We start from the raw sequence: 112,057 nt of genomic DNA on the forward strand, positions 1-112,057 counted from the left end.
GGATGTTCAAGGAGATCCTGGGCCTGCCGGCCCACGTGCTGGTGGTGCACGCGGTCGTCGTGCTCGCGCCGCTGCTGGCCCTGCTCTCCGCCGCGTACGTGGCGCTGCCCCGGTTCCGGCCCCGGCTGGACTGGGCGGTGGCGATCCTCGCCGTGGCGGCGCCGGTGACGGCCTTCGTCGCGGTCGAGTCCGGCGAGGAGCTGAACGACGCGTTCCTGGCCCAGGGCATGCAGGGCCCGATCGTGGACCAGATCCTCGAGCACTCGCGCTACGGCGACATCCTGTTCTGGTACGTCCTGCCGCTGGCCGTGGCGTCGCTGCTGCTGCTCGTGGTGACGAGCGGGCACCCGCGCGTGCCGAGGCTGCCGTCCTGGATCGCGCCGGTGCTGTCGGTCGCGGTGGTCGCGCTCGGCGTCGCGACCCTGATCTACGCCTACCTCACCGGCCACTCCGGCGCCGAGGCGGTCTGGGGCAACACCCTCTGACACCCGCCCCCTGGTCTCCGCGATCTTGCACTTCGGCCCGCCTTCTGTCCCCGTTCGCGCGCTTTGCCAGGACGGTAACTGCAAGATGGCGCTGGGGGAGTGGGGTGGCTCAGAAGATCAGGCGTGAGCAGAGCAGGCAGACCAGGATCACCAGCACCGCGCCGGCCAGCGCGCCGACGCCGTACGTGAGTCGCTGCGCCCGCTGTTCCGCCGTGTCGAGCCCGGCCATGTCCTGCGGGGGCAGCCGCCGGGGCGGTGGTGGTCGCAGATGCACCGGCGGTCGCCACCCAGCCGGGGGCGGGGTGGTGGCCGGCGGGCCCACGTAGCCGCCCCCGGGCGCCGGCGTCGGTGCGGCCCGGGTCCCGGACTGCTCCGGCGCGGTGTCGGGCCGTCGCCAGTACTCGTCCGGGGCGCTGCCGGAGGTGGGGGTCGTCACGCCGTCCGACGCTACCAACGCTCCGGCCCGGTGACCGGCCGGACGCGGCCGGCCCACCGGCGGGTCGACGCCGGACACCCCGGTCAGCCGTCGCCGAACAGCCTGGCGAGCCGTGGCCGGACGCCCCCGCCCAGCCGTGTCGGCGGAGCACCGGGGCGGACCTGGTTCGACGCGGTGACCCGGTCGCGGCTGCGCTAGTCTTGCCGCTCGTGAGCACCGAGTTCCCTCCGACGCCGGCGGTACGCGGCGACGACGACCGTACGGTCGACCTGAGCGACGACTTCGTGGTGCTGCCCGAGCAGACCGCCGACGACACCGATCGGGGCTGGGGCGAGCGTTCCGGCGGCAACGACGACTGGCTGCTCGCGGAGCGGCCGCCGCACTGGGACTGAACCGGCTGCCAGGCGACCCACCGACATCCGAGGCTGCTTCCGCGCGTGTGGAGAAACCCCGGCGGCCTGTGGACAACGCCCCCGGGCCTGTGGATGACGCGGGCGGCCCTGTGGACAACCGCCTGCCGGTGACCGCGCTACCACCCCGTCGCGCCCACGGGCGTCACCAGGCGATCCGAGACGCCGCCCCGGTCGACCAGGGACCCGAGACGGCGAGCCAGGAGGCGGGGGCCGTGGCCCTACGCCGGTGGCCTGCACAGCGGGATGTGCCCGGGGCGGGCGGGGCCGGCCCCGGGACGGGTGGTGGCGTGCGTCAGGAGGCGCTGGCGGTGCTGGCGGCCGGGGTCTTGCTCGCTCCGCCGCCGGAGCCGTTCGAGCTGGACGACGACGAGGGCGACGAGGACGAGGCGGCGGTCGAGCCGCTCGACGAGCCGGAGTCGCCGGCGGAGGACGAGTCGGACTTCGCCGGCTTGGCGGCGCCGCCGTTGCTGCCGGTGTCGCTGCCCGAGGTGCGGGAGTCCGTGCGGTAGAAGCCCGAGCCCTTGAACACGATGCCGACCGAGTTGAAGAGCTTGCGCAGTTGCCCCTCACACGCGGGGCACTCGGTCAGCGGCTCGTCAGAGAAGGACTGCACCGCCTCGAGCTGGTGGCCGCACGCGGTGCAGGCGTACTGGTACGTGGGCACGTTCTCCTCCGGATCTGGCACGGCCGATTGGCACTCGACGTCTTCGAGTGCCAATGGTGCGTCATCGCCCCCGGATTCGTCCAGCGGAAGTGTGGGGCGCGACACCGCCGCCCTCAGGCGCGACCCGCCGCGTCCCGGGGGGCGGCGTCAAGCGTACGCAGGCCGTCGGCGGGAGTGACCACCGCGCGCACCGGGCGGTCGTGCGGCTCGGCGGGCAGCGACCCGACCAGCTCCCCGTCGTGCAGCGGCACCACGGTCAGCGCGGTCGCGGGCACCCGGGCCAGCGCCCGGTCGTACGAGCCGCCGCCCCGGCCCAGCCGCAGCCCCCGCCGGTCCACCGCCAGCGCCGGCACCACCACCAGCTCGGCCGCCGCCACCGCGTCCCGGCCCAGTCGCGGCCCCGCCGGCTCGCGCATGCCCCGGCCGGCGGCCACCAGCGCGTCCGCCCCGGCCCAGGCCGCCCAGTCCAGGTCGAGGTCGGCACAGAGCACCGGCAGCAGCAGCTCGGCCCCCGGCGGCAGCGCCGCGTGCAGCACCGCCGGCAGGTCGGGCCCGCCCGGCTCGGAGCCGACCGGCACGTACGCCGTCATCCGGCGCGGGCGCAGCCGGCGTACGAGAGCCACCAGCTCGGCCTGGACGCGCCCGGCGGCCTCGGCCCGCGCCGGCGCGGTCAGCGCCCGGCGGGCGGCGAGCACGGCGGCGCGCACGTCCCGCTTCGCCGCTTCCGCTTCATGAGAAAAATCGGGCACGCAACACTCCTGACGCAACGTTTGTCACCTGGTTGCTCTGTGTCAGCATCGCAAGCGACGGCGGCGGAACTTCCGGGGGGACCGAGTGACGCTACGCGGGCGGTTGACCACAGCCTTCCTGGCGGTGGTGCTCGGCCCGGTCCTGCTCGGGGCGTTCTTCGTCGGTTCGACCGTGGTGGCCGTCGACCGGAGTCGTTCCACCGAGCGGCTGGCCGTCGCCGCCGCGACCGTGCGCACCTCGGTCGACGCCCTCTGCCAGCAGCTGCGGGCCGCCGCCGACGCGGTGGCCCTGACCGGCGACCGGCCCGGCGCCGCGGGCCAGGTGGTCAGCCGCGGCCTGGCGGCCGCCGTGCGGGTCACCGACGTGGCCGGCCGGGTCACCTACGCCTCGCCGGGCGGGCCGCCGGAGCCCTGGCGGGACTGCTCCACCGCCGCGCCGGCCGCCGGCCCGGTGCGGGCGCTCGCCGTCCGGGTCGACCTGCGCGACCGGTCCGGCGGGCCGTTGGGCACGGTCGCCGCGGCGCATCCGGTCGACCCGGCCTTCGTGGCGCGGCTCGCGGCCGTGACCGGCGTGGCGGTCACCCTGCTCGACGACGCCGAGGCGCCCGTCCGGCTCGCCCACACCACCGAGTCGACCGGGGTACGCGACGCCGTGCTCGCCGCCGCCGGCACGGTCGACGGCGAGCGGGTCACCGAGACCGCCGACGGCCGGTACGTCCGCCGGGTCGGCCCGTCCGCCGGGCAGCCCCTGCCGCTCGTGCTCTCGGTCCCCAGCGACCAGCCGCCCGGCCTGTACGCCGCCCTGGTCGCGGCGGTGCTCGTGGCGGCCCTGCTGGCCGTGGTGGCCGCCGGGCGGCTGGCCCGGGTGACCACCCGGCCGCTGGTGGAGCTGGCGGGCGCGGTGGACCGGGTGGCCCTCGGCGACCTGACCGCCCGGGTGCCGGTGCGCAGCCGCGACGAGATCGGCCGGCTGGCCGGCGCGTTCAACCGGATGACCCGGGAGACCGGCACCTACGTGGCGGCGCTGACCAGCAGCCGCGACCAGTTGCGCGGGCACCTCGCGGTGCTGGGGGACACCCTGGCCAGCACGCACGACCTGCAACGCATCCTGCGGGTGATCCTGCACAGCGCGATCGCGGCGACCGGCGCCCGGGCCGGCGCGGTGCTCCTGGTCGACGACGGCGGGGTGCTCGTGGCGCAGTGCGCGGAGGGGCTGGACGGGCGCTGCCCGCCCGAGGAGCGGGCCGGGCCGCTGCGGGTGCCGCTGGGCAGCGGCGTGCTCGGGGCCGTCGCGGCGACCGGCGAGCCGCAGCGCGGCCGGGCGGAACCCTCCGCCGTGCCGCCGGGCGAGCCGCGCTGCCGGACGTACGTCGCGGTGCCGTTCGCGGCCCCGGGCGCTACGGGCGCGGTCGACGCCGCCGCCCGCGCGGACGCCCCACCCGCCCGGCCCGGGTCGTCGGAGCCGGCGTCCCCGGCCCGGGCGCTCGGTGTGCTGGCCCTCTACGACCGGCTCGGCGCGGACGAGTTCGACGACGACGACCTGGTGACCCTGCGGACCTTCGCCGGCCACGCCGCCGTGGCGGTGGACAACGTGCGGGTGCACGAGGAGGCGCAGCGGCTCTCGCTGACCGACCCGCTGACCGGGCTCTGGAACTACCGCTACCTGCGGGAGTCGATCCGCCGGGAGGTCGAGCGGGCGAACCGGTTCGGCCGGATGCTCAGCGTCCTCGCCCTCGACCTGGACCGGTTCAAGGACGTCAACGACACGCACGGGCACGCGGCCGGCGACGCCGTGCTGGCGGAGTTCGCCCGCCGGGTGCGGGGCGAGATCCGCGAGGTCGACCTGGCCTTCCGGCAGGGCGGCGAGGAGTTCGTGGTGCTGCTGCCGGAGACCGACGCCCGGGGGGCGGCGATCGTCGCGGAGCGGCTCGGCGCGGCGATCCGGGAGGCCCCGATCACGGCCGACGGGCACGGCGGGGGCGCGCCCGTGGCCATCGCGGTGACCGTCTCCATCGGCATCGCCGTCTATCCCGGCCACGCCAGCACGGGCCAGGAGGTGCTGGACGCTGCCGACGACGCGCTCTACGCCGCCAAGGCGGCCGGCCGGGACACCTGGCGGATCGCCGACGACCGGGCCGACGACGAACGGGCGGACCCGGGCCGGGCGGACGACGAGCGGGCGGGCGCCGCTCGGGCCGGCGAGGAGCGGGCGGGCGGCGGCCGGGCCGGCGAGGAGCCGGTCGCCCACGGCCGGGCCGGCGAGGAGCCGGTCGCCCACGGCCGGGCCGATCCGCCGGCCCGGGAGATCCCCGTCCCGGCGGGCGCGGTCAGCCCCGAGGACGGGCTGCCGCGCGCCGGCGCCCCGCGCCAGCCGGCCCGGACCCGCCCCGAACCGGCCGATCCGGTCGACGCCGGGCCGCGCGGCGCGCCGGCCGGACCCGGGGCCGAGCCCCGGACCGCGCCGGCCGGACCCGGTCCCGCGCGGCCCGGCACGAGCGGCGGCGCGTCTTCCGGTCCTCACCCTCCACGGCAGAGCCGTGGCCGATAGTCTCGCGACATGTCGGAGCACTCAGCGAGCCCCTCAACGGCGACCGCCGCAACCGGTCGCTCCCGTGCGGTCAAAGCAGTCATCCCGGCCGCCGGACTGGCCACCCGGTTCCTGCCGGCCACGAAGGCGGTGCCCAAGGAGCTGCTCCCGGTGGTCGACCGGCCGGTGCTGCAGTACATCGTCGAGGAGGCCACCCAGGCCGGCATCGGCGACGTCCTGCTGATCACCGGGCGGGGCAAGACGTCGATGGTGGACCACTTCGACCGCCGCCCCGACCTGGAGGCCCGGCTGGAGGAGAAGGGCGACGCCGAGCGACTGGCCGCCGTGCGCCACCCCAGCGAGCTGGCCGAGATCTACACCTGCCGGCAGCCCGAGCAGCTCGGCCTCGGCCACGCCGTCGGTTACGCCGAGTCGCACGTCGGCGACCAGCCCTTCGCGGTGCTGCTGGGTGACGAGTTCGTGAAGCAGTCCGAGCCGCTGCTGCCGGCCATGTTGGAGCTCCAGGCGCGCACCGGCGGCGTCGTGCTGGCCTTCTTCGAGGTCGACCCCTCCGAGACCAAGCGCTACGGCATCGCCTCGGTCGAGCCGGCGGAGGCGGAACTGACCGACATCGGCGAGGTCGTCCGGGTCACCGGCATGGTGGAGAAGCCGAAGCCGGAGGACGCGCCGAGCAACCTCGCGGTGCTGGGCCGCTACGTGCTGCCCGCCAGCATCTTCGACGCGATCCGGCGCACGAAGCCGGGCAGCGGCGGGGAGATCCAGTTGACCGACGCGATGGAGCTGCTGCGCAACGAGGGCACGCCGGTGCACGCGATCGTCTACCGGGGCACCCGCTACGACACCGGCATGCCGCTGGGCTACCTCCAGACCGTGGTGCAGATCGCCGCCGAGCGCGACGACCTCGGCGGCGAGTTCCGCAAGTGGCTGGCCGAGTTCGTCAACTCCGACGTGTCGGGCGTGACTGGTACATGACAGCGTCGGCCGACGCCGAGGCGGCCGCGAACGAGTTGATGCCGCTCGCCGACTACCTGGGCAGCGTGCTGCGCAGGTTACGCGCGCTGCCTCCGCTCGACCTCGACCTCACCCAGGCGCACGGCAACGTCCTCGCCGAGGACGTCGTCGCGCCGCACTCCTTCCCGGCCTTCGACCAGGCGGCCGTGGACGGGTACGCGGCCCGCTGGGAGGACATCTCCGGAGGCGGCCGGGGCGTGGGCTACGTCCCGACCCAGTCCGGCGGGCCGGGCGGGCGCAACGTCCGGCTCAACGTCGTCGGCGACCTCGGCGCGGCGAGCTGGCGCCCGGTGCGGCTCACCCCCGGCGCGTGCTTCTCCGTCGCCGCCGGGGCGCCGCTGCCGCTCGCCGCGGACGTGGTGGTCCCCGTCGAGTGGACCGACCAGGGCATGGCAGCGGTGGAGATCTTCCGCGTCCCCAAGCGCGGTTACGGGGTGCGCCGGGCCGGCGAGGAGCTGCCCGCCGGGACCCTGCTGGCCCGGGCCGGCACCTACGTCTCCCCGGCGCTGGTCGCGGTGTTCGCCGCCACCGGCATCGGGCACGTGGTGGTCCGGCCCAGCCCCCGGGTGGTCATCGTGGCCACCGGCGACGAGCTGGTCGACGTGGGCCGGGGCAGCCAGCCCGGCCAGACGGTCGACGCCAACTCGCACGCGCTCACCGCGGCGGCGGCCGAGGTGGGCGCCTTGGCATACCGGGTGGGCATCTGCGACGACGACCCGGAGGGGCTGCGCGGGCTGCTGGAGGACCAGACGCTGCGCGCCGACCTGATCATCACCACGGGGGGCACCGGCACCGGGCCGGGCGACATGGTGCGGCGGATCCTCTCCCGCCGCGAGGGCGGCCGGGCCGGGCCGGTCATGTTCACCGAGGTGGCGCTCTATCCCGGCACCTCCCTCGGCTTCGGCACGGTCGGCGCCGAGGAGGTGCCGGTGGTGTGCCTGCCCGGCGACACGGGCGCCGCCCTGATCGGCTTCGAGGTGCTGGCCCGCCCGGCGATAAACCTGCTCGCCGGGGCGGAACCGGTGTTCCGGCCCAGCGTCCGCGCGCACCTGCTGGAGACGATCTCGTCCCCCGTCGGGCTGCGCGAGTTCCGCCCCGCGCACGTCGCCGAGCGGCGCGGCGGCGGCTACACGGTCCAGCCGCTCAACGGCGGGCCGTACACCCTCTCCGGGCTGGCCGAGGCGAACGGCCTGTTGGTGCTCGGCGAGCGGGTGACCACCGCGGCGGCCGGGTCCACCGTGGACGTCCTCCTGCTGGACCGGCGCCGGTGAGCGTGGCCTCCCGGGCACGGCTGGACGGACGGTGCGGTTCGGGCGGGAGTGCGCTTGCGGTGACGCGGTCGTGAGCGGAAGCTGACGCGGTGAATCTGTTCGGGGGTGGGCGGGCGCCGGGGTGGCCGGCGGTGCTGACCGACGGCCCGGTGCTGCTGCGGCCCTACCGGCGGGCGGACGCCGCCGCCTGGTCGGAGGTGCGCCGCGCCAACCGGGAGTGGCTCGCGCCGTGGGAGTCGTCCCTGCCGGGAAGCTGGCACGAGCTGAACTCGCCGGCCGCGTTCCGCTGGGTGCACCGCGACCAGCGCCGGTCGGCGCGCAGCGGCGAGGGGATGCCGTTCGCGGTCTGCCTGCGCGAGGACGGCCGGGAGCGGCTGGTCGGCCACCTCAACGTGGGCAGCATCGTCCGGCGGGCGTTCTGCTCCGGGTACGTCGGCTACTGGGTCGACTCCCGGGTGGCCGGTCGCGGCATCATCCCGACCGCGTTGGCGCTCGCCGTCGACCACGCCTTCGGCCCGGGCGGGCTGCACCGGGTCGAGGTGAACATCCGCCCCGAGAACCGGCCGTCCCGCCGGGTGGTGGAGAAGCTGGGCTTCCGCGAGGAGTCGTACCACGTGCGCTACATGCACATCGACGGTGCGTGGCGGGACCACATCGGATACGCGATGACCAGTGAGGAGGTCGCCGCCGAGGGCGGCCTGCTGGGCCGCTGGCACCGGATCCGCGCCATCGCGGGGTGAGCCGTCCCACGGACGGGATCGGCGCGGCGCGTCACCATCCGCGTCGGCGGCCCGTAACCTCAAGTGACTGCAAGCTGTGGCAAGCGCTGCTCCACCCGTACGATCCACGCACCCGACCACGCTCGGTGGAAGATCCTGCGGTCGGGCGGCGGTTGCTCCGAATTCGGTGACGGGAGGGGTGAGGGTGCCGACCTCGGTGCTCCTCGCCGTCCTCGCCGCCGCCGGCCTGCTCGCCCTCGCGCCGGCGCTGGTCCGCCGGTACGACGCCACCGAGCGGCTGGTGGCGGAGCGGGCGCAGTCGACGGCGCGGGTGCTCCAGCGCCGCCGGCGGCGTCGTACTGTCCCGGGGCGGCGGCCGGTCCACCCGCCCCGCTCCCTCATCGTCACGCTCAGCGAGAACAAGGATACGGGCGGTCTCGCGGCCCCGGTCTCCGCGCCGCCCGCCGCCCGCCGGTCGGGCCGGCTGCGCGCCGTGCCGCCCGCCGGGAAGAAGAACCGCCGCCGGCCGCCGCCCCGCCGGCAGCACACCCCCGCCGTATACCGCCGGCGTCGGGTGCTCGCCGCGCTGCTGCTGCTCAACTTCGTCGAGCTGATCGGCGTGATCGTGGTCGGCCCCGGCTTCTGGATCAGCTTCGGGGTCACCGCCACCCTGCTGGTCGCGTACGTCGTGCACCTGCGGGCGCGGGCCGTGGCGGATCGCCGGCGGCGGCGGGCGCAGGCCCGGGAAGCGGCCTGGCTGGCCGCCCGGCAGGCCGAGGTGCGGCGGGAGCAGGCCCGTCGGGCGGCGGCCCGCCGGGAGGCCCAGCGCCGCCTGGCGGCCCAGCGTGAGGTGGTACGCCGCGCGGCGATGGGCCTGGACCGGCCGGCCGACCTGCCCGCGGCGGCCAACGGCGGCTCCGTGTCCTACCGGCGTACGGGCGGCCTGCGGGGCCGCCCGTACCAGTCCGGCCGCGGCACCCACTCGGCCTGAGTGTCCGTTTCCGGCCTCGGCCTTGGTGTCCGTTTCCGGGTCGCCGATCCGGTTCTCCGTGGGTCGGTTCCCACCAAGATCCCGCCGCGCCGGGGGTGGATTCGCGGCGGGGGCGGTCGACCTGTTAGCCTTGGCGCCGGCCCGCCCGGTGAAAGCCGGGTGGGACCGACGCCGGTTCGCCGGCGGAGGGGCTGTGGCGCAGACCGGTAGCGCACCTCGTTCGCATCGAGGGGGTCAGGGGTTCAAATCCCCTCAGCTCCACCCAGATCAAAGGCCGTTTCCGCTCGTCGGAGACGGCCTTTCTCGATCTTGTGCGGCGGCTTGCCGAAACTCGCCGCGAGCTGGTCCGACAGTCCAAGTTCCGCTTCAACCTCTGGGCCGGACTGCGACTGGCACGTAGGGATCAGACGGTGGCCGAAGCAGGGCGACAAACGCCGCCTCGACGGTCTCGATGACCGGATCTCCATGATCTGAGGTGTCGACTTCGACGACGGCGTCGACTCCATCTGGCGGCTCGAAGACCGACCGCCTCATCTCGCCACGCTGGAACTGAGATGCAAGGTGTTGGTCGATAGCCCCGCCCCTGGCCGCTCTGGCACGGAGCCGTTCGCCGATCACCGCCTCGTGGGCGACGACGTGAACAGCGAGCACCCGGGCGCCACCCGCGAGCAGCGCGTCCAACAGTTCGCGGGACAACACCGAGGACTCCACGATGAAGCTCACCCGTGAGGTGGCGAGCAGGCGGGCTGCGTCGACCATCACGGCCTCGGCGCGGACGCTGAAGGGGCCGCCGGCGACGTGAAATTCCCGGTCGAGCTGACGGCCGCCGTCCTGTGCGGCGGAGGCCGCTGACAGCCCGAGACCGGTCTTGATCTCGTCCCGGGTCAGGAGCAGCAGGCCGAGGCGGCGCGCCGTTGCCGAGGCGATGGTGGTCTTTCCTGCTCCCGGGGACCCGCACACGGCAACCACCACCGGTCTTTCCCTCCCGAGCATCCGCCGATGGTGCCAAATTCCAGCCGTGCTGTCGACGAGCCGCAGCGCCCGGGCGGCCAGTTCGCATCGAGGGGTCGGGGAGATCCAAGATCCCTTGGCTTTACCCAGCTCAGCGCCGTTCTCGCTACGCGGGAAGTGGCCCTTGAGTTCTGTACGGTGGCAGCGGGCCAGGCACGCACCGGTTGCCGCTGACGCCCGAAGGGTGGGGAGGAAGTAGGTATGTCGGTCTACGACGTCATCGTCGTGGGGCTCGGTGGGATGGGCAGCAGCGCCGCCTACCACCTGGCCGCGCGGGGGCAGCGCGTGCTCGGTCTGGAGAGGTTCGGGCGGGCGCACGACCGGGGGTCCAGCCACGGCGGCTCGCGCATCATCCGGCAGTCGTACTTCGAGGACCCGGCCTACGTACCGCTCCTGCTCCGGGCGTACGAGCTGTGGGAGAAGCTGGAACACGACGCCGGGCGGGAGATCATCTCGCTCACCGGCGGGGTGTTCGTCGGCCGACCGGAGAGCCTCACCTTCGCCGGCAGCCTGCGCGCGTCGCGCGAGTGGGACCTGCCGCACGAGATCCTCGACGCGGGTGAGCTGCGCCGCCGCTTCCCGACGTTCAGCCCCCGGGACGACGAGTTGGCGCTCTTCGAGGCCAAGGCGGGCTTCGTGCGCCCCGAGGCGACCGTCGCCGCTCACCTCGACCTCGCTGCCCGGCACGGTGCCGACCTGCGCTACGGCGAGCCGGTGGCACGCTGGCAGGCGCTGCCCGAGGGCGGCGTACGCGTGACGACCGAGAAGGGTTCCTACACCGCCGGCCGGCTCGTCGTCTGCCCGGGCGCCTGGGCGCCCGAACTCCTCGCCGACCTCGGTGTGCCGTTGACGGTCGAGCGGCAGATCATGTACTGGTTCCAGCCGGAGACCGGGGTCGCCCCCTTCGAGCCCGGGCGGCATCCCATCTACATTCACGAGGACGCCGCCGGCACGCAGGTGTACGGCTTCCCGGCCATCGACGGGCCCGACGGCGGCGCCAAGGTGGCCTTCTTCCGTGGCGGTGCGGTCTGCACGCCGGACACCATCGACCGGCAGGTGCACCCGGAGGAGGTGCAGGACATGCAGCAACATCTCGCCGGAGTCCTGCCGACCCTTCCGGGCCGGTTCCTGCGGGCCGCGACCTGCATGTACACCAACACGCCGGACCAGCACTTCGTGATCGCGACGCACCCGCGGCACCCGCAGGTCACCGTTGCGTGCGGGTTCTCCGGGCACGGCTTCAAGTTCGTCCCGGTCGTCGGGGAGATCCTCGCGGACCTGGCGACGAACGGCGCGACCGCACACCCCATCGGGCTCTTCGACCCGCGACGCGACTTCTCCGGGTAGCCCCGACACGGAGCATCGCCCCCGGCGCGCGGCCGGGGGCGTGGCGACGTGCCGGGTCAGGTGGTGAAGTTGTCCCGCGCGTCCCGAGCGTCCTCTTGGACGTGCTCGCCGGGCTGGTTGCCCCGTATCTCGTCCCGCTTCGCCACCTGCTCCGCCTGTGCCCGCTCGCCCTGTGCCATGTCGCCCATCCGCGCCCTGGCGGCGCCGGCGACCCGCTCGACCTTGTCCTTCGCCCTCTCCAAGCTCATGTCGCCTCCCTGTCGCTTCGGCGGACCAGGGTGCTGTCCGCGCCTCCCGACCCGCGTCCCCGCCCGCCCCTCGGTGAAAACCCCGATCAGCGGCTGGGGCCGGTCACGGAGGCGGTTGAGGGCCGTCTGAGCGTCTTCGGCTGGAACGGGCCCCCCGAGTCCCATGTGTCCTGCTCGCTGTCATCCGGCGAGCAGGACACGTGGGAGGGCGTCGTCGGTCAGGCGTAGTAGTTGACGCTGACCGGCCAGGTGCCGGTCCACGGCGTCCAGCCCTGGAGCGTGGCGGGGATGCCCACGCGGGTGCTGCAGTTGATGACCTGGAAGTGCAGGTGCGGCCCGGTGGACGCACCGGTGCTGCCCGACCAGCCGATGACCCGGCCCTGCGGGACCCAGGTGCCGGCGTTGTAGATCGCCCGGTTCAGGTGCGCGTAGTGGGTGCACTGGCCGTTCGAGTGCCGGATGATCACCTCGATGCCGTTCTGCCAGTACGGCGACCAGTTCGACATGATGATGGTGCCCGCCTGGGAGGCGGAGACCTCGTAGTTCGCCGGCAGCCCGAAGTCCCAGGCGTACTCGTTGTACGCGCCGACGTGCGAGTACGTGCCCTCCGGCCCCTGGGTGACCTGGTAGGACTCGCCGGCCGGGTACGGCAGCTCGTAGTAGTAGTTCGCGGCCGAGGCCGGGGTGGCTCCGACGACCACGGCCCCGGCGACCATCAGCATCGCGCTCACGGTCGCGCCGATCCGGCGCAGGACCGTCTTCCCTCTGTTCACTGTGGATACCTCCCTCGCTGTGCCAGCAGAGATTCAGCACCGTCGTCGTCGACCGCGCCGGTGGGAACTGAACAGCACGCCGGGGGGCGGTTCAACGAACCGGGTGGACGACAGGGGTGGGATCAGGGGTCGCCGCGACTGCGGGTGACGAAGGCGAGGCATGGCGTCGAGATGAACCCCGCCCGGCGTCCCGACGGCCGGCGCGCGTGCGGGCGGGCGGTCACTACGCTGCCGCCCGTGGATCGATTGGTGTCCGTGTTCTTGTTGGGCGGCTGCGGGGCGCTCGCCGTCCTCCTCGGGGTCGGGCTCGCCGCGCTGGTCGTGACGACCCACCGGCGGGAGCGGGAACGGCGGGACCGGTGGCGACAGTGGGCCGCCCGGTACGGCTGGACGTACGCCGAGAGTCCGCAGGTCGCCTGGACCGACCGGGTGCCGGGCCGCAGCCGCCGGGGCGTGCGGTTCGCGCTGACCGGGATGCTGCACGGCCGCCCGGTGGGGGTGGCCGAGTACGCGTACACGGAGACGCACACCTCGACCGGCGCGGACGGCAACCAGACGACCAACTCGCAGACCCACACGTACGTCGTCTGTTCGGTGTGGCTGCGGCGGCAGTTCCCGGCGCTGGCGGTGGCGCCGCGCCACGTGTTCTCGAAGCTGGGACGCGCGCTGTTCGGCAGCGACAGCTACGCCACCGGGTACGAGGAGTTCGACCGGCAGTGGCGGGTGGGCGCGGCGGCCCCGGGTCAGCAGGCCCTGGTCGGGCCGACCCTGATCGGCGCGCACCTGGCGGGGGCGGTGCCGGCCTGGAGCGTGCGCGGCGCGGAGTTGATCACCTACCGGCGCGGCCGGCTGGACGACCCGGCCCTGGTGCCGTCCCTGGTGACTCCGCTGATCACGGTCGCCGATCTGCTGGAGCAGGGCCGCTGACCGCGCACCGGCATGCCGGCGGGGAACGGCCCGGGACAGCGCGGGAGGCCGGCCCCCGAGGGGACCGACCTCCCGTCAGCAGGTGCGGACTACGGCTTCCAGGAGCCGGCGCTCTCGAACTTGTGCTTGTACTCCAGCGCGCCGTTCTTGTTGCGGACGTCGAACACGACGGTGCCCGTGCGCTTGCTGCCCTCGCGCAGGTTGTTGCCGGAGCTCAGCGTGTCGCCGCAGCCGGAGAGCGCGCTGGCCAGCCCGTTGGTCGTGGTGCCGTCGTCGGCCACCCACTCGAAGTAGAACGGGTTGATCGAGCCCTTGCCCTTGGTCACCGTGGCGGTGACGTGGGCGATCAGGTACATGCCCTTGTCCGGGTCCGGAGCGTACTCCCGGCAGCCCTTGTTGGCGGTGGTGAACCGGGTGACCGTGACCTCCAGGGTCCCCTCGTCGTCGGAGAGGACGAGCGTGTCGCCGGGCTTCATGTTGTAGGTCTCGTCGTCCTTGCCCCGGGCGGCGCTGGTGGCGGGAGCCCCGCCCGGCGCGGCGTTGGTGGTCGCCGGGGTGGGCAGGGCCTTCTCCAGGTCGTCCTTCGCCTTGTCGGCGCCGGCGACGACCGCCGCGATGCCGCCGACGCAGCAGAGCAGGGTCAGCACGACCGCCACGATCGCGATGATCAGGACGGTCTTCTTCTTGTTGTTCGCCGGCGCGACCGGCTGCGGCGGGCCGAGCGGGTAGCCGGGCGCGCCGGACGTCACCTGCGGGTACGGCGTGCCGGAGATCGGCGGCTGCGGCATCCCGGACGTCGGCTGGTGCGGTGGGGCCCACGGCTCGCCCGGCGTCCCGGACACCGGCGGCTGCGGCGCGCCGGAGACGGGCGGCTGCGCCCACGGCTCGCCGGGCACGCCCGACACCGGGGGCTGCGGGGCGCCGGAGACCGGCGGCTGGGGCGCGGCCCACGGGTCGTTGGCCGGCTGCTGCGGCACGGGCGGGAGCGGGGACCACGGGTCGCCCGCGGACTGGGGGCCGCCGGAGACCGGCGGCTGGGGCGGGTAACCGCCCTGGTTGGCGGGGAACTGCGGTGCCGGCGGGTACGGCTGCTGCTCCGGGCTCGGCTGGTAGGGATCCTGCGGCCCGTATGGGGGCTGGGGGTGACTCACCGTACTCCTAGGCACCTGACGACGACGGCAAACGCGGCTGACGCTGTACCGTGCGCGGACAACGGAACATCTTCGCCTCTCCGGCGGCCCGGCGTCGTCCCCTGAACGGGTCACCTGCCGGGTCGAAGGGGCCAGGAGGCCGGTGGCGGGTCAGCGGGGCAGCAGCACGGCGGCGGTGCGCACCAGGGCGTCGTCGACGCTGAACCGGCCGGTGACCAGGGTCGGCGGGTCGGCCACCGGGGCGGCGTCGATCCGGGCCGGCGTGATGCGGGCGGTGAACGTGCCGGCGTCCGGGTCGAGTTCCACCAGGGCGTCGTGGAAGTCCAGCCAGGTGCCGACGACCGGATGCCACACCTTGTAGATCGTCTCCTTGGCGCTGAACACCACCGCCGGCCAGGAGGTCCCCGCCGGCAGGCGGGCGAACCCGCCCTCCTCCTCGGGCAGGCAGATCAGCCGGCGTACGCCCGAGTTGAGCTCCTTGTGCCGCTCGGCGTCGATGCCGACCGACCGGACCTCGGCGCCGCGGGCCGCGACGGCCGCGCAGTAGTCCCGGGTGTGGGTGATGGCGCCGACCACGCCCGCCGGCCAGATCGGCGACCGGTCGGCCGCCGCCGGCACCGGGGCCGGGGACACGCCGAGCGCCGCCATCGCGCGCCGGGCGCACACCCGCCCGGCGGTGAAGTCGCGGCGACGGCTCTCCACCGCCCGGTCGCTCAGGCACGCCCGCTCGGCCGGCAGCAACTCGCCCGTCCAGTCCGCCGGCCCGGCCACCGCCACCGCAACCGACGGCGGCAGCAGGTCACGCATCGCCGCCCCCCGAGAGGTACGCCCGCACGCGCGCCCGCTCGGCGTCGAGCCCGCCGGCCGGCACCGGCGGCGACTCCGGCCACAGGTCCACCACCGGCTCGCCGTCGCGGGCCTCCCAGGTGCCCACCACCCGCCCCCGGTGCACCACCACCGGCGAGATCCAGCCGGCGGCCCGGCTGACGGAGGCGCGTCGGTCGGCCGGGACGATCGTGGTGTCCTTCGTGCCCGGCCCGAGCACCCACTGGTCGAAGGCGGGCAGCAGGCGTACGGCGTCGTCGGGGCGGGCGGCGGCGATCTCGTCCACGTCGACTGCCCGCGCGTACGCGGGCCGCTCGTCGACGGTCACCGGCACCAGTTCGCCCGCGTCGACGAGCCGGGCGAACCAGCCGCGCAGCGCGGCCCGCTTCGAGCCGCCCCGACTCAGCCACTGGTCGAAGGTCTCCGCGCTCGCCGGCCCGTACGCGCCCAGCCAGGCCGGCACCACCCGGGACGCGGCCTCCTCGGGGTCGGGCAGGCCGGGCCAGTCGGGCAGCAGCGTCTCCGGCCGGGTGAAGGTGACCCGGTTGCCCTCGGTCGGCCCCTGCACCAGCAGGCCCTGCCAGGCCAGCGGCTTGAGCACGGCCCCCCACCCGGAGTCGAGGTGTGCGGCGACCGTCCGGTCGCCGGTGCGTTCCACGATCTCGGCGGTGAGCTGCTCCCGGGTCAGCGTCCGGCCGTCCAGCGCGGCGGCGGCCGACTCGGCGATCGCCGCGAGCCGGTCCACGGTCACGAAGGTGCGCTGCCACGAGCCCTTCTCCCAGAACCGGCCGGCGGCCAGCAGGGACAGGCAGGCGGGCGCGTCCTCGACGCGCAGCACGTGCAGGGTGCCGCGCATCGCCCAGGTGCGCAGCAGCCGACGCCGCGCGAGCGCGGCCGCGACCGCCCCGGGCCGGGGATCGGCCTGCCGGGCGGCGACGGCCTGCTCGGCGGCGGAGGCGACCTGCGCCTGCACACCGACCAGCCGGCCGACCACGTCGACGGGGTCCACGCCCGCCGGCCGGTGCAGCAGGTGCCGACCGGCCCGCCAGGCCAGCACCTGGTCCGCGGTCAGCGTCGCGATGGCCATGGTTGGTGAACGTACCGCAACCGCGTAACGCCGTAGCGTTCGGTGGCGCTGATGGGGCGTCGCAGGGGGACGGCTCTCATCCATTGTCGACTTTGGTCCGCCGGGGGGCGGGCCGCCACGTGAACCGGAGAGGAAGTGCGATGACCGGTGGTGTGGAAGGCTCAGCGTCCCCGATGGACGATCACGCGCCGGTGCCGCCGGGCTGGACCTGCGGCACCTGCGGCGCCGACTGGCCGTGCACCACCAAGCGCGCCCGGTTGCTGGAGGAGTACCGGGTCGACCGCGCCATGCTCAGCGTCTACCTGGGCTCCTGCCTCGCGGCCGCCGCCCAGGACCTGACGCCGGCGCCCGGGACCACCCTCCAGGACCGGTTCATGGGCTGGTTGCCCCGGCAGCACCGGCGCGAGTGACGGCGCGGGCCGGTTAGCTCCCACCGGACGCCGGGGCCCACCCGTCCACCGTGCTCCGCACCAGGTCATGGCCCAGGTCGAGGCGGATGCCGTCCGGGTTGGTCAGCTCGGCGTCGGCGTACCACGACCGGTCGGCTTCGGGGTGCGGTCCCACGAGTCCGACCCGCCCGGCGCCGAAGGCGGTGACGAGGGCGGCGGGTGCGCCGGTGTCGTAGGTGGCGAGCACGATGCCCGGCGCCCCGGGTCGCAGCTCGAGCGTCGGCCCGTCCTGGAAGAACATGTGCCGGGACCTGCCGCGCCACCGGACGGGGACCACCGCGTCGTCGGCGCTGTCGACGCTCGCCCCGGCCGTCCTGATGTACTGGTCGACCTTCCCGTCGAGCAGCCCGAAGCCGGGCCGGGCGGCGGCGAGGTACGCCCCCAGGCAGAAACCGAGGTAGTGGCCGCCGTCGCGGACGAAGCCACGGATGTCCTCGGCGTGGTCACGCAGCCTGCGCCAGGCCGGGCCGACGTTGCCGCCGCCGGGTTGGGCGTAGACCGCCGCTTCGGTCAGCGTGCTCCGCGAGATCTGCCGCTGCTCGCCTGGGCCGCAGTACTCGGTGCGGAACCCGCCGGGCGCGCTGCGCAGGAGGGCGGCCACGGCCTCGGCGCAGCCGGAACAGGCGGCCGGCCCCCGGTAGACCAGTGCCAGCGGCCGGTCGCCGTCCCCGGTGACCGCCGACACGCCGGCCCACCCGAGGGCGGCCAGGGTGCCGGCGGCGCCGGCACCGACGACGAGGCGTCGCCGGTTGATCTGCCGCGGCTCTCCCCGCAGCAGGCCCGAGCTGGTCCGTCCCATGTCGTACCCCTGCCGGTCAGCCGCGCCGCCAGGCGGTCGCGTGCCGGTCGGCGGAAGGCGGCGCCGGTCGTGCGTACATCGACATGCCGGCCCGACCCCGCGATGCCCGGCCTGGCCGGGTGACCAGTCGCCCGGCGCCGCGCGAGAGCAGCGTCACGAGCCCTTCCAGCGGGCCACGGCCCGCGGTCGCCCACCACGCCGTCGCGACCAGCACGATGACCAGGACCTGCGCGAGGTATCCGGCCGTGGGCTCGAGAGTGTCGAGCTCGGAATTGATGAACACGATGTGCGCGGTGTAGAGCGTCAGCGTCATGCTGCCGGCCGCGGCGAGGGGCACCAGCAGCACGGAGGCCGCCCGCCGTGCGACGTGGCCGAGGAGCAGCATGGCGGCGAGCACGGCGACCGCGCTCCCGATCGTGCCGAGCAGATCGAGCGGGGTGCTGGTGTGCGGCGCGTCGACCGCGAGCCACCACCACGTCGAGGTGGGCGTGCTGCCGTCCCCGCCGAGCGCGAGGAGGCCGCTCGTCTCGGCCACGGTCAACCCGCTCTTCGGCTGCGTGAACCAGATCTGCTGCATTCCCTCGTACCGGTTCAGCAGGACCCACGACGCCACCGGCGCCGCCGCGGCGAGCGCGACCCCGGCGTAGAGCAGGCCGAGGATGACCGACATCCGGGTGAGGGTCAACCGCCCGACCACCAGCCCGGCGCAGAGGTACGCCAGCCACGTCACCGCCGGAAACTCCCCCGTCATCGACAGCTCGGTGAGCAGCGCGCCGGGAGCGTCGACGAGGTGCGCGAACGCCGGGTTGTCGTAGGTCGGTTCCGGCAGCTGCGGCAGCAGCAGTTGACGGAGCACGGGAACGCCGGCGGCCACGGCCAGGCCGGTGAACGCCACCAGCCAGGTCGGCAGGAACACCAGCGGGATGGCCAGCACGAACATCACCGCGTAGTACGGCAGGATCACCGACGCCAGGGACGCGTCGGCGTAGCCCAGTGCCAGGCCGATCGCGCCGATGGCCAGGGCCCGGACGACGAGCGCCGCCACCGGCCCTGCGCCGTCGGTCAGGCGGACCCGCCGTCGATCGGTCAGGAACGCGATGCCGACCCCGGCCAGCACCGCGAACAGGGCGGCCGCCCGGCCGCCGAAGATGGTGAACGACCAGGTCGGTCGGCCGAGGGCGTCGGACTGGTACAACGAGTGCACGGCGATCATCCCGAACAGCGCGACGCCACGCGCGGCGTCCACGCCGAGCAGCCGGGAGCGCCCGGCCGTCGCGGGCGGGGCGTCGCCGGCCCGGTCCCGGGCGGCGTGGCTGAGGTAAACGGTCTGTGTCATGGCCTCATCACGGTGTCGATCAGGTCGCAGCCGAGATCCGTGCCGAGCCGGTCGGCGATCGGCAACCCGGCGTCGACGTACCAGTCGTCGGTGGCTTCGGGGTGCGGGCCGACGACCCCGACCCGACCCGCGCCGAAGGGGGCGACCATCGCGGCGACGGTGCCGTTCGGGTAGGTCGCGAGGACGTCGGCCTCGGCCTTCGGGCTCAGCCAGAAGTACGGTCCGTCCTGGAAGAAGAGCGTCCGTCGCCGGCCGCGCCAGGAGACCTGGACGACGGTGTTCCGCTCCGAGTCGACCGTGGCGGCGGCCGAGGCGATGTACTGGTCGGTGTCCCCGGGCAGGAGGCCGAAGCCGGGGGTGGCCCCCGCGAGGTAGCCGCCGAGGCAGATGCCGAGGTATCTCCCGCCGGAGTGGACGAACTGCCTGATCTCGTCGCGGTGGCGCTTCAGGTGGCGGTAGCCGCGGTTGAGGGTGCCGCCACCGGGCTGGGCGTAGAGCGTCGCCCCGGCCAGGGCCCGCTGGGTCAGCGGCAGGTCGTCCGCGTCCGGGCCGACGTACCGGACGTCGAAGCCCCAACGGCTGGACTTGAGTAGCGCCGCCACCGCCTCCGGACAGCCGGGCAGCGCCGCCGGCCCCCGGTAGACCAGCGCCACCGGCGGCTCCGGCGACCCGGGCAGGGGCGAGCGGACCGTCAGGCCACGCCCGGCGAGTGCCCGCCCGCCGGCGGCGAGCAGCCGACCGACGTTCCCCATCGCCATCACGGCCTCGTCGGCAGCGGGGCGTCGAGGGTCAGCGCGGTGCAGCGGACCCCGCCTCCGCCCTTGGCGAGCTCGGTCGTGTCGAGTTCGACGACCCGCAGGCCACGCTCACGCAGCGCGGTCGCCAGCCGCGGCGCCCCCCTGGTCATGGTCACGGTGGTGCCGTCACTGATCAGGTTGAGCGCGAAGCGCGTCGCCTCCTCGACGCAGACCTCGATCAGGTCCATGCCGAGGCCGCGCAGCCGCTGGCGGCTCGGCTCGTCGAGGGCCTCCGGGCAGTAGGCGAGCGTTCGCCCCGGCTCGACGACGCCGACCGCCAGGTCGAGGTCGTACCACTGGTGGCTCACCGTCCGCAGCGGCACGATCTCGTAGCCCAGCTCCTCCGCGAGCACGGCGTGCATCCGCCGGTCGGTCCGCTGGCCGTAGCCGGCGAGCAGCAGGTCGCCGCAGGCCAGGGCGTCGCCCTGCCCGCTGAACGGGTACGGCGCCTCCAGGACCTCGAAGTCGTGGTCGATCAGCCACTCCTGGAAGTACGGCAGCTCCGCCTTGCGCTCGGGTGGTGGTGCTCCCAGCACGGCCCGACGGCCCCGCACCAGGGCGGCGTTCGCGGTGAAGACCATGTCCGGGCACTCCGGCGCCGACGTCACGTACTCGATGCTGCGCCCCGCCGCCCGGTGCGCGGCGACGATGCGCTCGTGTTCGAGGATCGCCACCGCGTGATCGGGCTGGATCTCGGTGTGCATGTACGGGTTGATCTCGTAGTCGACGCGGAAGTGGGCCGCGTCGGAAACCAGCAGTGCCTTGTTCATCGAGCGTTCTTCCCTTTCGGTGGGTGGATGTGGACGGGATCGGGCTGCGGAGCGGTGCGGGCCGCAGCCGTACGGCGCGGCATCAGGCCGCCCGTTGGCTCGTGGTGTGGTGGGTGAGCACGCCCTGGGCGGGGATCCCGCGCCATCGGGTCCCGGCAACCAGGTGTTCGCCCTTCATCAGCAGCGAGAGCGAGCCCAACATGACGTCGTCGCCGACGACCGCGTCGTAGAGCACGATGGCGCGGGTGCCGATCGTGGCGCCGGCGCCGACCGTGACGACGGACATCTTCATCACCCGGTCCTCGAACAGGTGGGTCTGCAGCGACACCTCGGTGCCCACGGTCGCGTCGTCGCCGATCTCGACGAGGTCGAACTCGGTGAGGTACGTCGTGCCGATCCAGGTGCGTCTGCCGACGCGGACCCCGAACCAGCGCAGCAACGGCGGCAGGAACGGCGTGCCGACCAGGAGCCCGATGCCGGCGGGAACCGCCGCGGCCTCGTAGAGGCCGGTGACGAACTCGGTGCGCCGGACGAAGCCGCTCCACAGCGGTTCCACCCGGGGCCGGTAGGTGCCGACGACGTTGCGCTTGGTCGCCGCGCAGAAAGCGATCACCGCGACGCTCGACGCCATCGCGACGAAGGGCGACACCAGCGCCGGCACGAGCAGGTCCCGGCCGTTGGCGAGGGAGGACAGCGCCAGGAGGTAGAGGTAGAAGCTGGCGCCGAGCACCGATGCGGGCAGGGTCGCGCGGAAGAACTCGACGAACAGCCGCCGGGCCACCACGATGCGCGGCGGGCGGTACGTCACCTCCTCGGAGAAGGAGCCGCTGCTCTGGCGCGCCGGCAGGTGCATCGCCGGTGAACCCAACCAGGACGTGCCCTCCGGGACGCCGTCGTCGGGCGGCAGCGTGCCGACGCCGATCAGGGACCCCTCGCCCAGCACCGTGCCGGCCGGTACGAACGCGGCGTTGCCGACGAAGGCTCGGCTGCCGACCGTGGTGGGCAGGAACGCCATGCGGCCGTTGGCGAACGTCGCGGCGCCGAGGCTGGCCATGTCGGCGACGAAGCTCTCCGATCCCAGGGTGAGCAGGTCCGGGTCCAGGTGCGCGGCGGTGGAGACCTCGGCGCCACGGCCGACCCGGGCACCGAGCAGTCGCAGCCAGGGCCCGGTGTAGAGGGTCGCGTAGAGCGAGTTGGTGAACATGAGGCTCGACTCGAGCAGCTTGTCGGCGATCCACTTGCGCACGCCGAGCATCGAGTGGATGCGGTGGTGGATGCCGATCGGCACCCGCGGCAGCACGAGACGCTTGCCGGCGGCGACCAACGCGCAGACGGTGAGCACGTAGACGATCCCGGCCGGCAGGGTCGCGACCAGGCCGGCGAGCAGACCACGGGTCAGCAGCACCCACCACACCAGCGCCACGCTGGGCAGGACCATCGCGATCGCCCCGAGTTCCAGACCGACCAGGCCGACCAGCGCGGCGGCGATGTGGTGCACGCGCCAGCCACGCCGCAGGCGGCGGTAGCTGAGCAGCGATTCCACGGTGGGAGCGAGCCGGGGGGTCGGTGCCGGCGGCGAGCCCGCCCAACGCTCCCCGGGTGGCACCGTCTCGCCGTGGACGAGGACGGACTGTTCGCCGAGGCCGGCGTCCGCCCCGACCGAGGCGCCGGGCTCGAGGACCGCGTTCGCGCCGACGAAGGCGTCCGCCCCGATCGTGACCGGCCCGACGACGACCCAGCCGTCCTCCGCCCGCCACGGCCGCAGCGACACGCCGTACCCGACCGAGGCGTCCCGACCGACGGAGATCAGGGTCGGCAGGCTGATCGCGCTGGTCGCGATCGTGGTCCGGCGGCCGATCCGGGCACCGAGCAGCCGCAGGTAGGTCGCCATCAGCGGAGAACCGCTGAGCACGGGCAGCGGCCCGACCGCCAGCAGCGTGTTCAGCGCCCAGAGCCGGACGTAGGTGGGGCCCCACAGGCGGTACCGGCCGGGCCGGATGCCCGCGGCCAACGGCCGGGCCAGCAGCACCGGCAACACCCACCGCACGCCGAGGTAGCTGAGCAGGATCGCGACCATCAGCTCCACGAGGACGCGGGCCGACACGAAACCGTCGTTGCGGGTGTAGACGTAGGAGACGGGGAGCGTGACCGCCAGCAGCAGCAGGTAGATCACCGCCGCCTGGCCGGACCCGGCCAGCGCGATCCGCCGGCTGCCGTGCCGCACCGGGGCGGGGCGGGGCGGAGCGCTGGGCGCGACGGTCCGATCGGCGGCGCCGAGATGAGCCGCCATGCCTCGTACGGTCGGGTGGGCGTACAGGTCGCGGACCGCCGGACTCACGCCGACCTCGCGGGCGCGCAGCAGCGACACCACCCGCGCCGCCAGCAGCGAATGCCCTCCGAGGTCGGCGAAGAAGTCCGCCTCGACCGAGAGCGCCTCGGACTCGATGCCGAACGCCTCCGCCCACGCCGCGCGTACCTGCTCCTCCAGCTCGCCCTCGGCGGCCACGATCGGGCCGGTGGCGAGGGTGAGCCGGCGGTTCGGCGGGGGCAGCCGTTTCCGGTCGACCTTTCCGCTGGGCATGGTCGGCAGCGCGGTGACGACGTCCAGGAAGGAGGGCACCATGTAACCGGGCAGCCGGGTCTGCAGGGTCTGGCACAGCCGGGCGGTCAGCTCCGCGTACCCGCCCTCGTCGCCGTCGTGCGCGACGAGGTAGGCGGCCAGCTCGTGGGGGGCGTCCGGGGCGTCGGCGACCGGGACCAGCGCCGCCACGGCCTCGGCCACCCCCGGGTCCTCCAGCAGCACGCTCTCGATCTCACCGAGGTCCACCCGATGGCCACGGATCTTGACCTCGGAGTCCGCCCGGCCCAGGTACTCGATCTCGCCCTCCTCGGTGATCCGACCGAGGTCCCCGGTGCGGTACAGCCGACCGCCGGGCGGTGCCAGGGCGTGCGCGACGAACCGGTCGGCGGTCAGGTCCGGGCGACCCACGTACCCGCGCGCCACCCCCGGGCCGCCGATGCAGATCTCACCCACCTCGCCGTCGGGGACCGGCTGCCGCTGCTCGTCCAGCAGCACCACGGAGTAGGTCGGCAGGGGCCGCCCGATGGTGACCGGTCGCCCGGGGCGCAGCTCGCCCCAGGTCGCGGTGACCGTGGCCTCGGTCGGCCCGTAGGTGTTGAGGATCCGCCGGCCGGGCCGGCTCCACCGCTCGACCAACTGCCCCGGGCAGGCCTCCCCGCCGACGAGCAGGTTGCGGATCCGGGGCAGGTCGCGCGGAACGGTGGCCAGCAGGGTGGGCACGCAGTAGAGGACGGTGATGCGTGCCTCGTCCAGGAAGTCCGCCAGCTCCGCGCCGAGGCGGCGCGAGTCGTTCGGACCGGCCACCAGGGTGGCGCCGACCGACCACGTCGGCCAGATCTCCTCGATCGCGAAGTCGAACGCGATCGTCATGCCCTGGTAGACCCGGTCCGTCGGGCGCACGTCGTACACGCCGGGCACCACGTCGAGGAAGTTGCAGATGCTCGACTGCGCGACGTCGACGCCCTTGGGTCGACCGCTCGACCCCGAGGTGTAGATCACGTAGGCGCCGGGGTCCTGGCTGCCGTCGCCGAGTTCCGGCCGGTCGCCGGGCGCGGCGGCGAGGTCGGCGGCGCACTCGTCGACGACGAGGGCCGGCCGGTCGCCCACCCGGTCGGCGAGCGCCGAGGACGTCAACACCAGGTCGACGGCGGAATCCTCGGCGATGTAGGCGACCCGGTCGGCCGGGGACTCGGGGTCGATCGGCACGAACGCCGCGCCGGCCTTCCCCACGCCCAGCAACGCCACGTACGTCTCGACGGAGCGCCGCAGCAGGATGGCCACCCGCGAGCCGTCCCCGACACCGAGCGCGCGCAGGTGGTGGGCCAACCGGTTGGCGCGCTCGTCCAGCTCGCGGTAGGTCAGCCGCGCACCGCCGCACTCGAGCGCGATGGCCGACGGGTTCCGGTCGCACGCGGACTCGAACACGTGGTGCAGGCGCCGCGGGCGCGTGACGCCGCCCTCGTCCCACGGCCCCCGCACGGCATCGACGACCAGCGAGCCGACCGCGACGCGCGCCTCCGCGTCCGGAAGACGCTCCGGCACCGGGGGAGACGTGGGCGTACCGGTGAGAGCTACCTGTTCCACGGAACCGCAAACCTCCTGCGTCGATTACGAGCAAGCAACCGGTGCCGTGCGGCGGACGCCTGTGCGGACCCCGTCATCACCGGACCGGTGGCAGGGATGTCCGACAGAAGCCCTCCGCAGGGCAGGTGCGATGGACAGCGAGATCGCCGTGAAACCCGTGAGGCGTCACGGAAGTGCCAAATCGTCGTGACGGGTGTCGGCTGAACCGCCTACCGCCGCCGGGATCAGCCGGCGCTTGCGCCTGCTACCGGCCGGGGCTGATCGGTCGCGTGCAGGTGTGGCGGGGCGTCGACATCCGAGGGCCGCGGGTCGGGAGCGCCGGTCCCGACCGGACAGTGGTCGCGACGACCGAGAGGTGCGTCAGGCGGCCTGCCGCGGCGCGGACGCCGCTGCGCCGTGCCGGTCGGTGTCGCCGCCCGGTGGCGTCGACGAGGGCCGGGGCGGCGTCGGAGCGGGCGGCGCCGGAAAGTCCCTTGAGGACGGCGGGTGACCCACCGTCGTGAATGTAAACGACCACTCGGACGAGAGTAGGGAGGCAATTGGAGCTTTATGTCTGGTTATGCCGTGTTGCCTGACGTGCGGTCTCCAGAAGGTGAACATCCGGATGAACGGCCTGTCCGGCGACGCCGATGACGATCAGCGCAGGCCGTCGAATATGGAATGACGAGGCATGAACCGCACGTCGGTCAGGGGGTGGCCGGCCGGGAAGTTCGGCCGGCCGCCGGTTCGCGGCGGCGGTCGATCCGCACCGTTTGTGCAGGATGACGGACCGTAAGATGTCGGATGTAAACCATCCGTTCGGTGTCGCGTAGGTCGGAAATCTGACCGAAGTCGACCCGTTGTGCCAGTGGTGTGGGGTGGTTAAGCTCTTCATGCGCGCCCCAATCGCCCGCTTCCCCCGTGGCAGGCGATCGGGGCGCGCATCTACGTCGACGGGCCCGCACGCCACGCGTGCGGGCCCGTTCTCGTGCGTCCGCCGCGCCCCGGGGCCCGGAGCCGCGGCGGGTCGCGCGCCGTCGGTCAGATCCAGCGGCCGTCCAGCCACATCCGCGCCGACCACTCGGCGTACGGGAGCAGCTTGCCGACGAAGATCGGATGGAAGTACGCGAAGCAGAGCGCGACCAGCAGTACGTACGCCCCGGCGATCACCCCGCCCACGAGCCGGCGGTCCTGGCCGGCGTCGAGCGGCGCGACGGTGCCGCCCCCGGGCGGGCCGGCGGGTGTGACGATCGCGCCGAGCACGTAGACCACCGCCAGCACCAGGAACGGCAGCACCGGCGCGGTGTAGAAGGAGAACATCGTCCGGCCGTCCAGCGCGAACCAGAACCAGGGCAGCAGGCCGGCCGCCACGACGAGCAGGATCGCGCCGGCCCGCCAGTCCCGCCGGGCCAGGCCCAGCCACGCCAGCGCCACCAGGGCGGGCAGGAACGACCACCAGAGCAGGGGCGTGCCGAGCAGCAGGACCTCCGAGGCGCAGCTCGGCGCGCCGCACGCCCCGTTGCCCGACCAGTAGAAGGCGACCGGCCGGCCCAGCAGCAGCCACTGCCACGGCCACGACTGATACTTGTGCCCCTCGTCCAGTGTCCGGTGGAAGCCGTACGCCGCCTTGTGGTACTCGACGAGGTTGTGCAGCGCCCCGATGACCGGGGTGTCGCTCAGCGGCGCGTTCGGGTACCGCTCCGCGAGCCGGTAGTAGCCGTCGTCGCCGAGCAGCCAGCCGGACCAGGTGGCGACGTAGGTGACCACCATCAGCACACCGGCCAGCACCAGCCAGGGCAACTCGTCGAGGAGGGTGTCCCGCCACGGCCGGCGGGCGCCCGCGGAGCGGCGGACCCCGACCTCCCAGAGGATCACCAGCAGCGCGAACACGGGCAGGAAGTAGAGCGCGCTCCACTTCACCGCGCAGGCACAGCCGAACAGCACCCCGGCGGCCAGACGCCACCACGGCCAGTTCCGCCAGCCGCCCGCCGGCCGCCCGGCCCGCCCCGGCCGGCCCGGGTCGAGGCCCGCCTCCAGCGCCCGGGCCCACCGGCGGCGCCGGGCGTCCCGGTCCAGCACCAGGGCGCCGAACGTGGCCAGCACGAAGAACAGCAGGAAGATGTCGAGCAGCGCCGTGCGGGACAGCACCAGGTGGAAGCCGTCCAACGCGAGCAGCAGGCCGGCCGCGCAGCCGAGCGCGGTCGAGCGGAACATCCGCCGGCCGATGCGGACCAACATCAGCACCGACAGGGTGCCGACGACCGCCGCCGAGAACCGCCAGCCGAACTCCGGGGCGGTGGTCATCAGGTGCCCCGGCACGGAGATGCCGTGCTCGGCGTCCGAGTAGCCGAAGGCCCACTCGCCGAGCCCGATCAGCCATTTGCCTAGCGGCGGGTGGACCACGTACGAGGGGCCGCCGTCCTTGTAGTTCCACTCGACGCCCTTGTCGACCAGGGCCCAGCCCTCGCGGGCGTAGTAGATCTCGTCGAAGATCTTCCCGGGCGGATGGCTCAGGCCGACGAACCGCAGGATCGCCGCGATCGCGACGATCACGCCGGTGGCCAGCCAGGAGCGCGCGTCCAGCCGGGCCTCCACGGTCGCCAGCCGGCGCCGGACGATGCCGGGAACACCGCCGCCGCGAGCCGGGGACGACCCTTCCGGTGGCTCCCCCGTCGTGGGATCGGGTCCCGTCTGGTCCGCGCTCTGTGCTGTCGACGCACTCGTCACCCGGCGATCGTAGGCTGCCAAGGTGCCCGGTGGCGCCCGTCGTCTCCGATACCGGCACCCCTGTCGATGAAGGAGCCGTTCCCGTGGGTGAAATGTCCGACACCGGGCGCCTGATCCTCCTCGGCGCGCCGCTCGGCAACCCGGCCGACGCTTCGGCGCGCTTCCGCGAGGTGCTCGCCGCCGCCGACGTGGTGGCCGCCGAGGACACCCGCCGGCTCACCCGCCTGGCCCGCGACCTGAACGTCACCGTGGCGGGGCGGATCGTCTCCTACTTCGAGGGCAACGAGGAGCGGCGCACCCCCGAGCTGGCCGACGTGCTGACCGCCGGCTACGTGGTCGCCCTGGTCACCGACGGCGGCATGCCGAGCGTCTCCGACCCCGGCTACCGGCTGGTGCGGGCCGCCCTGGACGCCGGCGTGCCGGTCACCGCCGCGCCCGGCCCGAGCGCCGTCACCACCGCGCTGGCGCTGTCCGGGCTGCCCTGCGACCGGTTCTGCTTCGAGGGCTTCCTGCCGCGCACCCCCGGCGCCCGCCGGTCCCGGCTGCGGGCGCTCGCCGCCGAGGAACGGACGCTGGTCTTCTTCGAGGCGCCGCACCGGATCGCCGGCGCGCTCGCCGACCTGGCCGCCGCGTTCGGCGCCGACCGGCCCGCCGCGCTGTGCCGCGAGCTGACCAAGACGTACGAGGAGATCGTCCGCCGCCCGCTCGGTGAGCTGGCCGACTGGGCCGCCGCGGGGGAGCCCCGCGGCGAGATCACCCTCGTGGTGGCGGGCGCGCCCGAGACGGCCCCGGAACGCCCCGACGACGACACCCTGCGGGCCGCCGTCGCCGCCCGGGAGGCCGCCGGCCTGTCCCGGCGGGACGCGATCACCGAGGTCGCCACGGAGTACGGCCTGCGCCGGCGCGACGTCTACGGAGTCGTGCACGCCTGACGCCGCGCGATCCGGCTCTCCGCCGACGACCTGGTCCGCCTCGCGAGGCGACTCACCAGGCGGCGACGAGGAAGCCGAGGGTGATCACCAGCGGGCCGGCCACGGCGCCGGTGACCGCCCAGCGGCGGGTCCGGGGGTCGGCGAGCCGGATGGCCCCGGTCCACCTGGCGATCCCGGCGCAGCAGCCCAGCACCACCAGCAGGCCGAGCAGCCAGCGCAGGTGCCCGGCCGCCCCGGCGTCCGCGTACGCGGTGCCGCCGTCCGGGCCGGTCATCCGGGCCGGCAGCGTCGCGCCGGTCGCGGTCCGCTCCGCGGCCACCCCGCTGACCCGTACGCCGTGCGCGATCCACGGCTCGTCGGCGGGGGTGAAGTTGCCCCGGCAGCGCTGGGCGAGCCCGCCCCCGGTGCAGTCGACGATCACCGCCGTGCCCGGGGTGGCGTGCCCCACCGCCAGCCAGAACGGCCCCGCGCTGACCCAGGCGAAGAAGGTCGCGACCAGGCTCAGCGCCAGCAGCGCGGCCAGCCCCGGCAGCGGATCGGGCGGGCGCGGGGCGCGCCGGGCCCGCCGGTCCCGGTCCCGGGACGACCGCTGCCGTTCGTGCGGCGGCTTCTCTCTGATCGGCGTGCCGTCCCAGTGCACCTGCTCGATCGGCGGCCAGTACGCGCCGTCGTCGCCGTCGGTCGTACCGCCGGGGTCGTCGCCGTCCGGCGTACCCCCGTCGGCGGGACGTCCCCGGCGGGCGTGGTGGGGTTGGCGGACCGGGACCCGGCGCGGCACGGCGTCGACCGGCGCCCCGGTCGTGGGCTCGACCTCGGCGGCCGGCTCGGCGGCCTCGGCCGTCTCGGCGGGCGGCCCGGCGGGGTCGGCGGGCGGCTCGGTGGGCGGCTCGGTGGGCCCGGCGGGCGGCTCCGGCGGCGCGGCGGGCGGGACCGCCCGCGGATGCGGCGCGACGGTGCCGCGCGACGCACCGGCCGCACCGCCGTCCGGCGGGCCGGAGGGGCGGTCGTCGTGATCCCGGGCCGCTCTTCTGCCAGTCACGGCGTTCATTGCACCCCGCCACCCGCACGTGGACGGGCAGCTCAGGCCGCGTGTCGGCGACAAATCGGACAAATGGCGGAGCCGATCCGGCCGGTCCGCCGACCCGCGAGCCGTATTGATTCGCGGTCACCCGAAGCGGGTCACTAGGCTTGCTGGTCATGAGTCACGTTCTCGCGGCGGTTGCCTGGCCGTACGCCAACGGCCCGCGCCACATCGGCCACGTCTCCGGTTTCGGCGTTCCCTCCGACGTCTTCAGCCGGTACATGCGGATGGCCGGCCACGACGTGCTCATGGTGTCGGGCACCGACGAGCACGGCACCCCCATCCAGGTGCAGGCGGACGCCGACGGCGTCACCCCGCGCGAGCTGGCCGACCGCTACAACCGGGTGATCGTCGAGGACCTGCACGGCCTCGGGCTCTCCTACGACCTGTTCACCCGCACCACCACCCGCAACCACTACGCGGTGGTGCAGGAGCTGTTCGAGGGGATGTACCGCAACGGCTACATCGTCCCGAAGACCACCATGGGCGCGATCTCCCCGTCCACCGGCCGGACCCTGCCCGACCGCTACATCGAGGGCACCTGCCCGATCTGCGGCTACGACAGCGCCCGGGGCGACCAGTGTGACAACTGCGGCAACCAGCTCGACCCGATCGACCTGATCGACCCGAAGTCGCGGATCAACGGGGAGACCCCGAAGTTCGTCGAGACCGAGCACTTCTTCCTGGACCTGCCCGCCCTGGCCGACGTGCTGCGGCAGTGGCTGGACACCCGCGAGGGCTGGCGGCCCAACGTGCTGCGCTTCTCGCGGAACCTGCTCGACGACCTCCAGCCCCGGGCCATCACCCGGGACCTGGAGTGGGGCGTGCCGATCCCGCTCGACGGCTGGCGGGACCGCCCCGACAAGCGCATCTACGTCTGGTTCGACGCGGTGATCGGCTACCTCTCCGCCTCGATCGAGTGGGCCCGCCGCTCCGGCGACCCGGAGGCGTGGCGCAGGTACTGGAATTCAACGGGCGCGGAGGGCGGTGTCCCGTTTGCCGACGGAGTCGGCGGTGACGCCCGCGCCTACTACTTCATGGGCAAGGACAACATCGTCTTCCACTCGGTGATCTGGCCGGCGCTGCTCTCCGGCTACTCGGGCGAGGGTGACCGCGACGGCCAGCCGGGCGAGCTGGGCCGGCTCAACCTGCCCACCGAGGTGGTCTCCAGCGAATACCTGACCATGGAGGGGCGCAAGTTCTCCTCCTCCCGGCGGGTCGTCATCTACGTCCGGGACTTCCTGGAGCGGTACGACGCCGACGCACTGCGCTACTTCATCGCCGCCGCCGGCCCGGAGAGCAACGACACCGACTTCACCTGGGCCGAATTCCTCCGCCGCAACAACGACGAGCTGGTCGCCGGCTGGGGCAACCTGGTCAACCGCTCCATCTCGATGGCGGCGAAGAACTTCGGCGCGATCCCGCCCGTCGACCCGGCCGGGCTCACCGAGGCCGACGAGGCGCTGCTCGCCGTCGCCCGGGCCGGTTTCGCCACGGTCGGCGACCTGATCGCCCGGCACCGGCAGAAGCAGGCCATCGGTGAGGCGATGCGGGTGGTCGCCGAGGCCAACAAGTACCTCTCCGAGCAGGCCCCGTGGAAGCTCAAGGGCGAGGCCGACAAGCCCCGGATGGGCACCATCCTGCACGTCGCCCTCCAGGTGGTCAGCGACGCCAACACGCTGCTCACCCCGTTCCTGCCGCACTCCGCGCAGAAGGTGCACGAGCTGCTCGGCGGCACCGGCGTGCACGCCCCGATGCCGGTCATCGAGGAGGTCGACGACCTCGACGGCGGGCCCGCGTACCCGGTGCTGACCGGTGACTACTCCGTCGGCGCGCGCTGGGAGTCCGTGCCGCTGGAGGTGGGCCGGGCGTTGGCCGCGCCGAAGCCGGTCTTCCGCAAGCTCGACCCGTCGATCGTCGACGAGGAGCTGGCCCGCCTGGCCGGCTGATCCCGAGCGTGCCGACGGGCGCGGCCCCCGAGGGGGTCGCGCCCGTCGTCGTCCGTGCCAGGCCGTGCGGCTGCGCTTCCGGGGCGGGGCGGTCAGGCCCGCGCCATCGCCGGTGCGCCGATGAAGTCCATGATGCTGCGGTTCACCTCGGGCGCGTTCGTCCACGGGATGCCGTGCGGCGCGCCCTTCAGGGTGACCAACTGGCTGCCGGGCAGCATGGGCTGGAGCCGCTGACCGGTCTTCGGGTACGGCAGCACCGCGTCGGAGTCGCCCTGCACGATCAGCACCGGCACGTCGATGCGGGACACGTCGCCCCGGAAGTCGGTCTGCCAGGCGTCCACGCTGTCGTGGGTGCCCTTCGCCGAGGCCCGGGTGCCGATCTCCCAGTGCGCCCGGAACGCCTCCTCGCTGACCAGCTTGCCCCTGTTCTCCTGATAGTTGAAGAACGCCTCGCAGAAGGTGGTGAGGTAGGCGAAGCGGTCCTCGACGATCGCCTGCTGGAAGCCCTGGAAGAGGCTCTTCTCGACCCCCTCCGGGTTGTCCGAGGTCTTCAGCAGGAACGGCGCGAGCGGGGCCAGCAGCACCGCCCGGTCGACCCGCTGCGAGCCGTACACGCCCAGGTAGCGGGTCACCTCGCCGGTGCCCATCGAGTGGCCGACCAGGATCGCGTCGCGCAGGTCCAGCTCGGTCATCAGCACGTCCAGGTCGGCGGCGAACGTGTCGTAGTCGTACCCGAACGCCGGTTGGGCGGAAGCGCCGAAACCCCGCCGGTCGTACGTGATCGTCCGGTATCCGGCGGCCAGCAGCGGCCCGGTCTGCTTCTCCCAGGTCGCCCCGTTGAACGGGAATCCGTGGATCAGCACGATCGGCTGACCGGCGCCGTGGTCCTCGTAGTACAGGTCGATGGGGGCGGAGTTCTCCGTCCCCACGGTGATGAAGGGCATGCGCGTCTCCTGGTCACGTGACAGCGGGACACGTGCGGGTTCCCACCCCGTCCCCGGTTATGCCGGCGACATCCGGCACGCGCCGGGTCAGAGCCGGTACGGCAGGTCCACCACCCGGTCCTCGGTGACCTCGGCGGCCGGCGCCCACGCCTCGTAGACGCCCCGCTCCTGGCACTGCGCCCCGGTCTCCGCCACCGCGTCCGGATCCGGTCGGCGCAGCCGCAGGCGGAGCCAGCCGGTCTCCTCCCGCAGCACCAGGCAGGGCACGCCCCGCCAGTCGGCCAGCCGCAGCCGGCGGGCCGCCCACTCGACCGGGTACCGGGTGGCGCGGGTCATCGCCAGCACCCGGAACCCGCCGGGCAGGTCGGCCACCGCCTCGTAGTCGCCGCCGGCGTAGCCGCCGACCAGCCGCGTGGAGCGGGGCGCCTCGCCCGTCGGCACGTACTCCTGGTCGGGGGAGAGCCCCGGCACGGCCGCCAGCAGGTGCCGCCACTGCGGGCCGGCCATCCGCAGCCAGCCGCGCTGCTCGGCCTGGTAGCTGTAGAGCACCACCTCCACGCCGTCGGCCGGGTAGGCGAGCAGGGTGGCGTTCGCCGGCATCGGCAGGTCCGCGAAGTCCCGCGTGACGAACTCCGGGACGAGTTGACCGTTGCTCGGCACGAACCCCGTGCCGAGGACCGCCGCGCCCAGCCGGTCGCGGGGCGCCAGCGCCGTCAGGCCGCGGTGCGCCTCGCCGACCGGCACGTCGTAGTCGTCCGGGTCGGCGGCCCGCCAGCGCAGCGCGTACGTCACGTCCGCGCCGTCCCGGGCGTCCGAGCCGTCGGTGCGCAGCACCGTCGTCGCCGCCGGGGTACGCAGGTGCGCCACGTCGTGCTCCCGGTAGCAGAAGCCGTGCGGCAGCCACCCGCGCACGTACCCGGCGAGCTGCCGGGCGGAGAGCACCTTCACCATCCGGGTGCCGCGCCGGACCACCGCCGAGGCGCGCACCGTCGCCAGCGTCGGGTCGCCGGCCGCCGTCGGCTGCTGGCTGAGCTGCTGCACGTACGACCAGCCCCGCTCCCGGTGCAGCGGCACCAGCAGCGGCGCCTCCGGCTCCTCGGCCGGCTCGGTCACCGGATGCACGTCGCTGACCTCGGTGGCGTGCACGAACCTGCGCCACGGCCGGGTCGTGCCGGGCCGGGACCACTCGAAGCCGGGTGCCTCGGCCGCGCTGGACAACTCGTACGCCGCGCCCCGGGCGATCTCCTCCGCCGGGTACACCGCGCCCCCGTACGTGACGCTGAGGTCGTTTCCGCTGGTCTGAGGGGTGACGGTCACCCCCCTGACGCTAGGCCCGACATGTGCCGAGTCGGTGAACGGCCGGTGGCGTCCCCGCGACGCGGGCCGCCGACGGTGTGTGATGCTGGCCTGCGATGAGCGAGCCCACCGAAACCCGCAAGCAGCGCGCCGCCCGCCGGGCGGGGGAGTTCCCGCCCGCCCCCGAGCCGCTGCCCCGCCCCGTGCTGGACAGCCACACCCACCTCGACATCACCGTCAGCGAGGCCGGCGTGCCCCCACAGGGCGCGACGGGCGAGCCGGGGGCGCGGGCAGCTGCCGACTCGAACGGCGGCCCCGCCGCGGACCCCGTCGCGGCGGTCGTCGCCGTCGCCGCCTCCGTGGGCGTCGACCGGTTGGTGCAGGTCGGGGTGGACGTGACGTCGTCCCGCTGGGGCGCCGACGCCGCCGACGCCCACCCGGCCGTGCTGGCCACCGTGGCGCTGCACCCGAACGAGGCGCCCCGCCTGGCCGACCTCGACGAGGCGCTGCGCGAGATCGAGGCACTCGCCGCCCGCGACCGGGTACGCGGCATCGGCGAGACCGGGATGGACTTCTTCCGCACCGGGGAGGAGGGGCGGGCCGTGCAGGAGGAGAGCTTCCGCGCGCACATCGCCATCGCCAAGCGGTACGGCAAGGCGCTGGTCATCCACGACCGGGACGCGCACGCCGACGTGCTGCGGATCCTCGACGACGAGGGCGCGCCCGACACCGTGGTGCTGCACTGCTTCTCCGGCGACGCCGACTTCGCCGCCGAGTGCGTCCGCCGCGGCTACCTGCTCAGCTTCGCCGGCACCGTCACCTTCGGCAGCGCCGGGGCGCTGCGCGAGGCCGCCGCGCTGACCCCGCTCGACCAGATCCTGGTGGAGACCGACGCGCCGTACCTGACCCCGATGCCGCACCGCGGCCGGCCCAACGCGTCGTACCTGATCCCGCTGACCGTCCGGGCGCTGGCCGAGACGACCGGCGCGGACCTGGACGATCTCTGCGCCGCCATCTCCGCCACCGGCGACCGCGTCTTCGGCCCGTGGTGACCGGCAGGTCCCCCGCCACGGGCCCCCTCCGCACGCCCGTGCCGGCCCGCATAGGCTACGGGGCGTGACCGGTCTCCTCGGCCCGGCGGAGATCCGGGAACTGGCCGCCCGGCTGGGCGTCGCCCCCACCAAGAGGCTCGGCCAGAACTTCGTGCACGACCCCAACACGGTGCGGCGCATCGTCACCGCCGCCGGGCTGACCCCGGACGACGTGGCACTGGAGGTCGGCCCCGGCCTCGGCTCGCTCACCCTGGCCCTGCTCCCCGCCGCCGCCCACGTGCACGCCGTGGAGATCGATTCGACGCTGGCCGGCGCGCTGCCGGAGACCGCCGCCCGGCACGCCGGCCCGGACGCCGCCCGGCTCACCGTGCACCACGCCGACGCGCTGCGCGTACGCGCCGCCGACCTGGCCGACCCGGCACCGACCGCGCTGGTGGCGAACCTGCCCTACAACGTGGCCGTGCCGGTGGTGCTGCACCTGCTCGCCGAGCTGCCCAGCCTGCGGCACGGCCTGGTGATGGTGCAGAAGGAGGTCGCCGACCGGCTCGTCGCCGGTCCCGGCTCCAAGGTGTACGGCGTCCCGTCGGTCAAGCTCGCCTGGTACTCCCGCGCCCGCGCCGCCGGGAAGGTCCCGCCGAACGTGTTCTGGCCGGTGCCGAACGTCGACTCCGGACTGGTCGCCTTCACCCGCCGCGAGCCGCCCCGTGACGACGTATCCCGGGAACGGGTCTTCGCCGTGGTGGACGCGGCGTTCGCGCAGCGCCGCAAGACCCTGCGCGCCGCGCTGGCCGGCTGGGCCGGCGGCGCGGACCGGGCCGCCGCCGCGCTCACCGCCGCCGGCGTCGACCCCGGCGCGCGCGGCGAGTCACTCTCCGTCGAGCAGTTCGCCGCCATCGCCGCGTCGGCCCCGGCCGCTCCGTCCGCCGCACAGTAGGCTGACGCCGTGCCCGCCCCGGGCCATCCGCACGTGTACGCGTACGACCTGGTCGACGGCCGGTGCGTGCCGGCCGCCGACGCCGCCGAGGAGCTGATCGTGGAGAAGCCGTTCGACATCCGCCTGCGCCTGCGGGACACCGCCCCGTGACCGAGGCCTGGGGACCGGACGACGAGGACGAGCAGCGGCGGCGCGGCGCCAGCGGACCGGTGCGGGTCCGGGTGCCCGCCAAGGTCAACCTGCATCTCGGGGTGGGGCCGCTGCGCCGCGACGGCTACCACGAGCTGAACACCGTCTACCACGCCATCTCCATCCACGACGAGCTGACCGCCCGCCGGGGCGACACGCTCACCCTCACCATGGAGGGCGAGGGGGCCGGCGAGCTGGCCCTGGACGACTCCAACCTGGTCATCCGGGCGGCCCACGCCCTCGCCGGGTACGCCGGGGTGCCGCCGCACGCCCGGCTGCACCTGCGCAAGCAGATCCCGCTGGCCGGCGGGCTGGCCGGGGGCAGCGCCGACGCCGCCGCCGCACTGGTCGCCTGCGACGCGCTCTGGGGCACCGGGCTGTCCCGCGACGAGCTGGCCGGGATCGCCGCCGACCTGGGCTCCGACGTGCCGTTCCTGATCCACGGCGGCACGGCGCTCGGCACCGGCCGGGGAGAGGCGGTCAGCCCCGTGCTGGCCCGCCCCACGTCCTGGCACTGGGTGGTCGCCGTCGCCGACGGCGGCCTCTCCACCCCGGCCGCCTACCGCGAACTGGACCGGCTCCGCGACGCCGGCACCGCCGGTGCGCCGCTGGGCAGCACCGACGCGCTGCTCGCGGCGCTGCGCCAGCGGGACCCGCGGGTGCTCGCCGCGACCCTCGGCAACGACCTCCAGGACGCCGCCCTGGCCATGCGCCCGTCGCTGGCGGCGACGCTGAAGGCCGGCGAGGCGGCCGGCGCGCTCGCCGGCATCGTCTCCGGCTCGGGGCCGACCTGCGTCTTCCTCGCCGTGGACGCCGCCGACGCCGAGCGGATCGCCGCCGAGCTGGCGTCGGCCGGGGTGTGCCGCCAGGCACGGACCGCCCACGGCCCGGTCGCCGGCGCCCGCATCGTCTGACCGCCGGCGCTCCGGCGCCCGCTGACCTGGAACAAGCCGGCCGCCCCGCTGGTTGACCCGCGGCGGGCCCGGCTCCGGCCGGGGCGGGCCCCAACGCCCGCGTACGCTGGAGGGCTCAGGCGTCCCAGGTGCCGACCGGCACGGGGACGCCTTGATCATGGGAGGTGAGGTCGTGGCCAACATCGTCAACCTGGACCGGGTGTCCAAGGGCTACGGCGCCGCCGGGCCACTGCTCACCGACGTCTCGCTCGGCCTCGACGACGCCGACCGGATCGGCGTGGTCGGCCTCAACGGCGCCGGCAAGTCCACCCTGCTGCGGCTGCTCACCAAGCAGGAGGAACCGGACGACGGGCGGGTCACCCACCGCCGTGACCTGCGGGTCGCCTGGCTGCCGCAGAGCCTGACGCTCGCCCCCGAGGCCACCGTCCGGGACGTGGTGCTCGGCACGGCCTGGCTCGGCGAGAGCATGGGCGCCGAGCACGAGTGGGCCGGCGACGCCGGCGTCCGCGCCATCCTCGACGGCCTCGGCATGCCCCATCTCGGGCTCGACCAGCCGGTCGGCCCGATGTCCGGCGGCGAGCGGCGGCGCGTGGCGCTGGCCGCGCTGCTGGTCCGCGAGTCCGACCTGCTCATCCTCGACGAGCCCACCAACCACCTCGACGTCGGCGGCGTCGACTGGCTGGCCCGCCACCTCGTCGGCCGCAAGGGCGCGCTCGTCGTGGTCACCCACGACCGGTGGTTCCTCGACGCCGTCTGCACCACCACCTGGGAGGTCGCCGACCAGGCCGTCCGGGCGTACGAGGGCGGCTTCGCCGCCTGGACCCTCGCCCGCGCGGAGCGCGAGCGGGTCGCCGCGGCCACCGAGGCCCGCCGGCAGAACCTGCTCCGCAAGGAGATCGCCTGGCTGCGCCGCGGCCCGCCCGCCCGCACCTCCAAGCCGCGGTTCCGCATCGACGCGGCCAACGCGCTCATCGCCGACGTCCCGCCGCCGCGCGACACCATGTCGCTGCAACGGCTCGCCACCGCCCGGCTCGGCAAGCAGGTGTACGACCTGGCGGACGTGACCCTGCACGCCGGCCCGAAGGAGATCCTGCGCGACGTCACCTGGCAGGTCGGCCCCGGCGACCGCATCGCGATCCTCGGCCGCAACGGCGCCGGCAAGACCACCCTGCTGCGGATGCTGGCCGGCGTCACCCGCCCCGACGGCGGGCGCCTCGCCACCGGCTCGACCGTCCGGCCGGCCTTCCTCTCCCAGGAGCTGGCCGAGCTGCCCGGTCACCTGCGGGTCCTCGAAGCCGTCGAGGAGGTCGCCCGCCGGGTGCAGCTCGGCGACCGGGAGGTCTCCGCCGCCCAGCTCGCCGAGGTGTTCGGCTTCGACGACCGGCGGCTCTGGACCCCGGTCAGCGACCTCTCCGGCGGCGAGCGCCGCCGGTTGCAGATGCTCCGGCTGCTCGCCGGGGAGCCCAACGTGCTCCTGTTCGACGAGCCCACCAACGACCTCGACACCGACACCCTCGCCGCTCTGGAGGACCTGCTCGACTCCTGGCCCGGCACCATCGTCGTGGCCAGCCACGACCGCTACCTCATCGAGCGGGTCACGGACGTCGCGTACGGGATGTTCGGCGACGGGCGGCTGGTGCACCTGCCCGGTGGCGTCGACGAGTACCTCGCCCGGGCCGCCGGCCGACCCGGACCGGCCCCGACCGAGCCGGCCGCCGCGGTCAGCACCGACGCGCCGGCCGAGGTCGGCATGTCCGCCGCCGAGGCGCGCCAGGCCCGCAAGGAACTGGCCCGGCTGGAACGGCAGATCGCCAAGCTGGAGCAGAAGGAGGCCGCCCTGCTCGACCAGCTCGCCGCGCACGCCACCGACTACGCCAAGGTCGCGGAACTCGACGCGCAACTCAAGGAGCTGCGGGCCGAGCGGGAGCGGACCGAGGAGACCTGGCTGGCCCTGGCGGACGAGATCCCGGCGATCTGAGCCGGCCCTCGCGTGGCGGCGCACGCGGGAGGACCCCCGTGTGCGGCGTCACACCGCCACGTGCGGGACAATCGTCCGCGACCCCTCACCCGAACGGCGTTGGAGACACAGACATGGCCCACACCCCCGTCAACCACCCCGCGCGGCCGGTCTACCGGGCGATCGGCGGGCTGACCGGTCTGTACCTGGTGGCCTTCGGCGTGCTCGGCATCATCGCGAGCGCCGGCAACGAGGTCCTCGCCCAGGATGACACCCAGGTCCTCGGCCAGGGCACGAACCTCGGCTTCTCGCTGCTCAGCGCCCTGCTCGGGGCGGCGGTGCTGGCCGGCACCGTGATCGGTCGCAACATCGACGTCATGATCAACCAGTGGATGGCGTACGGGATCATGGTGATCAGCCTCGCCGGTCTCGCCTTCATCCAGACCGAGGCCAACATCTTCAACTTCAGCATCATCACCGTCATCGTGCTGATGGTGGTCAGCCTGGTCCTGCTGACGGCCGGCATGTACGGCAAGGTCGGCACCGAGGAGGAGCAGGAGGCCTGGCAGAAGGCCCGCCTCGTGCTCTGAGTGGTTGTTGGTTTTCGCCGGAGCCCGACCTGCTCCGGGCGGTCAGGCTTGATCCCTGCGCAGGTCGGGCTCCGGCGACAACCGACCTGGTCCCGCTCCAGCCCGGCTCTGCGGCCGGTGGGGTGGGATCTTTGTGGTTCCGCCTCTGCCGAATGTTGCCTTCGGGTGATTTGACGGACACCGGCCTTCTGTCCGGGTGACAATCGGGTGATTGTCACTACTCGGGCGGAGGGGTCATGGTCCACTTTCCGGTAAACCACCCGGCGCGGCCGATCTACCGGGTCCTCGCCGGGCTGGTCGGGCTCTACATCCTGGTCTTCGGGGTCTGGGGCACCGTCCAGACGCTGGGCGAACCACTCTTCGACCGGGGCGACACCTGGGTCCTCGGGCTCCGCACCAACCTGGCGTTCTCGCTGGTCTCGGTGATCTTCGGAATCGTGCTGATCATCGGCGCCTCACGGCGCGGCAACCTCGGCCACTACATGAACCTGACCGCCGGGGTCGTCTTCCTGGTGACCAGCATCCTCATGATGGCCGTGCTCCAGACCGAGGCCAACTTCCTCAACTTCTCGATGTCCACCGTCATCGTGTCGATGTTCTTCGGCCTCCTCCTGCTCGGCACCGGCCTGTACGACAAGGTCGGCACCGACGAGCACGCCGCGGAGGAGCGGCGCCACCGCCACCACCCCGTCTCCGAGGCGCACACCCGCTGACCGGCGGCGGACTCACCGCCCCCGCACCGTGATCAGGCCCGGCTTGGCCTCCAGGTGCGACAGCCCGTTCCAGGCCAGGTTGACCAGGTGCGCCGCCACCGTCTCCTTCCGCGGCTTGCGCACCTCCAGCCACCAGCGGCCCGTCAGCGCCACCATGCCCACCAGCGCCTGCGAGTAGAGCTCGGCCAGCTTCGGGTCGTACCCGCGGCTGGAGAACTCCGCGCCCAGGATGTGCTCCACCTGGTGCGCCACGTCGTTCATCACGCTGCTGAAGTTGCCCGTCGCCGACAGCACCGGCGACTCGCGCACCAGTACCCGGAAGCCGCTGGTCTCCTCCTCGATGTACGTCAGCAGGGCCATCGCCGCCTGCTCCAGCAGCTCCCGCGGGTGGCCGGCGGTCAGGGCCGTGGTGATCCGGTCCAGCAGGGCCCGGACCTCTCGGTCCACCACCACCGCGTAGAGCCCCTCCTTGCCGCCGAAGTGCTCGTAGACCACCGGCTTGGAGACCTTCGCGCGGGCCGCCACCTCCTCTATCGAGGTGGCGTCGAAACCGCGCTCGGCGAAGATCTGCCGGGCGGTCGAGATCAACTGCTCGCGGCGCTGGGCGGCCGACATGCGTACCCGTGAGGAGGGCTTGCCGGCGGGAGCCGCTCGCCGCCGGCCGGTGCTGCCGTCGCTGCCAGGGACATCCGCCATGTCGTCACTCCGCCGGCGCTCGGTGACGCCCTGTCGTGGGATGGTGCCGCCGGTGTGCTGGCTCATCTGGTCGCCCCACCGGCGGCCGGTCGGGTGGCGCTACGCCGTCCGACCGTATCCCCGCCGGGCCCGGCTCCCATGGTGCCGGGCTGTCCGTCGTTGCCCCCGCTGTGCTCGGTCACCCGGCCATACTGCCAGGTAACCTTCGCCGGCACCGCCCGGTTTACCGCTCGGTGGCCGGCTTGACGAGCTTCGCCGCGATGCGTTCGGGCTTCGGCCACCGCACGTCCCGGGCCGCGCCGACCTTCTCGAACATCCAGATCACCCGCGCCGAGATGTCCACCTGACCCCGCAGCACGCCGTGTCGGGCGCTGGTCGGGTCGGCGTGGTGCAGGTTGTGCCAGCTCTCGCCGAGCGACAGGATCGCCAGCGGCCAGAAGTTCGACGCCCGGTCGCCCTGGCGCATCGCGAACGGCCGCTCGCCGTAGACGTGGCACACCGAGTTGATCGACCAGGTCACGTGGTGCAGCAGCGCGACGCGGACGAGGCCGCCCCAGAAGAGAGCGGTCAGCGCCCCCTGCCACGACCAGGTGAGCAGGCCGCCCATCAGCGCGGGCCCCAGCACCGAGACGGTCACCAGCAGCGGGAAGAGCCGGTCCACCCGGTTGATGTCGCGGTCGGCGAGCAGGTCCGGGGCGAACCGCTTCCGGTTGGACAACTCCCGGCCGAAGAGCCAACCGACGTGCGCGTGGAACAGGCCCTTGACCAGGCCACGGACGCTCTCCCCGAACCGCCAGGGCGAGTGCGGGTCGCCCTCCAGGTCGGAGAAGGCGTGATGGCGTCGGTGGTCGGCCACCCACTGGATGATCTCGCCCTGCACCGCCAGCGAGCCCGAGACCGCCAGCGCCACCCGCAGCCACCGCTTCGCCTTGAACGAGCCGTGCGTGAAGTACCGGTGGTAGCCGACGGTGATGCCCAGCCCCGAGATCACGTACCAGACCGCGGCCACGGCCACGTCGGTCCAGCTCAGCCAGCCGCCCCAGGCGACCGGTACGGCGGCGACGAGGGCCAGGAAGGGGACCACCACGAACGCCCAGAGGGCAACGAGGATGCCTCGGGACTGGCTGCCCTGGGTGAGGGGTTTGGGGCCGCCGGCGGCGGGCTCGAGGAGTGTGGTGGACATGGCACCTCGCAGAGGGACGGGAGATCACGAAGTTACGCCTACGTCACCGTAACTTAGGTTCCCGGGGAGCGCACCGGACAGCGTCGGGCGCGAATGCCCAATAGTGTCGTACGTGCGTTCTAACGTGCTGCTCATGACCGATCCGCTCGCTGCCGAGGTGCGTCGGCTGCGCACCGTCGAGCAGCTCTCCGTCCGCGAGATTCGGGCGCGCACCGGCCTTGGCCGCCACCGGGTGCACGAGTTGCTCCGGGGCGTCCCGCCGCCGGAGCGGACGCGCCGGCCGCGCGCCAGGGACGACCTCAGGTCCGCGGCCGCGGAGCTGCGCATCGAGGGGCTGTCGGTCACTGACATCGCCCGGCAGCTCGGCGTGGCCAAGTCCACCGCGTACCAGTGGGTCAGGCACCTGCCGCTGGACGCGGACGAGGCGGTCGCCGAGCGGCGGAGGGCGCATTCGGCGCTGATGACCGAGGCGCGGTGGGCGGCGCACCGCGAGGCCCGCGACGCCGCCCAGGCCGCGGAACGGGCGCGGGCGGCGGGCGTGGTGGGGTCTCTCGGCGAACGGGATCTGCTCCTCCTCGGCGCGGCGATCTACTGGTGCGAGGGGACCAAGTCGAAGCCGTGGCGGCGGGACGACCGCCTCCAGTTCGTCAACAGCGATCCGGGCCTGCTCGCGCTCTTTCTGCGTTTCCTGGAGGTGTGCGGGGTCGGCCGAGACGTCCCCGGCTATCGCGTCAGCATCCACGAGACGGCCGACGCCGAGGCTGCCGTGACCTGGTGGGCGCGGGAGCTCGATCTGCCGGTCGAGCGCTTCCAGCCCGCCAGTCTCAAGAAACACAAGGCGGCGACGGTGCGCCGCAACGTCGGTGATGACTATCGTGGCTGTCTGGTGATCACCGTGCCGCGCAGTCGCGACCTCTACTGGCGGATCGAAGGTATGATCGCCGAGCTGTTCCGGATCGCGGGCGGCAACAACGGAATCGACGGCTCGTGAAGCTTGACATTCATTGGGGTGTGGGGTAACGGCAACCCGCAGGCCTTTGGAGCCTTGAGCTCCTGGTTCGAATCCAGGCACCCCAGCTCAAACCGCATCTACCGGCATTCGTGCGGCCGTGCCAGACGCCGGCCCACTGTCTGGTTAGCATGGCCGCGAGAGTGTCCGCCGTCCCGACGGGAGCCCGCGTCGTGTCCCAGCCCCACCTCCGCACCGTTGTCGTGCTCGCCGCCGGGGAGGGCAAGCGGATGAAGTCGGCGCTGCCCAAGGTGCTGCACCCGCTGCTCGGTCGTACCCTCGTCGGCCACGTGCTCGCCGCGGCCGCGCCGCTGGCCGCCGACCGCACGGTGGTCGTGGTGGGTCACGGCGCCGACCAGGTCCGCGCGCACCTGGCGGAGATCGCCCCCCAGGCCACGCCGGTGCTCCAGGCCGAGCAACTCGGCACCGGGCACGCCGTCCGGATCGCCCTGGACGCCGCGCCGGACGCGACGGGCACCGTGGTCGTGATCAACGGCGACGTGCCGCTGCTCCGCCCGGAGACGGTGGCCGCGCTCGTCGAGGCGCACGAGGGCGTGGGCGCGGCGGCGACCGTGCTCGCCGCGGAGGTGCCCGACCCGACCGGCCTGGGCCGGATCGTGCGCGACGCCGGCGGGCGGCTGGAGCAGATCGTCGAGGAGCGGGACGCCACCCCGACGCAGCGCGCGATCCGGGAGATCAACGCCGGCATCTACGCGTTCGACGCGGCCCGGCTGCGCGACGCGCTCGGCAAGCTGTCGACCGACAACGACCAGGGCGAGGAGTACCTGACGGACGTCTTCGGCCTGCTGGTCTCGGCCGGCGAGCCGGTGGCGGTGCACGTCGCTGCCGACCATGTCGAGACGCTGGGCTGCAACGACCGGGTCGAGTTGGCCGCGCTGCGCCGCCTGCTGCGCGACCGGGTCAACGAGGCCTGGATGCGGACCGGGGTCAGCCTGCTCGACCCGGACACCACGTGGATCGACGTGACGGTCGCCCTGGACCGGGACGCGGTGGTCGACCAGAACACCCAGCTGCGCGGCGGCACGGTGGTCGGCACCGGCGCGGTCGTGGGGCCGGACGTGACGCTGATCGACACCGTGGTCGGCCCGGGCGCCACCGTGCTGCGCAGCCACGCGGTGGGCGCCGAGGTCGGTCCGGGCGCCACCGTCGGGCCGTACGCGTACCTGCGGCCGGACGCCCGGCTGGCGGAGAAGGCCAAGGTGGGCACGTTCGTCGAGGTGAAGAACTCCGAGGTGGGCGCGGGCGCGAAGGTGCCGCACCTGTCGTACGTGGGGGACGCGACGATCGGCGCGAAGGCCAACATCGGCGCGGCGACGATCTTCGTGAACTACGACGGGGTGAACAAGCACCGCACGACGGTCGGCGAGGCCGCCTTCATCGGGTGCGACACCAGCCTGATCGCGCCGGTCGAGGTGGGCGCGGGGGCGTACGTGGCGGCGGGCAGCGCGATCACCCAGGACGTGCCGCCCGGTGCGCTCGGGGTGACCCGGGCGCCGCAGCGCAGCATCGACGGCTGGGTGGCCCGCAAGCGGGCCGGCACGGCCTCCGCCGAGGCGGCCGAGCGGGCCAGGGCCGCTGGTGAGGGTGCGTCGGCGCGCGCTGTCGGGGCAAGTGAAGGTGAGGCAATCCACGGGGATGCCGAGGCGGTCAGCCCGGCGTCCGGCGCGGGGGATACTGCAACCGAATAGTCCCCGGCCCACCACCACCGTGCCGGGTACCACCGACCAACGGGAGCAGACGGGCCCATGGGCAGCATCGTCGCCGAAAACCGCAAGAGCCTGATGCTTTTTTCCGGACGTGGCTTTCCGGAGTTGGCCAAGGAGATCGGCGAGGTGCTCGGCGTCGCGCCGACGCCGGCCGACGCGTACGAGTTCGCCAACGGCGAGATCTTCGTACGGTTCAAGGACTCGGTGCGTGGTTCGGACGCCTTCGTGGTGCAGTCCGTGACGCACGGGGTCAACACCTGGGTCATGGAGACCCTGATCATGATCGACGCGCTGAAGCGCGGTTCGGCCAAGCGGATCACCGTGGTCCTGCCGTTCTATCCGTACGCCCGGCAGGACAAGAAGCACCGCGGCCGGGAGCCGATCTCGGCGCGCCTGATCGCTGACCTGTTGAAGACGGCCGGGGCCAACCGCATCCTCACCGTCGACCTGCACACCGCGCAGATCCAGGGCTTCTTCGACGGCCCGGTCGACCACCTGTTCGCGATGGACATCCTGGCCGAGTACGTCCAGCACAAGTACGCGGGCCGCCCGATGACGGTGGTCGCGCCGGACTCGGGCCGGGTGCGGGTGGCGGAGCGGTGGACCGACCGGTTGGGCGGCTGCCCGCTGGCCTTCATCCACAAGACCCGGGACCCGTTGAAGCCGAACCAGGTGGTGGCGAACCGCGTGGTCGGCGAGGTCGAGGGGCGGGTCTGCCTGATCGTCGACGACATGATCGACACGGGCGGCACGATCTGCAAGGCGGCGGACATCCTCCGGGAGTCCGGCGCCGCCGACGTGATCGTCGCCTCCACCCACGCCCTGCTCTCCGACCCGGCGACCGAGCGGCTGAAGAACAGCCCGATCAGCGAGGTCGTGGTGACCAACACGCTGCCGCTGCCGCCGGAGAAGCAGCTCGACAAGCTCACCGTGCTGTCGATCGCGCCGCTGCTGGCGCGGGCGATCCGCGAGGTGTTCGACGACGGCTCGGTGACCACCCTCTTCGGTGGCCTGAGCTGACCACCTGACGCGCGCGAGCCGGGCGGGGGTGGTCCCCGGCCCGGCGTCCGCGTCGTCCTGCGGGCCGGCGGGAACGGTGATATGGGGACTGCCGGAAAGCGCGGAATCAGCTCGGGTAGACTGGTGCGGTTGCCACGGCGAGGGTGCCCGGCGGGCCGCTGACAAGCGCCGCACGGAGGCACCGTCATCGACGCGGTGCTCCGGGCAGTCGTTCTCGACGCATGAGCCCCAGCGAGCCCCTCGCCCCAGCACCGCCAGTCGACAAGCCGCCGCAGCGAAGCATCAGGAGTTTCCCCGTGTCCGAGGTAAAGATCAGCGCCGAGCCCCGTACCGAGTTCGGCAAGGGTGGTGCCCGTCGTACCCGCCGGGCCGGCAAGGTGCCCGCCGTGCTGTACGGCCACGGCGAGAAGCCCAAGCACATCGCGCTGCCGGCCCGTGAGTTCGCGGCCGCGATCCGCAAGGGCGGCGCCAACCAGCTCTTCGCGATCGAGGTCAGCGACGGCACCCAGGTGCTGGCGCTGCCGAAGGCGATCCAGCGTGACCCGATCAAGGACACCTTCGAGCACGTGGACCTGCTGCTGGTCCGCCGGGGCGAGAAGGTCACCGTCGAGGTCCCGGTCCAGCTGACCGGTGAGGCCGCGAAGGACACCCTGATCGTGCACGACCACGACACCCTCTCGGTGACCGCCGACGCCACCAAGGTGCCGGACCACCTGGAGGCGTCGATCGAGGGCCTGGAGGCGGGCACCCAGATCACCGCCGGCGACGTGGAGCTGCCGGCCGGCGTCGAGCTGGTCGCCGACCCGGAGCTGCCGGTCGCCGCGGTGACCGCCGCGCCGACCGCCGAGCAGCTCGAGGCCACCCTCCCCGAGGTCGAGGAGGCCGCCGAGGAGGCCGAGGCCGAGGTCGGCGAGGAGACCGCCGAGGGCGCCGAGGCTCCGGCCGCCGAGGGCGAGGAGACCGCCGAGGCGAAGACCGAGGCCTGATCGGTCCGCATCGTTGCCACAGGCGTCCCCGCGCGGTCGGGGGCGCCTGTCGGCGTATCGGTGCCCGGGCAGGTGGGTGAGGGCGAGCAGCGGGAGGGGCGGGGCGTGACGGACGAGACGGGGCCGTGGCTGGTGGTCGGCCTGGGCAACCCCGGTCGGGAGTACGCCGGCAACCGGCACAACGTCGGCTTCATGGTGGCCGACCTGCTGGCGGGTCGGCTCGGCGCGAGGTTCGGCCGGCACAAGCGGGCGGTGGCGGAGGTCGCCGAGGGGCGGCTCGGGCTCGGTGGGCCGAAGCTGGTGCTGGTCAAGCCGCTGACCTACATGAACCTCTCCGGCGGGCCGGTGGCCGGCCTGGCCCAGTTCCACAAGGTGCCGCCGGGGCGGGTGATCGCCGTGCACGACGAGCTGGACATCGGCTACGGCCAGGTGCGGGTGAAGTGCGGCGGCGGCGAGGGCGGGCACAACGGCCTGCGGTCGATGTCGAAGTCGCTGGGCACGAAGGAGTACGTCCGGGTGCGGTTCGGCATCGGCCGGCCGCCGGGACGGCAGGACCCGGCGGACTACGTACTGTCGGATTTCAGCGCGGCCGAGCGCAAGGAACTGGAGTTCCTGGTGGACCGGGCGGCGGACGTGGTGGAGTCGGTGATCACCAGGGGCGTGGAGCCGACGCAGAATCTCTACCACGGGGTGTGAGCGCCGGATCGCCCGCGGTGAGCCGGTAGTCTTCGCCTTTCGGCGTGGCGCACCGGCGACGCGGCTCGGCGTGCCGGCGCGGAGCGTGGCGAGGCGACGGGAGCGGGAATCATGGGCAGTCCTCCGATGATCGACGGCGCGTTCGCCCGGTGGCTGGCGGCCCGGGCCGGCCAGGCGCTGCTCGCGCTGCGGGCCGAGATGGGCTTCGCGGACGCGGGCGCGCTGAAGTCGGCGGGCGACAAGGTCTCGCACGACCTGATCCGCACCGAGCTGGCGAAGTGGCGGCCGGGTGACGCGGTGCTCTCCGAGGAGGACGAGGGGTCGCGGCTGGCCTGGGCGGCGGAGGTGAACGCCGGGGCGGTGTCCCGGCTGACCGCGGACCGGGTGTGGATCGTCGACCCGCTGGACGGCACCCGGGAGTTCGCCGAGGAGGGCCGGTCGGACTGGGCGGTGCACGTGGCGCTCTGGGCGCGCACCGCGCCGACGCCGCACGGCCTGGTCGCGGGAGCGGTGGGGTTGCCGGCGCAGCACCGGGTGCTGGGCACGGACTATCCGCCGGCGTACCCGCCGATGACGGTGGAGGCGGCGACCGCGCCCGGCGGGCGGACGATCCGCCTGGCGGCGAGCCGGAGCCGGCCGCCGGTGTTCCTGACCGACCTGGCGGAGGACGTCGGGGCGCACCTGGTGCCGATGGGCTCGGCCGGGGCGAAGATCGCCGCGGTGGTGACCGGTGAGGTGGACGCCTACATCCACGCGGGCGGGCAGTACGAGTGGGATTCGGCGGCGCCGGTGGCTGTGGCGACGGCCACCGGACTGCACGCTTCCCGGATCGACGGTTCTGCGCTGAGATACAACGAGGCGGATCCGCGTCTGCCGGACCTGCTGGTCTGTCGCAAGGATCTCGCCAGTCGGTTGCTTGCAGCGCTGCAGCGTCATTCCGGGTAGCCTGAGCGGCACTTCTTGGCATGCCCGACCGGAAAGGTCTGGAATCAGATGAGCGGATTCGACCGAAGCGAGCCCGTGTCATGACCGCCCCCGCCGCCTACCAGGTGTCCCACCTGGACGCGCTGGAGGCCGAGAGCATCTTCGTGATGCGCGAGGTGGTCGCCGAGATGGAGCGGCCGGTGCTGCTCTTCTCCGGCGGCAAGGACTCGATCGTCATGCTCCGGCTGGCCCAGAAGGCCTTCGCCCCGGCCAACATCCCGTTCCCGGTGATGCACGTGGACACCGGCCACAACTTCCCGGAGGTCCTGGAATACCGGGACCAGCGGGTCGCGGAGCTGGGGCTGCAACTGGTGGTGGCGAGCGTGCCGGAGGCCCTGGCCAGCGGCCTGGTCCGCGAGTCGGCCGACGGGATGCGCAACCGGATCCAGACCCCGGTGCTGCTGGAGGCGGTGGAGAAGCACCGCTTCGACGCACTCTTCGGCGGCGCCCGCCGCGACGAGGAGAAGGCCCGCGCCAAGGAGCGGGTGTTCAGCTTCCGCGACGAGTTCGGCCAGTGGGACCCGAAGAACCAGCGTCCCGAGCTGTGGGCGCTCTACAACGGCCGCCACCACCCGGGCGAGTCGATCCGGGTCTTCCCGCTGTCCAACTGGACCGAGCTGGACGTGTGGCACTACATCGCCCGCGAGCGGATCGCCCTGCCGTCGATCTACTACGCGCACGAGCGCGAGGTGATCGAGCGGGACGGGATGCTCTACGCGGTCAACGAGTTCTTCCGCCCCCGGGCGGGCGAGGAGCGGTTCAAGGCGCGGGTGCGCTACCGGACGGTGGGCGACGCGTCCTGCACCGCGGCCGTCCGTTCCGACGCCGACACGGTGGAGAAGGTCATCGAGGAGGTTGCCGCCACCCGGATCACCGAGCGCGGCGCGACCCGCGGCGACGACCGGGTCAGCGAGGCCGCCATGGAGGACCGCAAGCGGGAGGGTTACTTCTGATGACCACCGAGACCGTCGCACCGGCGACCTCCGAGACGGCCGGTCGCCCCATGGACCTGCTGCGCTTCGCGACCGCCGGCAGCGTGGACGACGGCAAGTCGACCCTGATCGGGCGGCTGCTCTACGACACCAAGTCGCTCTTCACCGACCAGCTCGCCGCCGTGGAGGCGGTCAGCGCGGCGCGTGGCGACGAGTACACCAACCTGGCGCTGCTCACCGACGGACTGCGGGCCGAGCGGGAGCAGGGCATCACCATCGACGTGGCGTACCGCTACTTCGCCACGCCCCGGCGGAAGTTCATCATCGCCGACACCCCCGGGCACATCCAGTACACCCGCAACATGGTCACCGGGGCGTCGACGGCCGACCTGGCGCTGATCCTGGTGGACGCCCGCAAGGGCCTGGTCGAGCAGTCCCGCCGGCACGCGTTCCTCTGCTCGCTGCTGCGGGTGCCGCACCTGGTCCTCTGCGTCAACAAGATGGACCTGGTCGACTACTCGCAGGAGGTCTTCGAGCGGATCGCGGACGAGTTCACGGCGTTCGCCGCGAAGCTCGACGCCCCCGACCTGACCGTGGTGCCGATCTCCGCGCTCAAGGGCGACAACATCGTCAGCCGGTCGGAGAACATGCCCTGGTACGAGGGGCCGTCGCTGCTGCACCACCTGGAGCGGGTGCACATCGCCAGCGACCGGAACCTGGTCGACGTCCGGTTCCCCGTGCAGTACGTGATCCGGCCGCAGTCCACCACCGTGACCGACTACCGGGGCTACGCCGGTCAGGTCGCCTCCGGTGTGCTGAAGCCGGGTGACGAGGTGATGGTGCTGCCTTCCGGCTTCACCAGCCGGATCTCCGCGGTGGAGACCGCCGACGGGCCGGTCGCGGAGGCGTTCCCGCCGATGTCGGTGACCGTACGCCTCGAAGACGAGATCGACATCTCGCGGGGTGACATGATCTGCCGGCCGAACAACGCCCCGGCGGTGGCCCAGGACATCGAGGCGATGGTCTGCTGGATGGACGAGACCCGCCCGCTCCAGGTCGGCGGCAAGTACGCCGTCAAGCACACGACCCGCTCGGCGCGGGCCATCGTGCGCGGCCTGCACTACCGGCTGGACATCAACTCGCTGCACCGGGACGACTCGGCCGGCGAGCTGAGGCTCAACGAGATCGGCCGGGTAAGGCTGCGCACCACCGTGCCGCTGCTCGCGGACGAGTACCGCCGCAACCGCACCACCGGCGGGTTCGTCATCATCGACGAGACCACCAACCGTACGGTCGGCGCGGGGATGATCGTCGAGGCGCAGTGAGCCTCATCGACGGGCGGGCGCCGACGCCCGCCCGTCGTCCGCCGCGCTGACCACGCCGGCCGCCGCGCTGACCACGCCGGCCGCCGGGCTGACCACGCCGGCCGCCGGGCTGGCCGTGCCGACGGCCGTGGCCCGCGCGGTCGCGCGGGCCATGAGGCGCGTCCAGATCCGGTAGCCGATCCAGCGGACCACCGGGACGGCGCGGCGCGTGAGCTGCCGCCAGGCGCGGAAGGCGAAGACAGCGCCGGCCGGCATCAGCAGCAGCGCGGCCACCCCGCCGGCAGGCGTGTCCCTTCCCGGGGCGAGGCCGCTGACCACCAGCCCGCCGAGTGCCGTCGCGGTGAGCGCCAGGCAGAGCACGACGGACGTCGAGCCGAGCTGGCGGCGCAGCTGGAGGCGGACCGCCGGCGGCTGCCGCCGCCACACCGGCAGGGCCGACCCGGCGACGACCGCCAGGAGCGCCAGGGCGGCGGCGAGCCGCCCGGGCCGCCCGCCGTCGACCAGCGCGAACAGCGCCCAGTGGCCGATGCCGGCCAGCGCCGCCGCGTCGAACAGACGCCAGCACAGGGCCACCGCGACCGCCTCGTGCGCTGCGGCGGCCCCCCGCGCGTGCGGGTTGGCGGCCAGGGCGTCGGTGAACCCCCGGGCGGCCCGGCCGACCCGGTCCCGCGACGCGTCCATCCGCGCCAGCAGGGCCAGCGCCGGCTCGTACGCCGGGTCCAGGACGAGGGCCTGCCGGCATGCCTCCCGGGCCGCCCGGAGCCGACCCATCCGCAGGTGGATCCGGGCGTCCAGCAGGTGGACGTCGGGGATGTCGTGGCGGATCTCCCGCGCGGTGTCGGCGTGCCGGCGGGCGACCACGACGCGGGTGGGGTTGCCGAGGGTCAGCAGTGCCTCCGCGAACAGCGCGTGGGCCTCCCAGGACCGCGGTGCCAACTCCAGGGCGCGTCGGGCGGCGGCCGCCGCGTGGCCGGGGTGCCCGGCCGCCAGCAGGATCCGGGCCTTCTCCGCGAGCAGGTGCTCCTGGGCGCGGGCGACGCCGAGGGCCTGGTCCACCAGGCGCATGGCCTCCGCCAGCTGGCCCGTCGACCGGTGACAGCGGGCCAGGTGGAGCAGCAACCCGGCGTGCTGGGGTTGCTCGGCCAGCGCGCCGCGCAGCACCTGCGCCGCCTCGGCGTGCCGTCCGACGCGGCTCAGCGCCTGGGCGCGCTCCTGCGCGACCGTTCCGGCATCGCTCACGTCGCCTCCCGTCCCGGCACGATCCGGTCGACGCCACACCCTACCGACCGTCCTGACCGGATGATCGACCCGCGCGGTCAGTCCAGCCGGGTCGCTCCCGCCCCGGGCAGGACGGTGACGTGCCCGGGCGCGGCGAAGCCGCGTTCGGCGTACGCGGCCGTGACGGCGGCGGCGACCGCGTCGGCGCGTTCCGCGTCGACCAGGGCGAGGACGCAGCCGCCGAAGCCGCCGCCGGTCATCCGTGCCCCCAGGGCACCGGCCGACAGGGCCGCCTCGACCGCCGTGTCGACCTCCGGCACCGTGATCTCGAAGTCGTCGCGCATCGAGGCATGCGAGGCGGTCAGCAGCGGGCCGATCTCGCGTACCTTGCCGGCGCGCAGCAGGGCGACGGTGTCGAGCACCCGCTGGTCCTCGGTCACCACGTGCCGCACCCGGCGGCGGGTCTCGGCGTCGTCGAGCCGGGCCAGCGCGTCGGCCAGCCCGTCGGTGGGGACGTCCCGCAGCGCCGCGACGCCGAGCAGCCCGGCCGCCGCCTCGCAGGACCTGCGGCGGGCGGCGTACTCGCCGTCGGCGTGCCGGTGCGGGGCCCGGCCGTCGACCACCAGCACCGCCAGGCCGGCCGCGTCCAGGTCGAACGGGACGTGCTCGACGGACTCGTCGCGGCAGTCCAGGAAGAGCGCGTGCCCGGCGCGGCAGCGGATCACCGCCGACTGGTCCATGATCCCGGTCGGCGCGCCGACGTAGCCGTTCTCGGCGCGCTGGGCCAGCCGGGGCTGCCGGTCGGCGGGCAGGTCCAGCCCACCCAGGTCGACCAGGGCGGCCAGCACGGCGGCCTCCAGCGCCGCCGAGGAGGAGAGCCCCGAGCCCAGTGGCACGTCGGAGGCGATCGCCAGCCGGGCGCCCGGCACGGCGTGCCCCGCCTCCCGCAGCGCCCAGACCACTCCGGCCACGTACGCGCCCCAGCCGGTGACCCGGCCCGGCTCGGCGACCTCGTCGGCGTCGAAGGCGATCGTCTCGCCGGACAGCTCGGACCAGACCGTCCAGCGCTCGCCGGGCTGCGGCGCGGCGGCGGCCACCGTGCGCAGCGGCAGGGCGAAGGGCAGCACGAAGCCGTCGTTGTAGTCGGTGTGCTCGCCGATCAGGTTGGCCCGGCCGGGAGCCGCCCAGCGGCCGGCGGGCGGCTCGGCGTACGCCGAACGGAAGCCGGCGGCGGCACGCGCCGCGACGTCGTCGGTCACCGAGGCGCCACGAGGTGCGTGCGGTAGAAGGCCCAGGCGTCGCCCACCATGTCGTGCAGGGTCGACTTCTGCGGCACCCAGCCCAGCTCCTCGCGGGCCCGCGCGGACGATGCGACCAGCTCGGCGGGGTCGCCCTCGCGGCGCGGGGCCACCTCGACGGGCACCGGGTGCCCGGTGACCTCGCGGACCACGTCGACGACCTGGCGGTTGGTGAAGCCGTTGCCGTTGCCCAGGTTGTAGATCCGGTGCTGGCCGGCGGTCGCCGCGTCGAGCGCGAGCAGGTGGGCGCGGGCCAGGTCGGCGACGTGGATGTAGTCGCGCACGCAGGTGCCGTCGACGGTGGGGTAGTCGTCGCCGAAGAGCTGGAGCTTCTCCCGGCGCCCGGCGGCCACCTCCAGCGCGATCGGGATCAGGTGGGTCTCCGGGTCGTGCCGCTCGCCGAGCGCGACGTCGCCGTCGAGGTGCGCGCCGGCCACGTTGAAGTAGCGCAGCGACACCGCGGCCAGGCCGTGCGCGACCGCCTCGGAGGTGAGCGCCATGTCGACGGCGAGCTTGGTGGCCCCGTAGGTGTTGGTGGGGGCCTTGACCGCGGTCTCCGGGATCGGCAGCTCGGTGGGGTTGCCGTAGACGGCGGCGGTGGAGGAGAAGACCAGCCGGGGCACGCGGGCGGCCCGGACGGCGTCGATCAGGGCGAGCGAGCCGACGGTGTTGGTGTGCCAGTAGAGCTCCGGCTTCACCATCGACTCGCCGGCGGCGATGAGGGCGGCGAAGTGCAGCACCCCGTCGAAGCCCGCCTCCGGGGTGAGCACCCGGGCGGCGTCGTGGAGGCCGGCGTCGACGTGGGTGGCGTCGGGGGCGAGCGCCTCCCGGTGGCCGGTGCGCAGGTCGTCGAGGACGACCACCTGGTGGCCGGCGTCGAGCAGCATCCGGGTCACCACGCTGCCGATGAAGCCGGCGCCACCGGTGACGAGCAGTTTCACGTCGGTCTCCTCCCGCCCGGCCGCCCGCGTCGCGGCCATGTCGTGATCACCCTACGGCCGGTCGCCGTGCTTCCGCGCTCCGTCAACGCCCGTCATTCCACCACGAACTCCCATGTTCGAACAGAGGCGAACATGGCGCACTCGGCGGCCCGGCGCTGTCTACCATCACTGTCATGCGGGAAGCGGGTGGTCCCGGGCCGCGTCGACGTGCCCGGACGCGACCGCGCCGCGAGCCGGGCCCGCTGGCCCGGGCCGTCGCCCGGATCGTGGTCCGCGCCGCCGACGGCGCCACCCGCGCGGTGACGGCCCTGCTCGGCGCCAGCCCCGCGGCCGGTCGGGAGCGGATCAGCGAGGCGGAGCTGCGCGACCTGGTCGCCGCCAACACCCTGCTCGACCCGGTCGAGCGCCGGATCATCGACGAGGTGCTGGTCGCCGGCGCGAGCCTGGTCCGCGAGGTGATGATGCCCCGCACCGAGGTGGTCTTCCTCTCCGCCCGGCTGACCATCGCCGAGGCGGAGCGGCTGGTTCGGGCCGAGACGCACACCCGCTACCCGGTCGTCGACGGCACCCACGACGACGTGGTCGGCTTCGTGCACCTGCGCGACGTGCTGCTGCGCCCCGACCTCGACCCCTGCACCACCGTCGGCGAGCTGACCCGGGAGGTGAAGCGGCTGCCCGGCAGCAAGCGGGTGCTCGCCGCACTCAGCGAGATGCGCCGGGAGCGCCACCACCTCGCCGTGGTGGTCGACGAGTACGGCGGCACCGCCGGCATCGTCACCCTGGAGGACCTGATCGAGGAGCTGATCGGGGAGATCCACGACGAGTACGACAGCGCCCCCGACCCGGTGCACGCCGGCCTGCCCGCCGTGGTGGACGGCCGCCTCAACCTCGCCGACTTCGCCGAGCGCACCGGGGTGACCCTGCCCCCGGGGCCGTACGAGACGGTGGGCGGCTTCGTGATGGCGGCGCTCGGCCGGCTCCCGGTCGCCGGCGACGAGGTGCCGGTGGCCGGCGGCCCGGCCGGCGCCGACGACCCGCCCGGCGGATGGCTGCTGCGGGTACACACGCTGGAGGGTCGCCGCGTGGCCCGGCTCACCGTCTCCGCCGTGCGCGTGCCGGAACCCCGGCGCGAGGTCACCGCTCCGGCGCCGGTGGGTCCGAGCCGACCCGCCGGCCCGTCATGACGTACGCCGGGCGTTGCTGACAGAATTGCCGGCATGTCCGACGTTCCCGCCCGCCCCCGCGTCTTCTCCGGCATCCAGCCGACGGCCGACTCGTTCCACCTCGGCAACTACCTGGGCGCGGTGCGGCACTGGGTGGCCCTGCAGGACACCCACGACGCGTACTACTGCGTGGTCGACCTGCACGCGATCACCGCCGGCCACGACCCGAAGGTGCTCACGCAGCGCTCCCGGCTGGCCGCCGCGCAGCTGTTCGCCGTGGGCCTCGACCCGGAGCGCAGCACGCTGTTCGTGCAGTCGCAGGTGCCCGAGCACCCGATGCTCGCCTGGGTCCTGGGCTGCATCACCGGGTTCGGCGAAGCGAGCCGGATGACCCAGTTCAAGGACAAGTCGCAGAAGCAGGGCGGCGAGCGGGCCAGCGTCGGCCTCTTCACCTACCCGATCCTCCAGGCCGCCGACATCCTGCTCTACCAGGCCCACGCCGTGCCGGTGGGCGAGGACCAGCGCCAGCACCTGGAGCTCTCCCGCGACCTGGCCCAGCGGTTCAACTCGCTGTTCGGGCAGACCTTCACCGTGCCCGCGCCGCACATCGTCAAGGACACCGCGAAGATCACCGACCTGCAGGACCCGACGGCGAAGATGTCGAAGTCGTCGTCCTCGCCCGCCGGCATCATCGACCTGCTGGAGGACCCGGCCCGCTCGGCCAAGAAGATCCGCTCGGCGGTCACCGACACCGGCCGGGAGATCGTCTTCGACGCCGAGACCAAGCCGGGCGTCTCCAACCTGCTCACCATCTACTCCGCCCTGACCGGGCGGAGCATCGACGACCTGGTGGCCGCGTACGCCGGCAAGGGCTACGGCGACCTGAAGAAGGACCTCGCCGAGGTGGTGCGGGAGTTCGTCACGCCGATCCAGGAACGCACCCGGACCTACCTCGACGACCCGGCGCAGCTGGACAAGCTGCTCGCCGCCGGCGCGGAGAAGGCCCGCGTGGTCGCCGCGGCGACGCTGCGGGCCGCGTACGAGCGGGTGGGCTTCTTCCCGCCGGTGCGCGGCGAGTAGCGCCGCGACGCGACGGGTGAGGGTGGACAGGTCGGTGGCCGGAGGGATGGCGCGGAGCGTGGATCGCAGGGACGGGGCGCCGGACGCCGGTGACACCATCCAGATCGGCATCGCGGTCGACATCCCGGAGCCGTGGGGCGGCACGCTCACCCGACGCCGGGTCGAGGCCGGCGACCCCCAGGTCGTGCCCGCGCACGTGACCCTGCTCGGGCCGACCGAGATCCCGGTGGCGGCGCTGCCGGCGGTGGAGCGGCACCTCACCGCGGTCGCCGCCGCCCACCTGCCGTTCACGCTGCACCTGCGGGGCACCGGCACGTTCCGGCCGGTGACCCAGGTGGTCTTCGTGGCGGTGGCCGCCGGGATCAGCGAGTGCGAGCTGCTCGCCGCCGCGATCAGCGCCGCCCCGGAGCTGCGCCGCGAGGCGCGCTTCCCGTACCACCCGCACGTCACCGTCGCGCAGGACGTCGCGCCGGAGGCGCTGGACAAGGCGTACGAGGACCTGGCCGACTTCTCCGCGATGTTCGAGGTGGAGGCGTTCACCCTCTTCTCGCACAGCGGGCAGACCCGGTGGCAGCCGCGCCGGGACTTCCGGCTGGGCGGCTGACCCCGCCCGCCGGTGGGCCGGGGCGACGACGCCGACCGGGCGACGCGCCGGGCCGGCGAGGGCCGGCGGCCGGTTGCCCCCGTGACGGCGATGGATCGGCGAGGATGACGGCGTGAACGTGTGGGGCCGCATCGAGGCGGGCATCGACCGCCGGATCAGCGCCGCGCGCCGCCGGTCCGGTGCCGTCGACCACCTGTGGCGGGCCGGCGTGCTCTACAACGACGTGCTGGGCGGGCGGCTGGCCGCAGCGATCGCCTACTACGGGTTCTTCGCGGTGTTCGCGCTCGCGCTGGTCGCGTACTCGGTCTTCGGGGCCATCCTGGAGGACAACGACGAGGTCAGCGCCGCCGCCGCCGACTTCCTGCGGGAGAACCTGCCGTTCCTCGACCCGGTGCAGATCGCCGACAGCAGCGGCACGGTCGGGGTGGTCGGCCTGATCATCCTGGCCCTGACCGGCATCGGCTGGGTGGAGGCCATCCGCTCCTCGCAGCGGCTCATGTACGGGCTCAACCAGCAGCCCGGCAACCTGGTGGTACGCCGCCTGGTCGACCTGGGCGTGCTGCTCGTCGTCTTCGTGCTGCTCGGCGTCTCGGTGGCGGCGGTGGACGCGCTGGAGTCGCTGCTGCGCTTCCTGCTGCGCAGCACCGGCTCGGTCGGCCTGACCACGGTCAGCGCGGTGCTCAGCGTGCTGGTCAACGCGGTGCTGGCCACCCTGCTGCTGGTGGCGGTGCCGAGGCTGCGGATGAGCCGCGCTCGGCTGCGCCCCGTGGTGCTGCTCGTCGCGGTCGGCATCACGCTGCTGAACACCGTCGGGCGCTACTACGTCGTGCGCACCGAGCGCAATCCGGCGTACACGGTGGTGGCGGGCGCGGTGGGGCTGCTGCTCTACCTCTACCTGCTCAACCAGCTGGTGCTCTTCGGCGCGGCGCTCGCCGCGACGAGCCGGCGCGGCCGGGTGGTGGACCTGGCGGAGGGCCCGCCGCCGGCCGACCTCGACGCGGACACGGATCCCGGCGCCCCCGGCGGGGCCGGATGAACGGGGGAGCGGGCGTGCGGATCTCGGTCGACCCGGGCTCGGCGGTGCCGCCGTACGAGCAGGTGCGCGGGCAGCTCGCGGAGCTGATCGGGACGGGCCGGCTGGCGGTCGGCACCCGGCTGCCGACGGTGCGGCAGTTCGCGGCGGACCTCGGGCTGGCGGCCAACACGGTGGCCCGGGCCTACCGGGAGCTGGAGGCGGCCGGCCTGCTGGAGACCCGGGGCCGGCACGGCACCTTCGTCGCGCCCGGCCGCGACGACGCGCTGGACCGGTTGCAGCGCGTGGCGGCCGACTACGCCGCCGAGGCGGCCCGTTTGGGCGTGCCGCCGCCGGCGGCGCTCGCCCTGGTCCGCGCGGCTCTCGACGCTGCCCACCCAGCTCCGCGTTGACCAAGAAGTTTGCGCCTCCAGAACCCCGCTTTCGGGCCCAAACTTCTTGATCACCGGAGCTGGAGGGGGCGGACGGACGATGATGGGCGCGTGGGCGCACTCGTGACACTGGACCTGCCGGAAGACTCCCCGATGCTCGGCCTGCCGTGGATCATCACCTTCGGCCCGCTCAGCGACGCCGACGAGTGGGAGCCGGTGGTCTGCGGCCCGTACGAGCGGCCGCACGCCCTCGCGTTGGCCGAGGCGGTGGTCGCCGAGGAGCAGCTGATGGCGGTGGTCGAGCCGCTGCTGCCGGCGGTGTCGGCGGAGGAGGTCCGGGGCGAGATCGCCGCCGCGCAGGTCGCCGCCGAGAACGAGGCGGCGCGGATCGAGGAGGCCGACCTCTACGGCGACTTCGAGGACACCATCGACGAGGAGCTGGAGGCGGCGGCCGCGGAGAACCACCGCACCGAGCCGCTCGCCCCGCCCACCGAGGCGGAGCTGCGGGCCGGCTTCGCCCGCATCGCCGCGAAGCTCACCGGCGGCGCCGCCTGAGCCGATCGGAGCGCGGACGGCCACGCGGCGGCGCGGACGGGGCTCGCGGGGGCGACGAGACCGCGGGGCGCGGACGGGGCTTGCGGGGGCGACGAGACCGCGGGGCGCGGGTGGTCAGGGGCGGTGCGGCGGCCGGTGCAGCACGCAGAACTCGTTGCCTTCCGGGTCGGCCAGCACCTCGAAGCCCTCGTCGCCGCGCTGTCCCACGTCGGCGCGCCGGGCGCCGAGCCCGATCAGCCGGCGCACCTCGTCGGCCGGGTCGCCGTCGGCGACGAGGTCCAGGTGCAGCCGGTTCTTGCCGGGTTTCGGGGTGCCGGAGCCCTGGAGCCAGACCGTCGGCGCACCGGCCCGGCCGTCCGGCGGCCAGAGCTTCGCGCTGCCGTCACCGCCCGCGTGGACCGTGTAGCCGAGGGCGGCCGACCAGAAGTCGGCCATCAGGTCGAGATCGACGACGTCGAGGGTGTACTGCGTGACACGAACCACCATGGGCCCGTCGTACCCGGGTGGGTCGGGGGCGACACCCGTCCGAGGTGGACGCCGGCGCCCCGGGAGCGGACTCCACGAGGCGCCGGCGCCACCTCACCCCCCACCACAAGGGGTCAGTGGCCCAGCCGCCCGTCGGCGCGGGGCACAACGGACGACCAGGTCGATGACGGGTTACCCGCTCAGCGCCGTTCGAACCAGGCAGCCGCGTCGACCGGGAGCAGGTGACCCGTGCCCTGGCCGGTGAGCGCCTCGCTGGCGGCGATCGGCTCGCCGTACCCGTCGATCAGGGCCGGGGCACCGCTGATGTTGACCACGCAGGTCAGCACGGTGTCGCCGGCGGCGCGGCTGAAGGCGAGCACGCCCGACCCGGTCTCCAGCCAGGTGACCCCGCCCGCGTCGGCGGCCAGCGCCGGGTGCGCGTGGCGGATCCGCAGGGCGGTGCGGTAGAGCTCCAGCGTCGAGCCGGGCACGCCGGCCTGGGCGGCGACCGAGAGGGCGCGCCAGGTCGCCGGGGCCGGCAGCCAGCTCAGCTCGCTGCCCTCCGGCCCGAAGCCGTACGGGGCCAGCTCGCCGCTCCACGGGATCGGCACCCGGCAGCCGTCCCGGCTCTCGCCGGTGCGCAGGAACGCCGGGTCCTGGCGTAGCTCGTCCGGCAGGTCGAGCACCTCCGGCAGGCCCAGCTCCTCGCCCTGGTAGATGTAGGCGCAGCCGGGCAGGGCGAGCATCAGCAGGGTGGCGGCCCGCGCCCGGCGCAGCCCCTCGGCGCCGTCGCCGTAGCGGGTGACGTGCCGCTGCTTGTCGTGGTTCGAGAGCACCCAGGTGGTCGGCGCGCCGACGATGGTCGACTCGGCGAGCGCGGTGTCGATCACCTTGCGGAACGATTCGGCCGACCAGGTGGCGTCGAGGAAGTCGAAGCTGAACGCCTGGTGCAGCTCGTCCGGGCCGATGTAGCGGGCCAGCCGCTGCGGGGTCTCGGCCCACGCCTCGGCGACGGCCATCCGGCCGCCGGGGTAGCTGTCCAGGATCGGCCGCCAGGCGCGGTAGATCTCGTGCACCTCGTCCTGGTCGAAGTAGGGGAGCCGGCCCTTGCCGAGCAGCTCCACCTGGCGCTGCCCGGTGGTCATCGTGCTGAAGCCGACGTCCGGCAGGCCCTCGGCCTTGATCATGCCGTGCGCCACGTCGATCCGGAAGCCGTCCACGCCCCGGTCCAGCCAGAAGCGCAGGATGTCCTCGAACTCGGTGCGGACCTCGGGGTGGCGCCAGTTCAGGTCCGGCTGGGCCGGGTCGAACAGGTGCAGGTACCACTGGCCGTCGTCCACCCGCGTCCAGGCGGGGCCGCCGAAGATGCTCTCCCAGTCGTTCGGGGGCAGTTCGCCGTCCGCGCCCCTGCCGTCGGCGAAGAGGTAGCGCTCGCGCTCGGCGGAGCCCGGGCCGGCGGCCAGGGCGGCCTGGAACCACGGGTGCCGGTCGGACGTGTGGTTGGGCACCAGGTCGACGATGATCCGCAGGCCGAGTGCGTGCGCGTCGGTGATCATCGCGTCGAAGTCGGCGAGGGTGCCGAACATCGGGTCGACGTCGCGGTAGTCGGCGACGTCGTAGCCGCCGTCGACCATCGGGGAGGTGTAGAAGGGGGTCAGCCAGAGCGCGTCCACGCCGAGGTCGCGCAGGTACGGCAGGCGCTCGCGGATGCCCTGCAGGTCGCCGATCCCGTCGCCGTTGGAGTCGGCGAAGCTGCGGACGTAGACCTGGTAGACGACCGCGGAACGCCACCAGTCGTCTTCGGAGGTCAGCGGCGTGGGGTTGCTGACGGTCATCGGAAGCGGTTCCCCGTTCTGTGACGCGCGGGACAGCACACCCGGCGCGGTGCGGGTGGAAGGCGCGGTCTGAGCAGGATGCCGCCCGGGTGCTGCAAGAGTCAAGCATTTCTTGCGCAAGGGATGGCCCCGGTCGCGCCGCGCGAGCGCCCACGGTCGGTCCGCCGGGTCCCGGCGGGACGGCAGCCGCGGCGGGCGGTCAGGCGGGGACGGCGAGCGCGGGCGGCGCGGGGCGCTGGCGGCCCGGGGCGCCGCCGCCGGCCGGGCGGGTGCCGTCGGCCGGGGCGACCGCGGTGGAGCCGCGCACCACCAGCTCGGGCCGGAACACGTACTCCGAGTGCGGGGCGGCGTGCCCGTTGATCTCGTCGACCAGGGCCCGGACGGCGGCGACCGCCATCGCGGCCACCGGCTGGCGCATGGTGGTCAGCGGCGGGTCCGTGAAGGCCATCAGCGGGGAGTCGTCGTAGCCGACCACCGAGAGGCCGGTCGGCACGGACAGGCCGCGCTGCCGGGCGGCCCGGATCGCGCCGAGCGCCATCAGGTCCGAGCCGCAGACGATGCCGGTGACGCCCCGGTCCAGCAGTCGCGCGGCGGCTGCCTCGCCACCCTCCACACCGAACAGGGAGAGCTCGGCCAGCTCGCCGAGGTCCGCCTCGGCCGCGCCGGTCAGCCGGCCCATCGCGGCCCGGAAGCCGGCCACCCGCCGCTGCACCGGCACGAACCGGTCCGGGCCGGTGATCAGGCCGATGCGGCGGTGCCCGAGCGCCACCAGGTGGGCCACGGCCAGTTCGGTGGCCTCGCCGTCGTCGCAGGAGACGAAGGGGGCGGAGATGCCCGGCGCGTACCCGTTGATCATGACGATGGGCAGCGGACGGGCGATCAGGGCGCGGTACCTGTCGTGGTTGGCGGCGGTGTCGGCGTGCAGGCCGGAGACGAAGACGATCCCGGAGACCTGCCGGTCCAGCAGCATCTCGACGTACTCGTCCTCGGTGACTCCGCCCGGCGTCTGCGTGCACAGCACCGGGGTGAACCCGCTCTGCGCCAGCGTCGACTCGATCACCTGGGCGAAGGCGGGGAAGATCGGATTGTCCAGTTCGGGCACCACCAGGCCCACCAGGCCGGCGCTGCGCTTGCGCAGCCGGGCGGGGCGCTCGTAGCCGAGCACGTCGAGGGCGGTCAGGACGGCCTGCCGGGTCTCGGGGGCCACGCCCGGGCGGTCGTTGAGCACCCGCGACACCGTGGCCTCGCTGACTTCGGCCTGCTGGGCGATGTCGGACAGTCGAGCGCGCATGGCCCGCACTTTAGCTCACGAGCAAGATCTTGCGTACACTCCTGCAAGCCCTTCCATTCTCTGAAACCCCTTGCTAACGTCCCCGCAACACGCGAGAGCAGCGGCGCAGCACATCGGGCGCCGGTTTGGCAAGAAATTTACAGAGGTTTCCACTGGCGGGTCGCCTTCCCCCGGCGGGCCGCCATGACGACAGGAGTACCGATGCGCATCCGTACCGCGGGTGTGGTCGCCGTCCTCGGCCTGGCGCTCGCCGCCTCCGGCTGCGGCAGCGACAGCAGCGACGAGCCGGCCGCGAAGGAATCCATCAAGGCCGCCGCCGGCGGCAAGCTGGTGATCTGGGCCGACGACAAGCGCACCGCCGCCCTCAAGCCGTTCGCCGAGAAGTTCGGCCAGGAGAACGGCGTCACGGTCGAGGTCCAGGCCGTCTCCAAGGACCTCCAGACCAACTTCGTCACCGCCTCGCAGCAGGGCAGCGGCCCGGACGTCGTGGTCGGCGCGCACGACTGGATCGGCAACCTCGTCCAGAACGGCGCCATCGACCCGGTGCAGCTCGCCGCCGAGCAGAAGAGCGGCTTCAACGAGACCGCGGTCAAGGCCGTGACCTTCAACGGCCAGCTCTACGGCGTGCCCTACGCCATGGAGAACCTGGCGCTGATCCGCAACACCGAGCTGGCCCCCGAGGCGCCGAAGACGATCGAGGACCTGGTCGCCGCCGGCAAGAAGCTCAAGGCCGAGAAGAAGGCCAGCGAGATCCTCTGCCTCCAGTCCGGCCAGAACGGCGACGCGTACCACATCTACCCGCTCTACACCTCCGGTGGCGGGTACCTCTTCGGCACCGCCGCCAACGGCGACTACGACCCGAAGGACCTGGGCGTCGGCAAGCCGGAGTCGATCGAGGCGTTCAAGAAGATCGCCGCGCTCGGTGAGAAGGGCGAGGGCGCGCTGAAGCGGTCGATCACCCCCGAGAACGCGATCGCCACCTTCACCGGCAAGAAGTGCGCCTTCCTGGTCTCCGGCCCGTGGGCCGTCGCGGACGCCAAGAAGGCCAACATCAAGTACGACATCTCCCCGGTCCCCGGCTTCGCCGGTGGCAAGGAGGCCCAGCCGTTCGTGGGCGTCCAGGCGTTCTACGTGGCGTCGAAGGGCAAGAACAAGGCCCTGGCCCAGGAGTTCGTGGCCAACCACGTCACCACCCCCGAGCTGGCCGTGGCGCTCTACAACGCCGAGCCCCGTCCGCCGGCGCTGACCGCCGCGCTGGACCAGGTCAAGGGCACCGACCCGGACCTGGCCAAGTTCCAGGAGGCCGGCAAGAACGGTCAGGTGCTCCCGGCGATCCCCGCCATGGCCACCATCTGGGACCCGTTCGGTAAGGCCGAGGCCGCCATCATCGGCGGCGCCGACCCGACCAAGACGATCACCGCGGCCGGCAAGACCATCTCCGGCCAGATCAAGTAATGAGCACGTCGCTGTCCGGCCCGGGACCTGCCACACAGGACCCGGGCCGGGAGCCCGTCGGCTCCGGGCTCCCGCGCCCGTCCCGCACCGCGCGGCACCACGCGCCGATCACCGCGACCGGTCTGCTCGTCAAGGTGATCCTGCTCGGCCTGACCGCCGGGATCGCGATCTGGGCGGCCTTCCCGCTCGTCGAGGCGGAGAAGTGGATCGGGCTGGCAGTCCTGGCCGCCACCACCGCCGGGCTGTTCTACCTCTACCTGACCCGGCGGCACATCCCGGCGAAGTACCTGGTCCCCGGCACGCTCTTCCTGATCGCGTTCCAGGTGGTCCCGGTGCTCTACACGGCGAGCACCGCCTTCACGAACTTCGGCGACGGTCACCGCGGCACCAAGGACGAGGCCGTCGTCGCCATCCAGACCGCCTCGGTCAAGCAGGTGCCCGGCTCCACCGAGTACGCCCTGTCGATCGCCGCCAAGGGCGACCCGGCGACCGGGCCGCTCGTCTTCCTGGTCTCCGACCCGGCCACCGGCGTGGTCTCGGCCGGCGACACCGGGGGGCTGCGCCAGCTCGACGCCGGCCAGGTCACCGTCGCGCCGGGCGGCAAGGTCACCGCCGCCGAGGGCTACACCGTGCTCAACTTCGGTCAGGCCAGCGCGCGCAGCCAGGAGATCACCGACCTGGTGGTGCCGACCTCCGGGGGCGCGCTGCGCTCCGCCGGCCTGTCCCGCGCCTACGAGGGCAAGGCGGTCCGGGCGTACGACGCCGGCTGCGACTGCATCCGGGACACCGAGACCGGCCGGACCTGGACGGCGGACGAGGAGACCGGCGCCTTCGTCGCGGCCGACGGGGAGCGGCTGGCCCAGGGCTGGAAGGTCACCGTCGGGCTGGAGAACTTCTCCCGGGTGCTCACCGACCCGGCCATCTCCGGGCCGTTCTTCGGCACCCTGCTGTGGAACTTCGCCTTCGCCATCGCCTCGACCGGCGGCACGTTCCTGCTGGGCATGTTCATCGCCCTGGCGCTGCACTCGCCCCGGATGCGGGGCACCAACCTCTACCGGGTCCTGCTGATCCTGCCGTACGCCATGCCGTCCTTCGCGATGCTGCTGGTCTGGCGGGACATGTTCAACACGGACTTCGGCCTGATCAACAACCTGTTCGGGATCGGGGTGGACTGGTTCGGCCAGGAGTGGTCGGCCCGGATCGCGGTGATCCTGGTGCAGCTCTGGCTGGGCTACCCGTACATGTTCCTGGTCGCCACGGGCGCGTTGCAGGCCATCCCGAAGGAGCTGACCGAGGCGACGTCGGTCGACGGCGCATCGCCCTGGCAGTCGTTCCGGTCGGTCACCCTGCCGCTGCTGCTGGTCGCGCTCTCCCCGCTGCTGATCGCGTCGTTCGCGTACAACTTCAACAACTTCAACGCGATCTACCTGACCACCGAGGGTGGCCCCTTCCCGGCGGACAACCCGACCGCGGGGGCGACCGACCTGCTCATCACGTACACCTACCGGCTGGCCTTCGGCGCCCAGGGAGCCCAGTTCGGCCTGGCGGCCGCGGTGTCGATCTTCATCTTCACCATCGTCGCGGTGGTCTCGGCGGTGAGCTTCCGGCGCACCCGCAAGCAGGAGGAGGTGTACTCGTGACCTCGCTGCACGGCACTTCGGTCGCGGGCGGCGGCACCGGCGCCGCCCCGGCCGGCAACCGCACCGCGGGCCGGGGCCGCAACCGGTGGTTCGCCCAGGTCGGCTGGCGTCACCTGGTCGGCGTGCTGGCGGTCGCGTTCAGCCTCTTCCCGATCCTGTTCGTGCTCTCGGCCGCGCTCAACCCGCTCGGCACGCTCTCCTCGACCGAACTGGTGCCGACCGGCGCGTCCTTCGACAACTTCGTGGACCTGTTCGACCGCACGGCGTTCGGGTGGTGGTTCCTCAACTCGCTGCTGATCGCCGGGGTGGCCTCGTTCGCGTCGGTCTTCCTGTCGGCGCTGGCGGCGTACGCCTTCTCGCGGATGCGGTTCTCCGGGCGGCGCGTCGGGCTGCTGTCGCTTCTGCTGATCCAGATGTTCCCGCAGTTCCTGGCGATCGTGGCGATCTTCCTGATCTTCACCACGATCACCGACCTGTGGCCGGCGATCGGCTTCAACACGCCGTGGGGCCTGCTGCTGCTCTACCTGGGCGGCGCGCTCGGCGTGAACACCTGGCTGATGAAGGGCTTCTTCGACACGCTTCCCCGGGAGCTGGACGAGTCGGCCACGATGGACGGCGCCACGCACGCCCAGGTCTTCTTCCGGATCATGCTGCCGCTGGTGGCGCCGATCCTGGCGGTGACCGGCCTGCTCGCCTTCATCGGCACCATCAACGAGTTCCTGATGGCGAACGTCTTCCTGACCAACAGCGAGTCCAAGACCCTCGCGGTCGGCATGTTCGGTCTGGTGGCCGGGGAGCGGAACAACAACTTCGGCATCTTCGCGGCGGGCACCCTGCTCACCGCCATTCCCACGGTGCTGGTCTTCCAACTGGTCCAGCGCTACATCGTCTCCGGCCTCACCGCCGGAGCTGTCAAAGGCTGAGCCTCCTCGGCTCACCGCTGCGGCAAGGGCGTCGGCGTCCGACGTACACCGGAGCAGTCGCGGGTCGACCGCCGCGGTCGGGAAACCGGCCGCGGCGGGTGGCCCCTCTCTCTCCCCGTCCGTTCGACGCGAAAGGCACCGCCATGTCCCTGTTGCCGCACCACGACGGATCCGCCCTGTACGTCCCCGAGCAGGAGCCCTCGCTCGGCGACACCGTCGACGTCTTCGTCCGGGTGCCGGCCGGCGCCGACGTCCGCCAGGTGCACGTGCGCACCACCGGCGACGGTGAGCCGCGGTTCACCGAGGCGGTCGTCGACCGCACCGACGGCGACGACGTCTGGTGGCGGGTCCCGGTCGAGGCCCGCAACCCGGTCAGCAACTACCGGTTCATGCTCACCGGCCGCCGCGGCTACCGCTGGCTGAACGCCGCCGGCGTGGCGCACCACGACGTGCCGGACAACGGCGACTTCAAGCTGGTCACCCACGCCCCGCCGCCGGCCTGGGCCCGGGACGCGGTGATCTACCAGATCTTCCCGGACCGGTTCGCCCGCTCCGCCGCCGCCGACGGGCGCGACCTGCCGGACTGGGCGATCCCGTGCGACTGGGACACCCCGGTGATCGGGCGCGGCCCGGAGACCCCCTACCAGTTCTACGGCGGCGACCTGGACGGCGTCACCGAACGGCTGGACCACCTGGACCGGCTCGGCGTGAACACCGTCTACCTGACGCCGATCTTCCCGGCCCGCTCCAACCACCGCTACGACGCGTCCAGCTTCGACACCGTCGATCCGCTGCTCGGCGGGAACGCCGCGCTGGCCCGGCTCGCCGACGCCGTACGCGCCCGCGGCTGGCGGCTGCTCGGCGACATCACCAGCAACCACACCGGCGACGCGCACGAGTGGTTCACCCGGGCCGCCTCGGACGTGTCCGCGCCGGAGCGGGAGCTGTACTACTTCGACGAGGTGACCGGCTGCTACGAGTCCTGGAACGGGGTCACGTCGCTGCCGAAGCTGAACTGGGGCAGCGCCGAGCTGCGCCGGCGCTTCGCGACCGCCGAGGACTCGCTGCTGCGCCGCTGGCTGCGCCCGCCGTACGGGCTGGACGGCTGGCGGGTGGACGTGGCGAACATGACCGGGCGGCGGGGCGCCGACGCGTACACCCACGAGGTGGCGGCGCTGCTGCGCCGGGTGGTCGCCGAGACCCGCGCCGACGGCCTGCTGCTGGCCGAGCACGGCCACGACCACACCGGCGACCTGGACCGCGACGGCTGGCACGGGACGATGAACTACGTCGGCTTCACCGACCCCGTCTGGTCCTGGCTGCGGCACGGCGACGACCCGCTGCCGAACTTCCTCGGCACCCCGGGCGGGGTGCAGCGGCGGGACGCCGACGCCGTGCTGGCCACCATGAACGCCTACCGGTCGCTGGTCTCGTGGCGGTCGTACACGCACTCGTGGCAGCTGCTCGGCTCGCACGACTCGGCCCGGATCCGCACCGTGGTCGGCGACGCCGCGCGGCAGGAGGTCGCCGCCGGTCTGCTCGCCACCATGCCGGGCACCCCGGTGATCTTCGCCGGCGACGAGCTGGGCCTGACCGGCACCAACGGGGAGGGCTCCCGGACCCCGATGCCGTGGCACCGGCCCGAGACCTGGGACGAGTCGACGTTCGCCGGCTACCGGGCGCTGGTCGCGCTGCGCCGTGCCGAGCCCGCGCTGCGCCACGGCGGCCTGCGCTGGCTGCACCACGACGCGGACACCCTGGTCTTCCTGCGGGAGGCGGCGACCGGCACCGTGCTGGTGCTGGCCCGCCGGGCCGCCGGCGTTCCGGTCCGCCTGGCCGGGCTGCGGGCGGCGGAGAACGTCTACGGCGGCGCCCCCGCCCTCCGCCCCGACCCGGACGGCACGGTCACCCTGCCCGCCGACGGCCCCACCTTCCAGGCCTGGCGCCTTCCCTGACCCGGGGCCGCCCGCGCCCCGCCCTGCCCTGCGTGCCGCCGCGCCGGGGTGGGGCGGGGCCGGGTGGGGTAGGGGTCGGTCAGGAGGCGAGGAGGGCGCGGACGCCGGCGAGGTAGGTGGCGCGGTCCGGGCGGCCGGTGAGGAGCCGCTGGAGGAACCAGCCGGGAACCAGGCCGAACAGGGCCGCGGCGACGGCCTCCGGGTCGGCGTCGGCGGCCACCTCGCCGGTGCGCTGGGCGCGCCGGACGAGCGCCTCGAAGTGGCGGCGGATTTCGTCGTACTTGCCGGCGACGAACTCGGCCAGCACCGGGTCCCGCTGCGCCTCGCCCCAGACCTGGATCGCGATCCGCAGCACGCCGTCGTCGCCGAGCTGGGTCTCCACGTACGCCAGCGCGCGGTCGAGCGCCTCGACCAGGGGGAGCGGTGGCTCCTGCCGGAGCACCTCGTCGAGTACGACCTCGGCTCCGCCGACCGCGTCCTCGGCGATCGCGTTGATCAGGTCCGCCTTGCTCGGGAAGTAGCGGTAGACGGCGCCGACGGAGAGACCGGCCTCGGCGATCACGTCCTGCATCGTCGTGCGGTGGAAGCCTTCCCGCAGGAAGCACCGGCGGGCCGCGTCGACGATCTGGCGGCGGCGGGCGGCGAGGTGTTCCGGGGAGACGCGTGGCACGGGATACATCGTAAAGCGAACGTTCGTACTTGACAGTCGGCCAGGGAGGGGAGGAGCCTGAATCCATAAGAGAATGAGCGTTCGTTTTAGGAGCTCACCATGTCGACCCGTACCCGCCCGCCCCTCTCGGTCGCCCTCGGCGTCGCCGTCCTGGCGGCCGTCCTGCTGGCGCTGCTCGTGCCCCTCTTCTCCGCTCCGGTGGTCAACTTGGCACCACGCGACCTGCCCGTCGCCGTCGCCGGCCCGGCGCCCGCCGCCGACGGCCTCGCCGCCCGGCTCGCCGCCGCCCGGCCCGGAGCCTTCGACGTGACGGCCCTGCCGGACGCCGCGGCCGCCGACTGGGCGCTGCGCGACCGGCAGGTGTACGCGGCCTTCGTCGCCGGCCCCGAGGGCGTCTCCCTGCACACCGCGCCGGCCGCCAGTCCGACGGTCGCGGCGCTGCTCACCGAGGCGGCGGCCCAGCTCTCCGCCGGCCGTCCGGTGCCGGTGGTCGAGGTGGTGCCCGCCGATCCGGACGATCCGCGGGGCGCCGGATTCGCGGCCGGCTTCCTGCCGTTCGCGATGGCGAGCGTGCTGGCCGGCGCGCTGCTGACCCTCGCCGTCGCCAACCGGGTCGCCCGGCTGCTCGGCCTGGTGGTCTTCGCCGTCCTCGCCGGAGGTGTCGGCGCGGCCGTGCTGCACGGCTGGCTCGGCGTGCTCGGCGGCGACCCGCTCGCCGAGGCGGCGGCGGTCGGGCTCTTCGCGTTGGCCGGCGCGGCCACGGTGGCGGGGCTCGGGGCGCTGCTCGGCCGGCCGGGCCTCGGCCTGGGCGCACTGCTGGTCTTCCTGGTCGGCAACCCGCTCTCGGCGGTCGGCGCGGCCCCCGAGCTGCTGCCGCAGCCGTGGGGCGCGGTCGGCCAGTTCCTGCCGGTGGGTGCCGGCGGCACCCTGCTCCGCTCGGTGGCATTCTTCGACGGCGCCGGGTCCGCCCGGTCGCTCGCCGTCCTGGCCGGGTACGCGCTGGTCGGGCTGGTGCTGGTCCTGGTGGGACGCCGGCCCTCCGGCGCCACCGCGGCCGGGTCGCCGCGCCCGGCCGCCGCCGGGTCGCCGCGCCCGGTCGGCCCCCGGGCGGTGGCTGACACGCCCTGAACCGCCCCGCTACTACGATCCGTCGTTGGTGGGGGAGGATGTGCGCGTGGAAGCTCTCAGACTGATACTGCGCTACGTCCATCTGATCGGTTTCGCCCTGCTGCTCGGCGGCGCGATCGTCCAGTACATCAGCGGAAAGCTGCGGATCAACCCGGCCATGCTCTGGGGGTCCGTGATCATGCTGCTGACCGGAATCGGCCTCTCCGCGCCGCTGCGCGAGGGCAACGAGCCGGACCCGGCCAAACTTGTTACCAAGTTGGTGCTCGCCCTACTGATCTTCGTCATGGTCTTCTTTTCCCGAAAGCGCGACGTGGTCAACCGCGGCCACTTCCTTGCGATCGTCGGGTTGACCCTGGTCAACGCGGCGGTGGCGGTTTTCTGGCGGTAACGTTTCCGCCAGGGGCCGACCAGGAAAACCGGGCGTTTCCGCGACGTCCCGGCGCCCACCTACCAGCACTCGGAGTGATCTGCCCCACCTAAGGGTTACGTAGGGGTAACAAGCGCTCAACGTTCGTGCACGATTGTCGGCCGGTGGGTGGGCGCGGGCGTACGCTCCCGTCCGTAACGTGGGACGCCGGCGGCGCAGCGCAGCCGGCTCATAGGGCTGCCACCGTGCAGGACGCGGTGTGCAATGGGAAGGAGACGTCTTGCGCTCGGTGCGTGGGATGCGGATTGCCTCGGTCTTCGCGGTGGGTGGGCTCGTGCTGAGCGCCGCCGCGTGCGGTGAGGCTCCCGACGACAGCAACAACGCCGGCAGCGGCGACAAGAAGTACAGCGCCTGCATGGTGACCGACGTCGGCGGCATCGACGACAAGTCGTTCAACACCTCGGCGTGGCAGGGCCTCGAGGCGGCCAAGAAGGCCAACGACAACATCGACATCAAGTACGTCGCGTCGAAGGCCGAGGCCGACTACGAGGTCAACCTCACCCAGTACGTCAACCAGAAGTGCGACTTCATCCTGGCCGTCGGCGGCCTGATGGGTGACGCCACCTCCAAGATCGCCAAGGCGAACCCGAACCAGCAGTTCGGCATCGTCGACGCGAAGCTGCCGGAGAGCAACGTCTACCCGATGCAGTTCGACACCGCGCAGGCCGGCTTCCTCGCCGGTTACCTGGCCGCCGGCATGACCAAGAGCGGCACGGTGGGCACCTACGGCGGCCTGCCGATCCCGCCGGTCACCATCTTCATGGACGGCTACGTCGACGGCGTCGCCCACTACAACAAGACGAAGAGCAAGACCGTCAAGGTCGTCGGCTGGGACAAGGCCGCCCAGAAGGGCTCCTTCACCAACGACTTCGTCAAGCAGGACGAGGGCAAGAAGGTCAGCGACGCGCTGTTCGCCCAGGGCGCCGACATCATCATGCCGGTCGCCGGCGGCTCGGGCCTCGGCACCACCGGCGCGGCCAAGGCGTCGGGCGGCAAGTACAACACCATCTGGGTGGACGTCGACGGCTGCGAGAGCACCCCGGACTGCTCGGCCATCATCACCACGGTCGAGAAGAACATCCCGGAGGCCGTCAAGGAGGCCGTCGTCAAGGCCGCCAACGGCGAGAAGCTCTCGCACGACCCGGGCTACCTGGGCAACCTCGCCAACAACGGCGTCGGGCTCGCCCCGTACCACGAGTTCGACAGCAAGGTCCCGGCCGAGCTGAAGGCGGAGATCGACAAGCTGAAGGCGGACATCGCCGCCGGCACCGTCACCGTCACCTCCGCAGCCCAGCCGAAGTGAAGCACCGCCGGCCCACCCCGGTGAGACGATCACCGGGGTAGGGCCGGCGAGCGGTACAGCACGACGTTCCGGCCGTCCCGGCGTCGCGGGGAACCCCCACGGCGCCGGGGCGGCCGATCCGCTCCACCCCCGACGACGGCCCTGCGCCGCGAGCGGTCCCCCGGCAGCTACGCTGCACCATCGCTTCGCACTCCAGGAGGTTGCGCTGAGACTCGAACTGCGCGGCATCACCAAGCGGTTCGGTGATCTGGTCGCCAACGACCACATCGACCTGACGGTGGAGCCTGGAGAGATCCACGCCCTGCTCGGCGAGAACGGCGCGGGCAAGTCGACCCTGATGAACGTGCTCTACGGGCTCTACCAGCCCGACGAGGGCGAGATCCTGGTCGACGGCGAGCCGTTGAAGCTGCGGGGGCCGTCCGACGCGATCGCGGCCGGGATCGGCATGGTGCACCAGCACTTCATGCTGGTGCCGGTCTTCACCGTCGCCGAGAACATCATGCTCGGCGCCGAGCAGGTCAGGGGCGGCATCGCCGGCTTCCTGGACCGGCGGCGGGCCCGGCGCGAGGTCGCCGAGGTCTCGGAGCGCTACAACCTGCGGGTCGACCCGGACGCGGTGATCGAGGACCTGCCGGTCGGCATCCAGCAGCGGGTGGAGATCGTCAAGGCGCTCACCCGCGACGTCGACCTGCTCATCCTCGACGAGCCGACGGCGGTGCTCACCCCGCAGGAGACCGAGGAACTGCTCACCGTCATGCGGTCGCTCAAGGCCGCCGGCAAGTCGATCGTCTTCATCACGCACAAGCTGGGCGAGGTCAAGGCGATCGCCGACCGGATCACCGTCATCCGGCGCGGGAAGACCGTCGGCACCGCCTCGCCCGAGGCCAGCCGGGACGAACTGGCCGCGCTCATGGTCGGCCGCAGCGTCCGGCTCACCGTGGAAAAGGAGCCGGCCACCCCCGGCAAGCCGATCCTGGAGGTCGCCGGCCTGGTCGTCGACGACGACCGACAGATCCGGGCGGTCGACGGGATCGACCTGACCGTACGCGCGGGCGAGGTGCTCGGCGTGGCGGGCGTGCAGGGCAACGGCCAGACCGAGCTGATCGAGGCGATCATGGGGCTGCGCCCGACGCTCGCCGGCACGATCACGCTCGACGGGCAGCAGGTCAACGGCTGGTCGACCAAGAAGGTGCTCCGCGCCGGCGTCGGCTACGTGCCGGAGGACCGCAGCGTCGACGGCGTGGTCAAGGAGTTCTCCGTCGCGGAGAACCTGGTGCTCGACATCTACGACCGGCCGCCCTTCGGGAAGGGCCTGGCGCTCAAGCCGGACGCCATCGCGAAGTCGGCGAAGGAGCGGATCGCGCAGTTCGACGTCCGCACCTCCTCGGCCGACGCGCCGGTCGGCACCCTCTCCGGCGGCAACCAGCAGAAGGTGATCGTGGCCCGGGAGCTGTCCCGGCCGCTGAAGCTCTTCATCGCCGCCCAGCCGACCCGGGGCGTCGACGTCGGGTCCATCGAGTTCATCCACAGCCGGGTCATCCGCGAGCGGGACGTCGGCACCGCCGTCATGGTGGTCTCCAGCGAACTCGACGAGGTGATCGGCCTGGCCGACCGGATCGCCGTGATGTACCGCGGCCGGATCATCGGCATCGTCGGCCCGGACACCCCGCGTGAGGAGATCGGCCTGCTGATGGCCGGCATCACCCCCGACGCGGCGCTCCCCACTGCTGAGGGCCCTGGTAGCGAGGACGAGGCATGACGAACCCGAACCCCCCGTCGGGCTCCCCGGACAAGGAGCCGGCGACCGAGGCGCAGGCCGCGCAGACCGCGCTGGGCAACACCGAGCGCGCCGAAACGGCCACCTCCCCGAAGCAGCCGGCCCCGGAGGCGAAGCCCTCGCTGGGGCGGCTGTTCCTGGACAACCTGTGGGCCGCCAACACCTTCACGGTGACCCTGCTGTCGCTGGTCCTGGCGATGCTCGTCGGCGCCGTGCTGATGATCGTCTCCGACCCCGAGGTGCTGGCCACCTACAGCTACATCACCGCCCGGCCGTCCGACGCGCTCAACGCGAGCTGGACGCTGGTCAGCGAGGCGTACGGCAACCTGTTCAAGGGCGCCGTCTTCGACCCCGAGGCGGTCGGCTTCCAGGCCGTGATGAGCCCGATCTCCGAGACGCTCACCTACACCGCGCCGCTGGTCTTCACCGGCCTGTCGGTGGCGTTGGCGTTCCGGGGCGGCCTGTTCAACATCGGCGCCCAGGGCCAGGCCACGATGGGCGTGATCCTGGCCGCGCTGGCCGGCTTCCTGCTGCCGCTGCCGCCCGGGCTGCACCTGCTCGTCGCGGTGCTCGCCGGCGCGCTCGGCGGGGCGATCTGGGGCTTCATCCCGGGCATCCTCAAGGCGCGCGCCGGCGCCCACGAGGTGATCAACACGATCATGCTCAACTACATCGCCACGTACTTCCTGACCTGGATCATCGTGCAGAACGGCATCCAGGACCCGAACCGTACGGACGCGATCAGCCGGCCGGTCGACCCGTCGGCCCAACTGCCCCGGCTGCTCGGCGACGGGCTGCGGGTGCACGCCGGCATCATCCTGGCGGTGCTGGCCACCTGGGCCGTCTGGTGGCTGCTGAACCGCTCCACGCTCGGCTTCGAGCTGCGCGCGGTGGGCGCCAACCCGGACGCCGCGCGGACCGCCGGCATCAGCGTCACCCGGACGTACGTCCTGATCATGGTCTTCGCCGGGATCCTGGCCGGCCTCGGCGGCTCGAACATGGTGCTCGGCACCACCGCCAGCGCGCTGACCCCGCTGGTGGTCGCGCAGATCGGCTTCGACGGCATCCTGGTGGCGCTGCTCGGCCGGGTGAAGCCGTGGGGCGTGGCGCTGGCCGCGCTGCTCTTCGGCGCCCTCCAGGCTGGCGGCAACCGGATGCAGTCGTACTCGGGGATCTCGCTGGAGCTGGTCACCGTGCTCCAGGCGCTGATCGTCATCTTCATCGCCGCGCCGGCCCTGGTGAAGGCGATCTTCCAGCTCCGGGCCGCCCGCGCCGCCCGGTTGCAGACGAGCCTGGCGAAGGGCTGGTAACTCATGTCCACCATGGCTGTCGAAGACGTCGCCGTCGCCCCCGTCGACCTGGGATTCTGGACCCGCACCCGCAAGGTCGGCGCCGTGCTGCTCGGGCTCGGCCTGCTGGCGACGGTGCTGTTCGGGGCGCTCGCCACCGGCGAGCAGGCCCGCTTCACCCTCAGCGAGGACGCCGCCGGCGCCGCGCTGAAGATCGACGGCACGTTCGGCGCGATTCTCTTCGGAGTCGTCGCGGTGGCCGCCGGCGTCGCGATGCTCGCCGGGCTGCCGAAGCGCTGGTTCACCCTCGTGCTCGGCGTCGGCCTGGTCGGCTTCGTGCTGTCGTTCCTCTGCTGGCAGGTCTCGGCCGCGCCGAACGGGCAGAACTTCATGCCGCTGGTCAACATCGTCCGGGGCACGTTCTTCCTGGCCCTGCCGCTGATCTTCGGCGCGCTGGCCGGCGTGCTCTGCGAGCGCTCCGGCGTGGTAAACGTGGCCATCGAGGGGCAGTTGCTGATGGGCGCCTTCAGCGGCGCGCTCTTCGGCAGCCTCTCCGGCAACGTCTGGGTGGGCCTGGTCGCGGCGGCGCTCGGCGGCGCGTTCATCTCGCTGCTGCTGGCCGTCTTCTCGATCCGCTACCTGGTCGACCAGGTGGTCATGGGCATCGTGCTCAACCTGCTGGCGGTCGGCGTCACCGGCTTCCTCTACGAGCGGCTGATGCAGACCAACGCGCAGAAGTACAACAGCGCGCCCCGGTTCAGCAACTGGGAGATCCCGCTGTTGTCGGACATCCCGCTGATCGGGCCGGCGCTGTTCCGGGGCAACATCTTCCTCTACCTCGGCCTGCTGCTGGTGCTGGTCATCCACATCGCACTGTTCCGCACCCGGTGGGGCCTGCGGACCCGCTCGGTCGGCGAGCACCCGACCGCCGCCGACACGCTGGGCGTCCGGGTGCTCGGGCTGCGCTACCGCAACGTGCTCCTCGCCGGGGTGGTCGCCGGCATCGGCGGCGCCTCGTACACGCTGGCGCTCTACTCGTTCACCAAGAACATGATCGGCGGCAAGGGCTTCATCGCCCTGGCCGCGCTGATCTTCGGCCGGTGGAGCCCGACGGGGGCGCTGCTCGCGGCGCTCTTCTTCGGCTTCGCCGACCAGCTCGCCACCTACCTGGGCGCGATCAACAGCGCCATCCCGAGCCAGTTCCTGGCCATGCTGCCCTACCTGGCGACGATCCTGGCGGTGGCCGGTCTGGTCGGTCGGGTCCGGGCGCCGGCCGCCGACGGCAAGCCGTACATCAAGGGCTGACGGGGGAACACGACATGGAGATCGACTGGGAGCGGCTGCGGGCCGCCGCCACGGACGTGATGCGGCACGCGTACGTGCCGTACTCGAAGTTCCCCGTCGGGGCGGCCGCCCTGGTCGACGACGGCCGCGTGGTGGTCGGCTGCAACGTGGAGAACGCCGCGTACGGCGTGGTGCTCTGCGCCGAGTGCGGCGTGGTCTCCTCGCTGCACGCCACCGGCGGCGGCCGGATCGTTGCCCTGTCCTGCGTCGACGCCACCGGCGAGCCGCTGATGCCGTGCGGCCGGTGCCGCCAGTTGCTGTGGGAGCAGGGCGGCCCGGAGTGCCTGATCGAGGCCAAGGGCGGCCCGCTGCGGATGGCCGAGCTGCTGCCGCACGCCTTCGACGTGGCCGACCTCGAGGCGGTTACCGGGGAGGCGCCGGTGCCGGTGGTGCCGGAGCGACTGGCGGCCTGGCGCGGCCGGGGCACGGTCTTCGTGCACCCCGACCTGTCCGCCGGCCAGCAGGTCTGGACGGCCTACTGGGAGCGGTCCGCGGGGGACAGCGAGGGCGCCGAGACCGGCGTGCTGGAGGAGGGCCCGAGCTGGGACGACCCGGCGGAGGCGATCGCCTGGGGGCACGCCCGCACGCCCCGGGTCGTGGTCGTGGACGCCTCGGGCACGATCTTCTGGGCCGGCGAGGGTGAGCCGCCGATGGAGATCCCGGTTCGTTGGGGTTGAGCTTTGGGGATCGGGCCGACCGTGCCCGGCTCCGGGCGGTCAGGCTTGATCCCTCCGCCGGGCACGGTCGGCCCGATCCCTCGGTGGTCGCGGTCCGCGTGCCGGTATCTGCATACGACTAGGAAGATCTTCTGTGATGAGTGGGTTTGCGGCGGTTGACGTCATCCGGGTCAAGCGGGACGGGGGTGTGCTCTCCGACGCGCAGATCGACTGGGTGGTGGATGCGTACACCCGGGGGCTGGTCGCCGACGAGCAGATGTCGGCGTTGGCCATGGCGATCCTGCTGCGCGGCATGAGCGCGCCGGAGATCGCCCGGTGGACCGCCGCGATGATCGCCAGCGGGGAGCGGCTCGACCTCTCCGCCGTCGACCGGCCGACCGTCGACAAGCACTCCACCGGCGGCGTCGGTGACAAGATCACCCTCCCGCTGACCCCGTTGGTGGCGGCGTGCGGCGCGGCCGTGCCGCAGCTCAGCGGCCGTGGCCTCGGCCACACCGGCGGCACGCTCGACAAGCTGGAGTCCATCCCCGGCTGGCGGGCGGCGCTGCGCAACGACGAGTTCATCGCCCAGCTTCGGGACGTGGGCGCGGTGATCTGCGCGGCCGGCGCGGGGCTCGCCCCGGCCGACCGCAAGCTGTACGCGCTGCGCGACGTGACCGGCACCGTCGAGGCCATCCCGCTGATCGCCAGCTCCATCATGAGCAAGAAGATCGCCGAGGGCACCGGCGCGCTGGTGCTCGACGTGAAGGTCGGCTCCGGCGCGTTCATGAAGTCCGTGGAGCACGCCCGCGAGCTGGCCCGGACGATGGTCGAGCTGGGTGGCGCGCACGGCGTGCGCACCGTCGCCCTGCTCACCGACATGTCCACCCCGCTCGGCCTGGCCATCGGCAACGCCGTCGAGGTGACCGAGTCGGTCGAGGTGCTGGCCGGGGGCGGCCCCGCCGACGTGGTCGAGCTGACCCTGGCGCTGGCCCGCGAGATGCTCGACGCGGCCGGGCTGCCGGACGCCGACCCGGAGGCCGCGCTGCGCGACGGCCGGGCGATGGACTCCTGGCGCGCGATGATCCGCGCCCAGGGCGGTGACCCGGACGCCCCGATGCCGACCGCGAACGAGGTCGAGGTGGTCCGCGCGGACGCGGACGGCTTTGTCGCCTCGGTCGACGCGTACGCCATGGGGGTGGCCGCCTGGCGGCTCGGCGCCGGACGGGCGCGCAAGGAGGACCCGGTCAGCGTGCCGGCGGGGGTGGTGCTGCACAAGCGGCCCGGCGACCCGGTGCGGGCCGGCGACCCCCTCTACGAGCTGCGCGCGGAGCACGCCGCCCGGATCCCCGCCGCGCGGGACGACGCCGCGCGCGCGGTGCGGATCTCGCCGGCGGCGCCCGCCGCGACGCCGTTGGTCATCGAGCGGATCGGCTGAGCCCGGCGGTCGGGGCGGCGTGGTGCCGCCCGGCTCGGACCGCTATCCTCCCTGGCCAGGGGGGACAACCGGCGCCGAGTCGTCGCGAGCAGACAGGACATTTCCGCCGTGACCGTACCTGCCCCCGATCCACGGGAGGTGCGTGAGGCGAGCCTGGACGAGTTGTCCCGGCTGCGTCTCCCGCTGCCGCCACCCCAGTTCCCGCTCGTGTGGGAGCCCGGCGACCAGATCGAACTGCGACCCACCGCGGAGATCGAGGCCCGGATCGCCGTGCTGCACCTGATCCTCGCGCGCTGCTTCGGGATGCCGCCGCAGGCGGCGATGAGCTGGCTGCTCGCCTCGCACCTCGTCGACATGGTCACGCCGCCGGAGTTCCAGTTCGTGACCGGCGGCAAGGGCGACCACCGGTCGTTCGTGCTGCACCACGACGCGCTCTTCGCGCTGGCCTGGGTGCTCGGCCTGACCAAGCAGCTCGACCCGACCCTGCCCGTGGACGAGCGGCTGGTGGAGCGGATGCCGCACATCCCCGGCGGGGAGACCTTCGGCCAGTGGCGTGCCCGGATCCTCGCGGCCCCGCAGCACCCCGCCGACGCGGCCGCGCTGCTCGACCTGCACTACTGCCTCGACTGGGCGTACCTGGAGACGGAGCGGGCCGGCCGCACGCCGCCCGGCCTGGTCGACGCCAACGCCATCGGCCAGCGCCGGTGGGCGTTGGAGTGGGCGGTGATCCTTCGGGGGCCCTACCACGACGAGCCCCCGGGCTGGGAAGAGGTCGACCTCTCCACCTGACCCGCCGCGTCGGCCGGGGCCTCGCCACCCCGACCCGCCGGGTCAGCGCAGGGCCGGCCGCCAGACGGTGAGGTCCACCGCGACGGTCACCCGGACCGGCTCGGGCAGCGCGGCGACCCGGGCGGCGAGCCCGGCCGGGTCGGTGTGCCACGCGCTCGGGCCCATCCCGACCAGCGTCGCGACCTCCGGCCCGGTCAGCGCCAGCTCCCGCCGGTGCCCGGTCGACGCCACCTGCGCGAAGCGCCCGCCCAGGCTCTCGGCGACCCGGTCCGCCTTGGCCGGGTCCACCCGGAGCAGGCCGAGCGCGCTGACCAGCTCGGCGAGGTGGTCCTCGGCCGGCGTCACCACCAGCAGGGACCCGGCCGGGTCGAGGACCCGGTGGAACTCCGCGCCGTTGCGCGGGGCGAAGACGTTCAGCAGCACGGCGGTGCCGGCGTCGGCCAGCGGCAGCCGCTGCCAGGTGTCGGCCAGCGCCGCCGCCGCGCGGGGATGCGCCCGCGCCGCCCGGCGCAGCGCCGGCTTCGACACGTCCAGGGCCAGGCCCACCGCGTCCGGCAGCGCCGCCAGCACCGCCGCGAGGTGCCGGCCGGTCCCCGCCCCGGCGTCCACCACCAGGGGGTACGCCTCGGGCCGCGCCGCGCGGACCCGGTCCGCGGCCTCCGTCGCGGCGGTGGCGAGCACGGTCGAGATCAGGTCGTAGTGGCCGGCGGCCAGGAAGTCGGCGCGGGCGGCCACCATCTCGGCGGTGTCCCCGGTGTGCGGGGCGCGGCCGGCGAGCAGGTTGACGTAGCCCTGCCGGGCGACGTCGAAGCTGTGCCGGCGCGGGCAGCGCAGCGCGGTGGCGGTGCCGGCGGCGGCCTCCGCCAGCGGCTCGGCGCAGACCGGGCAGCGGAGCCGGTCGACGATGCGGGGGTCCACGTCAGGCGTCCAGGTAGGTCAGCACCGCGCGTACCCGCCGGTGGTTGTCGTCGCAGTCGCGCAGGTCGAGCTTCGTGAAGATGGAGTTGATGTGTTTGCTGACCGCCTTCTCGGTGACCACCAGGCGCTGCGCGATCGCGCCGTTGGAGCGTCCCTCGGCCATCAGCGCCAGCACCTCGTGCTCGCGCGGGGTGAGCCGGCCCAGCGGCGCGGCGTGGGCCGGCCGGGCGAGCAGCTGCGAGACCACCTCGGGGTCCATCGCCATGCCGCCCCCGGCCACCCGGTGCACCGCGGCGACGAACTGCGCCACGTCGGCCACCCGGTCCTTGAGCAGGTAGCCCACCGCGCCCGCGCCGTCGGAGAGCAGCTCCCGGGCGTAGAGCTGCTCGACGTACTGGGAGAGGACCAGCACCGGCAGGCCGGGCACCCGGGCGCGGGCGGCCAGCGCCGCCCGCAGCCCCTCGTCGGTGTGCCCGGGCGGCAGCCGGACGTCCACCACGGCTACGTCGGGGCGGTGCTCCAGCAGGGCGGCGAGCAGGTCGTCGCCGGTCTCCACGGCGGCCACCACCTCGTCGCCGTACGCGGTGAAGAGCCGGATCAGCCCGTCGCGCAGCAGCACCAGGTCCTCGGCGATCACGATGCGCACGGCAGCTCCACGTCGACCACGGTAGGCCCACCGTCCGGCGAGCTGATCCGCACCCGTCCGTCGAAGACCGCGAGCCGCCGCCGGATGCCGGCCAGACCCGTGCCCCGCGCCGGGTCGGCGCCACCCCGACCGTCGTCGGAGACGGTCAGCCGGACCGTGCCGTCGACCCGGTGCAGCCGCACCGCCACCCGGGCCGCGCCGCTGTGCCGGGCGGCGTTGGTGATCAGCTCGGCGACGGTGAAGTAGAGCGCCGACTCCAGCGGGGGCGCCAGCCGCTCGGGCAGGTCGACGTCCAGGTCGACGGGGAGGGCCGCGCCGAGGGCGAGGGCGGCGACGCCCCCGGCGAGCCCCCGGTCCGCCAGCACCGGTGGGTGGATGCCGCGTACGACGTCGCGCAGCTCGGACAGGGCGGTGCCGGCGGCGGAGCGGGCCTCGGTGACCAGCCCACGGGCCGCCTCCGGGTCCCGGGTCAGCAGTTCCTCGGCGAGGCCGAGGTTCATCGCCATCGCGACCAGCCGCGCCTGTGCGCCGTCGTGCAGGTCGCGCTCGATTCGGCGCAGCTCGGCCGCCTGGGCGTCGACGGTCTGGGCGCGGGTGTCGGCCAGCTCCTCCACCCGCTCGGCGAGGGCCGCCCGGGCGGTCGGCGCGAGCAGTGCCCGGGTCAGCCGGTGCTCCAGGTGGAGCAGCCCCCGGGGCAGCCAGTACGCCCCGACCCCCACCAGCAGCCCGGCCACGACGGCCAGCCCGGCGTTGCGGGAAGAGTCGACCGGGATGCCGAGGTAGTTGTCGACGGCGCCCGGCCACACCGCGTGGATCAGCGGCATGACCAGGCCCTGCGCGGCGCCGAGCCAGAGCCCCGCGGCGAGGCACGCGGCCGCCGGGGCGTACGCGAAGTGGGCGAACAGGAACGCCAGGTCCCGATAGGTGGCCGGATCCCCGGCCGCCGTCCGCAACCGGGTCGCCAGCCCGCCGGTCACCGGCCGGTACGGGGACCGGACCGGTGGGCCCGGCACCCGGCGGCGCTGCCGGTCCAGCAGCGTCCGGGTGCCGGCGAGGGTGCGGTCGAGCAGGGGCAGGCCGACGCCGAGCAGGCTGAGCCCGGCGGTGAGGAGCGTGGCCAGCGCGAACCCGATGCCCGCCCCGGCCAGCCCCGCCGCGACGGCCAACTGGTGCAGCTCCCGCCATGCCCGCCGCACCCTGCTCATCGGGCCATTGTCCCAGCTGGCACGGCGTCCCCCGCCGGCGCGGGGACCGGCCCGGCCGCCGGCGCGAGGCCCGGCAGGGGAGCGGGGTCGGGCCCGGGGCGGGTACGGGCCGGCCAGAAGGCGGCCCGGCCGGTGAGCGCGGCCAGCGCCGGCACCAGGAGCCAGGAGAGCCCGAACGTCGTGATCAGCACGCCGACCGCGACGGCGAGCCCGATCTGGGCCAGCATCGGCGACGCCACGAGCACCCCGAAGCTGCCGGCCAGGATGACCCCGGCGGCGGCGACCGCCGGGCCGGCCCGGCGTACCGCCTCCGCTGCGGCCTGACGGGGCGGCCGTCCCGCACGCAGTTCCTCCCGGAACCGGGCGATCATCAGGATGTTGTAGTCGGTCCCGATCGCGGTGACGAAGAGGAACACGACCAGCGGCAGTTGGAAGTTGAGCCCCGGCTGGCCGCCGAGGACCTGGAACACCAGCACGCTGGTGCCGAGGGTGGCGGCGAACCCGAGCGCGACCGCCGCGAGCAGGCCCAGCGAGGCGAGCAGGCCGCGCAGCATCAGCAGCAGGAGCAGCCCGATCAGCCCGGCGGCCACCGGGAAGATCAGCCGGAGGTCCTTGTCGAGCACGGTCCGGATGTCGGCGAAGGTGGCGGTCTCCCCACCGACGTACGCCCGGGTGCCGGCCGGTGCGGCGGCGTGCGCGGCCGGGCGTAGTTGGTCCTCCACCGCGTCCATCGCCCGCTGCGAGTACGGCGGCTCGGTGAGCAGCAGCCGCACCCGGGCCACGCCCTCCTCGATCTCGACCCCGCCGGGGGCCGCCACGATCGGCACCTCGGCGAGCCGTGCGGCGAACCGTTCGGCGGTGGCCGCGTCCACCCCGGCGCCGGTGAGGTACACGACCGTCGGGGAGAGCGTCCCGGCGGGCAGGCCCGAGTGGAGCCACTCCAGGGCCCGGGCCGACTCGGAGCCGGGCGGCAGCGTGTCGAGTTCGTAGCTGGGCCGGTGTTGCAGCGCGCCGAGACCGAGCAGCAGGAGGGCGGCGACCGTGGCCAGCGCGACCCGGGCCGGCCGGCGGGCGACTAGGCGGGCGGTCCGGGCCGATCGCCCGGTCGCCTCGTCGCCGCCGCGGCCGGGCGTCGACCCGCCACCCGGCGCGACCAGTTTCGCCGGCCACCAGGCCCGGCGGCCGAGCAGGGAGTAGACCGCGGGGAACAGGGTCAGCGCGGCGGCCACCATGAGCAGGACGGCGACGGCCAGCGCCGGGCCGAGCACCTGGAAGGAGGCGAGCTGGGAGAGCACCAGCGCGCCGAACGCCACCGCCACGACCAGCGCGGACACGGTGACCACCCCGCCGATCCGGCTGGCCGCGTGGACCATCGCGGTCCGGCGGTCGTCGCCGGCCCGGAGACGTTCCCGGTAGCGGAAGAGCAGGAAGACGGCGTAGTCGGTGCCGATGCCGAGCAGCACGACCGGAAGCAGGCCCGTGGTGGAGGCGTCCAGGGCGTATCCGAAGACCTTCCCGCCCAGGGCGAGCAGGCCGGCGGCGGCCTGCGCGACCAGCAGCACGAGGAACAGGTTGAGCAGCGCGATCGCCGGGCTGCGGAAGACGACCAGCAGCAGGACCAGGATCACCAGCATCATGGCGCCGTGGACGACCAGGTCGAGCAGGAAGCTGTCGGCCGCGCCGGCGGCCTCCCCGGTCCAGCCGCCGACCAGGCCGGTTCCCGCCAGCGCGTCGTCGGTGGCCGCCCGCAGCCGCTTGACCGTCTGGACGGTCGTCTCCGCGTGCGCGGCGTCGGGCAGGCGCGCCTCGGCCAGGCGTAGCCGCCCGTCCGGGGCGGTCGCGCCGGCGGTCACCCCGGTGACGCCGACGACCCGCAGTTGCCGCGGCAGCCGGTCGATCCGGGCGCTGTCGTCGGCGGTCAGCGCCGCCCCGTCGGCCCGTCGGACGACCAGCACGGCGCTGCTGCCCGGTGGTTCGGGGAAGATCCGGGATCCGATCCCGGCGGCCCGCGCGGACTCGTACCGGTCGGGCAGGAACTCGGCCTGGCTGTCGGCGGGCCGAGGTCCCTCCGGCCCGTAGACGGCGAAGGTGGCGGCGGTCAGCGCGGCGATGGCGAGCAGCCAGCCGGCGATCACCCGCCCCGGACGCCGGACCACCGCCGTGGCCAATGTCGTGAACACGTGCAACTCTCCCCGCGTCGGCTTCTGGTGATGCCAGTGACGCTAGGCAGCCGGACGGGTCACTTCGATGGTGCGCGCACGCCGGTCGGATGGTGGTGCCTGCACCACCATCGGTTCACCGTCGGGCCCGGTCCATCCCGGTCAGGTGGTCGACCACGCGGTGGGTCAGCGCGTCCAGCGCGGCGACCTCGTCGGGGGTCAGCAGGTCGATGAGGTGCCGGCGGACGGCCGCCACGTGGCCCGGGGCGGCGGCCTCGATCGCGCGCCGGCCTTCGGGGGTGAGCGCGACGACTGCGCCCCGGCCGTCCGTCGCGCACTCCTCGCGGGTGACCAGGCCGCGCTGCTGCATCCGGGTGAGGTGGTGGGAGAGCCGGCTGCGGGACCAGAGCATCCGGTCGGCCAGCTCGCTGAGGCGCAGCCGCTGGTCGGGAGTCTCCGAGAGGTCGGACAGGACGTCGTAGTCCGGCTCGGACAGGCCCGCGTCCCGCGCGAGCTCGCGGGCCAGCTCCAGGTCGAGCAGGCGGCGCATCCGCCGGTAGCCCCGCCAGGCGCGCTGCTCCCGGTCGTCGAGCCAGCGTGGTTGCTCCATGCCCGTCATCGTAGCCATCTGGTTGACATGTCATCAACCCGCTCCTAGAGTGCGTGACATGTCAACCAGATTGCCCGGCCGGCTGGTCCGGCCGCTGACCGGCCTCGTGCTGACAGCCGCCCTCGCCCCGCTGGGGGTGTCGGCGTGACCGCCAGGCTGTGGGAGCTGTTCGGCGAACGCGGCCGGGGCGTGCTGGTCACCCTGCGCCGGGACGGCCGACCGCAGCTCTCCAACGTCGACTACCTGGCCGAGCCCGGCCTGATCCGGTGCTCCACCACCGCCGGCCGGGCCAAGGTGCGCAACCTGCGCCGCGACCCCCGGGTCAGCCTCCACGTCACCACGGCCGACGGCGGGGCGTACGCCGTGGCGGAGGGAACGGCCGCGCTCACCCCGCTGGCGGCGGCGCCCGACGACGCCACCGTCGAGGAGTTGGTCGAGGTCTACCGGCGGATCCGCGGCGAGCACCCCGACTGGGCCGACTACCGGGCGGCGATGGTCGCCGACGGTCGGCTGGTGCTCCGGCTCACCGTCGACCGGCTCTACGGCTGGCGCCCCTGACCGACGCGGCGTCGCCCGGCCGGGCCGGCGTGGCATGGGCGGCCTCCCGGGGTGCTTGACCCCGGCCCCCGCCGGCCGCGTGGGCCGGGAGGGCGGGGCCGACTAGGGTCTGGGCATGGTCGCGACAATCCGTTACGAGGACATCGTCAAGGTCCCGAAGGCGCTGCTGCACGATCACCTCGACGGCGGCCTGCGGCCGGCGACAATCGTCGAGCTGGCCGCCGAGGCGGGCCACGAGCTGCCCACCACCGACCCCGAGGCGCTCGGCCGGTGGTTCGTCGAGGCGGCCAACTCCGGCTCCCTGGAGCGCTATCTGGAGACGTTCGCACACACCGTCGCCGTCATGCAGACCGCGCCGGCGCTGCGCCGGGTGGCGCGGGAGTGCGCGCAGGACCTGGCCGCCGACGGGGTGGTCTACGCCGAGGTGCGGTTCGCCCCCGAGCAGCACCTGGAACGGGACCTGACCCTGGACGAGGTGGTGGAGGCGGTGCTGGCCGGCTTCGTCGAGGGCAGTGCGCTGGCCGCCGAGGCGGGCACCCCCATCCGGGTCGGCACCCTGCTCACCGCCATGCGGCACGCCGCCCGGTCGCAGGAGATCGCCGAGTTGGCCGTCCGGCACCGGGACGCCGGGGTGGTCGGCTTCGACATCGCCGGCGCCGAGGCCGGCTTCCCGCCCACCCGGCACCTGGACGCCTTCGAGTACCTCCAGCGGGAGAACTTCCACTTCACCATCCACGCCGGTGAGGCGTTCGGCCTGCCGTCGATCTGGCAGGCGATCCAGTGGTGCGGGGCGGACCGGCTCGGCCACGGGGTGCGGATCGTGGACGACATCACACCCGGCCCGGAGCCGGTGCTCGGCCGGCTGGCCGCGTACGTGCGGGACAAGCGCATCCCGCTGGAGCTGTGCCCGTCGTCGAACGTGCAGACCGGCGCCGCCGCCTCGATCGCCGACCACCCGATCGGGCTGCTGCGGGACCTGCGCTTCCGGGTGACGGTGAACACCGACAACCGGCTGATGAGCGGCACCTCGATGTCGCGGGAGATGGCCCTGCTGGCGGACGCCTTCGGCTACGGCTGGAAGGAATTCCAGTGGTTCACCATCAACGCGATGAAGAGCGCCTTCATCCCGTTCGACGAGCGGCTGAAGATCATCGACGAGGTGATCAAGCCGGCGTACGCCAAGCTGCTGGGCTGAGCGCGGGCCGCGCGGCCGGCGTCAGGGGCGGTGCGGGTGGCCGGCGAGCAGGCCGGCCACCCGGCGCAACACCTCGCCCGCCCGGGCGGCCTCCGCGCCGAGGCCGGTCTGCCGGCGCAGCACGGCCGGCTCACTGCGCAGCAGCGTCAGCCCCCGGCGCACCAGCACCCGGGGCGCCTTGCGCTGCTCGGCGAGGTCGCGGGCCAGCCGGCGGACGAAGGTCGCGCCGCGCGGCCGGCGCAGGGCGTACGCCCCGGCGAGCAGCCCCTGCCGGCGGCACTCCTCGACGATCTCGGCAGCGAAGATCCCTTCGGCAACGAAAAGTGGCGAACCAGCTATGTCGAATGGCCGGGTGGACACGCGGCGGTCCTCACCGATCGCATAGACCGGCACATCGGCCTTGCCCTCCCTGGCCAGTCGGGCAATCGTTTCCACGGCCGCTTCGGCGTCCCAGGACCGGGGTGACTCCCAGTCGACCAGGCCGTCGCGTCGCGGCAACGTAGGGTCGTCGCCGTCCTTGTAGAAGTCGTCCAGGCATAGCACCGGGAGGCCGGTTCGCTGCGCTATGTACGACTTTCCCGAACCGGAGGGGCCGGCGAGCAGGACAACGCGGTGGGGGTGATCCATTACCTTCAGTGACTCCGGCCAGACGGACTGCGATCAAATTGCATCAACATCTCATCACACCTCGAGTGACGGCCAACCTGGGCTTTCTCTTTCAGGGGTAGCGTGATGGAATCTCGGATGGTCCGACCCGCCGGGTCGGCCGCTGGGCGTTGCCCGAGGGCGACGCCCAACGCTTGATCGCGAGGGCGGTGACGTGAGCAAACGGCCAAAGGCGGCGGGCTCCTTCCTGTCGCGGCTGCGCCGGCCGGCCGGCCGGCTCCGTGACATGCCGATCTGGTCCAAGCTCGGTCTCATCATGATCGTGCCGACCATCGCCACGGTCGTCGTGGGCACCAGCGGTCTGGTGGACCACCTGGAGACCCTCAACAATGCCAACCGAGCCGGTGACCTGGCCAATCTCGTCGGCTACTCGGGTGACCTGGTCGACACGCTCCAGGACGAGCGGACCAACGCGCTGCGCCTGCTGGGCGTGCCGAAGGGCCAGGACGCGGCCCGCTTCAAGCAGGCGTACGAGGAGGCCAACCGCGGGGTCGACAAGGCCAAGGGGCCGTACTCCCAGCAGCGGGGCAAGGTCGAGGACCTCCCGGCCAACCTCGAGACCCTGCTGGGCGAGATCGACCAGACCCTGACCGACCTTCCCGGCACCCGCAGCCAGGTCTTCAACGGCAAGCTCGGGCTCGTCCCGGCGATGCAGGCGTACGACGGCCTGATCGACAACCTGCTGAGCGTCCGCGACTCGGCCACCCAGCTCGCCGGCGACAACGAGCTGAGCGACCAGATGCGCGCCGCGACCGCCACCGCCCGGAACAAGGAGTTCCTGTCCCGCCGCCGGGACGTGGTGCACCGCGCGTTCATCCAGCAGCGGCTCACGCCGAACCTGCGCAACGAGTACATCGCCGCCAGCACCGGCTCCAGCCAGTGGCTGCAGAGCTTCCGGGTGGTGGCCTCCCAGTCCGAGCAGGAGTACTACGCGCAGGTGGTCGCCGGCCCCGACCTGCGCGAGGCGAACACCTACAACAGCTGGCTCAACGGCATCACCACCGCCGACACCCTGACCGGCGCGCCGTTCGACGCGGACGAGTGGGACGCGGCCATGGTGGCCAACGCCAAGCTCATCCGCACGGTCGAGTCGAAGATCGACGGCGACGTCGTCGCGGTCGCCGACGACCTACGCTCGGACGTGCAGCGCCAGGTGTTCCTGGAGACCGGCCTGCTGCTCAGCATGCTGCTGCTGGCCATCCTCTTCGCCTACCTGGTCGCCCGCTCGATGGCCCGCTCGCTGCGCGACCTGCGGCAGGGCGCCCTCTCGATCGCCCAGTACGGCCTGCCCCAGGCGGTGGCCCGGCTGCGTGACCCCCAGGTCACCGGCCAGCTCTCCCCGGTGCAGCTCGCCAACCAGATCGCCGAGCCGCTGCCGGTGCGCAGCAAGGACGAGTTCGGCCAGGTGACGGAGGCGTTCAACGCGGTGCACCTGGAGGCGGTCCGCACCGCCGCCGAGCAGGCCGCGCTGCGCGCGTCCGTCGCCACGATGTTCGTCAACCTGGCCCGCCGGTCGCAGATCCTGGTCGACCGCCTGATCGGTCACCTGGACCGGCTGGAGCGCGGCGAGGAGGACCCGGACCGGCTGGCCGAGCTGTTCCAGCTCGACCACCTGGCCACCCGGATGCGCCGCAACGACGAGAACCTGCTGGTGCTCGCCGGCGCCGACTCCACCCGCGTGCAGCGCGAGCCGGCCGCGCTGATCGACGTGCTCCGGGCCGCCCAGTCCGAGGTCGAGCACTACACCCGGATCGAGTTCGGGGTGATCGACCGGGACATCGAGGTCGCCGCGCACGCCGTCAACGACCTGGTGCACCTGGTCGCCGAGCTGTTCGACAACGCCACCGCGTTCTCGCCGCCGGACTCGCACGTCATGGTCGAGGCCCGCCGGGTCGGCGACCGCGCGTCGCTCTACGTCGAGGACCGGGGCATCGGCATCAGCTCCGAGCAGCTCAACGAGCTCAACGATCGTCTCGCCACGCCGCCGCAGGTGGACGTGGCGGTCTCGCGGATGATGGGACTGGTCGTGGTCGCCCGGCTGGCGTCCCGCCACGGCGTCAAGGTCGAGCTGCGTCCCGGCACCGACCGGGGCACCGTCGCCGAGGTGGTCATGCCCACGTCGGTGCTCGTGCCCCGGGCCCTCTCCGGCCGCGTGCAGTCGTCGCCCGCCCTGCCCGTCTCCGGCGCCCCGTCGTCGGCGTTCGGAGGGCCGTCCTCCGGCCCCGCCCCGGCGTTCGGCGGGCCGTCCTCCGGCCCCGCGTCGGCGTTCGGCGGGCCGTCGTCCGGCCCCGCCCCGGCCTTCGGCGCGCTGCCGGCGCTCGGCAGCCGCCCGGCCAACCCGACGCCGACCCAGCGCCCCGGCGAGTCCGGCAACCAGGTCACCCTGGGCGGTCGGCCGTTCGACCCGGCGCCGCGCAACGGGGCCGGCACGTCGGCCTCGACGGGTGGGACGCGGTCCATGCCGGCCTGGTCCGACCTGACCGGCGCCAGCGGCACCACCAACGGCGAGGCATTCCGGCCGCGCACCTCCAACGGCCAGCCGATCGATCCGCTGCCGCAGCGGCGGTCCAGCGACGACCCGGACGCGACCGGCCAGCAGTCCGCCGTCCCGCGGCAACTGCCCAGCAGCCCCGAGGCCCGGCCTTACTCGGCCCCGCCGACCTCCGCGCCGCCGGTGCCCTACGCGGGGCCGCCGACCTCCGCGCCGCCGGTGCCCTACGCGGGGCCGCCGGTGTCGACCCCGCCGATTCCCTACTCCGCGCCCCCGGTGTCGAGCCCGCCGGTCTCCGGCATGCCGGTCTCGGCGTCGCCGGTCTCCGGCCACCCGGTCTCGGCCGCGCCGTTCTCCGGCCCGCCGGTCTCGGCGCCGCCGAGCGGCCCGCTGCCGCAGCGCCCGGTCCCCGGCGCGCAGGGCCCGGCCACGCCGGCGCCGCCGGCCTGGCCGCCGGTCGCCGGGGCGGAGCGTGACGCCGTGACCCCGCCGGTGCCCGAGCGCCTCGCCGCCGCGCTGGACATGACCACCGAGCTGCCGCGGGTGCCTCGCCCCGGCACGGAGCACCCGGCCGCCCAGGCCCCGGCGCCGGAGCCGGCCGCCGCACCGTCCCGGCCGACCGCCCCGCAGCAGGCCCAGAACCGGCAGCGGTACGCGGACGAGACGATGGAGCTGCCGATCTTCCGGGAGCTCGAGTCGGCCTGGTTCCGGACCCGCCGGCCGGGCCCGGAGGAGGCGGCAGCGCCCGCCGCGAAGACGGCGGCCAACGGCGCCGCGACCCAGCAGTTCGCCCGGGTCGACGCCGGCGGTCGGGGCCCGCAGCAGACACCACCCGGGACAGGTAACGCACCGATGGCAGAGAAGCCGACGGCCGGAGGAGCGCCGAGCGAGAACGGATCGACGGTCAACGGGGCTGCCCGCCCCGGTGTCGCCGACAGCTTCGGTCATCGCCGGCCCTCCCAGCAGCAGGGCAGCGGCTGGCAGACCGCCGCCGACGACGGGTGGCGCGCGGCCTCGGCGGCGACCGAGGTGCCGGTGGCGGCGACCACCTCGACGGGGCTGCCCAAGCGCACCCCCATGGCACAGTTGGTGCCGGGCGCGGTGGAGAAGCCCACCACCTCCGTGCAGCGGCGCACGCCGGAGGGTGTCCGTGGCCTGCTCTCGGCATACCACCGGGGCGTGCAGCGGGGGCGTACGCACCCGTCGGACAGCAACCCGACCAACCCGGAGGCGACTCCGGGAGGGCAGCAATCCTCGCAGTCTGGCTCAGGCCCGGTGGCCGGGAGCAGGCAGAAGGAGCAAGAAGGATGACAACTACGCAGGATCTCGGTTGGCTGCTGGCCAACTTCGCGGACCGGGTGCCCGGTGTCGCGCACGCGGTCGCCGTCTCCGCGGACGGCCTGCTCCTCGCGTCGTCTCGGGACCTCCCGCGTGACCGGGCCGACCAGTTGGCCGCGATCGCGTCCGGCCTGGTCAGCCTCACCCAGGGCGCGGCCCGCTGCTTCGAGGGAGGCGCGGTGCTGCAGACGGTGGTCGAGATGGACAACGGCTTCCTGTTCCTGATGTCCATCTCGGACGGCTCGTCGTTCGCGGTGCTCGCCGCCCGCAGCTGCGACGTCGGGCAGGTCGGCTACGAGATGGCCCTGCTGGTCGACCGGGTGGGCGACGCGTTGACCCCGCAGCCGCGTGCGGCCGCGGGAATGCTGGGCTGACGACCTGCTGACCGGTGAGGTCGGCGGGGCGACAACGACAACGACGGGCTCCATCCGGAGCCGGTGCCGGGTACGAAGGAGGTGAGCGGCGACATGGCCGATCGTGACGAACCGACCGGAGCGTTGGTCCGTCCATACGCCGTGACCCGCGGTCGTACCCGCCCCCGTCTCGACATCGCGCTGGAGGCGCTCGTCGAGACGACGGTGCGCGGCCGGGCCGCTGCCAATGGCAACGGCGGCCAGGGCCGCGAGCACCAGTACATCGCCGCGCTTTGTGACGGACGTGTGCAGTCGCTCGCCGAGATCGCGGCGCGGATGCAGCTTCCGCTCGGTGTGGCCCGGGTGCTCATCGCCGACATGGCGACGGACGGCCTGGTCGCGGTCCACGAGCCGACCATTCTGGACGACTCGGACGACGCGGTGGGCACTGAACTGCTGGAGAGGGTGCTGAGTGGACTTCGCAGGCTCTGACATGTCGCACCGGCCGCCGGCCCCGAGCGGGCGCGTGACGTCGGCGAAGATCGTTATCGCCGGTGGATTCGGCGTCGGCAAGACGACGCTGGTCGGCTCGGTCTCGGAGATCACGCCGCTGACGACCGAGGCGATCATGACCTCCGCCGGCGTGGGCGTCGACGACACCCGGCAGGTGCCGGGCAAGACGACGACCACGGTGGCGATGGACTTCGGTCGTATCTCGATCGACCGCGATCTGATCCTGTACCTGTTCGGTACGCCGGGTCAGACCCGGTTCTGGTTCATGTGGGACGAGCTGGTGCGCGGCGCGATCGGCGCGGTCGTGCTGGTGGACACCCGCCGACTGGCCGACTGCTTCGCGGCGATCGACTTCTTCGAGCACCGGCGGCTGCCGTACCTGGTGGCCATCAACTGCTTCGACGGGATGCAGTACCACGACCCGCAGGACGTCCGGGACGCGCTCGCGATCTCGAGCGACGTGCCGGTGGTGGCCTGTGACGCCCGGAACCGGGAGTCGACGAAGCACGTGCTGATCTCGCTGGTCGAGTACGTGCTCACCATGCGGCGCTCGCGCGCCGTCGCCCCGGCCTGATCGCTTCGACGAGCGCCCGGCGTCGGCTTCGGCCGTCACCGGGCGCTCGTCGCTGCCCGCGTCCGGGTCGGGGAGGCGCGGGCGGGTGTCAGGACACCCGGGTCCAGGCGCCCGAGCTGACGGTGTAGAGGCCCAGCGACCCCTGGTCCATGCCACCGTGCCGGATGGGGGTGAAGGAGTACATCCCCACCATCCCCTCGGTGACCTGGTTCTGCAGGAACGCCCGCAGCCGTCCACGGTCGACGCTGGTGGGCAGCCGGGCCGCGTCGGCGATCAGCTGCACGGCGTCGGACGCGTACGGGGCGAAGCCGCTGAACCCGCCGTGCAGCTGCACGTAGCGGTAGACGAAGTCCTTGCGCTGCAACGCCGACATGGTGGTGTTGGCGAGCATGGCCCCGCCCAGTGAGACCGGGTGGACCGCGTACGCACCCTCCATCAGGGAGGCGTTCGTGCCCTCCAGGGTCTCCTCGGCGACCGCGCCCGCGTCGAGGAACACCGGCCCGTCGTAACCGGCCCGGCGCAGCGTCCCGACGGCGGCGGCGGAGTCCGGGGCGGTCGCCCAGACCACCACGCCGTCCGGGCGGGCGGCGGCCGTCGAGCGGGCGGCGCGACGGAAGTCCTCGCCGGTGCGGGGCAGCCGGATGCTGGCCGCCGGCTCCACCCCGGCCGTCCGCAGGGCCCCCGTCATGGCCCGTACCCCGGAGTCGCCGTGCAGCCCGTGCGCGGCCAGCACCGCCACCCGGCGCAGCCGCTGCGAGGCGACCAGCCGGGCCAGCCGCCGGGCCATGTCACCGGCGTCCGGGGTCAGCTTGTAGACGTACGTCCGCTGCGGCAGCGGCAGCACGATGCCGTCGCCGAAGCCGAGCGAGAGGAACGGCACCCGCTGCTGCTGCGCCACCTCGGCGAGGGCGATCGAGGTCTCGGCCATGGTGCCGCCGAGCAGGGCGTGCACGCCGGTGTCGCGGGCCAGTTCGGTGGCCTGCCGGGCCGCCAGCCGGGGATCGCCGGCGTTGTCCCGCACCTCCAGCCGTACGTTGCGGCGCAGGTTGCCGACCGGCACGCCCTTGTCGTTGAGCGCCTCGACGGTGATGTCCAGCGCCCGCTGTTGGAGTACGCCGAGCGCGGCACCGGGCCCGGTCAGCTCCAGGCTGGCCCCGATCAGCAGTTCCTGACCGCCCGGCGCGGCCGTCCTGACGGGATCCCCCGCATCCGCATCGCCGCGCCCGCAGGCGCTGAGCAGCAGACTGCCCGCCGTCGCGGCCAGCAGGCCGCGACGGGTGAGCAGGGAGGGGTTGGTTGCCGATGTCGCCACGAGTCGCCTTCCCACCCCGGCGACCCCTGCCGCCGGCTGTTCCGCCGGGTATGCTCCCGGCCGCCGCGACCCGGCGTCAAATTATCCGGGTGTGGGCAGGAACACGCAGGTGGAAGGCGGTTTGCCCGCTCAGGAGCGGTAGCCGGCGGAGCGGTACTCGTATTCCCGGTCGTCGTCGCGGTCGCCGGTGTCGCGGCTGAAGTCCCAGCCCCCGGCGGCCTCCCGGCCGGGTCGGCCGCCCACCGCGAACCCGCCGATCTCCTGCCCGCGGCGCCAGCCGCGGAAGTAGCCGGTGGTGTTCTCGGCGAGGCTCGCCGCGTCCCGGACGATCCGCAGTGGACGCTCGTCCCGCAACGGCGACCCCGGGACGAGGTTGGCCTGCGGGACCCGCTTGGGCAGCCCGGCCGCGGTCTCCGCGCCGACCGCCGGGCGGGCGGCCTGCTCGGCGGCCTGCCAGCCGGTGTCGGCCGTGGTGGACCAGTCCAGGTCGGACTCCTCGGCGTGCCCGACGAACCAGGCGGACTTCGCCTGGGCGAAGATCAGCAGGTCGCCGTCGCCCTCGTCGGAGACCGGCGGTGGCCGCCGCTCCACGGGCGGCGCCGGTCGGTGCTCGGCCACCGGGCGCTCGGCGCGGGGGGCCGGCCGGCCGGGCTCCTCGCGGTCGACCAGCCGCAGCGGCGGCGTCTCCGGGTCCGCGGCCTGGCCCGGCCCGCCGCGCAGCGCGCGGTCGGCCAGCGGCGGCGGCTCGACCAGGCGCAGCATCGGCGGTTCCTGGGGCAGGTCGTCGGCGAGCCAGGGCGGGGTGACCCGACGCTCGGCGCCCGGGTCGGTCGGCGCGTCGATGCCGCTCCCGCCCCGGTCGCCGTAGGAGCCGCCGACCGGGTTCTTGGCCGGGCTGTCGGACGGGTCCTCCGGGTTGTTGACCAGTGGCCAGTTGGCCCGGGACCCGGGGGGAGCGGACTCCTGGTCGGGCCGCGGCGTGGGCACGGGCACGCTGTGGTCGGTGGCGCTGAAGCCGCCCGTGGGCGCGGGGGGCTCGCCGGTGGTCTTGGGCCGGGGTGGGATCACTGTGCGCTGCCGCTCGGCGCGGGCGCTCTGGATCGCCGCGGTGGTCAGCGTGGGCCGGAACGGCTCCCCGGCCTCGGCCGGGGGCACGGTGCCGCGCTGTGCCGGGGCGATCGGGGTGATGCCGGGCGGCGGGGGCGGCGGCGCGGAGACCGGGCGGTTGGTCGGGCCGTCGATCCGGCTCGGCGCCGAGGCCGGCCGCGAGGGCGGCGCGGAGACGGGGGGACCGGCCAGCGCGGCCGGGGTCACCGGCGCCGGGGCGACCGGCGGCGGCGCGACGGGCGCCGGGGCGACCGGCGGCGGGCCGAGTGGCCGGGGCGCCGGGGGCGGCGTCGCGCCGGAGACGGGTTCCGGCCGGCTCCGGCGACCGCCGGACGGGGCCGGCTCGGGCTCCGTGGCCCGGACGGGACGCAGGCCCGCTCCGGTGGGGGCGAGGCCGGGCAGGTCGCCGATCGGCTCGCCGCGTCGGGCCGCGGCCCGACGTCCGGGGGCCGCCGCGGCGGGCGTGCCGGCGCGGGCGCTGAGCGCGCCGACCAGGGCCTCGCAGCCGGCGTCGCACGCCCGGACGGAGGCGACGGCCTGCCGCACGGTCTCCGCCACGGCGGAGGTGAGGACGCGGTTGACCGTGGCGCGCCGCGGCGTCTCGCTGATGGCGACCCGCAGGGCCGTCACGGCGTCGGTGAGCTCCTCGGCGCCCGCGACTCCGTCGGCCGCGAGCTGCGCCGCGATCGCGTCGGCGGCGACCGGGACCTCGTGGCCGCTCAGCATGCCCGGCTCGGGCAGCGCGTCCAGGACGGCCAGCGAGACCGGCTCGGCCGGGTCCGGGTACGCGCGTAACGCGGCCGGGTAGAGCTCGCGGAGCACCTCGCGCAGCGCGACGGCGGCGGAGTGCCGCCCGCTGGCCAGCGCGGCGTGCGCGGCGAGCACCTGCTTGTATCCGGCGAGGTCCCGGGGGGCCGGGAGGGTGACGGCGGAGAGCGCGCCGGCCTGCAGGGCGCGGGCCAGGCCGACGGCGCGCCGCTCGGCCGGGGGCGACTGCATCTCCTCCAGGGAGTCGTCGTCGGCGAACCGTTCGGCGAAGTCGTCGACGGAGTCGTCGTCGGCGATCGCCAGGGGGCGACCCGCGGCGCTGAGCAGCGAGGTGACCGTGTGGTCGTCGCTGTCGGCGGCGATCGCCGCACCGCTCGGCCCGCCCGACCGCTCCACGAGCAGCGCGACCAGCTGGGCGTAGCCAGCCGGGTCGTCGCCGATCTCGCAGACATGCAGCAGACGGCCTGCGTCGTCGACCACAGCGGACGTCAGCGTCGAACCGGCCGAAGCCGGTCGGTCGGCCGGATCCGCCGAGGCCAGACCGCAGTACACGCGCACGAGCGCCACGGCGTCGTCCTCCTCCCGGGACACAAGGCTTTCTCTGCCAGAGACTGATGCTCCCCGTAAAGGGTCAGTCGCGCCAGTCCACGACCGCAGAGATCTTGCCGACAATGGTGCGCCAACCCAGACTTGCGGTTTGTGCCCCGATTTTCTTCAGCCGCCGACGGCCGAAGAACCCACCGACGCCGCCGTCGACCGTGGCGCGCAGCGCCTCGTCCAGGTCGTCCAGGCTGGAACCGGCGGAGAGCATGTCCAGCACCGCGGGCAGGCGCAGCGCGTACGCCAGGTCACGGGCCACCTCGCCGGCCTCGATGAGCAGCGTCGGGTCCCAGGTGTCGTGCCCGCCGCGGAGGTTCTCCACCACCAGGTCGAGCTCGTAGATGTCCTCGTCCAACGGCGCGATGTCGGCCGGCTCCACCCGTTCGGACAGCTCGCTCCAACTGTCCAGTTGGGACAGGTCGTTGGGCGCGCCGGAACGGATGAAACTGACCAGCGACTCGGGCGTCTTGAACAGCAGCAGCTTGCCGCGATGGCTGAGGAAGACCGGGACCTCCTCGTCGCCCGCCTCGTCCTCGGCCTCGTCCTCGGCGGCCGCCTCGGCGTCCTCGTCGTCGGCCTTGCCTCGGCGGGCCTTGCCGTCCTCCTCGTCGCTCTCGGCGAACTCCTGGGCGACCTCCTCGTCGAGGATGACGACCGTCTCGTCGTCCTCGTCCTCCTCGACGACCTGGCGGCGGGCCAGGAACGGGTCGTCCTGGTCGCGCTCGGCGACGTCGGTGGGGGTCAGCTCCCGAGCCGGCCGGTACGCCCGGAGCGTGTAGCCGGTGCCGGCGGGCAGCGCGATCTCCACCGGGTCGATCCGCAGCTCGTCCCAGAGGGCGCGGGCGGCCTCGGCCGAGACGGTTGCGGTGTCGGACTCGGCCGTGTCGTCCACGTCGTCGAGCTCGGGCTCGTCGGCGTCGGGCCGTTGGGGCGACTGGCGGGCCACGCTGACCTCCGTGTGCTTCGGGTTGCCCACCCGCCGACGTGCGCCGCCGACGAGTGACTCTGGGCACATACCCTAGTGGGCGACTCCGGGTGACCGTGGCCGCACCCCGGTGGCGGAGCGGCCCGCCAACAAGTAGCCTCTCTACGCATGAAGGCCCAGGCGCTGCACGGACACCTCGACGCGCTGCTGCTCGCCGTGCTGGAGCAGGGCTCGATGCACGGCTACGCGATCATCGAGGCGCTGCGGAACCGCAGCGACGGCCAGCTCGACCTGCCCACCGGCACCATCTACCCGGCGCTGCGTCGTCTTGAGCGGGCCGGCCACGTGGCCAGCACCTGGAGCACCGTCAACGGGCGCGAGCGGCGGACCTACCAGCTCACCGACGCGGGGCGGCGGGCGCTGGCCGGGGAGCGGTCCGGGTGGCGCGAGTTCAGCAGCACCGTCGGCCGGTTCCTCGACACCGACGCCCCACCCACCGCGCCCGCCTGACGACGCCCGGCCGGGCCCGCCGACGGCCGGCACCGCGATCGCGGGCGGTCGGCCCGCGGGGTCAGCGGGCGGCGAGCAGCCAGGTGCGGGCGGCCCGACCGAGCCACACGTAGCCGGCGGCGGCCGCCACGGCCCCGACGAGCATCGGCGGCCAGGTGAGCGCGCCCTCCCACAGCCCGATCGACCACGCGAAGAGGGCCGCGCCGGCCAGCACGCCGAGGGCGAGGACCCCGGTCAGCGCCGCGCCCACCGCCCGGCCGACCGCGCCGTTGCCGCGCAACGCCCACCGGCCGGCCCCGGCCAGCAGCAGCCCGACCGCCGCCAGCACGAACGCGGCGATCCAGATCCAGTTCACCGAGGCCGACAGGAACTGGTAGCCGGCCGGCGGGCGGGGCCCGTCGCTCCAGCTCGCCCCCCGCCAGGTGAGATCGCCGGCGACGAACGCGACCGCGGCCAGCCCGAGCACCCGCAGCGACAGCCCGCGCAGCGCGCCCATCGCCAGTTCCGCCTGGTAGGCCGGGACCAGCAGCGCCGCGGAGCCGAACTCGGCCACCGCCCGGCGCTGGGCCTCCGCCGCCGGCAGCCCGTCCTCCCGGTACGCGTCGACGGCGTCCAGCAGGCCGTGCCGCGCCTCGGTCAGCAGGTCGGACTTCAGCCGGCGCGGCCCGCGCAGGCACCCGTCCAGCTCCCGCAGCCGCTCCTCCACCATGGTCGCGTCGTCGCACCGCATGGCACCACCCTGTCACGGGCGGCCGCCGGGCGGCGTCCGGGACAACCCTGGCCCGACCCGGAGGTGCGGGCCGGGGAAAGGAGCGTGCCGGGCTCAGGGGCGCAGCGCCAGGTACCCGCGTTCGGCAGCCTCCTGGAGCAGCCACTGGTCCCGGTACCAGCCGGGGGCCGCGACGAGGTCCGCGTGCCGGCCGCGCTGGGCCACCCGGCCGGCGTCCAGCACCACGATCTCGTCGAGGTCGGCCAGCCCGCTGAGCCGGTGGCTGATCAGCAGCACGGAGTGCCCGGCCGGGGTGGCCGCCAGCGCGGAGGCGAGCACCGCGTCGGCGGCGGCGGGGTCGAGCCCCTCGGTCGGCTCGTCGAGCACCAGCACGCCCGGCGCGGCGAGCAGCGCCCGGGCCAGCGCGAGCCGCTGCCGCTGGCCGCCGGAGAGCTGACCGCCCTCCTCGCCGACCACGGTGTCCCAGCCGTCCGGCTGCGCGCGGACCCAGTCCAGCAGCCCGGCCGCCGCTGTCGCCGCCGCCAGCTCGTCCTCGTCGGCGTCGGGCCGCCCGAGCAGCAGGTTCTCCCGCACCGTGGCGTGGAAGACGTACGCCTCGGCGAGCAACCCGCCGACCGCGCGGGGCAGCTCCCCGGCCCGGTACGTCGACAGGTCCCGCCCGTCCAGGGTGACCCGCCCGCGTTCGGGGCGTACGGAGCCGGTGAGGACGGCGGCGAGGGTGCTCTTGCCGGCACCGCTCGGCCCGACCACGGCCACCCGGCGGCCGGGCGGCAGCTCCAGGTCGAGCCCGTCCAGGGCGGGCGCGGCGCCCTCCCGGTAGCGCACGGTCAGCTCATCGAACCGCACGTCGTACGGCCCGGGGCCGACCGGCGCCCCGTCGGACGCGGGCGCCTCGTCCGCCTTCGCCAACAGGGCGGCCACCCGGGCAAGGCCGGTGCGGAGCTGGGTCCACTGCCGGGCGGCCCCGACCAGCGCCAGCGCGATCTCGACGGCGGCGAGCGTGCCGACCGCCAGGACGCCGACCAGCACCCCGTCCACGTCCGCCGCCAGGGCGGCGAGCACCACCGCGCCGGCGGTCAGCCCGGCCACCAGCACCCCGGCCGCGTCGACGGCGAACCCGGTGGCGGCGAGCCGCCGCTCCAGCCGGGCCAGGCGCCGCGCGCGTTCCCGGGCCGCGTCCAGCGCCTGCCCGGTGGCGCCGAACGCGGCCAGGTCGGCGGCGCCGTGGGTGAGGTCGACCGCGTCGGTGGCGAGCGCCCCGCGCAGCGGCGCCAGTTCGGCGGCGGCGCGCCGGGTCAGCGCGGTGGCCAGGGCGGGCAGCGCGACCCCGGCGACCAGCAGCCCGACGGCGAGCGCCCCGGCGGCGGCCGGCGAGACCAGCGCCGCCCCGCCGACCGCGACCAGGCTGACCAGGGCCGCCGCCGAGGCCGGCACCAGCACTCGCAGCAGCAGGTCCTGAACCGCCTCCACGTCCGAGACGAGCCGGCTCAGGGCGTCGCCCGAGTGCTGCCGGAGCGTCGGCCGGGCGGCGAGGCTGGCGAATACCCGGGCGCGGACGTCGGTGATCAGCCGCAGCACGGCGTCGTGCCCGGCGAGCCGCTCGGTGTAGCGGAGCACGCCCCGGCCGACCGCCAGCGCCCGGACCGCGACGATCGCCACGGTGAGGCGGTCCAGCGGGGGCCGTCCGGCGGCGCTCATCAGCAGCCAGGTCGCGGTGGCCATCAGGGCGAGGCCGGCGAACTCGGTGGCGGCGGCGAGCAGCCCCGCGCCGAGCAGCCGGTTCAGGTACGGCCGGGCGAGCCGCAGCACGGTCCGCTCGGGGGAGCGGGCGCGGGTCTCGGCGGAGTCGCCGGGCGGCATCGGCTCGTCGGTCATCGGGTCGCCTCCCCGGCCGCCGCCGGGGTCAGCTCCGTGACCCGGCCGTCCTCGATCCGCAGGATCCGGTCCGCGTCGGCGAGCAGCGCCGGCCGGTGCGCCACCAGCAGGGCCGTCCGCCCGGCCACCAGCCGACGGGTGGCGTCGAGGACGACGGCCTCGCTCGCGGTGTCCAGCCGGGCGGTCGGCTCGTCGAGCAGCACCACCGGGGCGTCCCGCAGGAACGCGCGGGCCAGCGCGACCCGCTGCCGCTGCCCGCTGGACAGGCCGTGCCCGCGCTCGCCGAGCACGGTGGCGAGCCCGTCGGGCAGGCCGGCGACCACGTCGTCCAGGGCGGCGTCGCGGACGGCGGTGGCGAGGGCCGCGTCCGGGGTGTCGGGGGCGCCGAGCCGGATGTTGTCGGCCAGCGAGGCGGCGAAGAGGTGGGCCCGCTGCGGCACCCAGGCGACCTGGCGGCGCCAGGCGTCCAGGTCCGTGCCGGTCAGGTCCACCCCGCCGACGGTGACCCGGCCGGCGGTCGGGGCCACGAAGCCGAGCAGCAGGCCGAGCAGCGTGCTCTTGCCGGCGCCGCTCGGGCCGACGACCGCGACGCGTTCGCCCGGCCGGATGGTCAGCGTGACGTCGCGCAGCGCGGTGGTCCGCTCGTACGCGACGGTCACCGACTCGAACCGGATCTCGCCCCGGCCGTCCGGCGTCGCCGCGCCCCCGCCGGGTGCGACCGGTGCGGGGGCGGCGGCCGAGAGGGTCAGTGCCTCGTCCAGCGCGGTCAGGCCCTCCATGCTGGCGTGGAACCGGCTGCCGGCCGCCCGTAGCGGCAGGTACGCCTCCGGCGTGAGCAGCAGCACCAGCAGCGCGGTCTGCAGGGTCAGGCCGCCGCCGAGCAGCCGTACGCCCACCGGCACGGCGACCAGTGCCACCGAGAGGGTGGCGACCAGTTCCAGCACCAGGGCGGAGAGGAACGCGATCCGCAGCGTCTTCATGGTCGCCACCCGGTGCCCGTCGGCCATCCGGCGGACGGCGTCGGTCTGCGCTCGGGCCCGGCCGAACGCGCGCAGCGTGGGCAGCCCGGCGACCATGTCGAGGAAGTGCCCGCCGAGCAGGGAGAGCCGCCGCCACTGCCGCTCGGTGGCGGCCTGCGCCTGCCAGCCGAGCAGCGCGCCGAAGATCGGGATCAGCGGCAGGGTGGCCGCGATGATCAGCGCCGAACTCCAGTCGGCGACGAAGACCCGCGCCAGCACGGCGACCGGCACGGTGACGCTCAGCACGAGCTGCGGCAGGTAGCCGGTGAAGTAGGCGTCCAGCGCGTCCAGCCCGCGCCCGGCCAGCGTGGCGAGTTGCCCGGCGCGCTGGCCGGCGACCCAGCCGGGGCCCTGCCGCCCGACCGCCCCCAGCAGTTCCTCGCGCAGCGCCGCCTTGACCGTCGCCGCGACCCGCGCCGACACCGTGCCCTGCGCCCAGACCAGCAGCGAGCGGGCGGCCACCGCGGCGACGAAGCCGGCCAGGGCGGGCCGGTCCAGCCGCCCGTCGAACCCGGTCGCCAGCAGCGCGGCCAGCGCGGTGGCCTGCGCGACGACCAGCCCCGCGGCCAGCACGCCGAGCAGCGCGAGCACGGCGAGGTCGCGCCGGGCCGCGGGGACCCGGCGCAGCAGACGCGGGTCGAACGGACGGCGGTTCACCAGTACACCGGTGCCCTGCCGTCGGTCCGTCCCCGGAAAACCCACCAGCACATCGCCTGAAAGCCTAGTAGGGCCGGCAGGAGCGGCACCGTCAGCCAGCCCAGCAGCCGCAGCGTGGGCGTGCTCGCCGCCGCGTCGGCCACCGTCAGGGACGCGCCGGGGTCGACCGTGGAGACCAGCGCGTAGGGCCAGAGGGTCGCGCCGACGAGCGCCACCGGCAGCGCCAGGGCGGCCCCGGTGGCGGCGAAGGCCAGCCCGGGCCGCCGCCGGCCGAGCGCTACCCGGGCCGCCAGCACCGCCGCCACCAGCAGCAACGGCAGCAGTACGCCCACCGCGGGCTGCCGCGCGGCGGCGCGTACGTCGGCGGAGAGCAGGCCGAGCGCGGTGGCCGCGCCGACGGCGACGAGCGCCACCGGGACGAGCCGGCGGGCCAGCCGCCCGACCGGCGCGGCCTCGGCGGCCGGCAGCCGGAGGGTGAGGAAGGTCGCACCGTGCAGGGCGACCAGCGCGACGACGGCGAGGCCGGTGGCGGCCACGAACGGGGTGAACAGGTGGCTCACCCCGGCGACGTGGCCGTCGGCGTGCAGCGGCACGCCCTGGAGCAGCCCGGCCAGCAGGGCGCCCCAGCCGAGCGCGGCGAGCAGGCTGCCGACGACCACGATCCGGTCCCAGCCGGCGCGGGCCCGTGGGCCGGCCGGACGGCTGCGCAGTTGCACCCCGGCGGTAACCAGGATCACCCCGGTCAGCGCGCCGACCACGGCCGGGTAGAAGCCGGAGAGCAGTTCCCCCTCCAGCACGGGGAAGGCGCCGAACAGGATGCCGACGGCGGCCACCAGCCAGACCTCGTTGCCGAGGAAGAACGGGCCGACGGCGTTCAGGGCGGCGCGGCGGCGGGCGGGGTCGGCGCCCCGCGCGAGCAGCAGGCCGACGCCGTAGTCGTAGCCGCCGAGCACCAGGTAGGTGGCGAAGAAGAGGCCGAGCAGGGCGTACCAGGCGAGTTCCACGTCGTCTCCTCAGGCGAAGGCGGGCTCGGGGCGGGGGTCGGCCAGCGGCTGCTGCGGCGGGCGGCCCAGGGCGGGGTCGTGCGCGCCCCGGGCGGCGTGCCGGGCCAGCAGGACCCAGTTGGTGACGGCGAGGGTGCCGAGCAGCAGGCTGAATCCGATCAGCGAGGCGAGCATCAGCCACGGGTCGACCGGCGACACCGCCCGGTCCACCGGCAGCAACCCGTACGCGACCCAGGGCTGGCGGCCGACCTCGCGGGCGATCCAGCCGAGGATCACCGCGACGAACGGCAGCGGCAGGGCGAGCAGGATGATCCAGAGCGGGAAGCGCAGCCGCACGGCCCAGTCCCGCCAGAGCAGGGGGAGCAGCAGCCAGAGCAGGCCGAGACCGAAGCCGATCAGGATCATGAAGCCGAGGCCGACGCTGGCCAGCACGGGCGGGCTGTAGTCGCCGGGGCCGAACCGCGCGGTCCAGTCGGCGACCAGCGCGTCCGCCGCGGGGCTTCCGCCGAACTTGGTGGGCTGCACCTGCCCGACCGGGCCGAACTGGGCGAAGCCGAAGCCCTGCACCATGGTGATCGACAGCGCCGCGGTGACCAGGCCGATCCGCAGCGAGGTGCGGAACAGCGCGTAGTCCGGGGTGCGCCGGATCAGGTGCCAGGCGCTGACCGCTGCCATCAGCATCCCGCCGACCAGCAGCGCGGCGAAGACCACGTGGCCGAAGGCCATGCCGAGGCTGGGGTTGGTCAGCAGCGCGGTGAAGTCGGTGAGGTGGGCGACGCCGTCGCGCACCTCGTAGCCGACCGGGTTCTGGAGCCAGGAGTTGGCCACCATGATCCAGAACGCCGAGGCGTACGCGGTGAGCGCGACGCCCCAGAGCAGGGCGAGGTGGACGCCCTTGCGCAGCCGGTGCCAGCCGAAGATCCACATGCCGAGGAACGTCGACTCCAGGAAGAACGCGACCAGCGTCTCGATGGCCAGCGGCGCCCCGAAGACGTTGCCGACGTAGCGCGACAGGCCGCTCCAGTTCAGCCCGAACTGGAACTCCATCACTATGCCGGTGGCGATGCCGAGCACGTAGTTGATCACGTAGAGCTGGCCCCAGAAGCGGGTCAGCCGCTCGTAGACCGGCTTGCCGGTCAGCACGGCGGTGGTCTGCAACCCCACGAGCAGGGTGACCAGGCCGAGGGTGACCACCACGAACAGGAAGTGGATCGAGGTGGTGGTGGCGAACTGCAGGCGGGCGAGGAGCAGCGTGTCCATGGCCGGCTCTCCGTACTGTCGGCTCACTTGTCGTAGCGAGCCTACACGTAGTTTCTCTACGTATAACTACTACACTTCGTAGTAGACGACGGTACGGCAAGGCGTAGTAGTTTGGGGGGCGCATCCGATGCGCCGGATCAGCTGAGGAAGAGCGAGACCGGCAGGGCGGCCAGCGTGGTGGCCACCGACAGGGCGACGGCACCGAGCACCCGGGGCGGCCGGTCGGCGACCAGCAGGCGCTGCACCCGGACGTCCAGGTCACGGTCGCCGAGACCGAGGGCGCCGGCCGGAGTGATCCGACTTCCGGCTGCGGCGAACCGGCGCAGCGCGCGGCCCAGCGCCTCGGGGTGCGCCTCCCGGGCCTTGTCGTCGGCGCGCATCTCGACCAGCAGCGCGACCCGCTCGTGGATCCCGCGCACCCAGCCGAACCAGGGCAGCGCCCGGCAGAGCGCGGTGAACGGGAGCAGCACGAGGTCGTGCCGTTCCTGGGCGTGGGCCCGCTCGTGGCTGAGCACCGCCGCCAGCTCGGCGCGGTCCAGCAGGCTGAGCGTCCCGGCGCTGACCACCACCTGCGGTTTCACTCCCGGCAGGCAGTACGCCGCCGCGCTCGGGTGGTCGAGCACGAGCGCGCCGGGCGCCGCCGGGTCGTTCCGGGCCACCAGGGCGAGCAGGTCCCGGTGCCGGCGCTGGGCGCGCACCGTGTGGAGCAGGGTGCGTACGGTCGCGGTCAGCAGCACGGCGCCGATGCCGAAGCCGAAGGCGACCAGGCTCAACTGGACGGCCCCGAGCCCGGGCGGCAGGGTGCCGTGCACCAGATCGCCGCCCAGGGCCAGCAGCGCGCTCCCGGTCGGCCGCTCGTACGGAGCCAGACCCACCGCGATCGGCAGGCCCACCTCGGAGAGGCCGAGTGCCAGCCCGATCGCCTGCCAGCAGAGGATCGCGACCCGGGGGCTGCGCCACGGCCAGGTGGAGCGGGCCAGCACCTGCGCGGTCAGCAGGCAGGCCAGCATCGACGCGGCGAAGTGCAGAGCGTACGCCACGGCCGTCGCCCTACCGGTCCGCGACCTCGTCGGCGACGGGCGGGCGGACGACCCGGTCGGTCGGCGCCTCGACCCGGTCGGTCAGCTCACCCGGAGCAGCCGGCATGCCGCCGGCGGCCTCGGCGGCCAGCGCGGCGCGCAGCACCTCGGCCTCGGTGCCGGTCACCGAGTGGGCGAAGCGCACCAGCGCGGCGTCCCGGCTGCCGCCGAGGTCGAGGGCGTCGAGCATGAGCTGGGCGATGTGCGCCTCGCGGCTGGCGGCGGCCCGGTAGCGCCAGGCCCGCCCCTCCCGCTCGCGCTGCACCATGCCCTTGCCGGCCAGCCGGTCCAGCACGGTCATCACCGTGGTGTACGCCAGCTCGCGGCCGTCCAGCGCGTCGGCCACCTCGCGCACGGTGATCCCGTCCGACGCGGCGGGGACCGAGTCCCACAGCACGTCCATCACCGCACGTTCGAGATCACCAAGCCGAGTCACGCCGCAATCCTACCCCTGGTAGTAGACCTTCCCAGGGCAGCCCACCCGAGCCGCCCCTCCCGGGGCGGCACACCTGAGCCCGACCCTCCCCGGGCAGTACACCTGAGCCCGACCCCCTTCCGCGGACCTGGCCACGGACGGTTTTCCGGGGAGCCCCGCCCGCGCAGGGATCAAGCCTGACCGCCCGGAGCGGGCGGGGCTCCCCGGAAAACCCAGGACAGGGACCGTCACACCCCCTTGGGATGCCAGACCGTCTTCGTCTCCAGGAGGCTGGTCATCCGCGTGATCCCCGGGTCGGCGAACCAGTCGTGGTCGGCCGGGGCCGGCCGGAGCACCCGCTTCAGGTTCTCCGCCGCCTTGACCTCCAGCTCCGCCGCCAGTTCGGCGTCGGTCACCCCGGTCAGGTCGATCGCGTTGACGTCCATGTGGCTCGCCAGCGTCGGCACGGTCTCCGACAGGCGGCCGGTCAGGATGTTGACCACCCCGCCCGGCAGGTCGGAGGTGGCCAGCACCTCGGCCAGGGTCACCGCGGCCAGTGGCGCCGCCGGCGAGGCCGCCACCACGACGGTGTTGCCGGTGACGATCGCCGGGGCGATCACGCTGACCAGGCCGAGCAGCGCCGGCGCCGCGGGGGCGACCACGGCCACGACGCCGGTCGGTTCCGGCGACGAGAGGTTGAAGTAGGGCCCGGCGACCGGGTTGGCGCCGCCGTACACCTGGGGGAGCTTGTCGGACCAGCCCGCGTACCAGACCCAGCGGTCGACCGCCGCGTCCACCTCGTCGCCGGGCACGCCGAGGGCGACGAACTGCTCGCGCCGCCCCTCCAGCATCTCGGCCACCCGGTAGAGGATCTGACCCCGGTTGTACGCGGTCGCCCCGGCCCAGCCCTTCACGGCGGCGCGGGCGGCGACGACGGCGTCCCGCGCGTCCTTGCGGGAGGCCAGGGAGACATTCGAGTCCTGCACGAGATACGACCGTCCCGACTCGCTGCGCGGGAACTTCCCGCCGATGAAGAGCTTGTACGTCTTGCGTACCGCGACCCGCTCAGACATTGAGGTAGCCCTCCAGCCCGTGCCGGCCGCCCTCGCGACCGTAGCCCGACTCCTTGTAGCCGCCGAACGGCGAGGTGGGGTCGAACTTGTTGAACGTGTTGGCCCAGACCACGCCGGCGCGCAGCCGGTCGGCCATCCACAGGATCCGGGAGCCCTTGTCGGTCCAGATCCCGGCCGACAGCCCGTACGGCGTGTTGTTGGCCTTTTCGACGGCCTCGGCCGGGGTGCGGAACGTCAGCACGGACAGCACCGGGCCGAAGATCTCCTCCCGGGCGATCCGGTGTGCCTGGGTGACCCCGGTGAAGATCGTCGGCGCGAACCAGAAGCCGCGCTCGGGCAGCTCGCACGGCGGCGACCAGCGCTCGGCGCCCTCGGCGGACCCGGCCTCGGACAGCTCCCGGATCCGCGCGAGCTGGGCGGCCGAGTTGATCGCGCCGATGTCGGTGTTCTTGTCCAGCGGGTCGCCGACCCTGAGCTGGGCCATCCGCCGCTTCAACGACTCCAGCACCCGGTCGGCGACGGACTCCTGGACCAGCAGGCGGGAGCCGGCGCAGCAGACGTGCCCCTGGTTGAAGAAGATGCCGTTGACGATCCCCTCGACCGCCTGGTCGACGGGGGCGTCGTCGAAGACGATGTTGGCCGCCTTGCCGCCCAGCTCCAGGGTGAGCTTCTTGCGGGTGCCGGCGACCGAGCGGGCGATCGCCCGGCCGACCTCGGTCGAGCCGGTGAAGGCGACCTTGTCCACGCCGGGGTGCTCGACCAGCGCGCGGCCGGTCTCGCCGGCGCCGGTGACGATGTTGACCACGCCGGCCGGCAGGTCGGCCTGCTGGCAGATCTCGGCGAACAGCAGCGCGGTCAGCGGGGTCGTCTCGGCCGGCTTGAGCACGACCGTGTTGCCGGCGGCGAGGGCCGGGGCGATCTTCCAGGCCAGCATCAGCAGCGGGAAGTTCCACGGGATGACCTGCGCGGCCACGCCGAGCGGCTGCGGGTTCGCGCCGAAGCCGGCGTACGGGAGCTTGTCGGCCCAGCCGGCGTAGTAGAAGAAGTGCGCGGCGACCAGGGGCAGGTCGACGTCCCGGGACTCCTTGATCGGCTTGCCGTTGTCCAGCGACTCCAGCACCGCCAGCTCGCGGGAGCGCTCCTGGATGATCCGGGCGATCCGGAACAGGTACTTGGCCCGGTCCCGGCCCGGCATCGGACCCCAGACCTTCTCGTACGCCTGCCGGGCGGCGCGGACGGCACGGTCCACGTCCTGCGCGCCGGCCTCGGCGACCTCGGCGAGCACCTCCTCTGAGGCCGGGTTGATCGACTTGAAGCCGCCGCCGTCGGTCGGGTCGACGAACTTCCCGTCGACGAAGAGCCCGTACGAGGGCTTGATGTCCACCACCGAGCGCGACTCGGGGGCGGGTGCGTATTCGAACATCGGCTCTCAGTCCAGGGTGAAGTAGTCGGGACCGGAGTAGGTGCCGGTCGTCAGCTTGGTGCGCTGCATGAGCAGGTCGTTGAGCAGGCTGGAGGCGCCGAACCGGAACCAGTCCGGGTCCAGCCAGTCGGGGCCGACGGTCTCGTTGACCATCACCAGGTACTTGATCGCGTCCTTGGTGGTCTTGATGCCGCCGGCCGGCTTCACGCCGACCTGCCGGCCGGTGGCGGCGCGGAAGTCGCGGACGGCCTCCAGCATCACCAGGGTCACCGGCGGGGTGGCGGCCACCGGGACCTTGCCGGTGGAGGTCTTGATGAAGTCGCCGCCGGCCAGCATCGCCAGCCAGGAGGCGCGGCGCACGTTGTCGTACGTGGCCAGCTCGCCGGTCTCCAGGATCACCTTGAGGTGGGCTCGCGGTCGCCCCTGGCGACCGGCATCAGCACTGCCGCAGGCCTCCTTGATCGCTACGATCTCGTCGTAGACCTCCTTGTAGCGGCCGGCCAGGAACGCGCCCCGGTTGATCACCATGTCGATCTCGTCGGCGCCGGCCGCGACGGCGGCCCGGGTGTCGGCGAGCTTGACCTCCAGCGGCGCCTGACCCGACGGGAACGCGGTCGCCACGCTGGCCAGGTGCACCGCGCTTCCGCGCAGCACCTCGGCGACGTGCGGGACCATCGCGGGATAGACGCAGACCGCCCCGACGTGCGGGCAGGACGGGTCGGCCGGGTCGGGGCGCAGCGCCTTGGCCGCGAGGGCCCGCACCTTGCCGGGGGTGTCCGCCCCCTCCAGGGTGGTCAGGTCGACCATCCGGATCGCCAGGTCGATGGCCTGCGCCTTGGCGGTGGTCTTGATGGAGCGGGTGCCGAGCTGTGCCGCCCGCTGCTCCGCGCCGACCTGGTCCACGCCGGGCAGGCCGTGCAGGAAGGTCCGCAGAGCGGTCTCGGATCGTCCCAGCTCGGAGAGTTCCGACCGGGTCGACGTCGCTGTCGCCGTCATACCTCGAAGTCTACGCATCCGACCGACGCGTGATCTTGGTCACGGTGCCGTCGGTCGATCCGGGTGGTGAGCGACGTCCTGCTCCGCCCGCACTCGCAGTGCGGGCGCGGGCGGACCGGTAGGTTGAGCGATCGTGGACGTACACGTCATTGACCATCCGCTCGCCCAGTCGCGGCTGACCGCCATGCGGGACGCGCGCACCGACTCCTCCTCGTTCCGGGCGGCGCTGCACGAACTCACCACCATGCTGGTGTACGAGGCCGCGCGCTCGTTCCCGATCGAGAAGTACCCGGTGCAGACCCCCGTCACCGGCACCGAGGGCACCCGGCTGGCGAACCCGCCGCTGCTGGTGCCGGTGCTGCGGGCCGGCCTGGGGATGGCCGACGCCGCGCTCGGCCTGCTGCCGGAGTCGTCGATGGGCTTCGTCGGCCTGGCCCGCGACGAGGAGACGTACGAGCCGCGCGCCTACATGGAGTCGCTGCCGCGCGACCTGAGTGGGCTGCCGGTGCTGGTGCTCGACCCGATGCTCGCCACCGGCGGCTCGCTGGAGCACTGCTGCCGGCTGCTGGCCGACCGGGGCTGCACCGACATCACCGTGCTCTGCGTGCTCGCCGCGCCCGTCGGCATCGAGCGGCTGGAGCGCTCCGGCCTGCCGCTGCGCCTGGTCACCGCCTCGATCGACGAGGGCCTCAACGACCAGAAGTTCATCGTGCCGGGTCTCGGCGACGCCGGCGACCGCCAGTTCGGCGGCATGCCCCGCTTCTAGGCGGAGCCCCCACACCACGCCACCCGCCCCGGTATCGCCGGGGCGGGTGCCTCCGGCCGACAGGCCGTCCCGCCCCGGCCGGTGACCCTCCACCCGGCCGACAGGCCGTCCCGCCCCGGCCGGTGACTTTCCACCCCGCCGTAACGATCCGCCCCGCCCGCGACACATACGTGGTGTCCCTGTCAGGAACTGCGGTCGGGAGATCGATCAGATGAAACCCGTGGGTGAGCGGGGCGAGGGCTGGTTCACCAGCCTCTACGCCACGCACTACCCGGACATCGTCAGGTATGGCCTGCGCCGGCTTCCCGATGCCGACGCGGCGGCCGAACTCGCCCAAGACGTGTTCGTCGTCGTCTGGCGGCGGCGCGGCGAGGTGCCCGAACGCGCCCTCCCGTGGCTCTACGCCGTCGCGCGTCACGTGGTGGCGAACCGGTGGCGGTCCCGGCGCGGCGGTCCGAGCCTGCTCCCGCTCGCCGAGGCGGACCACGTACCGGCACGAATCGTCGAGCCCGACGCCGTCGCGCCGGTGCTCGACCTGCACCGGGCGCTGCGCACGCTGCCCGAAGCCGACCAGGAGATCCTCCGGTTGGTCGGCTGGGAGGACCTGAGCGTCGTGGATGCCGCCGTCGTCCTGGGCTGCACCCGGTCCGCCGCCGCCGTGCGGCTCTACCGGGCCCGGCGCCGACTGCGTTCCGCCCTGGCCGCCCCCACCCCCGCCCGCGACGCCCGGCCGGCGTCCGCCCACGTCTGAGAGGAGCACCATGCACACCAAGCAGCAGATCCGGGATCTTCTGGGCCCGGCCGACCCGGCGCGCGACGCCGTCGTACCGCCGTCGCCCCTCGCCGCCCGCGACCTGATCCTCCGCGCGGAGGACGCGACCGCCATTCCGGCCGGGCCGGTACGGCGGGCCGCGCCCCGGCGCACCGTGCTGGTCGGCGCAGCCGCCGCGGTGGCCGCGCTCGGCTCCGCCGGGGTGGCGCAGGTGCTGCGGGACGGGCCTGTGCCCGTCACCCCGGCACCCGCGCAGCCGGTCGCCGGGACCGTGCTTCAGCCGGTGTCCTACGAGATCGCCGCCGCCGAACCGGCCGGGCGGCACCTGCGGGCGCTCGCCGCGCGCATCGTGGACGCACCACACGAAGGCGCCACTGGCCCCTACTCCTACCACCACACCAAGTCCTGGGGCAGCCCGACCGCGTTTTCGCCCGAGGGGCACATGATGAGCTACGTGCAGGAACGTCGCGAATGGGTGGCGGACGACGGCCGCCGCTGGCAGGACGATCGGGTCTTGGGCGTCGAGTTCCCCGACCCGGCGTCCCGGGAATACTGGTCCACGCGGCCACAGTCGCCCAGTGCCAACCCCTCCGCCACCAGGCGGCCGCCAGGGATCGCCGAGATTCCGCCCGACCCAGTGGCCCGGCGGTTGCCGGCCGACCGGGCGGAACTCGCGCGCTGGCTCCGGATCGACCAGTCGGCGGGCGACGTGGCCATGCGCGCGTACCACCTCTACAGCAGCTACCTGGTGCCGCGGCGGACCCGGGCCGACCTCCTCACCATCCTGGCCGACAAGCCCGGCTTCGTGTGGCGCGGCCGGGTCGTCGACCGGGCCGGTCGCCAGGGCGTGGCCGTCACCGCCGACCTCGTCCCGCCGGCGGGCCAGAGGCTGATCCCGGAGCGGGCGCAGATGCTGCTGGTCTTCGACCCGTCGACCGGCGAACTGCTCGCCCACGAGTACCTGGAAACGGCCCCGAAGCGCCGTGTGCTGCACTACGCGCTCCTGCTCGAGGCCCGTCGCACCGACACGGTGGGCTGACCGTCCGGCCCGCCGGGGTCGCCTCGTCGGGCCGGTGGGCGGCGTGACCGGGAGCCCGCCCGCCGG

Annotated in this window: 101 protein-coding genes, 2 tRNA genes and 1 pseudogene; 58 read left to right on the top strand and 46 right to left on the bottom strand. The window is 73.9% G+C overall.

Going from position 1 to position 112,057, the window contains the following annotated elements:
* Positions 1-2 precede the first annotated feature (2 nt).
* Entirely contained in the window at positions 3-485 is a 483-nt protein-coding gene (locus tag AB0G14_RS05595; protein WP_357694066.1) for a DUF2231 domain-containing protein, read from the top strand.
* 109 nt (positions 486-594) lie between these two features.
* Here the strand turns inward: AB0G14_RS05595 and AB0G14_RS05600 are convergent, their stop codons facing one another.
* Positions 595-921 carry a hypothetical protein gene (locus AB0G14_RS05600; RefSeq protein WP_357694068.1) on the bottom strand — a complete coding sequence of 109 codons (327 nt, stop codon included), beginning with the start codon at positions 919-921 and terminating at the stop codon, positions 595-597.
* Between the two features lie 209 nt (positions 922-1,130).
* Here AB0G14_RS05600 and AB0G14_RS05605 point away from each other — a divergent pair, with 209 nt between their 5' ends.
* On the top strand, positions 1,131-1,313 hold the full coding sequence (locus tag AB0G14_RS05605; protein ID WP_350701446.1) for a hypothetical protein: 183 nt from the start codon (positions 1,131-1,133) through the stop codon (positions 1,311-1,313).
* A gap of 313 nt (positions 1,314-1,626) precedes the next feature.
* Here AB0G14_RS05605 and AB0G14_RS05610 read toward each other — a convergent pair whose 3' ends face one another.
* Both AB0G14_RS05610 and AB0G14_RS05615 read right to left on the bottom strand, forming a co-directional pair.
* Complete coding sequence (locus AB0G14_RS05610) at positions 1,627-1,998, bottom strand: FmdB family zinc ribbon protein (RefSeq protein WP_357694244.1); 372 nt, start codon at positions 1,996-1,998, stop codon at positions 1,627-1,629.
* A gap of 113 nt (positions 1,999-2,111) precedes the next feature.
* Entirely contained in the window at positions 2,112-2,747 is a 636-nt protein-coding gene (locus tag AB0G14_RS05615) for a 5-formyltetrahydrofolate cyclo-ligase (protein WP_357694072.1), read from the bottom strand.
* A gap of 85 nt (positions 2,748-2,832) precedes the next feature.
* Here AB0G14_RS05615 and AB0G14_RS05620 point away from each other — a divergent pair, with 85 nt between their 5' ends.
* The 6 genes from AB0G14_RS05620 (at position 2,833) to AB0G14_RS05645 (ending at position 9,548) form a co-directional block, all read left to right on the top strand.
* On the top strand, positions 2,833-5,295 hold the full coding sequence (locus tag AB0G14_RS05620) for a diguanylate cyclase (RefSeq protein ID WP_357694074.1): 2,463 nt from the start codon (positions 2,833-2,835) through the stop codon (positions 5,293-5,295).
* 9 nt (positions 5,296-5,304) lie between these two features.
* Positions 5,305-6,267 (top strand): UTP--glucose-1-phosphate uridylyltransferase, encoded by a 963-nt coding sequence (locus AB0G14_RS05625; protein ID WP_357694077.1) that lies wholly within the window; start codon positions 5,305-5,307, stop codon positions 6,265-6,267.
* Positions 6,264-7,577, top strand: a complete 1,314-nt coding sequence (gene glp / locus AB0G14_RS05630) for a gephyrin-like molybdotransferase Glp (protein WP_357694079.1) — start codon at positions 6,264-6,266, stop codon at positions 7,575-7,577. The genes AB0G14_RS05625 and glp overlap by 4 nt, the downstream gene beginning before the upstream one ends.
* Before the next feature lie 89 nt (positions 7,578-7,666).
* Positions 7,667-8,317 (top strand): GNAT family protein, encoded by a 651-nt coding sequence (locus tag AB0G14_RS05635; RefSeq protein ID WP_357694082.1) that lies wholly within the window; start codon positions 7,667-7,669, stop codon positions 8,315-8,317.
* A 178-nt stretch (positions 8,318-8,495) separates the two neighbouring features.
* Positions 8,496-9,287, top strand: a complete 792-nt coding sequence (locus AB0G14_RS05640; RefSeq protein WP_357694084.1) for a hypothetical protein — start codon at positions 8,496-8,498, stop codon at positions 9,285-9,287.
* A gap of 187 nt (positions 9,288-9,474) precedes the next feature.
* Positions 9,475-9,548 (top strand) — tRNA-Ala (locus AB0G14_RS05645).
* Positions 9,549-9,653: 105 nt separating this feature from the next.
* On the opposite strand, the gene AB0G14_RS05650 is transcribed toward AB0G14_RS05645, so the two are convergent.
* Complete coding sequence (locus AB0G14_RS05650; RefSeq protein ID WP_357694086.1) at positions 9,654-10,280, bottom strand: AAA family ATPase; 627 nt, start codon at positions 10,278-10,280, stop codon at positions 9,654-9,656.
* 219 nt (positions 10,281-10,499) lie between these two features.
* Between AB0G14_RS05650 and solA the strand changes: the two genes are divergently transcribed.
* A complete protein-coding gene (solA, locus tag AB0G14_RS05655; protein ID WP_357694089.1) occupies positions 10,500-11,645 on the top strand; it encodes an N-methyl-L-tryptophan oxidase in 1,146 nt (381 codons plus the stop codon).
* Between the two features lie 56 nt (positions 11,646-11,701).
* On the opposite strand, the gene AB0G14_RS05660 is transcribed toward solA, so the two are convergent.
* The gene (locus AB0G14_RS05660) at positions 11,702-11,893 is read right to left on the bottom strand and encodes a general stress protein CsbD (protein ID WP_357694091.1); all 192 of its coding nucleotides are present in this window, start codon (positions 11,891-11,893) and stop codon (positions 11,702-11,704) included.
* A gap of 218 nt (positions 11,894-12,111) precedes the next feature.
* Positions 12,112-12,666 carry a M23 family metallopeptidase gene (locus AB0G14_RS05665; protein WP_357694094.1) on the bottom strand — a complete coding sequence of 185 codons (555 nt, stop codon included), beginning with the start codon at positions 12,664-12,666 and terminating at the stop codon, positions 12,112-12,114.
* 249 nt (positions 12,667-12,915) lie between these two features.
* Between AB0G14_RS05665 and AB0G14_RS05670 the strand changes: the two genes are divergently transcribed.
* Entirely contained in the window at positions 12,916-13,593 is a 678-nt protein-coding gene (locus AB0G14_RS05670; RefSeq protein WP_357694096.1) for a hypothetical protein, read from the top strand.
* A gap of 89 nt (positions 13,594-13,682) precedes the next feature.
* Here the strand turns inward: AB0G14_RS05670 and AB0G14_RS05675 are convergent, their stop codons facing one another.
* From AB0G14_RS05675 to AB0G14_RS05685, 3 genes are all read right to left on the bottom strand, one after another.
* On the bottom strand, positions 13,683-14,744 hold the full coding sequence (locus tag AB0G14_RS05675) for a DUF4352 domain-containing protein (protein WP_357694099.1): 1,062 nt from the start codon (positions 14,742-14,744) through the stop codon (positions 13,683-13,685).
* Between the two features lie 150 nt (positions 14,745-14,894).
* Positions 14,895-15,551 (bottom strand): 4'-phosphopantetheinyl transferase superfamily protein, encoded by a 657-nt coding sequence (locus tag AB0G14_RS05680; RefSeq protein WP_357694101.1) that lies wholly within the window; start codon positions 15,549-15,551, stop codon positions 14,895-14,897.
* The gene (locus AB0G14_RS05685) at positions 15,544-16,656 is read right to left on the bottom strand and encodes a crosslink repair DNA glycosylase YcaQ family protein (protein WP_357694103.1); all 1,113 of its coding nucleotides are present in this window, start codon (positions 16,654-16,656) and stop codon (positions 15,544-15,546) included. The genes AB0G14_RS05680 and AB0G14_RS05685 overlap by 8 nt, the downstream gene beginning before the upstream one ends.
* A gap of 173 nt (positions 16,657-16,829) precedes the next feature.
* On the opposite strand from AB0G14_RS05685, the gene AB0G14_RS05690 reads away from it, so the two are divergent.
* Entirely contained in the window at positions 16,830-17,066 is a 237-nt protein-coding gene (locus AB0G14_RS05690) for a hypothetical protein (protein WP_357694105.1), read from the top strand.
* Between the two features lie 13 nt (positions 17,067-17,079).
* Here the strand turns inward: AB0G14_RS05690 and AB0G14_RS05695 are convergent, their stop codons facing one another.
* The 6 genes from AB0G14_RS05695 to AB0G14_RS05720 form a co-directional block, all read right to left on the bottom strand.
* The gene (locus AB0G14_RS05695) at positions 17,080-17,904 is read right to left on the bottom strand and encodes a BPL-N domain-containing protein (RefSeq protein WP_357694107.1); all 825 of its coding nucleotides are present in this window, start codon (positions 17,902-17,904) and stop codon (positions 17,080-17,082) included.
* A gap of 16 nt (positions 17,905-17,920) precedes the next feature.
* Complete coding sequence (locus tag AB0G14_RS05700; RefSeq protein ID WP_357694109.1) at positions 17,921-19,240, bottom strand: heparan-alpha-glucosaminide N-acetyltransferase domain-containing protein; 1,320 nt, start codon at positions 19,238-19,240, stop codon at positions 17,921-17,923.
* Entirely contained in the window at positions 19,237-19,998 is a 762-nt protein-coding gene (locus tag AB0G14_RS05705; protein WP_357694111.1) for a BPL-N domain-containing protein, read from the bottom strand. The genes AB0G14_RS05700 and AB0G14_RS05705 overlap by 4 nt, the downstream gene beginning before the upstream one ends.
* Positions 19,998-20,807: an arginine deiminase-related protein gene (locus AB0G14_RS05710; RefSeq protein ID WP_357694113.1), complete on the bottom strand. Its 810-nt coding sequence runs from the start codon at positions 20,805-20,807 to the stop codon at positions 19,998-20,000. The genes AB0G14_RS05705 and AB0G14_RS05710 overlap by 1 nt, the downstream gene beginning before the upstream one ends.
* Positions 20,808-20,889: 82 nt before the next feature.
* Positions 20,890-24,972, bottom strand: a complete 4,083-nt coding sequence (locus AB0G14_RS05715) for a Pls/PosA family non-ribosomal peptide synthetase (RefSeq protein WP_357694116.1) — start codon at positions 24,970-24,972, stop codon at positions 20,890-20,892.
* A 1,020-nt stretch (positions 24,973-25,992) separates the two neighbouring features.
* Entirely contained in the window at positions 25,993-27,678 is a 1,686-nt protein-coding gene (locus AB0G14_RS05720) for a phospholipid carrier-dependent glycosyltransferase (RefSeq protein WP_357694118.1), read from the bottom strand.
* 83 nt (positions 27,679-27,761) lie between these two features.
* On the opposite strand from AB0G14_RS05720, the gene rsmI reads away from it, so the two are divergent.
* The gene (gene rsmI / locus AB0G14_RS05725; RefSeq protein WP_357694120.1) at positions 27,762-28,610 is read left to right on the top strand and encodes a 16S rRNA (cytidine(1402)-2'-O)-methyltransferase; all 849 of its coding nucleotides are present in this window, start codon (positions 27,762-27,764) and stop codon (positions 28,608-28,610) included.
* Positions 28,611-28,662: 52 nt separating this feature from the next.
* Here rsmI and AB0G14_RS05730 read toward each other — a convergent pair whose 3' ends face one another.
* Entirely contained in the window at positions 28,663-29,658 is a 996-nt protein-coding gene (locus tag AB0G14_RS05730) for a hypothetical protein (protein ID WP_357694122.1), read from the bottom strand.
* Positions 29,659-29,807: 149 nt separating this feature from the next.
* Here AB0G14_RS05730 and metG point away from each other — a divergent pair, with 149 nt between their 5' ends.
* Complete coding sequence (gene metG, locus AB0G14_RS05735) at positions 29,808-31,640, top strand: methionine--tRNA ligase (protein ID WP_357457242.1); 1,833 nt, start codon at positions 29,808-29,810, stop codon at positions 31,638-31,640.
* A 92-nt stretch (positions 31,641-31,732) separates the two neighbouring features.
* Here the strand turns inward: metG and AB0G14_RS05740 are convergent, their stop codons facing one another.
* Both AB0G14_RS05740 and AB0G14_RS05745 read right to left on the bottom strand, forming a co-directional pair.
* On the bottom strand, positions 31,733-32,584 hold the full coding sequence (locus tag AB0G14_RS05740) for an alpha/beta hydrolase (protein WP_357694124.1): 852 nt from the start codon (positions 32,582-32,584) through the stop codon (positions 31,733-31,735).
* Between the two features lie 87 nt (positions 32,585-32,671).
* Positions 32,672-33,901: a hypothetical protein gene (locus tag AB0G14_RS05745; protein WP_357694126.1), complete on the bottom strand. Its 1,230-nt coding sequence runs from the start codon at positions 33,899-33,901 to the stop codon at positions 32,672-32,674.
* Between the two features lie 95 nt (positions 33,902-33,996).
* Here AB0G14_RS05745 and AB0G14_RS05750 point away from each other — a divergent pair, with 95 nt between their 5' ends.
* The 7 genes from AB0G14_RS05750 to AB0G14_RS05780 all read left to right on the top strand — a co-directional run bounded on the left by AB0G14_RS05750 (position 33,997) and on the right by AB0G14_RS05780 (position 40,229).
* Positions 33,997-34,932: a TatD family hydrolase gene (locus tag AB0G14_RS05750; protein WP_357694128.1), complete on the top strand. Its 936-nt coding sequence runs from the start codon at positions 33,997-33,999 to the stop codon at positions 34,930-34,932.
* 64 nt (positions 34,933-34,996) lie between these two features.
* Positions 34,997-35,866, top strand: coding sequence for a 16S rRNA (adenine(1518)-N(6)/adenine(1519)-N(6))-dimethyltransferase RsmA (gene rsmA, locus AB0G14_RS05755; protein ID WP_357694130.1), 870 nt, complete (start codon positions 34,997-34,999; stop codon positions 35,864-35,866).
* 9 nt (positions 35,867-35,875) lie between these two features.
* Positions 35,876-36,016: a hypothetical protein gene (locus tag AB0G14_RS05760; protein WP_350701394.1), complete on the top strand. Its 141-nt coding sequence runs from the start codon at positions 35,876-35,878 to the stop codon at positions 36,014-36,016.
* The gene (locus AB0G14_RS05765) at positions 36,013-36,969 is read left to right on the top strand and encodes a 4-(cytidine 5'-diphospho)-2-C-methyl-D-erythritol kinase (protein WP_357694132.1); all 957 of its coding nucleotides are present in this window, start codon (positions 36,013-36,015) and stop codon (positions 36,967-36,969) included. Before AB0G14_RS05760 ends, AB0G14_RS05765 begins: the two co-directional genes overlap by 4 nt.
* A 172-nt stretch (positions 36,970-37,141) precedes the next feature.
* Positions 37,142-38,947: an ABC-F family ATP-binding cassette domain-containing protein gene (locus tag AB0G14_RS05770; protein ID WP_357694134.1), complete on the top strand. Its 1,806-nt coding sequence runs from the start codon at positions 37,142-37,144 to the stop codon at positions 38,945-38,947.
* 113 nt (positions 38,948-39,060) lie between these two features.
* A complete protein-coding gene (locus AB0G14_RS05775; protein ID WP_357694136.1) occupies positions 39,061-39,516 on the top strand; it encodes a DUF4383 domain-containing protein in 456 nt (151 codons plus the stop codon).
* A 236-nt stretch (positions 39,517-39,752) separates the two neighbouring features.
* On the top strand, positions 39,753-40,229 hold the full coding sequence (locus AB0G14_RS05780) for a DUF4383 domain-containing protein (RefSeq protein ID WP_357694138.1): 477 nt from the start codon (positions 39,753-39,755) through the stop codon (positions 40,227-40,229).
* Positions 40,230-40,241: 12 nt separating this feature from the next.
* Here the strand turns inward: AB0G14_RS05780 and AB0G14_RS05785 are convergent, their stop codons facing one another.
* Both AB0G14_RS05785 and AB0G14_RS05790 read right to left on the bottom strand, forming a co-directional pair.
* A complete protein-coding gene (locus AB0G14_RS05785; RefSeq protein WP_357694246.1) occupies positions 40,242-40,925 on the bottom strand; it encodes a TetR/AcrR family transcriptional regulator in 684 nt (227 codons plus the stop codon).
* A gap of 223 nt (positions 40,926-41,148) precedes the next feature.
* Positions 41,149-42,108 carry an acyl-CoA desaturase gene (locus AB0G14_RS05790; RefSeq protein ID WP_357694140.1) on the bottom strand — a complete coding sequence of 320 codons (960 nt, stop codon included), beginning with the start codon at positions 42,106-42,108 and terminating at the stop codon, positions 41,149-41,151.
* A 133-nt stretch (positions 42,109-42,241) separates the two neighbouring features.
* Here AB0G14_RS05790 and AB0G14_RS05795 point away from each other — a divergent pair, with 133 nt between their 5' ends.
* The 9 genes from AB0G14_RS05795 (at position 42,242) to cysN (ending at position 50,787) form a co-directional block, all read left to right on the top strand.
* Positions 42,242-43,099, top strand: a complete 858-nt coding sequence (locus AB0G14_RS05795) for a helix-turn-helix domain-containing protein (protein ID WP_357694142.1) — start codon at positions 42,242-42,244, stop codon at positions 43,097-43,099.
* 14 nt (positions 43,100-43,113) lie between these two features.
* Positions 43,114-43,185: transfer RNA gene (locus AB0G14_RS05800), tRNA-Gln, on the top strand.
* A gap of 63 nt (positions 43,186-43,248) precedes the next feature.
* Positions 43,249-44,826, top strand: a complete 1,578-nt coding sequence (gene glmU, locus AB0G14_RS05805; protein ID WP_357694144.1) for a bifunctional UDP-N-acetylglucosamine diphosphorylase/glucosamine-1-phosphate N-acetyltransferase GlmU — start codon at positions 43,249-43,251, stop codon at positions 44,824-44,826.
* Between the two features lie 57 nt (positions 44,827-44,883).
* Positions 44,884-45,864: a ribose-phosphate diphosphokinase gene (locus AB0G14_RS05810; protein WP_357694146.1), complete on the top strand. Its 981-nt coding sequence runs from the start codon at positions 44,884-44,886 to the stop codon at positions 45,862-45,864.
* Between the two features lie 296 nt (positions 45,865-46,160).
* Complete coding sequence (locus tag AB0G14_RS05815) at positions 46,161-46,850, top strand: 50S ribosomal protein L25/general stress protein Ctc (RefSeq protein ID WP_357694148.1); 690 nt, start codon at positions 46,161-46,163, stop codon at positions 46,848-46,850.
* A 105-nt stretch (positions 46,851-46,955) separates the two neighbouring features.
* The gene (gene pth, locus AB0G14_RS05820) at positions 46,956-47,546 is read left to right on the top strand and encodes an aminoacyl-tRNA hydrolase (RefSeq protein WP_350712052.1); all 591 of its coding nucleotides are present in this window, start codon (positions 46,956-46,958) and stop codon (positions 47,544-47,546) included.
* 111 nt (positions 47,547-47,657) lie between these two features.
* A complete protein-coding gene (locus AB0G14_RS05825; RefSeq protein ID WP_357694150.1) occupies positions 47,658-48,491 on the top strand; it encodes an inositol monophosphatase family protein in 834 nt (277 codons plus the stop codon).
* Between the two features lie 80 nt (positions 48,492-48,571).
* Positions 48,572-49,483, top strand: coding sequence for a sulfate adenylyltransferase subunit CysD (cysD, locus tag AB0G14_RS05830; RefSeq protein WP_357694153.1), 912 nt, complete (start codon positions 48,572-48,574; stop codon positions 49,481-49,483).
* Entirely contained in the window at positions 49,483-50,787 is a 1,305-nt protein-coding gene (gene cysN, locus AB0G14_RS05835) for a sulfate adenylyltransferase subunit CysN (protein ID WP_357694155.1), read from the top strand. Before cysD ends, cysN begins: the two co-directional genes overlap by 1 nt.
* A gap of 3 nt (positions 50,788-50,790) precedes the next feature.
* Here cysN and AB0G14_RS05840 read toward each other — a convergent pair whose 3' ends face one another.
* The 3 genes from AB0G14_RS05840 to galE all read right to left on the bottom strand — a co-directional run bounded on the left by AB0G14_RS05840 (position 50,791) and on the right by galE (position 54,283).
* Complete coding sequence (locus AB0G14_RS05840) at positions 50,791-52,026, bottom strand: tetratricopeptide repeat protein (protein WP_357694157.1); 1,236 nt, start codon at positions 52,024-52,026, stop codon at positions 50,791-50,793.
* A gap of 77 nt (positions 52,027-52,103) precedes the next feature.
* Complete coding sequence (galK, locus tag AB0G14_RS05845; protein WP_357694159.1) at positions 52,104-53,264, bottom strand: galactokinase; 1,161 nt, start codon at positions 53,262-53,264, stop codon at positions 52,104-52,106.
* Positions 53,261-54,283 (bottom strand): UDP-glucose 4-epimerase GalE, encoded by a 1,023-nt coding sequence (gene galE / locus AB0G14_RS05850; protein ID WP_357694161.1) that lies wholly within the window; start codon positions 54,281-54,283, stop codon positions 53,261-53,263. Before galE ends, galK begins: the two co-directional genes overlap by 4 nt.
* A gap of 134 nt (positions 54,284-54,417) precedes the next feature.
* Between galE and AB0G14_RS05855 the strand changes: the two genes are divergently transcribed.
* The 6 genes from AB0G14_RS05855 to AB0G14_RS05880 all read left to right on the top strand — a co-directional run bounded on the left by AB0G14_RS05855 (position 54,418) and on the right by AB0G14_RS05880 (position 59,050).
* Entirely contained in the window at positions 54,418-55,428 is a 1,011-nt protein-coding gene (locus AB0G14_RS05855) for a hemolysin family protein (protein WP_357694163.1), read from the top strand.
* A gap of 33 nt (positions 55,429-55,461) precedes the next feature.
* On the top strand, positions 55,462-56,487 hold the full coding sequence (gene trpS, locus AB0G14_RS05860; protein ID WP_350712060.1) for a tryptophan--tRNA ligase: 1,026 nt from the start codon (positions 55,462-55,464) through the stop codon (positions 56,485-56,487).
* Positions 56,488-56,533: 46 nt separating this feature from the next.
* Positions 56,534-57,091, top strand: coding sequence for a 2'-5' RNA ligase family protein (locus AB0G14_RS05865; RefSeq protein ID WP_357694248.1), 558 nt, complete (start codon positions 56,534-56,536; stop codon positions 57,089-57,091).
* A gap of 112 nt (positions 57,092-57,203) precedes the next feature.
* Entirely contained in the window at positions 57,204-58,127 is a 924-nt protein-coding gene (locus AB0G14_RS05870; RefSeq protein WP_357694165.1) for a YhjD/YihY/BrkB family envelope integrity protein, read from the top strand.
* A gap of 14 nt (positions 58,128-58,141) precedes the next feature.
* A complete protein-coding gene (locus tag AB0G14_RS05875) occupies positions 58,142-58,516 on the top strand; it encodes a GntR family transcriptional regulator (protein WP_357694167.1) in 375 nt (124 codons plus the stop codon).
* A 90-nt stretch (positions 58,517-58,606) separates the two neighbouring features.
* Positions 58,607-59,050 carry a hypothetical protein gene (locus tag AB0G14_RS05880; protein WP_357694169.1) on the top strand — a complete coding sequence of 148 codons (444 nt, stop codon included), beginning with the start codon at positions 58,607-58,609 and terminating at the stop codon, positions 59,048-59,050.
* Between the two features lie 114 nt (positions 59,051-59,164).
* Here AB0G14_RS05880 and AB0G14_RS05885 read toward each other — a convergent pair whose 3' ends face one another.
* The 3 genes from AB0G14_RS05885 to AB0G14_RS05895 form a co-directional block, all read right to left on the bottom strand.
* Positions 59,165-59,536 (bottom strand): VOC family protein, encoded by a 372-nt coding sequence (locus tag AB0G14_RS05885; RefSeq protein WP_350679256.1) that lies wholly within the window; start codon positions 59,534-59,536, stop codon positions 59,165-59,167.
* Between the two features lie 179 nt (positions 59,537-59,715).
* A complete protein-coding gene (locus AB0G14_RS05890) occupies positions 59,716-61,350 on the bottom strand; it encodes a glycoside hydrolase family 13 protein (RefSeq protein ID WP_357694171.1) in 1,635 nt (544 codons plus the stop codon).
* A 199-nt stretch (positions 61,351-61,549) separates the two neighbouring features.
* Positions 61,550-62,641 (bottom strand): LacI family DNA-binding transcriptional regulator, encoded by a 1,092-nt coding sequence (locus AB0G14_RS05895; RefSeq protein ID WP_357694173.1) that lies wholly within the window; start codon positions 62,639-62,641, stop codon positions 61,550-61,552.
* Between the two features lie 201 nt (positions 62,642-62,842).
* Here AB0G14_RS05895 and AB0G14_RS05900 point away from each other — a divergent pair, with 201 nt between their 5' ends.
* The 4 genes from AB0G14_RS05900 (at position 62,843) to AB0G14_RS05915 (ending at position 68,614) form a co-directional block, all read left to right on the top strand.
* On the top strand, positions 62,843-64,096 hold the full coding sequence (locus AB0G14_RS05900) for a maltose ABC transporter substrate-binding protein (protein ID WP_357694175.1): 1,254 nt from the start codon (positions 62,843-62,845) through the stop codon (positions 64,094-64,096).
* Positions 64,096-65,736: an ABC transporter permease subunit gene (locus AB0G14_RS05905; protein WP_357694177.1), complete on the top strand. Its 1,641-nt coding sequence runs from the start codon at positions 64,096-64,098 to the stop codon at positions 65,734-65,736. Before AB0G14_RS05900 ends, AB0G14_RS05905 begins: the two co-directional genes overlap by 1 nt.
* A 113-nt stretch (positions 65,737-65,849) precedes the next feature.
* Positions 65,850-66,659, top strand: coding sequence for a sugar ABC transporter permease (locus tag AB0G14_RS05910; protein WP_357694250.1), 810 nt, complete (start codon positions 65,850-65,852; stop codon positions 66,657-66,659).
* Positions 66,660-66,802: 143 nt separating this feature from the next.
* Positions 66,803-68,614 carry a glycoside hydrolase family 13 protein gene (locus AB0G14_RS05915; protein ID WP_357694179.1) on the top strand — a complete coding sequence of 604 codons (1,812 nt, stop codon included), beginning with the start codon at positions 66,803-66,805 and terminating at the stop codon, positions 68,612-68,614.
* A gap of 79 nt (positions 68,615-68,693) precedes the next feature.
* Here AB0G14_RS05915 and AB0G14_RS05920 read toward each other — a convergent pair whose 3' ends face one another.
* On the bottom strand, positions 68,694-69,284 hold the full coding sequence (locus tag AB0G14_RS05920) for a TetR/AcrR family transcriptional regulator (protein ID WP_357694181.1): 591 nt from the start codon (positions 69,282-69,284) through the stop codon (positions 68,694-68,696).
* Between the two features lie 99 nt (positions 69,285-69,383).
* Here AB0G14_RS05920 and AB0G14_RS05925 point away from each other — a divergent pair, with 99 nt between their 5' ends.
* The 9 genes from AB0G14_RS05925 to AB0G14_RS05965 all read left to right on the top strand — a co-directional run bounded on the left by AB0G14_RS05925 (position 69,384) and on the right by AB0G14_RS05965 (position 79,435).
* The gene (locus AB0G14_RS05925; RefSeq protein WP_357694183.1) at positions 69,384-70,412 is read left to right on the top strand and encodes a hypothetical protein; all 1,029 of its coding nucleotides are present in this window, start codon (positions 69,384-69,386) and stop codon (positions 70,410-70,412) included.
* Positions 70,413-70,458: 46 nt separating this feature from the next.
* Positions 70,459-70,800, top strand: coding sequence for a hypothetical protein (locus AB0G14_RS05930; RefSeq protein ID WP_357694185.1), 342 nt, complete (start codon positions 70,459-70,461; stop codon positions 70,798-70,800).
* Between the two features lie 277 nt (positions 70,801-71,077).
* The gene (locus AB0G14_RS05935; RefSeq protein ID WP_357694252.1) at positions 71,078-72,142 is read left to right on the top strand and encodes a BMP family ABC transporter substrate-binding protein; all 1,065 of its coding nucleotides are present in this window, start codon (positions 71,078-71,080) and stop codon (positions 72,140-72,142) included.
* A 265-nt stretch (positions 72,143-72,407) separates the two neighbouring features.
* A complete protein-coding gene (locus AB0G14_RS05940; RefSeq protein WP_357694254.1) occupies positions 72,408-73,901 on the top strand; it encodes an ABC transporter ATP-binding protein in 1,494 nt (497 codons plus the stop codon).
* Complete coding sequence (locus tag AB0G14_RS05945) at positions 73,898-75,229, top strand: ABC transporter permease (protein ID WP_357694187.1); 1,332 nt, start codon at positions 73,898-73,900, stop codon at positions 75,227-75,229. The genes AB0G14_RS05940 and AB0G14_RS05945 overlap by 4 nt, the downstream gene beginning before the upstream one ends.
* A gap of 3 nt (positions 75,230-75,232) precedes the next feature.
* The gene (locus AB0G14_RS05950; protein WP_357694189.1) at positions 75,233-76,513 is read left to right on the top strand and encodes an ABC transporter permease; all 1,281 of its coding nucleotides are present in this window, start codon (positions 75,233-75,235) and stop codon (positions 76,511-76,513) included.
* Positions 76,514-76,527: 14 nt separating this feature from the next.
* Positions 76,528-77,229 carry a cytidine deaminase gene (locus AB0G14_RS05955; RefSeq protein WP_357694191.1) on the top strand — a complete coding sequence of 234 codons (702 nt, stop codon included), beginning with the start codon at positions 76,528-76,530 and terminating at the stop codon, positions 77,227-77,229.
* Positions 77,230-77,365: 136 nt separating this feature from the next.
* On the top strand, positions 77,366-78,646 hold the full coding sequence (locus AB0G14_RS05960) for a thymidine phosphorylase (RefSeq protein ID WP_357694193.1): 1,281 nt from the start codon (positions 77,366-77,368) through the stop codon (positions 78,644-78,646).
* Between the two features lie 108 nt (positions 78,647-78,754).
* Positions 78,755-79,435: a DUF4272 domain-containing protein gene (locus AB0G14_RS05965; RefSeq protein ID WP_357694195.1), complete on the top strand. Its 681-nt coding sequence runs from the start codon at positions 78,755-78,757 to the stop codon at positions 79,433-79,435.
* Between the two features lie 42 nt (positions 79,436-79,477).
* Here the strand turns inward: AB0G14_RS05965 and AB0G14_RS05970 are convergent, their stop codons facing one another.
* From AB0G14_RS05970 to AB0G14_RS05990, 5 genes are all read right to left on the bottom strand, one after another.
* Positions 79,478-80,353: a putative RNA methyltransferase gene (locus tag AB0G14_RS05970; protein ID WP_357694197.1), complete on the bottom strand. Its 876-nt coding sequence runs from the start codon at positions 80,351-80,353 to the stop codon at positions 79,478-79,480.
* Position 80,354: 1 nt separating this feature from the next.
* Entirely contained in the window at positions 80,355-80,999 is a 645-nt protein-coding gene (locus AB0G14_RS05975; RefSeq protein ID WP_357694199.1) for a response regulator transcription factor, read from the bottom strand.
* Positions 80,987-82,204 (bottom strand): sensor domain-containing protein, encoded by a 1,218-nt coding sequence (locus tag AB0G14_RS05980; protein WP_357694201.1) that lies wholly within the window; start codon positions 82,202-82,204, stop codon positions 80,987-80,989. Before AB0G14_RS05980 ends, AB0G14_RS05975 begins: the two co-directional genes overlap by 13 nt.
* The gene (locus tag AB0G14_RS05985) at positions 82,201-84,384 is read right to left on the bottom strand and encodes an MMPL family transporter (RefSeq protein WP_357694203.1); all 2,184 of its coding nucleotides are present in this window, start codon (positions 84,382-84,384) and stop codon (positions 82,201-82,203) included. The genes AB0G14_RS05980 and AB0G14_RS05985 overlap by 4 nt, the downstream gene beginning before the upstream one ends.
* 115 nt (positions 84,385-84,499) lie before the next feature.
* Positions 84,500-84,973 (bottom strand): MarR family transcriptional regulator, encoded by a 474-nt coding sequence (locus AB0G14_RS05990; RefSeq protein ID WP_357457330.1) that lies wholly within the window; start codon positions 84,971-84,973, stop codon positions 84,500-84,502.
* Between the two features lie 144 nt (positions 84,974-85,117).
* Between AB0G14_RS05990 and AB0G14_RS05995 the strand changes: the two genes are divergently transcribed.
* Complete coding sequence (locus AB0G14_RS05995) at positions 85,118-85,531, top strand: PPOX class F420-dependent oxidoreductase (RefSeq protein ID WP_357694205.1); 414 nt, start codon at positions 85,118-85,120, stop codon at positions 85,529-85,531.
* A 115-nt stretch (positions 85,532-85,646) separates the two neighbouring features.
* Positions 85,647-86,726 carry an adenosine deaminase gene (locus tag AB0G14_RS06000; protein WP_350685434.1) on the top strand — a complete coding sequence of 360 codons (1,080 nt, stop codon included), beginning with the start codon at positions 85,647-85,649 and terminating at the stop codon, positions 86,724-86,726.
* A gap of 21 nt (positions 86,727-86,747) precedes the next feature.
* On the opposite strand, the gene AB0G14_RS06005 is transcribed toward AB0G14_RS06000, so the two are convergent.
* Entirely contained in the window at positions 86,748-87,353 is a 606-nt protein-coding gene (locus AB0G14_RS06005) for an ATP-binding protein (protein ID WP_357694207.1), read from the bottom strand.
* A gap of 193 nt (positions 87,354-87,546) precedes the next feature.
* On the opposite strand from AB0G14_RS06005, the gene AB0G14_RS06010 reads away from it, so the two are divergent.
* From AB0G14_RS06010 to AB0G14_RS06025, 4 genes are all read left to right on the top strand, one after another.
* Complete coding sequence (locus AB0G14_RS06010) at positions 87,547-91,194, top strand: nitrate- and nitrite sensing domain-containing protein (protein WP_357694209.1); 3,648 nt, start codon at positions 87,547-87,549, stop codon at positions 91,192-91,194.
* On the top strand, positions 91,191-91,595 hold the full coding sequence (locus AB0G14_RS06015) for a roadblock/LC7 domain-containing protein (protein ID WP_067370442.1): 405 nt from the start codon (positions 91,191-91,193) through the stop codon (positions 91,593-91,595). The genes AB0G14_RS06010 and AB0G14_RS06015 overlap by 4 nt, the downstream gene beginning before the upstream one ends.
* Positions 91,596-91,688: 93 nt before the next feature.
* Positions 91,689-92,066, top strand: coding sequence for a DUF742 domain-containing protein (locus AB0G14_RS06020; RefSeq protein WP_030329021.1), 378 nt, complete (start codon positions 91,689-91,691; stop codon positions 92,064-92,066).
* Between the two features lies 1 nt (position 92,067).
* Positions 92,068-92,661 carry an ATP/GTP-binding protein gene (locus AB0G14_RS06025; protein WP_091260490.1) on the top strand — a complete coding sequence of 198 codons (594 nt, stop codon included), beginning with the start codon at positions 92,068-92,070 and terminating at the stop codon, positions 92,659-92,661.
* Positions 92,662-92,749: 88 nt separating this feature from the next.
* Here the strand turns inward: AB0G14_RS06025 and AB0G14_RS06030 are convergent, their stop codons facing one another.
* The 3 genes from AB0G14_RS06030 to AB0G14_RS06040 all read right to left on the bottom strand — a co-directional run bounded on the left by AB0G14_RS06030 (position 92,750) and on the right by AB0G14_RS06040 (position 97,424).
* The gene (locus AB0G14_RS06030; RefSeq protein WP_357694212.1) at positions 92,750-93,973 is read right to left on the bottom strand and encodes an ABC transporter substrate-binding protein; all 1,224 of its coding nucleotides are present in this window, start codon (positions 93,971-93,973) and stop codon (positions 92,750-92,752) included.
* A 129-nt stretch (positions 93,974-94,102) separates the two neighbouring features.
* Positions 94,103-96,439, bottom strand: a complete 2,337-nt coding sequence (locus AB0G14_RS06035; protein WP_357694214.1) for a transposase — start codon at positions 96,437-96,439, stop codon at positions 94,103-94,105.
* Positions 96,440-96,479: 40 nt separating this feature from the next.
* Positions 96,480-97,424, bottom strand: a complete 945-nt coding sequence (locus tag AB0G14_RS06040; protein ID WP_357694216.1) for a DNA primase — start codon at positions 97,422-97,424, stop codon at positions 96,480-96,482.
* A gap of 117 nt (positions 97,425-97,541) precedes the next feature.
* Between AB0G14_RS06040 and AB0G14_RS06045 the strand changes: the two genes are divergently transcribed.
* On the top strand, positions 97,542-97,883 hold the full coding sequence (locus AB0G14_RS06045) for a helix-turn-helix transcriptional regulator (protein ID WP_350703543.1): 342 nt from the start codon (positions 97,542-97,544) through the stop codon (positions 97,881-97,883).
* Positions 97,884-97,944: 61 nt separating this feature from the next.
* On the opposite strand, the gene AB0G14_RS06050 is transcribed toward AB0G14_RS06045, so the two are convergent.
* The 10 genes and pseudogenes from AB0G14_RS06050 to deoC all read right to left on the bottom strand — a co-directional run bounded on the left by AB0G14_RS06050 (position 97,945) and on the right by deoC (position 109,414).
* The gene (locus AB0G14_RS06050; RefSeq protein ID WP_357694218.1) at positions 97,945-98,613 is read right to left on the bottom strand and encodes a permease prefix domain 1-containing protein; all 669 of its coding nucleotides are present in this window, start codon (positions 98,611-98,613) and stop codon (positions 97,945-97,947) included.
* Between the two features lie 93 nt (positions 98,614-98,706).
* Positions 98,707-100,437, bottom strand: a pseudogene (cydC, locus tag AB0G14_RS06055) (thiol reductant ABC exporter subunit CydC); the annotation flags it as partial.
* A 47-nt stretch (positions 100,438-100,484) separates the two neighbouring features.
* Positions 100,485-102,164, bottom strand: a complete 1,680-nt coding sequence (gene cydD / locus AB0G14_RS06060) for a thiol reductant ABC exporter subunit CydD (protein WP_357694220.1) — start codon at positions 102,162-102,164, stop codon at positions 100,485-100,487.
* Positions 102,161-103,168, bottom strand: a complete 1,008-nt coding sequence (cydB, locus tag AB0G14_RS06065; RefSeq protein ID WP_357694222.1) for a cytochrome d ubiquinol oxidase subunit II — start codon at positions 103,166-103,168, stop codon at positions 102,161-102,163. The genes cydD and cydB overlap by 4 nt, the downstream gene beginning before the upstream one ends.
* 9 nt (positions 103,169-103,177) lie before the next feature.
* Positions 103,178-104,428: a cytochrome ubiquinol oxidase subunit I gene (locus tag AB0G14_RS06070; RefSeq protein WP_357694224.1), complete on the bottom strand. Its 1,251-nt coding sequence runs from the start codon at positions 104,426-104,428 to the stop codon at positions 103,178-103,180.
* Between the two features lie 137 nt (positions 104,429-104,565).
* Complete coding sequence (locus AB0G14_RS06075; RefSeq protein ID WP_357694226.1) at positions 104,566-105,468, bottom strand: M56 family metallopeptidase; 903 nt, start codon at positions 105,466-105,468, stop codon at positions 104,566-104,568.
* A 10-nt stretch (positions 105,469-105,478) separates the two neighbouring features.
* Positions 105,479-105,943: a BlaI/MecI/CopY family transcriptional regulator gene (locus AB0G14_RS06080; protein WP_357458473.1), complete on the bottom strand. Its 465-nt coding sequence runs from the start codon at positions 105,941-105,943 to the stop codon at positions 105,479-105,481.
* A 227-nt stretch (positions 105,944-106,170) separates the two neighbouring features.
* Positions 106,171-106,995 (bottom strand): aldehyde dehydrogenase family protein, encoded by an 825-nt coding sequence (locus AB0G14_RS06085; RefSeq protein ID WP_357694229.1) that lies wholly within the window; start codon positions 106,993-106,995, stop codon positions 106,171-106,173.
* Positions 106,988-108,418: an aldehyde dehydrogenase family protein gene (locus AB0G14_RS06090; protein WP_357694231.1), complete on the bottom strand. Its 1,431-nt coding sequence runs from the start codon at positions 108,416-108,418 to the stop codon at positions 106,988-106,990. The genes AB0G14_RS06085 and AB0G14_RS06090 overlap by 8 nt, the downstream gene beginning before the upstream one ends.
* Positions 108,419-108,424: 6 nt before the next feature.
* A complete protein-coding gene (deoC, locus tag AB0G14_RS06095; protein ID WP_357694233.1) occupies positions 108,425-109,414 on the bottom strand; it encodes a deoxyribose-phosphate aldolase in 990 nt (329 codons plus the stop codon).
* A 133-nt stretch (positions 109,415-109,547) separates the two neighbouring features.
* Here deoC and upp point away from each other — a divergent pair, with 133 nt between their 5' ends.
* From upp to AB0G14_RS06110, 3 genes are all read left to right on the top strand, one after another.
* Positions 109,548-110,180: a uracil phosphoribosyltransferase gene (gene upp, locus AB0G14_RS06100; RefSeq protein ID WP_357694235.1), complete on the top strand. Its 633-nt coding sequence runs from the start codon at positions 109,548-109,550 to the stop codon at positions 110,178-110,180.
* 211 nt (positions 110,181-110,391) lie between these two features.
* Positions 110,392-110,931: a sigma-70 family RNA polymerase sigma factor gene (locus AB0G14_RS06105; protein ID WP_357694237.1), complete on the top strand. Its 540-nt coding sequence runs from the start codon at positions 110,392-110,394 to the stop codon at positions 110,929-110,931.
* 10 nt (positions 110,932-110,941) lie between these two features.
* Entirely contained in the window at positions 110,942-111,991 is a 1,050-nt protein-coding gene (locus AB0G14_RS06110; RefSeq protein WP_357694239.1) for a CU044_5270 family protein, read from the top strand.
* Positions 111,992-112,057: the final 66 nt, after the last annotated feature.

This window comes from Micromonospora sp. NPDC023814, assembly GCF_040639595.1.
Classification (GTDB): domain Bacteria; phylum Actinomycetota; class Actinomycetes; order Mycobacteriales; family Micromonosporaceae; genus Micromonospora.

Coding starts and splice junctions, on each gene's coding strand:
- AB0G14_RS05595 (WP_357694066.1), top strand. CDS start 3: ATGTTCAAGGAGATCCTGGGCCTGCCGGCCCACGTGCTGGTGGTGCAC.
- AB0G14_RS05625 (WP_357694077.1), top strand. CDS start 5,305: ATGTCGGAGCACTCAGCGAGCCCCTCAACGGCGACCGCCGCAACCGGT.
- glp (WP_357694079.1), top strand. CDS start 6,264: ATGACAGCGTCGGCCGACGCCGAGGCGGCCGCGAACGAGTTGATGCCG.
- AB0G14_RS05650 (WP_357694086.1), bottom strand. CDS start 10,280: ATGCTCGGGAGGGAAAGACCGGTGGTGGTTGCCGTGTGCGGGTCCCCG.
- solA (WP_357694089.1), top strand. CDS start 10,500: ATGTCGGTCTACGACGTCATCGTCGTGGGGCTCGGTGGGATGGGCAGC.
- AB0G14_RS05660 (WP_357694091.1), bottom strand. CDS start 11,893: ATGAGCTTGGAGAGGGCGAAGGACAAGGTCGAGCGGGTCGCCGGCGCC.
- AB0G14_RS05680 (WP_357694101.1), bottom strand. CDS start 15,551: ATGCGTGACCTGCTGCCGCCGTCGGTTGCGGTGGCGGTGGCCGGGCCG.
- AB0G14_RS05685 (WP_357694103.1), bottom strand. CDS start 16,656: ATGGCCATCGCGACGCTGACCGCGGACCAGGTGCTGGCCTGGCGGGCC.
- AB0G14_RS05690 (WP_357694105.1), top strand. CDS start 16,830: ATGGACGATCACGCGCCGGTGCCGCCGGGCTGGACCTGCGGCACCTGC.
- AB0G14_RS05695 (WP_357694107.1), bottom strand. CDS start 17,904: ATGGGACGGACCAGCTCGGGCCTGCTGCGGGGAGAGCCGCGGCAGATC.
- AB0G14_RS05700 (WP_357694109.1), bottom strand. CDS start 19,240: ATGACACAGACCGTTTACCTCAGCCACGCCGCCCGGGACCGGGCCGGC.
- AB0G14_RS05705 (WP_357694111.1), bottom strand. CDS start 19,998: ATGGCGATGGGGAACGTCGGTCGGCTGCTCGCCGCCGGCGGGCGGGCA.
- AB0G14_RS05710 (WP_357694113.1), bottom strand. CDS start 20,807: ATGAACAAGGCACTGCTGGTTTCCGACGCGGCCCACTTCCGCGTCGAC.
- AB0G14_RS05730 (WP_357694122.1), bottom strand. CDS start 29,658: ATGAACGCCGTGACTGGCAGAAGAGCGGCCCGGGATCACGACGACCGC.
- metG (WP_357457242.1), top strand. CDS start 29,808: ATGAGTCACGTTCTCGCGGCGGTTGCCTGGCCGTACGCCAACGGCCCG.
- AB0G14_RS05740 (WP_357694124.1), bottom strand. CDS start 32,584: ATGCCCTTCATCACCGTGGGGACGGAGAACTCCGCCCCCATCGACCTG.
- AB0G14_RS05750 (WP_357694128.1), top strand. CDS start 33,997: ATGAGCGAGCCCACCGAAACCCGCAAGCAGCGCGCCGCCCGCCGGGCG.
- AB0G14_RS05775 (WP_357694136.1), top strand. CDS start 39,061: ATGGCCCACACCCCCGTCAACCACCCCGCGCGGCCGGTCTACCGGGCG.
- AB0G14_RS05780 (WP_357694138.1), top strand. CDS start 39,753: ATGGTCCACTTTCCGGTAAACCACCCGGCGCGGCCGATCTACCGGGTC.
- AB0G14_RS05785 (WP_357694246.1), bottom strand. CDS start 40,925: ATGGCGGATGTCCCTGGCAGCGACGGCAGCACCGGCCGGCGGCGAGCG.
- AB0G14_RS05790 (WP_357694140.1), bottom strand. CDS start 42,108: ATGTCCACCACACTCCTCGAGCCCGCCGCCGGCGGCCCCAAACCCCTC.
- AB0G14_RS05795 (WP_357694142.1), top strand. CDS start 42,242: ATGACCGATCCGCTCGCTGCCGAGGTGCGTCGGCTGCGCACCGTCGAG.
- glmU (WP_357694144.1), top strand. CDS start 43,249: ATGGCCGCGAGAGTGTCCGCCGTCCCGACGGGAGCCCGCGTCGTGTCC.
- AB0G14_RS05810 (WP_357694146.1), top strand. CDS start 44,884: ATGGGCAGCATCGTCGCCGAAAACCGCAAGAGCCTGATGCTTTTTTCC.
- AB0G14_RS05825 (WP_357694150.1), top strand. CDS start 47,658: ATGGGCAGTCCTCCGATGATCGACGGCGCGTTCGCCCGGTGGCTGGCG.
- cysD (WP_357694153.1), top strand. CDS start 48,572: ATGACCGCCCCCGCCGCCTACCAGGTGTCCCACCTGGACGCGCTGGAG.
- cysN (WP_357694155.1), top strand. CDS start 49,483: ATGACCACCGAGACCGTCGCACCGGCGACCTCCGAGACGGCCGGTCGC.
- galE (WP_357694161.1), bottom strand. CDS start 54,283: ATGGCCGCGACGCGGGCGGCCGGGCGGGAGGAGACCGACGTGAAACTG.
- AB0G14_RS05855 (WP_357694163.1), top strand. CDS start 54,418: ATGCGGGAAGCGGGTGGTCCCGGGCCGCGTCGACGTGCCCGGACGCGA.
- trpS (WP_350712060.1), top strand. CDS start 55,462: ATGTCCGACGTTCCCGCCCGCCCCCGCGTCTTCTCCGGCATCCAGCCG.
- AB0G14_RS05865 (WP_357694248.1), top strand. CDS start 56,534: ATGGCGCGGAGCGTGGATCGCAGGGACGGGGCGCCGGACGCCGGTGAC.
- AB0G14_RS05885 (WP_350679256.1), bottom strand. CDS start 59,536: ATGGTGGTTCGTGTCACGCAGTACACCCTCGACGTCGTCGATCTCGAC.
- AB0G14_RS05890 (WP_357694171.1), bottom strand. CDS start 61,350: ATGACCGTCAGCAACCCCACGCCGCTGACCTCCGAAGACGACTGGTGG.
- AB0G14_RS05895 (WP_357694173.1), bottom strand. CDS start 62,641: ATGCGCGCTCGACTGTCCGACATCGCCCAGCAGGCCGAAGTCAGCGAG.
- AB0G14_RS05900 (WP_357694175.1), top strand. CDS start 62,843: ATGCGCATCCGTACCGCGGGTGTGGTCGCCGTCCTCGGCCTGGCGCTC.
- AB0G14_RS05905 (WP_357694177.1), top strand. CDS start 64,096: ATGAGCACGTCGCTGTCCGGCCCGGGACCTGCCACACAGGACCCGGGC.
- AB0G14_RS05915 (WP_357694179.1), top strand. CDS start 66,803: ATGTCCCTGTTGCCGCACCACGACGGATCCGCCCTGTACGTCCCCGAG.
- AB0G14_RS05925 (WP_357694183.1), top strand. CDS start 69,384: ATGTCGACCCGTACCCGCCCGCCCCTCTCGGTCGCCCTCGGCGTCGCC.
- AB0G14_RS05935 (WP_357694252.1), top strand. CDS start 71,078: ATGCGGATTGCCTCGGTCTTCGCGGTGGGTGGGCTCGTGCTGAGCGCC.
- AB0G14_RS05945 (WP_357694187.1), top strand. CDS start 73,898: ATGACGAACCCGAACCCCCCGTCGGGCTCCCCGGACAAGGAGCCGGCG.
- AB0G14_RS05950 (WP_357694189.1), top strand. CDS start 75,233: ATGTCCACCATGGCTGTCGAAGACGTCGCCGTCGCCCCCGTCGACCTG.
- AB0G14_RS05955 (WP_357694191.1), top strand. CDS start 76,528: ATGGAGATCGACTGGGAGCGGCTGCGGGCCGCCGCCACGGACGTGATG.
- AB0G14_RS05960 (WP_357694193.1), top strand. CDS start 77,366: ATGAGTGGGTTTGCGGCGGTTGACGTCATCCGGGTCAAGCGGGACGGG.
- AB0G14_RS05980 (WP_357694201.1), bottom strand. CDS start 82,204: ATGAGCAGGGTGCGGCGGGCATGGCGGGAGCTGCACCAGTTGGCCGTC.
- AB0G14_RS05990 (WP_357457330.1), bottom strand. CDS start 84,973: ATGGAGCAACCACGCTGGCTCGACGACCGGGAGCAGCGCGCCTGGCGG.
- AB0G14_RS06000 (WP_350685434.1), top strand. CDS start 85,647: ATGGTCGCGACAATCCGTTACGAGGACATCGTCAAGGTCCCGAAGGCG.
- AB0G14_RS06005 (WP_357694207.1), bottom strand. CDS start 87,353: ATGGATCACCCCCACCGCGTTGTCCTGCTCGCCGGCCCCTCCGGTTCG.
- AB0G14_RS06015 (WP_067370442.1), top strand. CDS start 91,191: ATGACAACTACGCAGGATCTCGGTTGGCTGCTGGCCAACTTCGCGGAC.
- AB0G14_RS06020 (WP_030329021.1), top strand. CDS start 91,689: ATGGCCGATCGTGACGAACCGACCGGAGCGTTGGTCCGTCCATACGCC.
- AB0G14_RS06025 (WP_091260490.1), top strand. CDS start 92,068: ATGTCGCACCGGCCGCCGGCCCCGAGCGGGCGCGTGACGTCGGCGAAG.
- AB0G14_RS06045 (WP_350703543.1), top strand. CDS start 97,542: ATGAAGGCCCAGGCGCTGCACGGACACCTCGACGCGCTGCTGCTCGCC.
- AB0G14_RS06050 (WP_357694218.1), bottom strand. CDS start 98,613: ATGCGGTGCGACGACGCGACCATGGTGGAGGAGCGGCTGCGGGAGCTG.
- AB0G14_RS06070 (WP_357694224.1), bottom strand. CDS start 104,428: ATGGACACGCTGCTCCTCGCCCGCCTGCAGTTCGCCACCACCACCTCG.
- AB0G14_RS06085 (WP_357694229.1), bottom strand. CDS start 106,995: ATGTCTGAGCGGGTCGCGGTACGCAAGACGTACAAGCTCTTCATCGGC.
- AB0G14_RS06090 (WP_357694231.1), bottom strand. CDS start 108,418: ATGTTCGAATACGCACCCGCCCCCGAGTCGCGCTCGGTGGTGGACATC.
- deoC (WP_357694233.1), bottom strand. CDS start 109,414: ATGACGGCGACAGCGACGTCGACCCGGTCGGAACTCTCCGAGCTGGGA.
- AB0G14_RS06105 (WP_357694237.1), top strand. CDS start 110,392: ATGAAACCCGTGGGTGAGCGGGGCGAGGGCTGGTTCACCAGCCTCTAC.
- AB0G14_RS06110 (WP_357694239.1), top strand. CDS start 110,942: ATGCACACCAAGCAGCAGATCCGGGATCTTCTGGGCCCGGCCGACCCG.